Origin of the sequence: Pseudomonas sp. CC120222-01a, from assembly GCF_003097235.1 — a bacterium.
Taxonomy (GTDB): Bacteria; Pseudomonadota; Gammaproteobacteria; order Pseudomonadales; family Pseudomonadaceae; genus Aquipseudomonas.
In genome coordinates this window covers 1-109826 of record NZ_QEQQ01000001.1, presented here as the reverse complement: position 1 = coordinate 109826, position 109826 = coordinate 1, and the positions used below count along the sequence as shown (strand labels likewise).

113 protein-coding genes, 2 pseudogenes and 2 riboswitches (1 of these 117 running past the window's edge) are annotated in these 109826 nt (G+C 64.0%); of the genes and pseudogenes, 50 read left to right on the top strand and 65 right to left on the bottom strand.

The window, feature by feature from the left end:
• Together uvsE and N430_RS00585 are read right to left on the bottom strand one after the other, a co-directional pair.
• On the bottom strand, positions 1 to 63 hold the beginning of the coding sequence (uvsE, locus tag N430_RS00590; RefSeq protein WP_110632183.1) for a UV DNA damage repair endonuclease UvsE. It extends 957 nt beyond the left edge of the window; 63 of the gene's 1020 nt are visible here — the first part of the coding sequence; it begins with the start codon at positions 61 to 63; its stop codon lies off the left edge, out of view.
• A gap of 180 nt (positions 64 to 243) precedes the next feature.
• Complete coding sequence (locus N430_RS00585) at positions 244 to 723, bottom strand: hypothetical protein (RefSeq protein ID WP_110632186.1); 480 nt, start codon at positions 721 to 723, stop codon at positions 244 to 246.
• A 112-nt stretch (positions 724 to 835) separates the two neighbouring features.
• On the opposite strand from N430_RS00585, the gene N430_RS00580 reads away from it, so the two are divergent.
• Positions 836 to 1333, top strand: coding sequence for a GNAT family N-acetyltransferase (locus tag N430_RS00580; protein WP_110632189.1), 498 nt, complete (start codon positions 836 to 838; stop codon positions 1331 to 1333).
• 11 nt (positions 1334 to 1344) lie between these two features.
• Here N430_RS00580 and N430_RS00575 read toward each other — a convergent pair whose 3' ends face one another.
• From N430_RS00575 to lpxO, 9 genes are all read right to left on the bottom strand, one after another.
• The gene (locus N430_RS00575; RefSeq protein WP_110632192.1) at positions 1345 to 2691 is read right to left on the bottom strand and encodes an OprD family porin; all 1347 of its coding nucleotides are present in this window, start codon (positions 2689 to 2691) and stop codon (positions 1345 to 1347) included.
• Between the two features lie 18 nt (positions 2692 to 2709).
• Entirely contained in the window at positions 2710 to 3489 is a 780-nt protein-coding gene (locus tag N430_RS00570; RefSeq protein ID WP_371922747.1) for an ABC transporter ATP-binding protein, read from the bottom strand.
• Positions 3490 to 3494: 5 nt separating this feature from the next.
• On the bottom strand, positions 3495 to 4508 hold the full coding sequence (locus N430_RS00565) for a FecCD family ABC transporter permease (protein ID WP_371922744.1): 1014 nt from the start codon (positions 4506 to 4508) through the stop codon (positions 3495 to 3497).
• Positions 4508 to 5518 (bottom strand): ABC transporter substrate-binding protein, encoded by a 1011-nt coding sequence (locus N430_RS00560; RefSeq protein ID WP_110632200.1) that lies wholly within the window; start codon positions 5516 to 5518, stop codon positions 4508 to 4510. Before N430_RS00560 ends, N430_RS00565 begins: the two co-directional genes overlap by 1 nt.
• A gap of 108 nt (positions 5519 to 5626) precedes the next feature.
• A riboswitch (cobalamin riboswitch) is annotated at positions 5627 to 5828 on the bottom strand.
• Between the two features lie 28 nt (positions 5829 to 5856).
• On the bottom strand, positions 5857 to 7023 hold the full coding sequence (locus tag N430_RS00555) for a DUF1624 domain-containing protein (protein WP_110632203.1): 1167 nt from the start codon (positions 7021 to 7023) through the stop codon (positions 5857 to 5859).
• A gap of 207 nt (positions 7024 to 7230) precedes the next feature.
• Positions 7231 to 9348, bottom strand: coding sequence for a TonB-dependent siderophore receptor (locus N430_RS00550; protein WP_110632206.1), 2118 nt, complete (start codon positions 9346 to 9348; stop codon positions 7231 to 7233).
• Positions 9349 to 9454: 106 nt separating this feature from the next.
• A riboswitch (cobalamin riboswitch) is annotated at positions 9455 to 9661 on the bottom strand.
• A gap of 34 nt (positions 9662 to 9695) precedes the next feature.
• The gene (locus N430_RS00545) at positions 9696 to 10265 is read right to left on the bottom strand and encodes a GNAT family N-acetyltransferase (protein ID WP_110632209.1); all 570 of its coding nucleotides are present in this window, start codon (positions 10263 to 10265) and stop codon (positions 9696 to 9698) included.
• A gap of 78 nt (positions 10266 to 10343) precedes the next feature.
• Complete coding sequence (locus N430_RS00540; RefSeq protein WP_027919898.1) at positions 10344 to 10688, bottom strand: carboxymuconolactone decarboxylase family protein; 345 nt, start codon at positions 10686 to 10688, stop codon at positions 10344 to 10346.
• A 133-nt stretch (positions 10689 to 10821) separates the two neighbouring features.
• Positions 10822 to 11721 carry a lipid A hydroxylase LpxO gene (lpxO, locus tag N430_RS00535; protein ID WP_103447986.1) on the bottom strand — a complete coding sequence of 300 codons (900 nt, stop codon included), beginning with the start codon at positions 11719 to 11721 and terminating at the stop codon, positions 10822 to 10824.
• Between the two features lie 157 nt (positions 11722 to 11878).
• Between lpxO and thpR the strand changes: the two genes are divergently transcribed.
• On the top strand, positions 11879 to 12424 hold the full coding sequence (thpR, locus tag N430_RS00530; protein ID WP_110632212.1) for an RNA 2',3'-cyclic phosphodiesterase: 546 nt from the start codon (positions 11879 to 11881) through the stop codon (positions 12422 to 12424).
• A 21-nt stretch (positions 12425 to 12445) separates the two neighbouring features.
• On the opposite strand, the gene N430_RS00525 is transcribed toward thpR, so the two are convergent.
• On the bottom strand, positions 12446 to 13351 hold the full coding sequence (locus N430_RS00525; RefSeq protein ID WP_110632562.1) for an AraC family transcriptional regulator: 906 nt from the start codon (positions 13349 to 13351) through the stop codon (positions 12446 to 12448).
• Positions 13352 to 13531: 180 nt separating this feature from the next.
• Between N430_RS00525 and calA the strand changes: the two genes are divergently transcribed.
• Both calA and N430_RS00515 read left to right on the top strand, forming a co-directional pair.
• Entirely contained in the window at positions 13532 to 14584 is a 1053-nt protein-coding gene (calA, locus tag N430_RS00520; RefSeq protein WP_110632215.1) for a vanillin reductase, read from the top strand.
• A gap of 158 nt (positions 14585 to 14742) precedes the next feature.
• Positions 14743 to 15942, top strand: coding sequence for a sugar transporter (locus N430_RS00515; RefSeq protein ID WP_110632218.1), 1200 nt, complete (start codon positions 14743 to 14745; stop codon positions 15940 to 15942).
• A gap of 113 nt (positions 15943 to 16055) precedes the next feature.
• Here N430_RS00515 and N430_RS00510 read toward each other — a convergent pair whose 3' ends face one another.
• Genes N430_RS00510 through N430_RS00500 form a run of 3 tightly spaced genes read right to left on the bottom strand, consistent with a single transcriptional unit; the run spans position 16056 to position 18477 of the window.
• Positions 16056 to 16640 (bottom strand): LysE family translocator, encoded by a 585-nt coding sequence (locus N430_RS00510; protein WP_110632221.1) that lies wholly within the window; start codon positions 16638 to 16640, stop codon positions 16056 to 16058.
• A 49-nt stretch (positions 16641 to 16689) separates the two neighbouring features.
• Complete coding sequence (locus N430_RS00505; RefSeq protein ID WP_110632225.1) at positions 16690 to 17520, bottom strand: AraC family transcriptional regulator; 831 nt, start codon at positions 17518 to 17520, stop codon at positions 16690 to 16692.
• 57 nt (positions 17521 to 17577) lie between these two features.
• Entirely contained in the window at positions 17578 to 18477 is a 900-nt protein-coding gene (locus tag N430_RS00500; RefSeq protein WP_110632228.1) for a LysR family transcriptional regulator, read from the bottom strand.
• Positions 18478 to 18581: 104 nt separating this feature from the next.
• On the opposite strand from N430_RS00500, the gene nfsB reads away from it, so the two are divergent.
• Positions 18582 to 19235 (top strand): oxygen-insensitive NAD(P)H nitroreductase, encoded by a 654-nt coding sequence (gene nfsB / locus N430_RS00495; RefSeq protein WP_103447978.1) that lies wholly within the window; start codon positions 18582 to 18584, stop codon positions 19233 to 19235.
• A gap of 118 nt (positions 19236 to 19353) precedes the next feature.
• On the opposite strand, the gene N430_RS00490 is transcribed toward nfsB, so the two are convergent.
• Positions 19354 to 20508: a cysteine desulfurase family protein gene (locus N430_RS00490; RefSeq protein ID WP_110632231.1), complete on the bottom strand. Its 1155-nt coding sequence runs from the start codon at positions 20506 to 20508 to the stop codon at positions 19354 to 19356.
• A gap of 192 nt (positions 20509 to 20700) precedes the next feature.
• A complete protein-coding gene (locus tag N430_RS00485; RefSeq protein WP_103447975.1) occupies positions 20701 to 21627 on the bottom strand; it encodes a LysR family transcriptional regulator in 927 nt (308 codons plus the stop codon).
• A gap of 138 nt (positions 21628 to 21765) precedes the next feature.
• Here N430_RS00485 and N430_RS00480 point away from each other — a divergent pair, with 138 nt between their 5' ends.
• The 3 genes from N430_RS00480 (at position 21766) to N430_RS00470 (ending at position 24864) form a co-directional block, all read left to right on the top strand.
• On the top strand, positions 21766 to 22995 hold the full coding sequence (locus tag N430_RS00480; protein WP_110632234.1) for an acyl-CoA dehydrogenase: 1230 nt from the start codon (positions 21766 to 21768) through the stop codon (positions 22993 to 22995).
• A gap of 137 nt (positions 22996 to 23132) precedes the next feature.
• Entirely contained in the window at positions 23133 to 24482 is a 1350-nt protein-coding gene (locus N430_RS00475; RefSeq protein WP_110632236.1) for a PAAR domain-containing protein, read from the top strand.
• Positions 24475 to 24864 (top strand): hypothetical protein, encoded by a 390-nt coding sequence (locus tag N430_RS00470; RefSeq protein WP_110632239.1) that lies wholly within the window; start codon positions 24475 to 24477, stop codon positions 24862 to 24864. The genes N430_RS00475 and N430_RS00470 overlap by 8 nt, the downstream gene beginning before the upstream one ends.
• A 7-nt stretch (positions 24865 to 24871) precedes the next feature.
• Here the strand turns inward: N430_RS00470 and N430_RS00465 are convergent, their stop codons facing one another.
• The 3 genes from N430_RS00465 to N430_RS00455 form a co-directional block, all read right to left on the bottom strand.
• Entirely contained in the window at positions 24872 to 25933 is a 1062-nt protein-coding gene (locus N430_RS00465; RefSeq protein ID WP_110632242.1) for a TerC family protein, read from the bottom strand.
• Between the two features lie 159 nt (positions 25934 to 26092).
• A complete protein-coding gene (locus tag N430_RS00460) occupies positions 26093 to 27400 on the bottom strand; it encodes a substrate-binding domain-containing protein (protein WP_110632245.1) in 1308 nt (435 codons plus the stop codon).
• Positions 27401 to 27466: 66 nt separating this feature from the next.
• Positions 27467 to 28567 (bottom strand): tartrate dehydrogenase, encoded by a 1101-nt coding sequence (locus N430_RS00455; RefSeq protein ID WP_110632249.1) that lies wholly within the window; start codon positions 28565 to 28567, stop codon positions 27467 to 27469.
• Between the two features lie 96 nt (positions 28568 to 28663).
• Here N430_RS00455 and N430_RS00450 point away from each other — a divergent pair, with 96 nt between their 5' ends.
• Positions 28664 to 29575, top strand: a complete 912-nt coding sequence (locus tag N430_RS00450; RefSeq protein WP_110632252.1) for a LysR substrate-binding domain-containing protein — start codon at positions 28664 to 28666, stop codon at positions 29573 to 29575.
• A gap of 125 nt (positions 29576 to 29700) precedes the next feature.
• Here N430_RS00450 and N430_RS00445 read toward each other — a convergent pair whose 3' ends face one another.
• The 5 genes from N430_RS00445 to ribBA all read right to left on the bottom strand — a co-directional run bounded on the left by N430_RS00445 (position 29701) and on the right by ribBA (position 35107).
• Positions 29701 to 30849, bottom strand: coding sequence for an ABC transporter ATP-binding protein (locus N430_RS00445; RefSeq protein ID WP_110632253.1), 1149 nt, complete (start codon positions 30847 to 30849; stop codon positions 29701 to 29703).
• Positions 30850 to 30868: 19 nt separating this feature from the next.
• Positions 30869 to 31678 carry an ABC transporter permease gene (locus N430_RS00440; protein WP_027919924.1) on the bottom strand — a complete coding sequence of 270 codons (810 nt, stop codon included), beginning with the start codon at positions 31676 to 31678 and terminating at the stop codon, positions 30869 to 30871.
• Positions 31679 to 31684: 6 nt separating this feature from the next.
• On the bottom strand, positions 31685 to 32602 hold the full coding sequence (locus tag N430_RS00435) for an ABC transporter permease (protein WP_110632256.1): 918 nt from the start codon (positions 32600 to 32602) through the stop codon (positions 31685 to 31687).
• The gene (locus N430_RS00430) at positions 32599 to 33624 is read right to left on the bottom strand and encodes an ABC transporter substrate-binding protein (RefSeq protein WP_110632259.1); all 1026 of its coding nucleotides are present in this window, start codon (positions 33622 to 33624) and stop codon (positions 32599 to 32601) included. Before N430_RS00430 ends, N430_RS00435 begins: the two co-directional genes overlap by 4 nt.
• 361 nt (positions 33625 to 33985) lie before the next feature.
• A complete protein-coding gene (gene ribBA, locus N430_RS00425) occupies positions 33986 to 35107 on the bottom strand; it encodes a bifunctional 3,4-dihydroxy-2-butanone-4-phosphate synthase/GTP cyclohydrolase II (RefSeq protein ID WP_110632263.1) in 1122 nt (373 codons plus the stop codon).
• A gap of 78 nt (positions 35108 to 35185) precedes the next feature.
• Between ribBA and N430_RS00420 the strand changes: the two genes are divergently transcribed.
• Positions 35186 to 35479: a DUF1330 domain-containing protein gene (locus N430_RS00420; RefSeq protein ID WP_110632268.1), complete on the top strand. Its 294-nt coding sequence runs from the start codon at positions 35186 to 35188 to the stop codon at positions 35477 to 35479.
• 52 nt (positions 35480 to 35531) lie between these two features.
• On the opposite strand, the gene N430_RS00415 is transcribed toward N430_RS00420, so the two are convergent.
• Entirely contained in the window at positions 35532 to 36254 is a 723-nt protein-coding gene (locus N430_RS00415) for a pirin family protein (RefSeq protein ID WP_110632271.1), read from the bottom strand.
• A gap of 250 nt (positions 36255 to 36504) precedes the next feature.
• On the opposite strand from N430_RS00415, the gene N430_RS00410 reads away from it, so the two are divergent.
• Positions 36505 to 37569, top strand: coding sequence for a polymorphic toxin type 44 domain-containing protein (locus N430_RS00410; RefSeq protein ID WP_110632274.1), 1065 nt, complete (start codon positions 36505 to 36507; stop codon positions 37567 to 37569).
• A complete protein-coding gene (locus N430_RS00405; protein ID WP_256591958.1) occupies positions 37550 to 37942 on the top strand; it encodes a hypothetical protein in 393 nt (130 codons plus the stop codon). Before N430_RS00410 ends, N430_RS00405 begins: the two co-directional genes overlap by 20 nt.
• Before the next feature lie 41 nt (positions 37943 to 37983).
• Here N430_RS00405 and N430_RS00400 read toward each other — a convergent pair whose 3' ends face one another.
• Entirely contained in the window at positions 37984 to 39003 is a 1020-nt protein-coding gene (locus tag N430_RS00400) for an alpha/beta hydrolase (protein WP_110632281.1), read from the bottom strand.
• Between the two features lie 146 nt (positions 39004 to 39149).
• On the opposite strand from N430_RS00400, the gene N430_RS00395 reads away from it, so the two are divergent.
• On the top strand, positions 39150 to 40034 hold the full coding sequence (locus N430_RS00395) for a LysR family transcriptional regulator (protein WP_110632284.1): 885 nt from the start codon (positions 39150 to 39152) through the stop codon (positions 40032 to 40034).
• Between the two features lie 115 nt (positions 40035 to 40149).
• On the opposite strand, the gene N430_RS00390 is transcribed toward N430_RS00395, so the two are convergent.
• From N430_RS00390 to purU, 6 genes are read right to left on the bottom strand one after another with little or no spacing between them, the layout of a single operon-like run.
• Positions 40150 to 40755 (bottom strand): sarcosine oxidase, encoded by a 606-nt coding sequence (locus N430_RS00390; RefSeq protein WP_110632288.1) that lies wholly within the window; start codon positions 40753 to 40755, stop codon positions 40150 to 40152.
• A 3-nt stretch (positions 40756 to 40758) separates the two neighbouring features.
• Positions 40759 to 43662: a 2Fe-2S iron-sulfur cluster-binding protein gene (locus tag N430_RS00385; protein WP_110632291.1), complete on the bottom strand. Its 2904-nt coding sequence runs from the start codon at positions 43660 to 43662 to the stop codon at positions 40759 to 40761.
• A complete protein-coding gene (locus tag N430_RS00380; protein ID WP_110632294.1) occupies positions 43659 to 43964 on the bottom strand; it encodes a sarcosine oxidase subunit delta in 306 nt (101 codons plus the stop codon). The genes N430_RS00385 and N430_RS00380 overlap by 4 nt, the downstream gene beginning before the upstream one ends.
• A 12-nt stretch (positions 43965 to 43976) precedes the next feature.
• Positions 43977 to 45218 (bottom strand): FAD-dependent oxidoreductase, encoded by a 1242-nt coding sequence (locus tag N430_RS00375; RefSeq protein WP_110632297.1) that lies wholly within the window; start codon positions 45216 to 45218, stop codon positions 43977 to 43979.
• Positions 45200 to 46111 (bottom strand): bifunctional methylenetetrahydrofolate dehydrogenase/methenyltetrahydrofolate cyclohydrolase FolD, encoded by a 912-nt coding sequence (gene folD / locus N430_RS00370; RefSeq protein ID WP_110632300.1) that lies wholly within the window; start codon positions 46109 to 46111, stop codon positions 45200 to 45202. Before folD ends, N430_RS00375 begins: the two co-directional genes overlap by 19 nt.
• Positions 46108 to 46974 (bottom strand): formyltetrahydrofolate deformylase, encoded by an 867-nt coding sequence (purU, locus tag N430_RS00365; protein WP_110632303.1) that lies wholly within the window; start codon positions 46972 to 46974, stop codon positions 46108 to 46110. Before purU ends, folD begins: the two co-directional genes overlap by 4 nt.
• A gap of 224 nt (positions 46975 to 47198) precedes the next feature.
• On the opposite strand from purU, the gene N430_RS00360 reads away from it, so the two are divergent.
• The 5 genes from N430_RS00360 to N430_RS00330 all read left to right on the top strand — a co-directional run bounded on the left by N430_RS00360 (position 47199) and on the right by N430_RS00330 (position 50644).
• Positions 47199 to 47600 (top strand): hypothetical protein, encoded by a 402-nt coding sequence (locus N430_RS00360; protein WP_110632306.1) that lies wholly within the window; start codon positions 47199 to 47201, stop codon positions 47598 to 47600.
• A 418-nt stretch (positions 47601 to 48018) separates the two neighbouring features.
• A complete protein-coding gene (locus tag N430_RS00345) occupies positions 48019 to 48240 on the top strand; it encodes an MbtH family protein (protein WP_054887100.1) in 222 nt (73 codons plus the stop codon).
• The gene (locus N430_RS00340; protein WP_110632309.1) at positions 48237 to 48956 is read left to right on the top strand and encodes a thioesterase II family protein; all 720 of its coding nucleotides are present in this window, start codon (positions 48237 to 48239) and stop codon (positions 48954 to 48956) included. The genes N430_RS00345 and N430_RS00340 overlap by 4 nt, the downstream gene beginning before the upstream one ends.
• Before the next feature lie 57 nt (positions 48957 to 49013).
• Entirely contained in the window at positions 49014 to 49565 is a 552-nt protein-coding gene (locus N430_RS00335; RefSeq protein ID WP_110632312.1) for a hydrolase, read from the top strand.
• Between the two features lie 26 nt (positions 49566 to 49591).
• Positions 49592 to 50644, top strand: a complete 1053-nt coding sequence (locus N430_RS00330) for a DUF1615 domain-containing protein (protein ID WP_110632315.1) — start codon at positions 49592 to 49594, stop codon at positions 50642 to 50644.
• 160 nt (positions 50645 to 50804) lie between these two features.
• Here the strand turns inward: N430_RS00330 and N430_RS00325 are convergent, their stop codons facing one another.
• The 9 genes from N430_RS00325 to N430_RS00285 all read right to left on the bottom strand — a co-directional run bounded on the left by N430_RS00325 (position 50805) and on the right by N430_RS00285 (position 58364).
• Complete coding sequence (locus tag N430_RS00325) at positions 50805 to 51674, bottom strand: metal ABC transporter solute-binding protein, Zn/Mn family (protein ID WP_110632318.1); 870 nt, start codon at positions 51672 to 51674, stop codon at positions 50805 to 50807.
• Entirely contained in the window at positions 51671 to 52570 is a 900-nt protein-coding gene (locus tag N430_RS00320; protein WP_110632321.1) for a metal ABC transporter permease, read from the bottom strand. Before N430_RS00320 ends, N430_RS00325 begins: the two co-directional genes overlap by 4 nt.
• Positions 52570 to 53316 carry a metal ABC transporter ATP-binding protein gene (locus N430_RS00315; RefSeq protein WP_110632324.1) on the bottom strand — a complete coding sequence of 249 codons (747 nt, stop codon included), beginning with the start codon at positions 53314 to 53316 and terminating at the stop codon, positions 52570 to 52572. Before N430_RS00315 ends, N430_RS00320 begins: the two co-directional genes overlap by 1 nt.
• Complete coding sequence (locus N430_RS00310) at positions 53313 to 54215, bottom strand: metal ABC transporter substrate-binding protein (protein WP_110632326.1); 903 nt, start codon at positions 54213 to 54215, stop codon at positions 53313 to 53315. Before N430_RS00310 ends, N430_RS00315 begins: the two co-directional genes overlap by 4 nt.
• A gap of 15 nt (positions 54216 to 54230) precedes the next feature.
• Positions 54231 to 54800 (bottom strand): DUF6162 family protein, encoded by a 570-nt coding sequence (locus tag N430_RS00305; RefSeq protein ID WP_110632329.1) that lies wholly within the window; start codon positions 54798 to 54800, stop codon positions 54231 to 54233.
• Between the two features lie 11 nt (positions 54801 to 54811).
• Entirely contained in the window at positions 54812 to 55132 is a 321-nt protein-coding gene (locus N430_RS00300; protein WP_110632332.1) for a hypothetical protein, read from the bottom strand.
• Positions 55129 to 55668, bottom strand: a complete 540-nt coding sequence (locus tag N430_RS00295) for a thiamine pyrophosphate-binding protein (RefSeq protein WP_110632335.1) — start codon at positions 55666 to 55668, stop codon at positions 55129 to 55131. The genes N430_RS00300 and N430_RS00295 overlap by 4 nt, the downstream gene beginning before the upstream one ends.
• On the bottom strand, positions 55665 to 56858 hold the full coding sequence (locus N430_RS00290) for a PepSY domain-containing protein (RefSeq protein ID WP_110632338.1): 1194 nt from the start codon (positions 56856 to 56858) through the stop codon (positions 55665 to 55667). Before N430_RS00290 ends, N430_RS00295 begins: the two co-directional genes overlap by 4 nt.
• A 171-nt stretch (positions 56859 to 57029) precedes the next feature.
• Positions 57030 to 58364: a lysine N(6)-hydroxylase/L-ornithine N(5)-oxygenase family protein gene (locus N430_RS00285; protein WP_110632340.1), complete on the bottom strand. Its 1335-nt coding sequence runs from the start codon at positions 58362 to 58364 to the stop codon at positions 57030 to 57032.
• 200 nt (positions 58365 to 58564) lie between these two features.
• On the opposite strand from N430_RS00285, the gene N430_RS00280 reads away from it, so the two are divergent.
• A complete protein-coding gene (locus N430_RS00280) occupies positions 58565 to 59008 on the top strand; it encodes a hypothetical protein (RefSeq protein WP_110632343.1) in 444 nt (147 codons plus the stop codon).
• 66 nt (positions 59009 to 59074) lie between these two features.
• Here N430_RS00280 and pbpG read toward each other — a convergent pair whose 3' ends face one another.
• The 3 genes from pbpG to N430_RS00265 form a co-directional block, all read right to left on the bottom strand.
• Positions 59075 to 60001: a D-alanyl-D-alanine endopeptidase gene (gene pbpG / locus N430_RS00275; protein WP_110632346.1), complete on the bottom strand. Its 927-nt coding sequence runs from the start codon at positions 59999 to 60001 to the stop codon at positions 59075 to 59077.
• 242 nt (positions 60002 to 60243) lie between these two features.
• Complete coding sequence (locus tag N430_RS00270) at positions 60244 to 60426, bottom strand: hypothetical protein (RefSeq protein ID WP_110632349.1); 183 nt, start codon at positions 60424 to 60426, stop codon at positions 60244 to 60246.
• Positions 60427 to 60520: 94 nt separating this feature from the next.
• Entirely contained in the window at positions 60521 to 60862 is a 342-nt protein-coding gene (locus N430_RS00265; protein WP_110632352.1) for a hypothetical protein, read from the bottom strand.
• 161 nt (positions 60863 to 61023) lie between these two features.
• Between N430_RS00265 and N430_RS00260 the strand changes: the two genes are divergently transcribed.
• Positions 61024 to 61845 carry a shikimate 5-dehydrogenase gene (locus N430_RS00260; RefSeq protein ID WP_110632356.1) on the top strand — a complete coding sequence of 274 codons (822 nt, stop codon included), beginning with the start codon at positions 61024 to 61026 and terminating at the stop codon, positions 61843 to 61845.
• A 148-nt stretch (positions 61846 to 61993) separates the two neighbouring features.
• On the opposite strand, the gene N430_RS00255 is transcribed toward N430_RS00260, so the two are convergent.
• The 3 genes from N430_RS00255 to N430_RS00245 all read right to left on the bottom strand — a co-directional run bounded on the left by N430_RS00255 (position 61994) and on the right by N430_RS00245 (position 63449).
• Positions 61994 to 62236, bottom strand: coding sequence for a hypothetical protein (locus N430_RS00255; RefSeq protein WP_110632359.1), 243 nt, complete (start codon positions 62234 to 62236; stop codon positions 61994 to 61996).
• A 97-nt stretch (positions 62237 to 62333) separates the two neighbouring features.
• The gene (gloA, locus tag N430_RS00250) at positions 62334 to 62861 is read right to left on the bottom strand and encodes a lactoylglutathione lyase (protein ID WP_110632362.1); all 528 of its coding nucleotides are present in this window, start codon (positions 62859 to 62861) and stop codon (positions 62334 to 62336) included.
• A 228-nt stretch (positions 62862 to 63089) separates the two neighbouring features.
• Positions 63090 to 63449 (bottom strand): histone-like nucleoid-structuring protein, MvaT/MvaU family, encoded by a 360-nt coding sequence (locus tag N430_RS00245; protein ID WP_110632365.1) that lies wholly within the window; start codon positions 63447 to 63449, stop codon positions 63090 to 63092.
• Positions 63450 to 63808: 359 nt separating this feature from the next.
• On the opposite strand from N430_RS00245, the gene N430_RS00240 reads away from it, so the two are divergent.
• The gene (locus N430_RS00240; RefSeq protein ID WP_110632369.1) at positions 63809 to 65098 is read left to right on the top strand and encodes an OprD family porin; all 1290 of its coding nucleotides are present in this window, start codon (positions 63809 to 63811) and stop codon (positions 65096 to 65098) included.
• A 21-nt stretch (positions 65099 to 65119) separates the two neighbouring features.
• Positions 65120 to 65869: a precorrin-6A synthase (deacetylating) gene (cobF, locus tag N430_RS00235; protein WP_110632372.1), complete on the top strand. Its 750-nt coding sequence runs from the start codon at positions 65120 to 65122 to the stop codon at positions 65867 to 65869.
• Positions 65870 to 65989: 120 nt separating this feature from the next.
• Here the strand turns inward: cobF and N430_RS00230 are convergent, their stop codons facing one another.
• The gene (locus N430_RS00230) at positions 65990 to 66340 is read right to left on the bottom strand and encodes a response regulator (RefSeq protein ID WP_110632375.1); all 351 of its coding nucleotides are present in this window, start codon (positions 66338 to 66340) and stop codon (positions 65990 to 65992) included.
• Positions 66341 to 66577: 237 nt separating this feature from the next.
• Here N430_RS00230 and N430_RS00225 point away from each other — a divergent pair, with 237 nt between their 5' ends.
• The 5 genes from N430_RS00225 to N430_RS00205 are packed head-to-tail and all read left to right on the top strand — an operon-like array spanning position 66578 to position 73077.
• Positions 66578 to 70045: a response regulator gene (locus N430_RS00225; protein WP_110632378.1), complete on the top strand. Its 3468-nt coding sequence runs from the start codon at positions 66578 to 66580 to the stop codon at positions 70043 to 70045.
• Entirely contained in the window at positions 70042 to 70863 is an 822-nt protein-coding gene (locus tag N430_RS00220; protein ID WP_110632381.1) for a protein-glutamate O-methyltransferase CheR, read from the top strand. Before N430_RS00225 ends, N430_RS00220 begins: the two co-directional genes overlap by 4 nt.
• The gene (locus N430_RS00215; RefSeq protein WP_110632384.1) at positions 70860 to 71435 is read left to right on the top strand and encodes a chemotaxis protein CheB; all 576 of its coding nucleotides are present in this window, start codon (positions 70860 to 70862) and stop codon (positions 71433 to 71435) included. The genes N430_RS00220 and N430_RS00215 overlap by 4 nt, the downstream gene beginning before the upstream one ends.
• Positions 71429 to 72655, top strand: coding sequence for a hybrid sensor histidine kinase/response regulator (locus N430_RS00210; protein ID WP_110632387.1), 1227 nt, complete (start codon positions 71429 to 71431; stop codon positions 72653 to 72655). Before N430_RS00215 ends, N430_RS00210 begins: the two co-directional genes overlap by 7 nt.
• Positions 72656 to 72699: 44 nt before the next feature.
• On the top strand, positions 72700 to 73077 hold the full coding sequence (locus N430_RS00205) for a response regulator (protein ID WP_110632390.1): 378 nt from the start codon (positions 72700 to 72702) through the stop codon (positions 73075 to 73077).
• Between the two features lie 48 nt (positions 73078 to 73125).
• Here the strand turns inward: N430_RS00205 and N430_RS00200 are convergent, their stop codons facing one another.
• Genes N430_RS00200 through N430_RS00190 form a run of 3 tightly spaced genes read right to left on the bottom strand, consistent with a single transcriptional unit; the run spans position 73126 to position 75765 of the window.
• Positions 73126 to 73707 (bottom strand): TetR/AcrR family transcriptional regulator, encoded by a 582-nt coding sequence (locus N430_RS00200; RefSeq protein ID WP_110632393.1) that lies wholly within the window; start codon positions 73705 to 73707, stop codon positions 73126 to 73128.
• Between the two features lie 12 nt (positions 73708 to 73719).
• A complete protein-coding gene (locus N430_RS00195) occupies positions 73720 to 74568 on the bottom strand; it encodes a 3-hydroxybutyryl-CoA dehydrogenase (RefSeq protein WP_110632396.1) in 849 nt (282 codons plus the stop codon).
• A gap of 12 nt (positions 74569 to 74580) precedes the next feature.
• Positions 74581 to 75765 carry an acetyl-CoA C-acyltransferase family protein gene (locus N430_RS00190; protein ID WP_110632398.1) on the bottom strand — a complete coding sequence of 395 codons (1185 nt, stop codon included), beginning with the start codon at positions 75763 to 75765 and terminating at the stop codon, positions 74581 to 74583.
• Positions 75766 to 75933: 168 nt separating this feature from the next.
• Here N430_RS00190 and N430_RS00185 point away from each other — a divergent pair, with 168 nt between their 5' ends.
• Complete coding sequence (locus tag N430_RS00185; protein ID WP_110632401.1) at positions 75934 to 76944, top strand: AraC family transcriptional regulator; 1011 nt, start codon at positions 75934 to 75936, stop codon at positions 76942 to 76944.
• Positions 76945 to 76959: 15 nt separating this feature from the next.
• Here the strand turns inward: N430_RS00185 and N430_RS00180 are convergent, their stop codons facing one another.
• Positions 76960 to 77502, bottom strand: coding sequence for a WYL domain-containing protein (locus tag N430_RS00180; RefSeq protein ID WP_110632404.1), 543 nt, complete (start codon positions 77500 to 77502; stop codon positions 76960 to 76962).
• A 221-nt stretch (positions 77503 to 77723) separates the two neighbouring features.
• Between N430_RS00180 and N430_RS00175 the strand changes: the two genes are divergently transcribed.
• Both N430_RS00175 and N430_RS00170 read left to right on the top strand, forming a co-directional pair.
• Positions 77724 to 77969 carry a type II toxin-antitoxin system Phd/YefM family antitoxin gene (locus tag N430_RS00175; protein ID WP_110632407.1) on the top strand — a complete coding sequence of 82 codons (246 nt, stop codon included), beginning with the start codon at positions 77724 to 77726 and terminating at the stop codon, positions 77967 to 77969.
• Positions 77959 to 78240, top strand: coding sequence for a type II toxin-antitoxin system RelE/ParE family toxin (locus tag N430_RS00170; RefSeq protein ID WP_110632410.1), 282 nt, complete (start codon positions 77959 to 77961; stop codon positions 78238 to 78240). Before N430_RS00175 ends, N430_RS00170 begins: the two co-directional genes overlap by 11 nt.
• On the opposite strand, the gene N430_RS00165 is transcribed toward N430_RS00170, so the two are convergent.
• Complete coding sequence (locus tag N430_RS00165; protein WP_110632413.1) at positions 78237 to 79157, bottom strand: LysR family transcriptional regulator; 921 nt, start codon at positions 79155 to 79157, stop codon at positions 78237 to 78239. The genes N430_RS00170 and N430_RS00165 overlap by 4 nt on opposite strands.
• Before the next feature lie 287 nt (positions 79158 to 79444).
• Here N430_RS00165 and N430_RS00155 point away from each other — a divergent pair, with 287 nt between their 5' ends.
• The 3 genes from N430_RS00155 to N430_RS00145 are packed head-to-tail and all read left to right on the top strand — an operon-like array spanning position 79445 to position 83042.
• Positions 79445 to 80749, top strand: a complete 1305-nt coding sequence (locus tag N430_RS00155; protein ID WP_110632416.1) for an MFS transporter — start codon at positions 79445 to 79447, stop codon at positions 80747 to 80749.
• Positions 80750 to 80778: 29 nt separating this feature from the next.
• On the top strand, positions 80779 to 82020 hold the full coding sequence (locus tag N430_RS00150) for a Zn-dependent hydrolase (RefSeq protein ID WP_110632419.1): 1242 nt from the start codon (positions 80779 to 80781) through the stop codon (positions 82018 to 82020).
• On the top strand, positions 82020 to 83042 hold the full coding sequence (locus tag N430_RS00145; RefSeq protein ID WP_110632422.1) for a histone deacetylase family protein: 1023 nt from the start codon (positions 82020 to 82022) through the stop codon (positions 83040 to 83042). The genes N430_RS00150 and N430_RS00145 overlap by 1 nt, the downstream gene beginning before the upstream one ends.
• An 87-nt stretch (positions 83043 to 83129) precedes the next feature.
• Here N430_RS00145 and N430_RS00140 read toward each other — a convergent pair.
• Positions 83130 to 83288 (bottom strand): annotated as a pseudogene (locus N430_RS00140) (methyl-accepting chemotaxis protein); the annotation flags it as partial.
• A 370-nt stretch (positions 83289 to 83658) separates the two neighbouring features.
• Entirely contained in the window at positions 83659 to 85083 is a 1425-nt protein-coding gene (locus tag N430_RS00135; RefSeq protein WP_110632425.1) for a PLP-dependent aminotransferase family protein, read from the bottom strand.
• A 325-nt stretch (positions 85084 to 85408) separates the two neighbouring features.
• Between N430_RS00135 and N430_RS00130 the strand changes: the two genes are divergently transcribed.
• The gene (locus tag N430_RS00130) at positions 85409 to 86821 is read left to right on the top strand and encodes an amino acid permease (protein WP_110632428.1); all 1413 of its coding nucleotides are present in this window, start codon (positions 85409 to 85411) and stop codon (positions 86819 to 86821) included.
• A gap of 3 nt (positions 86822 to 86824) precedes the next feature.
• Here the strand turns inward: N430_RS00130 and N430_RS00125 are convergent, their stop codons facing one another.
• Complete coding sequence (locus tag N430_RS00125; RefSeq protein WP_110632565.1) at positions 86825 to 87004, bottom strand: hypothetical protein; 180 nt, start codon at positions 87002 to 87004, stop codon at positions 86825 to 86827.
• Between the two features lie 95 nt (positions 87005 to 87099).
• Between N430_RS00125 and tam the strand changes: the two genes are divergently transcribed.
• A complete protein-coding gene (gene tam / locus N430_RS00120; protein ID WP_110632431.1) occupies positions 87100 to 87876 on the top strand; it encodes a trans-aconitate 2-methyltransferase in 777 nt (258 codons plus the stop codon).
• Here the strand turns inward: tam and N430_RS00115 are convergent.
• A complete protein-coding gene (locus N430_RS00115; RefSeq protein WP_110632435.1) occupies positions 87873 to 88238 on the bottom strand; it encodes a DUF2784 domain-containing protein in 366 nt (121 codons plus the stop codon). The two genes, tam and N430_RS00115, sit on opposite strands and share 4 nt — an antisense overlap.
• A gap of 95 nt (positions 88239 to 88333) precedes the next feature.
• Complete coding sequence (locus N430_RS00110) at positions 88334 to 89203, bottom strand: LysR family transcriptional regulator (protein ID WP_110632437.1); 870 nt, start codon at positions 89201 to 89203, stop codon at positions 88334 to 88336.
• A 244-nt stretch (positions 89204 to 89447) separates the two neighbouring features.
• On the opposite strand from N430_RS00110, the gene N430_RS00105 reads away from it, so the two are divergent.
• The 4 genes from N430_RS00105 to N430_RS00090 all read left to right on the top strand — a co-directional run bounded on the left by N430_RS00105 (position 89448) and on the right by N430_RS00090 (position 94189).
• Complete coding sequence (locus N430_RS00105) at positions 89448 to 90764, top strand: MFS transporter (RefSeq protein WP_110632440.1); 1317 nt, start codon at positions 89448 to 89450, stop codon at positions 90762 to 90764.
• A 125-nt stretch (positions 90765 to 90889) separates the two neighbouring features.
• Positions 90890 to 91600: a YebC/PmpR family DNA-binding transcriptional regulator gene (locus N430_RS00100; protein ID WP_009685578.1), complete on the top strand. Its 711-nt coding sequence runs from the start codon at positions 90890 to 90892 to the stop codon at positions 91598 to 91600.
• A 150-nt stretch (positions 91601 to 91750) separates the two neighbouring features.
• Complete coding sequence (locus N430_RS00095; RefSeq protein WP_110632443.1) at positions 91751 to 92695, top strand: LysR family transcriptional regulator; 945 nt, start codon at positions 91751 to 91753, stop codon at positions 92693 to 92695.
• 81 nt (positions 92696 to 92776) lie between these two features.
• The gene (locus N430_RS00090) at positions 92777 to 94189 is read left to right on the top strand and encodes a DOPA decarboxylase (protein WP_110632446.1); all 1413 of its coding nucleotides are present in this window, start codon (positions 92777 to 92779) and stop codon (positions 94187 to 94189) included.
• A gap of 121 nt (positions 94190 to 94310) precedes the next feature.
• Here N430_RS00090 and N430_RS00085 read toward each other — a convergent pair whose 3' ends face one another.
• A complete protein-coding gene (locus N430_RS00085; RefSeq protein WP_110632449.1) occupies positions 94311 to 95684 on the bottom strand; it encodes an MFS transporter in 1374 nt (457 codons plus the stop codon).
• Between the two features lie 476 nt (positions 95685 to 96160).
• On the opposite strand from N430_RS00085, the gene quiC reads away from it, so the two are divergent.
• From quiC to N430_RS00060, 5 genes are all read left to right on the top strand, one after another.
• The gene (gene quiC / locus N430_RS00080; protein ID WP_110632452.1) at positions 96161 to 98068 is read left to right on the top strand and encodes a 3-dehydroshikimate dehydratase QuiC; all 1908 of its coding nucleotides are present in this window, start codon (positions 96161 to 96163) and stop codon (positions 98066 to 98068) included.
• A 215-nt stretch (positions 98069 to 98283) separates the two neighbouring features.
• Positions 98284 to 98922: a dihydrofolate reductase family protein gene (locus tag N430_RS00075; RefSeq protein ID WP_110632455.1), complete on the top strand. Its 639-nt coding sequence runs from the start codon at positions 98284 to 98286 to the stop codon at positions 98920 to 98922.
• The gene (locus N430_RS00070) at positions 98909 to 99469 is read left to right on the top strand and encodes a chalcone isomerase family protein (protein ID WP_110632457.1); all 561 of its coding nucleotides are present in this window, start codon (positions 98909 to 98911) and stop codon (positions 99467 to 99469) included. The genes N430_RS00075 and N430_RS00070 overlap by 14 nt, the downstream gene beginning before the upstream one ends.
• Before the next feature lie 3 nt (positions 99470 to 99472).
• The gene (locus N430_RS00065) at positions 99473 to 100045 is read left to right on the top strand and encodes a DUF3833 domain-containing protein (protein WP_110632460.1); all 573 of its coding nucleotides are present in this window, start codon (positions 99473 to 99475) and stop codon (positions 100043 to 100045) included.
• A gap of 6 nt (positions 100046 to 100051) precedes the next feature.
• Positions 100052 to 100723 carry a TetR/AcrR family transcriptional regulator gene (locus N430_RS00060; RefSeq protein WP_110632462.1) on the top strand — a complete coding sequence of 224 codons (672 nt, stop codon included), beginning with the start codon at positions 100052 to 100054 and terminating at the stop codon, positions 100721 to 100723.
• A gap of 6 nt (positions 100724 to 100729) precedes the next feature.
• Here the strand turns inward: N430_RS00060 and N430_RS00055 are convergent, their stop codons facing one another.
• Positions 100730 to 101737: a GlxA family transcriptional regulator gene (locus N430_RS00055; protein WP_103447900.1), complete on the bottom strand. Its 1008-nt coding sequence runs from the start codon at positions 101735 to 101737 to the stop codon at positions 100730 to 100732.
• A 139-nt stretch (positions 101738 to 101876) separates the two neighbouring features.
• Here N430_RS00055 and N430_RS00050 point away from each other — a divergent pair, with 139 nt between their 5' ends.
• Complete coding sequence (locus N430_RS00050; protein WP_110632466.1) at positions 101877 to 102347, top strand: FAD/FMN-containing dehydrogenase; 471 nt, start codon at positions 101877 to 101879, stop codon at positions 102345 to 102347.
• 57 nt (positions 102348 to 102404) lie between these two features.
• Here N430_RS00050 and N430_RS00045 read toward each other — a convergent pair whose 3' ends face one another.
• Together N430_RS00045 and N430_RS00040 are read right to left on the bottom strand one after the other, a co-directional pair.
• Positions 102405 to 103661 (bottom strand): cation:dicarboxylate symporter family transporter, encoded by a 1257-nt coding sequence (locus N430_RS00045; RefSeq protein WP_110632470.1) that lies wholly within the window; start codon positions 103659 to 103661, stop codon positions 102405 to 102407.
• Positions 103662 to 103753: 92 nt separating this feature from the next.
• Entirely contained in the window at positions 103754 to 104185 is a 432-nt protein-coding gene (locus tag N430_RS00040) for a VOC family protein (protein WP_110632473.1), read from the bottom strand.
• Between the two features lie 175 nt (positions 104186 to 104360).
• On the opposite strand from N430_RS00040, the gene N430_RS00035 reads away from it, so the two are divergent.
• Complete coding sequence (locus tag N430_RS00035; RefSeq protein WP_110632475.1) at positions 104361 to 105239, top strand: LysR substrate-binding domain-containing protein; 879 nt, start codon at positions 104361 to 104363, stop codon at positions 105237 to 105239.
• 96 nt (positions 105240 to 105335) lie between these two features.
• A complete protein-coding gene (locus tag N430_RS00030) occupies positions 105336 to 105548 on the top strand; it encodes a PLDc N-terminal domain-containing protein (protein WP_012314118.1) in 213 nt (70 codons plus the stop codon).
• Positions 105549 to 105589: 41 nt separating this feature from the next.
• On the opposite strand, the gene N430_RS00025 is transcribed toward N430_RS00030, so the two are convergent.
• Positions 105590 to 105916: a hypothetical protein gene (locus N430_RS00025; protein WP_256591932.1), complete on the bottom strand. Its 327-nt coding sequence runs from the start codon at positions 105914 to 105916 to the stop codon at positions 105590 to 105592.
• Positions 105917 to 106118: 202 nt separating this feature from the next.
• Here N430_RS00025 and N430_RS00020 point away from each other — a divergent pair, with 202 nt between their 5' ends.
• The 3 genes from N430_RS00020 (at position 106119) to N430_RS00010 (ending at position 109392) form a co-directional block, all read left to right on the top strand.
• A complete protein-coding gene (locus N430_RS00020) occupies positions 106119 to 106526 on the top strand; it encodes a RidA family protein (RefSeq protein WP_110632480.1) in 408 nt (135 codons plus the stop codon).
• Between the two features lie 151 nt (positions 106527 to 106677).
• Positions 106678 to 107172, top strand: coding sequence for a GNAT family N-acetyltransferase (locus N430_RS00015; RefSeq protein WP_110632482.1), 495 nt, complete (start codon positions 106678 to 106680; stop codon positions 107170 to 107172).
• A 129-nt stretch (positions 107173 to 107301) separates the two neighbouring features.
• Positions 107302 to 109392 (top strand): EAL domain-containing protein, encoded by a 2091-nt coding sequence (locus tag N430_RS00010; protein ID WP_110632485.1) that lies wholly within the window; start codon positions 107302 to 107304, stop codon positions 109390 to 109392.
• A gap of 227 nt (positions 109393 to 109619) precedes the next feature.
• Here N430_RS00010 and N430_RS00005 read toward each other — a convergent pair.
• Positions 109620 to 109826 (bottom strand): annotated as a pseudogene (locus tag N430_RS00005) (IS110 family transposase); the annotation flags it as partial.

The following is a 109826-nucleotide window of genomic DNA, read 5'->3' as shown; positions in this document are numbered from 1 at the left end:
TTCTTTCACCGACAGGCTGCGGTGGGGGTGGCGGTACATGCAGGCGAAGCCCAGGCGGGGCATGGTCAGTCTCCAAGGGGCGGGATATCTGTTCGACCCGGCATTTGGGGGAAAGATCACCTCAACATGTGCTGGCCTCTTCGCGGGCAAGCCCGCTCCCACGGCCTGAAGCCTGTGCTATCCCCTGTGGGAGCGGGCTTGCCCGCGAAGAGGCCAGTGCAGGAGAAAGCTGGAGCCCAAGGCTCAGGACTCTGGTTTCTCCAGAGCTTGCAACTCATCCTCGACCTGCTGCATCCGCTGCTCGGCCAGTGCCTGCACCTTCTCGTCCTGCGCCGTTTCGCGCATCAGCCCGGTGAGCTTGTCGCTCAGGCGCTTGCCTTCTTCGGTCTGTTCCAGCGCCTTGGCCTTGGCCGGGTCGCGGGTAGCGGCAACGATGGTGGCGAATTCGGCGTCGCTGAAGTTCTTCTCGCTGTAGAGCTTGTACAGGTCCTGGCGCTGGTCCTCGACGGTGAGGTGCTTGCGCAGGACGTTGCTGATGGTGGCCGCATCGAGCTGCGGGTGGGTGCGGGTGAGCAGCGCGGCCATGCGCTCGATGTTGTGGTCGTAGGCTTCCTGCAGCGGCAGGTTAGCCAGAATCTGCTCTTCGCGGGTGGGCTTCTGGTCGCAGGCAGCGAGGGCGGCAGTGAACAGCAGGGGGAGCAGCAACGTGTGGATGCGGGGCATTGGGGGTGGCCTTGGGCGCGTGTTTCAGAGGGGGTGATTATAGCGGTGTCGGGTTGTCAGCCATCACTCCCTGAGGTAGAAAACCGTTCGTCCAAACCACGTTTTCAGGCCCATGACCCACTGGACCATTCAATCGCCCAACCCTGACCGCATCAGCGAAGTCGTGGCCTTCATCGACGACGCCCGCCGCGGATTGTTCCCGATGCTGGCCGGTTCGCCATTGCCGAAGGACCTGGCCCATTTCGCCGAAACTTACCTGGAAGGCCAGGGCCATTTTCTCGAAGCCCGCGACCGTGGCCAGTTGATCGCAGGCATCGGCTATCTGCCCTACGACCATCGCTTCGCCCAGCTCGACTACCACGGCAGGCGGGTGGTCGAGGTGGTGCGCCTGTTCGTGCTGCCCGAGTACCGCCGTCATGGCCTGGCGGCGGCATTGTTCGCTGCCTTGCGCGAGCACGCCGGTGCCGCTGGGGTCGAATGCCTGTACCTGCATACCCACCCGTTTTTGCCCGGCGCGATCCGCTTCTGGGAGCGCCAGGGCTTTGCAGTGATCGATGTGGAGGACGACCCGCTGTGGCGCACCACGCACATGGAGCATTGGCTGGCCTGATTGGGCTTGTGTCAGAAACTGCCTGACAAAGGCCACTCCACTGCCAAGCGAATCTGGTCGCCATCGAGCTCCGCCTGCGCCGTGTTGCCACGGTGCATATTGTGCCGCAGCGAGAAGGTGGTGCCCTTGGCCTTGCCACTCTGCACCACGTAGCGCGCCTCGAGGTCCCTTTCCCAATGCTTGCCACCCTTGCCATAACCCAGGTACGCATAGCCGCCATTGGGGTCGACGTGGCTGCCGTCGATATCGAAGCCGCGTACATACAGGGCGGTCAGGTTCAGCCCCGGAATGCCGTAGCCGCCCATGTTCAGGTCATAGCGCGCCTGCCATGACTTTTCGTTCGGTGCGTTGAAGTCGGACATCTGCACGGCGTTGGCGATGTAGATCGCCCCGCGGGTGACGTAGTCGAACGGCGTGTTGCCATCCACTTGCTGCCAGCCGAGGCCGAAACTGTGCGGGCCCTGGCTGTAGCGCGAGACCAGGCTCCAGGTGGTGTTGTCGATACGCCCGGACAGCGCCTTGCCGGTGTCAGTGGTGCGGTACAGGTTGAGGTCCAGGCTCAGGCTGCGGCGGTCGTCCAAGGCATGGCTGAGGGTGCTGCCGAGGTAGTGTTGGTTCCAGGTGTCTTGGTAGCGCGAGGTGTACAGGCTGCCGCTGAAGGCGGCGCCGGGGTTCCACACCAGGCCGGCGAGGTCGAAGCTGTTGCCCTGGCGGCCGTCGGAGTAGTTCACCACAAAGCCCTGGTCGTGGCTGGACGCGTTGCGGTCGGTGCTTTCGTTGAAGTGGCCGGCGACCAGCTTGAGGGTGTCGATCTCGCTGCTGGTCAGGAACAAGCCCGTGGCCGTTTCGGGCAGCAGGCGGCTGTCCGAGGAGCTGAACACAGGCGTCTTCACCCGCTGTTCGCCCCAGGACAGCACCGTATTGGATACCCGCAGTTTCAGCGCCGCGCCGCCCCGGCTGTATTCGTTCTTGGGGTGGCCGTCGTTGTCCAGGCTCAGCAGGCGCGCCTTGCCGGCACGGCCGCCACCGCTGTCGAGCTGCACGCCCTGATAGGCGTGGGCATCGACGCCGACGCCGATCAGGCCTTGGGTGAAACCGGACTGGAACGTGCCCATCAGGCCGTAGGCCCATTCCTCGGCCAGGCCGTTACGTTCGCTGCGTGGCTTGTAGGCATTGCGCGCGCCGCTGTTGCGCCCGCCGTGCTTGTAGTCACGCTGGTCGTAGACGGTGCGGTTGAGGATGTTCCAGCTGCTGTCTTCGACGAAGCCATTGCTTTGAGACTGCGCCGAATCTGCCTGGGCGAACGGGGCGAAGATTGTCAGTGGCAAGGCGATTACAGCAGCGGGGCGCAACAACATGCGGGAACGTCCTGTCATTCAAGGGGCGCGGAAGCGCAGGATGCGCGCGCCGTCGAAAGGGTCGGTGAGGTAGTGGGCGTGCACGCCGAAGGTGCTCAGCAGGCGCTCCGGGGTGAGCACCTCCAGCGGCTTGCCGAGGGCCACCAGGTGGCCTTTGTCGAGCACCGCCAGGCGGTCGCAGGTCAGCGCCTGGTTGAGGTCGTGCAGGGCCACCAGCGTGGTCACCGGCAGTGCCTGCACCTGTTGCAGCAGGCTCAGCTGGTGCTGGATGTCGAGGTGGTTGGTCGGCTCGTCGAGCAGCAGCACCTGCGGGCGCTGGGCCAGGGCGCGGGCGATGTGCACGCGCTGGCGCTCGCCGCCGGACAGCGAGCTCCAGACCCGTTCACCCAGGTGCGTGGCGTCGAGGTCGGCCAGGGCCTGCTCGACGATGGCCCGGTCCTCCCGGGAGAACGGCGCCAGCGCCGACAGCCAGGGCGTGCGCCCCAGCGCGACGGCATCGAACACGCTGATCGCATCGAGGGTGTCGGCCTGCTGTTCGACCAGCGCCAGCGCCTGGGCGACGCGCCGGCGTGGCAGGCGCGCCAGGGGCTCGCCGAGCAACTGCACAGTGCCGGTGCCCGGCGTGCGCAGCCCGGCCAGCAACTTGAGCAGGGACGACTTGCCCGAGCCGTTGGGGCCGACGATGCCCAGGGTTTCACCGGCCATCACGTTGAGGTCGATGTTGCACAGCACGGTGTTGCCAGACAGTTGCAGGCCCAGCCCCCGGCAGGCGAGTGGTGCTACGTGTACGGTATTCATGACGGTCATGGGCGCCCCCGGCGGCTGACCAGGATCAGCGCGAACACCGGCGCGCCGATCAAGGCAGTGACCACGCCGACCGGAATCACCTGGCCAGTTATCAGCGTGCGCGACAGCACATCGGCGGCAATCAGGAACAGCGCGCCGCCCAGGGCGCTGGCCGGCAGCAGGCGGCTATGGCCGGGGCCGAGCAGCAGGCGCAGGGCGTGGGGGATGACTAGGCCGACGAAGCCGATGGCGCCGACGATCGACACCATCACTGCCGTTACCAGTGCCGCGCAACTGATCAGCAGCAAGTGCGTGCGGCGCACGGCAATGCCCAGCGAGGCCGCCGAGTCGGCGCCGAAGGTGAAGGCATCCAGCGCCCGGCGGTGCCACAGGCAAACCACCAGCCCGAACAGCGCCACCGGCAATGCCATCCACACCGAAGGCCAGCGCACGCCGCTGAGGTTGCCCAGCAGCCAGAACAGGATGCCGCGCGCCTGCTCGGCGGTGGCCGACTTGGTGATGAGGAACGCTGTAAGGGCCGTGAACAGCTGCGAGCCGGCAATGCCGGCGAGGATCACCTGGGCGTTGTTGCTGCTTGGCCCGGCTGCACGGGCCAGCACCAGCACCAGAGCGAAGGCCGCCAGGGCACCGATGAAGGCGCCGCCGGACATGCTCAGGGCTACGCTGCCCAAGCCCAGCAGGCCGACCAGCACCGCGCCGGTCGAGGCGCCGGCGGACAGCCCGAGCAGGTAGGGCTCGGCCAGCGGGTTGCGCAGCAGCGCCTGAAGGATTACTCCACAAGTCGCCAGCCCCGCGCCGCAGGCGGCGGCGACCAGGGCGCGGGTCAGGCGGTAGTTCCAGACGATGCCGGCGTCGATCGGGTCGACCGGGTAACCGGCCTGCCACAGGTGGTTGGCCAGCACCTGGCAGACCAGTTGTGGCGACAGGTTGGTTTCGCCGATGGCGGTACCGGCCAGCACGGCCGCGAGCAGGGCCAGCAAGGCCAGGGCAGTGTAGGGCAGGGCTTTCATCACTGCGCCGCTTTACCGCTGGCGAAGGCCGCAGACAGGGTCTGCAGGCCACGGAACAGGCGGATGCCGGCCTGCATGGCGTCGGCGTCGAGGATGATGATGCGGTTGTTCTTCACCGCGTCCATGTTCTTCGTCACCGGGTCGCTGTGGAGGAATTCGAGCTTCTTCTGGTAGTCGTCTGCAGGGAAGCGGCGGCGGTCCATCCGCGCGATGATCAGCCAGGTCGGGTTGGCCTTGGCCAGGGTTTCCCAGCCCACGGTCGGCCATTCTTCGGTGGACTCGACCACGTTGCGCACGCCCAAGGTGCGCAGCATGAAGTCGGCCACGCCCTGGCGACCGGCAACGTAGGGGTCGATGCCGAGGTCGGCGCTGGAGAACCAGAACAGTGCCGAGGTCTGCGACAGGTCCTTGCCGGCCAGTTGCTGCCTGGCGCCATCCAGGCGTGCCTTGAGGTCGGCGTTGAGTGCGGCGCCGCGGTCCTGCACGTCGAAGATCTCGGCCAGCTGGCTGATGCTCTTGTAGATGCTCTCGACCTGGAACGCCTGCAGGCGGGTGCCGTCGGCGCCGACCAGGTTGTCCTTGCCTTCGCAGTCCGAGGGCAGCAGGTAGGTGGGGATCTTCAGCTCACTGAACTGCTCGCGGGTGGCGACCGCGCCCTGGGCGCCGACCATCCACTCGAACTGCACCGCCACCAGTTGCGGGCGCTTGCCGACCACGGCTTCGAAGCTGGGCTCGTTGTCGGCCAGGCGCGGCACCTTGTCGTTCAGTGCCTGATATTCGGGCAGTACGTTGTTGAACCACAGCGAGCTGCCGGCCAGCTTGTCGCCCAGGCCCAGGGCGTAGAGCATCTCGGTGCCGGCCTGGCCGATAGTGACCGCACGCTCAGGCGCCTGGGCGAAGGTCTGCGGCGCGCCACAGTTGTCGACGGTCAGCGGATAGTGAGTGGCGGCGGCCTGGGCCAGGCCGGTGAGGCTCAGGCCGGCGAGCAAGGTGGCGATACGGGGCAGCATGCTGGGTGATCTCCTGTCGGTCAGTTCGGGTGAGGAACGCACGGACAGGCATCGCCGAACCCCTGCGCGTGCAGGGGCAACACGGATGGCCATCCCGGACACCCCGCCGGTTGGTGAATGTGTGCCGGCAGGTCTCCTGACTGGTGCGTCCTCGCCCGGCTCCGGCCTTCCCGGATCATGATCCAGTGGCATCGATGGAGCAGGCTCGGCACCTACAGTTGCGGGGGCAGTTCCGATTGGCACGCCTGGTTGGGCGGGCCCGGGATTCCCTATTAATTCCGTGGTGGAAACCGGCGGGCCGCATGGTAGACCATCCGGCTGCCGGGTGAAACGCCAAATCAGAAGTACTTCAGCCAGCGGATGTCGCGCCGGCGTGCCTTGAGCCGGGCAAACCAGTACACCGGCAAGTACAGCGCCGTCGCCAGCAGCAGCGCGGCCAGCCACACCGCGCCGATGCCGTCGAAGCCGAAGTAGTCGCCCTGGTTGAGGCCGAACAGCGCCACGCAGGCCAGGTACAGCAGCTTGAGCACGTACAGGTGCAGCAGGTAGAAGAACATCGGTGCTGCGCCGAACACCGCCAGGGCGCCGATCCAGCGGGCCAGCCCGGCGCGCTCGAAGGCGCGCAGCAACAGCAGGCCGCAACCCAGGGTCAGGGCCAGGAACAGCAGCGAGGGTGGGTATTTGGTGATGTTGAAGAAGCTCATCAGCGTCTGGGTGATGGTCGGGTAGCCGCTCCACGGCGCCTCGCCGTAGCCGTTGTAGATGCGCAGCACCATGAAGCCGAGCAGGGCGAGGGCGCCGGCCATCAGCAGACGGTGCTGGCGTTCGCCGGCATCGCTGCCACGGGCGAACCACGGGCCGAGGCCGTAGCCCAGGGCAATGACGCCGATCCACGGCAGCACCGGGTAGGAAGTGCGCAGGCGCAGGTTGTCCGAGACCTCCAGCCAGCCGCGGTCATGCAGGATCGCCCACGGCACATGCAGGGCCGATTGCGCGTCGAAGTGCAGGCCATCGAGCAGGTTGTGCCCGGCGATGATCAGCGCACCCAGGGCAAGCAGGGCAGGGCGCGGCAGCCACACCAGCAGCGACAGCGCGATCATGCTCACGCCGATGGCCCAGATCACCTGCATGTAGACCACGCTCGGCGGCAGCTGGAAGGTCCAGGCGAAGTTGACCAGGGTGAACTCCAGGACCACCAGGAACAACCCACGCTTGAACAGGAACGCCGAGACATCGCTGCGACCCTGGTACTTCTCGCCATACAGCCAGGCCGACAGGCCGGTGAGCAGGACGAACACCGGGGCGCACAGGTGGGCCAGGGTGCGGCTGGCGAACAGCGACGGGTCGGTGGCGTCGATGGCCATCGGGTCGCTGACCTGGCGGTGCAGGAAGAAGGTTTCACGCACGTGGTCGAGCAGCATGAACAGGATCACCAGGCCGCGCAGGGCATCGATGCTCTGCAGGCGCTGGGTGAGCTGGGTTGGGAGGGCTGAGGCGCTGGTCATGGAAAGAAGTCGCAGGCAGGAATTAGTGTCAAATGAAACGTTATCTTATAACTATTTAATTTACAGTTGATAGCGGTTTTTTGTGTTGCCTGTACCGGCCCTTTCGCGGGTGAACCCGCTCCCACAGGTTATGTGTAAGCCCTGAAGCCTGTGCTATCCCTGTGGGAGCGGGTTCACCCGCGAAGAGGCCGGTACAGGTGGCTCAGATCAGAAGGTGTAATCCACAGTAGCGAAGTACGACCTTGGCGCGCCCATCACCCACTGCTCGCCACTGAACACCGACGCCACATACTCCCGGTCGAACAGGTTGTTGACCTGCAACCCCAGCCGAACATCCGGCAACACCTGCCAGCCAATGTTGGCATCGACCACGGTGTACCCCGGCGCACGCTGGCTATTGGCCGTGTCGGCATAACGCTCATCCACATACCGCGCGCCAATCCCGGCCTCGACCTGCTGGCCGAAGCCCTTGCTCAGCCACAGGTTGGCGGTGCGCCGTGGCACATTGGCCGGGCGGTTGCCGGCGCGATCTAGTGCCACGCCATCGACCACCTCGTCGAAGTCATCGTATTTCGCCCGCACCAGCGCGGCATTGGCCGACACCTGCCACTGCTGCCCCAGGGCCAGTTCCAGCGATGCCTCCAGGCCATCGGAGGTCTGCTGCCCGGCCTGTTGCGCCTCGTGGGTGATCGGGTCATCCACCAGCAGCTTCTTCTTGACGATATGGAACGCCGCCAGCGTCCACTCGCCACGGCCCTCCCAGAAGCGCTGCTTGAGGCCCAGCTCGGTCTGCTTCGCCTCGGTCAGGTCGTAGTGCATCTGCGACGGGCTCAGGCTGACCAGGTTGTCCACCCCGTCCTCGCTGGTGGAGTACTGGCCGTACAGCGACAGGTCGTCGGTGACGGCGTACACCAGCCCGGCGCGCCAGTTGCCGCCTTGCAGGCTGCGGTCGCTGCGGCTGCCGTCGAGCAGGTTGTCGCGGTCGATGTGGTTCTGGTCGCGGCGCACGCCGGTCACCAATGACAGGCGCTCGCTGAGCTGCAGGCGGTTCTCGGCGAACAGGGCAAAGGTGTGGGTGGTGGACAGCGTCTGTGGGCGGGTTGGCGAGTCGCTGTGGAACCAGCCCGGGGTCGGCTGCCAGGGGTCGATGTAGTCGCCGCCCACGTCGTTGTATGGCCGGTTGCTGTCGACGTTGAAGCGCACCTTGTTGTATTCGACACCGACCAGCGTCTTGCTGGCCAGGCCGAACAGGCTGTGGTCGAAGGTGAAGGTCTGGCGGTCGCCGATCTGCTCCTGGTTGTGCTTGATCTCCAGGTAGCTCTGGCGCTCCAGCAGCTCACGATCGGCGTCCCAGCTGTAGTTCTCGGCATTGCGCCAGTGGCGGCGGCTCTTGATGTAGTAGAGCTGGTTGCTGGCGCTGAGCTGGTCGTTGATCGTCCAGTCGGTGGTGAAGCGGGTCCACTCGTCGTGGTAGCGCTGCTCGTCGTTCTGGATGTTGTAGTTCTTCTTGCGCAGGCTGCTGCGGTAATGGCCGTCGATCAGCGGCGTGCCGTAATAGTTGGCAGGCTGGGCGTCGCCGCGCTCGTGGGCGAGGGTGAAGCTCAGCGCGTCGCTGGCATCGAAACGCAGCGCGGCACTGAGCGCCAGGCTGCGCGAGTCGGTGCGGTCGACCCAGCCGTTGCCGGCCTGCTGGTTCAGGGTCAGGCGATAGCTCAGGCGCTCGCTGAGGCTGCCGCCGCTGTCCAGGCCCAGTTGCTGGCGGTCCCAGGAGCCGTAGCCCAGGCGCAGGCGGTTGTGGATGTCGCCAGCGAACGGCTTTTTCGGGATCACGTTGATCACCGCGCCGGTCGCGCCTTCGCCATACAGCACCGAAGCCGGGCCGCGGATGACGTCGATCTGCTCGACCATCCACGGGTCGACCGGGAAGGTCTGGGTGCCGGCCCCGGTGTACAGGCGCGCGCCGTCGAACAGGGTCATCACCGAGCCATGGCCGGTGAAACCACGCGCCGACAGGCCGGTGCCGCCATCGCCCGGGTTGCCGATGAAGGTGATGCCGGGCGAGCGGGTCACGGCGTCCTGCACGGTGAGGTTGTTGCGCTGCTCGATCTGTTCGGCAGTGATGCTGCTGGTACTGGCCGGGGTTTCCAGAGCAGTGAGGTTCAGCCGTGAACCGGCCTCGGTCGGCGTGGCCAGGTCGACGTGCTGTGGGTCACGGCTATCGGTGATGGCCGTGGAAGGGAGGTTCAGCACAGGTTGGTCGGCCAGGGCTGGCAGCGTGACGGCCAGGCAGGCCGCCAGGGGGTGAAGCTTGATGAATCGGGACATGTCGTTCCACTGCTGCAGGAATGAATGGATCCCGGTGGAAAACACGCAAAGGCACACCCCGTACGCAGGCGCACGCGGATACCGGCCTGCGCCCGCCCACCGCGGGTTGCCAAGTGAGGCTTCAGGCCGGTCTCCGGGCTTGCGAGGGTCGTGAAGCCTTCACCTTCCCATGCTGGCGCACAGTGGTGTGTCGAAGGCATCGCTCGCTTACCGTTGCGGGGGCAGCGCCGGACTTGTCGTGAACCACGACGCACCGGCTTCCCGTTTCACCCTGCGCACGGCGGCGCAGGACACCTGAAACTGGCGCGCATCTGACCATCGAATGGCCAGCACGTCAAATGCGCGTGTCAGCGCCCGCGGCGGCGCGACACCCGTGCTTCGATGTTCTTGCGCCCGATCAGCAGGGGAGGCTTTTCCACCACCGGCTCATCGGCCAGCCACTTGTACATCACCAGGCAGTCCACCAACCCGAGGCGGGCATGGCGATAGGCTTTGGGCAGGCGGCCAACGGTCTCGAAGCCGAGCTTGGTCCACAGCGCCACCGCCACGTCGTTGCTCGCCACCACCGAATTGAACTGCAATGCCAGAAAGCCTTCCTGGCGCGCCAGCTTCTGCGAGTGCTCGCACATCAGCCGGGCCACGCCACGGCCACGGGCGGCGTCGCAGACCATGTAGCCGCAGTTGCCGACATGGGCGCCAGGGCCGGCGGCGTTGGCCTTGAGGTAGTAGGAGCCGAGCAGCTCGCCATCGGCTTCGGCCACCAAGGTATGCAGTGGCAGTTGCAGCCACAGCTGGCGAGCCTGCTCGACGTCCAGTTCGGGGTCGAAGGCGTAGGTTTCGCGGGCCTGGACGATGGCCTGGAAGGTCGGCCAGAAACGCTCGAAGTCGTCGGGCGTCATGGGGCGGATGTGGATCATGGCGGTTCCTGCAATGGCTAGGCCGCCAAGTCTGGGTGGCGCGGCGCCGTCGCGCAAGGGCGGCGACGCCGTCGAGCGTCAGCCGTTGGCCTTGCCCACTGCATCCATGGCGCGGGCCGAGTAGACCAGCGCGGCCCCGGCATTCATCGCCACGGCCACACCCAGCGCCTCGGCGATCTCTTCACGGGTGGCGCCGTGCTTGACGGCCTGTTGCGAGTGCACGGCGATGCAGCCGTCGCAGCGGGTGGTGACGGCCACGGCCAGGGAGATCAGTTCGCGGGTCTTGGCGTCCAGGTGGTTGGTCTTGGCACCCGCGCCGCTGGCGGTCATGTAGCCGGCCACGGTGTCAGGGGACAGTTGCTTGAGATCGCCGATGCCGGCCATCAACTGCTTACGGTAGGCGTCCCAGTCCATCATGCTCATCGTCTTCACCTTTGTAAGGTTGCGAGTGGAGCTTTCATGCTAGTCGAAGTGCGGGAAGTGAGACTTGTACGTTGGTGCTGGCCAGTTTTGAAACGGCCAGACAAGGCCGTTTCTGCAATTGCCAACGTATCGGTCAGATGTAGACGAACACCAGTACCAGAGCGGCGACCACCAGCCACTTTTCCAGGTAGTAGCGCATGCGGTTGCGCTTCTTCAGCGCCTTGCCACGCTCGCGGATCTTGTAGATGCGGGTGAACAGGCGGTTGATGCCACCAGTCTTGTCACCAGCGTCGTTGGGCGCCGCGGCGGCGGCCATGACGTTGCGGCTGAACCAGCGGTTGAACGCGGTGGCCCAGCGGTATTTCAGCGGGCGCTCGATGTCGCAGAACAGGATGATGCGGTTGTGCTCGGTGGTATTGGCCGCGTAGTGGATGTAGGTCTCGTCGAAGACCACGCCCTCGCCATCGCGCCAGGAATACTTCTCGCCGTCCACGTCGATGTAGCAACCGTCATCGTTCGGCGTGTCCAGGCCGAGGTGGAAGCGGTAAGAACCGGCGTACGGGTCACGGTGACGGACCAGCTTGGCACCCGGTGGCAGGGTGGCGAACATTGCCGCCTTGACTGTGCCGATGCCTTGCAGCAGTTCGGTGGTGCGTGGGCACAGGGTCATGGCCGACGGGTGGCTTTCGCCGTACCACTTCAGGTAGAAGCGCTTCCAGCCGGTCTTGAAGAACGAATTGAAACCGACGTCGTCATAATTGTCGGACTTCTTGATCTCGCCCACGTGCAGCAGCTGCTGGCCTTCGGCACGGATCTCCTGCCAGTGCTCCATGAGCGGCTGCAGCTCCGGGAACGCCTCGACCGGCAGGTAGGGCTTGGCCGGGTGCTTGGAAAACAGGTACAGGAAGCTGTTGACCGGGGCCAGGAAACTGGAGTGGTCGCCCAGCTGACGGGTCAGCTTGTGGCGTACCCGACCGCGCAGGTGAACATAGGCGATCGAGAGGACGAAGATCAGTACGAGTGCAATTTTCATGGACGGTTACTTGTCGAAAAATGGCCATGCGCCATGGCATAAGCTCGCCAGCATAAACAATCATGGGGGTAGTTTGTACTTATTGTTACGTTAATGCGGGGCGACATTGGTGTAAGGCCCTATAACGTGCAAAAACGTTTCACGTGATGGAGTTCACATGATTCAGGACATTCGCCCGAGTGGCGCCCCGTTCAAAAGGTTGTTCTTCGCCTTGCCTGTCAGCGACGCCCAACGCCGTGCGATCAGCCAGTGGCGGCGCGGCTTGAACCTGCGCAGCGGCAAGCCGGTACCGAGCGAGAACTTCCACCTGACCCTGCTGTTTCTGGGGGATGTGGATGTGGCGCAGGTGCCGGCCATCTGCGCGGCGGTGGACAACCTGGCGCGGCCGGGCGCGCCGTTGCGCCTCCTGCTGAACCAGCTGAAAACCTGGCAGCGCGCCAATGTACTGGTGCTGGAGCCGCAGGAAACACCCACCGCCTTGCGCCAGCTGGTCTATGGCCTGCAGCAGGCGTTGTTGCCGATGGGGTTCGAAGAGCAGGCCCGTGAGTACCGCCCGCACCTGACCCTGTCACGGGATTTTCGCGGCCAGGCCCCGGAGGCGGCCGAGGCGCCTGAGTTCCATCTCAGCGCCAGGCATTTCACCTTGTACGAATCGCGCAAGGGCCGTTACTGGCCGCTGGCGCAGTGGCCGCTGGTGGACTAGGCCAGGCAAGGGGCATGTCTGTCAGACCGGCAGGCTCTGGTAAGGCAGTTCATCCCCAGGGCTGCGGGCAAACTGGCGCTTGTACTCGCGGCTGAACTGCGAGGTGCTCTGGTAGCCCACCCGGTGCGCCGCCTGCGCCACTCCCAGCCCTTCACCGATCAGCATCTGCTGCGCCTTGAGCAGGCGCAGGCGCTTGAGGTACTGCATTGGCGCCATGTCGGTGCAGCGTTTGAAGTGCTCGTGGAAGGTCGACACGCTCATGTTGGCGCAAGCCGCCAATGCCTCGACACTCAGCGGCTCGGTATAGTGCTCGCGCAAGTGCATGAGCGCCGCACCGATGCGGGCGAAGTGCCCCTGTTGCTCCACCAGCGCCCGTAGCACCCCGGCCTGGGGGCCGCGCAGGGCGGTGTAGAGCACCTCGCGAATGCGCGCTGGGCCCAGCACCTTGGCATCTACTGGGTCCTGCAGGCTCTGCAGCAGACGTTCCACCGACTCGCGCATCGGTGCATCCAGCGCCGCCGAGGTCATCGACTGTGGCGTTTGCGCCTGTACCGCCGGGTCGGGGGCAAGGTCCATGCTCTGCACCAGTTCGCCCAGCACACTACGGTCGATGTCCACCGCCACGCCCAGCAGCGGCTCGTCGCGGGTGGCAAAGGTTTCACACATGAACGGCACCGACAGCGCCTGCACCAGGTAATGGCCGGCGCCGTACTCCAGGGTGCGCGGGCCCAGGCGCGCCAGTTTGCTGCCCTGGGCCAGGATCATCAGGCTCGGCTCGTAGATCTGCGGGCTGCTGGCCACATAGTGGTCCCAGCTCAGCACCTGCACCTGGGGCAGGTGCGTGGGCACGAAGCCCGGGCGGGTGGCCAGGCTGCGGATCAGCGAACACAGCGGGGCGTTGGCGTCGACGTGGCGGGTCAGTTGCATGATGAACCAGGGCAGAGAATCAGACAGTTTCATCATCGCAGATTAGCCGGCCAGCGCCAGGTGGCCACCGGCAGGTTCGGAGGATCAGGCATGGATGCCGGAGAATCAGCCGTGGGCGGGCAGGGCGATGGCGAGCAGAATGCGCGGCCTGAATCGTTTCACTTCCCTGTGAGGTCCCGCATGTACACCGCCATCGGCTATGCCGCCCAAACCCCGACCAGCCCTTTGGCCCCCATGACCTTCGAGCGCCGCGCGCCGCGCCCGGACGACGTCGCCATCGAGATCCTCTACTGTGGCGTGTGCCACTCTGACATCCACCAGGCACGCAACGAGTGGGGCATCGCCGTGTACCCGCTGATGCCCGGTCACGAGATCATCGGCCGGGTCACCGCAGTGGGTGACAAGGTCACTTCGCACAAGGTCGGCGACCTGGTCGGCGTCGGTTGCATGGTCGATTCCTGCCGCCACTGCGAGGCCTGCGCCAAGGATTTGGAGCAATACTGCCTCGAAGGCCCGACCATGACCTACGCCACCCCGGACCGGGTCGACGGCAGCAACACCATGGGCGGCTACTCCAGCAGCATCGTGGTCAGCGAGCACTTCGTGGTAGGCATCCCGGCCGGCATGGACCTGCCCAGCGCGGCGCCGATCCTCTGCGCAGGCATCACCACCTACTCGCCACTCAAGCACCATGGCGTCGGCCCCGGCCACAAGATCGGCATCCTCGGCATGGGCGGGCTGGGCCACATGGGCATCAAGCTGGCCAAGGCGCTGGGCGCCGAAGTGACGTTGTTCACCCGCTCCCAGGCCAAGGCCGAGGAAGCCCGCCGCCAGGGCGCCGACCACGTGATCGTGTCCACCGATGCCGAGCAGATGCGTGCGGCGGCAGGCCATTTCGACTTCCTGCTCGACACCATCCCGGTGCAGCACGACCTCAACCCGTACCTGGAGACCCTGAAGTTCGACGGCGTGCACATCCTGGTGGGCCTGATCGAACCGATCGACCCGGCCGTGCATGCCGCCAACCTGGTGATGAAGCGTCGGGTGCTGGCCGGTTCGCTGATTGGTGGCATCGCCGAAACCCAGGAAGTGCTGGACTTCTGTGCCGCCCATGACATCCGTTGCGACATCGAGATGCTCGACATCCGCAATATCAACCAGGCCTATGAGCGCATGATCGCGGGTGATGTGAAGTACCGCTTCGTGATCGACATGGCGACCCTGCAGGGCTGAACCTGACCATAGCCTGGCCCTTCGTGGTTGTGAGGGCCAGGCTTGGCGCGTACCATGCGGGCATTCCTTCCAATAACAAACCCGTGCCTCAGCGCGGCCGATACTTGGCCCCTGACGCGCGTCCTTTCGCCTTGCCTGCGGAGAACAGATTCCAGCCCATGAACGGACCCATCCCCACCGACCTGCCCCCGACTGCGGGTGGCGGCAGCTGGCTGAGCGTGATTGCCCTGGCCCTGGCGGCCTTCATCTTCAACACCACCGAATTCGTCCCGGTGGCGCTGCTCAGCGACATCGGCAGCAGCTTCGACATGACCACTGCGCAGGTCGGCCTGATGCTGACCATCTATGCCTGGGTGGTGGCGCTGGCTTCGCTGCCGATGATGTTGCTCACCCGCAACATCGAGCGTCGGCGGTTACTGCTGTTCGTGTTCCTGGTGTTCATACTCAGCCACCTGCTGTCGTGGTTGTCGCAGAGCTTTGCCATGCTGCTGGTCAGCCGCATCGGCATCGCCCTGGCCCACGCCGTGTTCTGGGCCATCACCGCGTCGCTGGCCGTGCGCGTGGCACCGCCGGGGCAGCAGGCCAAGGCACTCGGGTTGCTGGCGACAGGCACGACCCTGGCGATGGTGCTGGGTATTCCGCTGGGGCGCGTGGTGGGCGAGGCGCTGGGCTGGCGCATCACTTTCCTCAGCATTGCCGGGGTGGCCCTGGCGACCATGCTGTGCCTGATGAAGTCGCTGCCGTTGCTGCCGAGCCAGAACTCCGGTTCGCTGCGCAGCCTGCCGATCCTGTTCAAGCGCCCGGCGCTGGTGATTACCTACCTGCTGGTAACCCTGGTGATCACCGCGCAATTCACCGCCTACAGCTACATCGAGCCATTCGCCCTGCACGTGGCGCAGATCGGTGGCGAGCGCACGACGCTGTTGCTGCTGTTGTTCGGTGGTGCCGGCGTGTTCGGCTCGCTGCTGTTCAGCCGTTACAGCGAGCGCTTCCCCCATGGCTTCCTGGTGGGTTCGATCGGCGTGTTGGCGGCATGCCTGCTGTTGCTGTTGCCGCTGTCGGGCAACTTCTACGTGTTCGCGGCGTTGAGCATGTTCTGGGGTGTGGCGATCCTCAGTTTCAGCCTGTCGCTGCAGTCCAAGACCTTGAAGCTGGCGTCCGATGCCACCGACGTGGCCATGGCGCTGTTCTCCGGCATCTACAACATCGGCATCGGTGGCGGGGCGTTGCTGGGCAGTATCGTCAGTAGCCAGATGGGTGTGGCCGACATTGGCATTGTTGGCGGTAGCGTGGCGGTGGTCGGGTTGATCCTGGCAGTGGCCAGTACCCGGCGGTTCCGGGAAGCACTGAAGCACTGACAACCTGCACCGGCCTCTTCGCGGGCAAGCCCGCTCCCACAGGGATTGCACAGCTTTCAAGGTCTGTGGGAGCGGGCTTGCCCGCGAAGAGGCCGGTGCAGATAGAACGAGATTCAGCTCAATACCGCAGCCCAGGCTGACACCAATAGCAACCCGCCTAAACCCCGGTTGAACCACAGCAGCCGCCCCGGTGCCTGCAACCAGCGCGCACTTCCAGCCCCCAGCACCGCCCACACCGCCATGCACGGCACGGCAATCAGCAGAAACACCAACGCCAACTGCCACACCGGCAGCGTCGGCGCGGCGAACACGCCAATCACGGCCACCGCCATCATCCACACCTTCGGGTTGACCACCTGCAACGACGCCGCGCTGACCGCGCCGAACGGCTTGCCGCCTGCCGTATCCAGCGGCTCGCCGGCACTGCGCAACATGCGCCAGGCCAGCCAGCTCAACCACAGCACGCCAGCCCAGCTCATCGCCTGCTGGGCCCACGGATGGCGCACCAGCGCCTCACCCAGCCCCAGGCCGACCAGCCATACGATTGCCGCCGCCGCACCGCAGGCTGCGAGCATCGGCGCCACGCTCGCGCGCAGGCCTTGCCGGGCGCCATGGGCGAGGATCAGCAGGTTGGTCGGCCCTGGGCTGATGCTCGAAACCAGGGCGAAGAGAATGAAGGGCAACAACGATTGCGACATGGGAACAGCTCCGAATGATCAGGGCCCCATGGTCGCGATTGGCGGGCTGTCAGTCTGGAAGGTTTGAGCAGCGGCGGCGGTAGTCGGCCGGGGTCAGCTGATAAGCACGCCGGAACCAGCGTCCCAGGTGGCTCTGGTCGGCAAAGCCCAGCGCCATGGCCACCTCGGCTGGTGTCTGGCCTTGGGCGAGCAGGCGCCGGGCGCGGGACAGCCGCAGCTGGATCAGATAGGCATGCGGCGCCAGGCCGAAGGCGGCCTTGAAGGCGCGGGTCAGACGGAAGCGGTCGACCCCGCAGGCTTGGGCAACCTGCTCCAGGCCGATGTCCTGGTCGAAGTGGGCATGCAGGAAATCACGCGCCCGCTGTGCCGTCAGTGGCAGGCGCGGGTCGGGGTTGAGCCGCTTGCGCCAGTGCAGGTGGCTGGTCAGGGTGGTCAGCAGCGTGTCCATGGCGGTCTGGCGCACGATGCGCAGCTCTTGGCCATGCACCGCCCGGAACGCCAGGGCGGTGGCGTGGGCCAGGCGTTCGTCGTGGCACAAGGTGTCGGCGAAACGCGGCAGGCTGTCGCCAGGCGCCTGTTCGAACAGCGCCCGCAGCTCGGTCTCCAGCCAGTTCGGTTCCAGGTACAGGGTCGAATAGGTGAAACCTTCGGCGGTCGGCGCGTGGCCGTCGTGAAGGTCGCCGGGTTCGAGCAGGAAGACCTGGCCTGCGGTGCTCTGGTGGCGCACCCGACGGCAGTTGAACTGCTGCACACCCTGCTCGGTGAAACCGACCAGGAAGCTGTCGTGCCAGTGTGGGTCGTAGGCATGACCGACAAAATGCGCACGGACCGACTCGATGCCGGTGTCGGCGTCTTGCTTGAGGTCGATCCAGTTGCTCATGGCGCTGCGCTGCTGACGGGTAGGGCAGTTCACCTTACTCCAGATGCGTCAGCCGGTTTAGAACAATTGTGCAGGCTGCAGCGCGGCAAAACGCTCGCGCAGCCACAGGTGCAGTTGCGTGACCGCGGGCGACAGCTGCTTGCGGTGCGGGCACACCAGCGTCACCGGTGTGGCTTCGCCCTGATGCTCCGGCAGCAGGATTTCCAGTTCACCGGCGGCAATGTTGGCGCTGACGTCCAGCCACGACTTGTAGACGATGCCTTCGCCCTCCAGCGCCCAGCGCCGCACCACGTCGGCATCGTCGCTGACCAGTGGCCCGCGTACCTGCACGGTGCGGTTGCCAAGCTGCCACTTGTCGTACACGCGGTTGTGCTGCAGGTACAGCAGGCAGTCATGCTGCTGCAGGTCATCGGGCGTGCGGGGGCCGCCGTGGCGGGCCAGGTAGCCAGGGGAGGCCACCAGTACGCGGCGGTTCCAGGGGGCCAGCGGCAGGGCGATGTAGTTGGCGTCCTGGTTGAGGCCATAGCGGATGGCGATGTCCACCGGGTCACGGCTGAAGTCGGCCATCTGGTCGGAGAGGAAGAAGCGCAGGCTTAATGCCGGGTGCTCGCGGCGAAAGGCGCTGAGCCACGGCAGTAGCAGGTTGCGGCCGATGTCGGACGGCGCGGACACCTGCAACACCCCGCGCAGGGTGCTGTGGCTGGCGTGCAGTTGTTCGTGGCCCTGGCGCAGGGTGTCCAGCACACGCTGGGCGGTGGGCAGGTACAGCTCGCCCTCGGCGGTCAGGCGCAGGCTGCGGGTGGTGCGGGCGAACAGACGCACGTCGAGGTCGCGCTCCAGGCGCTTGATCGCGGCGGCCACTTGCCCGGGCAGCAGGTCGGCTTCATGGGCGGCAGCGGTGAAACTGCCCAAGGCGCTGCTGCGCACGAACAGTTCGAGGTCGCTGAAACGAAGCATTTTCACTCCAAGGATGAAAGTGTTGCTGCATTCTGCCGCTTTTTCCGGTTTGCAGGAAAGATAAGATGCGCGACAGATCCCGTTTCGTTGATTGGAGTTGCAGCATGGATACCGTCTCCCTGGCCAAGCGCCGTTACACCACCAAGGCCTACGATGCCACCCGCAGGATTCCCCAGGCCACGGTTGATGCGCTGCTCGAACAGCTGCGCCACAGCCCGTCCTCGGTCAACTCGCAGCCTTGGCATTTCGTTGTCGCCGACAGCGCCGAAGGCAAGGCCCGCCTGGCCAAGGCCACCGACGGCCGTTTTGCCTACAACTCGCCGAAGATTCTCGACGCATCGCACGTGATCGTGTTCTGCACCCGCACCGAGATGACCGAGGCGCACTTGAATGCGGTGCTTGACCAGGAACAGGCCGATGGCCGCTTCCGCGACGAGCAGGCACGGGCAGGGCAGAACCAGAGCCGTCGCGGCTATGTGGACCTGCACCGTTTCGATCAGAAAGACCTGCAGCACTGGATGGAGAAACAGACCTACCTGGCCTTGGGTACCGCGCTGCTCGGTGCAGCGGCCCATGGCCTGGATGCAACGCCGATCGAAGGGTTCGACAGCAAGGTGCTGGATGCCGAACTGGGGCTGCGTGAGCAGGGTTACAGCAGCGTCGTGGTATTGAGCTTGGGCTATCGCAGCGAGGCGGACTTCAATGCCGGCCTGAACAAGTCGCGTCTGCCGGCCTCGACGGTATTCACCTTCCTTTGAGGGCGTGGTGGGCGTTGGGGGGGGCGCCACGACATTTGCAGCGGCTATGAGATCGAGCGCCGCCCGCGCGGCGCTCGGTCTCACAGGCGCCGAAAGGCTTGAGGCATGCACATCAGCCCTACCACAATGCCCCCGAAGCCGCCGTCAAGGCCCGCCCAAACACCGCGATCGCCGTGTCCACTTCGGCCTCGCTGGTAAAACGCCCGATACTCACGCGCACGCTCTTGCGTGCCCGCGCTTCATCCAGCCCCAGCGCCAACAGCACATGCGAAGCCGCGTTGCTCGCCGAGTTGCAGGCCGAGGTGGTCGACAGCGCCAGTTCACTGGCCAAGGCCATGCTGTTGAAGCCGTTGGCCTCGATGCACAGGTTCAGGGTGTGAGGTATCCGCTGCTGGGCGCAGCCATTGAGGCTGACCCCCGGCAATGCCAGCAACCCTTCACGCAGGCGCTTGGCCAAATGCTCGATACGTTGGTGCTCGCTGTCCCCCGGCTCGCCGGCCAGGGCGAAGGCGCTGCCCATGCCGACGATCTGGTGCGTCGGCAAGGTGCCCGAGCGCAGCCCTTGCTCATGCCCGCCACCGTGGATCTGCGCGCACATCAGCTCACGGGCGCGAGGCCCGACATACAGCGCGCCGATGCCTTTTGGCCCATACACCTTGTGCGCCGAGAACGACATCAGGTCCACCGCCATTGCCTGAAGGTCAATGGCCAGCTTGCCGACCGCCTGGGCCGCATCCACATGCAGCAGGGCGCCATGGGCGCGAACCCGTTCACCGATGGCAGCGAAATCGGTGACGGTGCCCAGTTCATTGTTGACGGCCATCAGCGACACCAGGCGAGTGTCCGCGCGCAGCGCTGCCTGCACAGCGTAGGGCTGGATCAGGCCGCTGGCGTCTGGCGCCAGGCGGGTGATGGCCCAGCCCTGGCGCTCCAGTTCCTTGACCGTGTCGAGCACGGCCTTGTGCTCCAGCTGGCTGGTGATCAGGTGGCCCGGCTGGGCCATGCCTTGCGCGATGCCCTTGAGTGCCAGGTTGTTGGACTCGGTGGCGCCCGATGTCCAGACGATGTCGTCGGCGCGGGCGCCGACCCGCTCGGCCACTTGCCGGCGGGCCTGCTCGACCACTTCGCGTGCGGCCTGGCCGTAGGCGTGGCCACTGGAGGCGGGGTTGCCGAAGTTAACCTGGCGGCCGAGGCAGGTGAGCATGGTTTCGATGACCCGGTCATCGACCGGAGTGGTGGCGGCGTAGTCGAAATAGAGCGGGGCGCTAGGCATGGGGCGTGTCCGTGCAGTGTTGCCGTGGTGTCGGCAATCGTTGCAGTTAGCCTAAACGCTGGTGAGAAAATGATTTTGTCTTTTATGCTGCGGATGGCCGCTTCATGCAGAACATTTTTCTCTATAGATAGATGAATGGGAAATAGTTTTCTCTCTGTGGGCTTCTGACGAGCCCACAGGGCTATCAGCGCTTCAGGCAGGCTCTAGTGCACGCTCTTCCTCAGCCACCACGCGCTCGCACAATTCGATGATCTGCTCGCGCATCCAGCGGTTGGCCGGGTCCTGGTCGGTGCTCTCATGCCAGTACAGGTGAGTCTCCAGCGCTGGCACCTCCACCGGTAGCGGCTGGAAACGCAGCTGGTGACGGCGGGCAAAGCGTTCGGGCACGGTCATGGCCATGTCGGTCTGCTGCAGCACCTGCGAGGCCATCAGGTAATGCTGGGAGCGCAGCGCGACCTTGCGTTGCACGCCCATCTTGCCCAGTGCCAGGTCGACGTAGCCCAAGCCGTTGCGGCGGCTGGAGATATGGATGTGGGTCATGCCCAGGTAGTTGTCGAGGGTCAGCTTGGCATCCGCGAGCGGGTGGCCCTGGCGCAGCGCGCAAACATAGCGGTCCTGCATCAGCTTGACGTGGCGCACCTGCGGATCGGTGTTGAGCGGGGCATCGACGGCGAAGTCCAGGCGCCCGGCGGCCAGTTCCTTGGTGGTTTCGCGGCGCTTGCACAGGAAGCTTTCGATCAGCACCGCCGGGGCCAGGCGGCGCAGGCGCTGGAACAGCGGCGGCAGGATCACCGCCTCGGTGAGGTCGGTCATGCTGATGCGGAAGGTCTTGTTGGCCTGCTGCGGGTTGAAGATGCGGCTTTCCTGCACGGAGGTGCGCAAAAGTGCCAGGGCATTGCGCACCGGGCCGATGATGTTCTGCGCCATGGGCGTAGGCACCATGCCCTGGGCGGTGCGTACGAACAGCGGGTCGTTGAAGGTTTCGCGCAGCCGCGACAGGGCATTGGACACGGCCGGCTGGGTGATGCCGACGATCTGCCCGGCGCGGGTCAGGTTGGCTTCGGTGTAGATCGCGTCGAAGACGATGAACAGGTTGAGGTCGACCTTGCTGAGGTTCATGGCGCCGCTCTTTGTTGGAATTATGGGCCGATCATATATCGGTTATGAATGTTTATACACGCTGAAAATAGACTAGGTAGATCGAGGCCTGCTGCTCTAGGCTCTGCCCATGTACTTCGAACCGTGAAGGTAACCCCGATGGATTTCGCCTATTCGCCCAAGGTCCAGGCACTGCGAGAGCGCGTCAGCGCCTTCATGGATGCTTACGTCTATCCCGCCGAACCGGTGTTCGAGCGCCAGGTCGCCGAGGGTGACCGCTGGCAGCCGACCGCGATCATGGAAGAGCTCAAGGCCAAAGCACGTGCCGAAGGGTTGTGGAACCTGTTCCTGCCCGAGTCGGAGTACGGCGCCGGCCTGAGCAACCTGGAATACGCGCCGCTGGCCGAGATCATGGGCCGTTCGCTGCTGGGCCCGGAGCCGTTCAACTGCTCGGCGCCGGACACCGGCAACATGGAAGTGCTGGTGCGCTATGGCAGCGAGGCACAGAAGCGCCAGTGGCTGGAGCCACTGCTGCGCGGCGAGATCCGCTCGGCATTCGCCATGACCGAACCGGACGTGGCCTCCTCGGACGCGACCAACATGGCCGCCACCGCGGTGCGTGATGGCGACGAGTGGGTGATCAATGGCCGCAAATGGTGGACGTCCGGCGCCTGCGACCCGCGCTGCAAGGTGATGATTTTCATGGGCCTGTCGAACCCTGACGGTCCGCGCCATCAGCAGCATTCGATGGTGCTGGTGCCGACCGATGCGCCGGGGGTCAAAATCGTCCGCCCATTGCCGGTATTCGGTTATGACGATGCGCCCCATGGCCATGCCGAGGTGCTGTTCGAAAACGTGCGTGTGCCTTATGAAAACGTGCTCCTCGGCGAGGGGCGTGGTTTCGAGATCGCCCAGGGTCGCCTTGGCCCAGGCCGTATTCACCATTGCATGCGCTCGATCGGCATGGCCGAACGTGCGCTGGAGCTGATGTGCAAGCGCTCGGTCGAGCGCACGGCCTTCGGCCGGCCCTTGGCGCGCCTGGGCGGCAACGTCGACAAGATCGCCGACTCGCGCATGGAGATCGACATGGCGCGGCTGCTGACGCTGAAGGCGGCCTACATGATGGACACGGTCGGTAACAAGGTCGCCCGCAGCGAAATCGCGCAGATCAAGGTGGTGGCGCCGAACGTGGCGTTGAGGGTGATCGACCGGGCGATCCAGATGCATGGCGGGGCAGGGGTGAGTGGTGATTTCCCGCTGGCCTACATGTATGCCATGCAGCGGACGCTGCGTCTGGCGGATGGGCCGGATGAGGTGCATCGTGCGGCGATTGGCAAGTACGAGATCGGCAAGTATGTGCCGGTGGAGATGTTGCGCGGCGGAAGGTGAGGCAAGCCGGTTCCTGCCTCTGTGGGAGATAAGTTCATCGAACTTGTAGGAAACGTCTAATTTTCCACTTCAGGCACTAAAGGCCTCTGGGCAGCTGTTAGGTTTCAAACCTGATAAATGCACAGGGAGTATTGCCGATGCGGGTCAATCTGGATGGCAGAGGCCAGGCGGTCGATGGTGACAGCACGACCACCGGGGCTGTTTGCATCGCCACCGGTACCGGATACACGTCCGATGGACGCGAGGTGCTCAGGGAAGGCGACCCCACTACGGAGTGTCCGCTTTGTGGGCAGCAGGGGATGGTCGCCGAAGGGGTAGAGTTCTTCATCTCTTCCGGCAGGCGGGTGGCGATGGATGGCGCGCTGGTCGTCTGTGCCTGTTCGCCTGGCAGCAACCGGGTGGTTGCACCGCTGAATCAGGCACCGCCTTCCAGGCCGCCAGCAGGGCCTTATGTGCAACCTGCGATGAGTGCAATGCCAGGTGCGCTGGAGCCAGGGTTCTATGTGGTGCCCCGGCACATGTCGTTCCCGCAGGTGCTGCTGCAGTTGCAGGCGCACGACAGCACCCTCCCGATCTCGCGTCTGCAGCGGCTCAACCCCACCTTCGAGCAAGGGTTCAAGGGCGGGGAGATCTTCGTGATCGGTGATCCGGACAACGGTGATGCGTGCACCCGCGAGGAAGCCCAACTGATGGCGGCCGCAGAGCATGCGCGGCGTGCGTTGGTGGCGCTGGATTTTGCCGAGTCGGATTTCATGATGCAGCACCAGGCCGAGATAGCGGGATTGCTCGGCGACGCCAGCCAATCCATGGGGGTAGGCAAGGACATGCTCGACCGAGGGCTGAAGCAAGTCAGCGGGACATTGACCAAGATCGAGCAACTGCATCAACGCGAATTCTTGCGCCATGGCCATCTGAGCAGCCCGGGTTTCTTTGCTGAACGGCGGCAGCTGCTGCAGCAACTGGACGGGCAGTTGAAAGCGGCGTTTCTCAACAAAAAACTCAATCTCGGGAGCTACGAGAAACTGAAGAAGAGTTTGAATATCTCAACCAAAAGCCTCGTGCATCATTGGTCGAAAGCGGGCGGGCCGGGGCAGATACCGGGGTATGCGACGCATCTGGATAAGGTGGCGAAGATTGGCAAGTACCTCAAGCACGGTGGGAACGCCGCTATCGGGTTAGGTGGGGTTTCGTCTTATTTGAAAGTTGATGAGGTGTGTCGTGCTGGTGAAGCTGAAGCCTGTAGGAAGATCCGTTTTACTGAAACAGGCAGCTTCTCTGGTGGTTTGGGAGGCGGCATGGTCGGGGCCTTGGGAGCGGGGACAGCAGCACCTGCGCTGTGCGCTGTTTTCGCGGCTGGTACTGCAGGGCTAGGTCTCCCGGTGTGCGGAATTGTTGTGGTAGGCGCTGGCTCTGCGGCAGGTTCTTTGAGCTTTGGAGCATTTGGAGAGTTTTTGGGAGAAGTGCTTTATGAGGTGACTGATGATTGACTTCGATAACTGGTCGCCTTTTTTAAAACTCTCATTTTTGATAGCGCCATTTGTTCTTGGATTTTTAGGAATAGCCATTAACGTGCAAATTGCGCTTTCGCGGGACTTTCATGTCGCTATGTCAGCTATCACGAGTAATCCCTATTTGGAACAGATGAAACCTGTCTGGGGTGGAGGGAGCTTAAGGTCGCGCTGCCTCCTGCTGAGTACAGTAAGCGGGTTGGTTACATTTCCAGGGTTACATTTGCGCATGGGGTGGCTGGATGAAGTGGAGTTAAAAAATTTCCCACCTAAGATAAAGCGTAAGTTAGGAGTGGCACTATGGTTGATCATGATTAGCTCAGTATGGGTGAGCGTTGGCTATTTCATGATCAAGAAATGATTGCAACTCAGACTCGCAACTGCGGGTCCTCTTCTTTTTTTCTGGTTTTTTCCTTCCCATCCAGTTCCCGTTCCAACTCAGCACCACCCACCACCTTCTCCCCCCGCGTCTTGATCAGCGAAACCACCACCCCACCCAGCAACAACCCGAACGTCACCCCCAACGACAGCAACGCCGGCACCTTGCCCACCATGCCGTGGTAGAAGATCTTGCAGCCAATGAAGATCAGCACCAGCGCCAGCGCGTACTTGAGGTAGACGAACCGGTGCATCAGCGCCGACAAGGCAAAGTACAGCGAGCGCAAACCGAGGATGGCGAAGATATTCGAGGTGTAGACGATGAACGGGTCCTGGGTGATAGCGAAGATCGCCGGCACGCTGTCGACGGCGAACACCAGGTCGGCCAGTTCGATCAGCACCAAGGCCAGGAACAGCGGTGTGGCATAGCGCAGTGCCCTGCTTTCGCCGGGTGGCGTCAGGCGCACGAAGAAGTGCGAGCCGTGGATCTGGTCGGTCACACGCATGTGACGGCGGACGAATTTCAAGATCGGGTTATTGGCCAGGTCCGGGTGGCTGTCCTCCTTCGACAGGGCCATCTTCACCCCGGTGAACAGCAGGAAGGCGCCGAAGATGTAGAGCACCCAGGCGAAGTTCTGCACCAGCGCCGCCCCCACGCCGATCATGATCGCACGCAGGAACACCACGCCAAGAATGCCCCAGAACAGTACGCGGTGCTGGTAACGGCGGGGGATGGCGAAGAAGCCAAAGATCATCGCCATGACGAACACGTTGTCCATCGACAGCGACTGTTCGACCAGGAACCCGGTGTAGAACTCCAGTGCCGACTGCGCGCCCAGCTCATGCCAGACCCACAGGCCAAACAGCACGCCGACGCTGAAATAGCCCGAATACAGCAGCAGGCTCTCGCGCATTTCGATTTCGCGGTCCTGGCGGTGCAGCACCCCCAGGTCGAGCACCAGCAAACCGATGACGATGGCCATGAATACCAGCCATAACCAGGTGCTGGTGCCAAGAAACGGGGAGGTGAGGAATGTCTGCAGAGCTGTCATGAGCCCCTCCTTGAATGTCGACGTTGCCAGGTGAAGATCGCAACAGTGATCCGACATCACGGCTTGGCAGCCGTCAGAGGGGCCCGGTATCACATGAGCTTGAGCCTAGACCCGTTTGCCAGGGATGCCGAATGGTGAGCTGTTACATTTCTTTGCCTGTCAGTACACCCAGACTTCAACACGACGGTTACGCAAGCGGCCTTGCTCCATGTCATTGCCGGCGATCGGCAACTCGTCGCCCATGCCGGTCACTTCCAGCACCTCGACGCCACCCCGTGCCAGTTCGCGGCGTACGGCCTGGGCCCGCAAGCGCGACAGCAACGCTGCACGGCCGGGCGTTTCCTTAGGGTCGCCGAAACCTACCAGCACCGCCTTGCTTTGCAGCTTGCCGGCCTGGCGCAGGTATTCGGCAACCCGCTGCACATCGCGCAGGGCCTTGTTGTCGAGGCTGGCGCTGCCTTCCTGGAAGCGGAAATTGACGCTCAAGCGTTGCGCCTGCTGGGCCAGGCTGCGATAGCGCGGCGGCATGTCGGCCTGCGCCGCTACCGGTTGCGCCTTGACCTGCTGCGAGACGAAGCCCTGTTCGGCGACAATGGCCTGGCCGGCCGGGGACTGGGCGAAGTCGGCCAGCGCCCGGGCCTGGGGTTTAGCATTGGCTGGCAGGTAGAAGTACAGCCGCCGCGACAGCGGGTAGTCCTCACTGGCGACCAGTGTGCGGTCAGGCAGCATGGCCGGTGCATCGCCCTCGGCCACCGCCAGCACCTTGGCCCCGTGCACCGCTGCCAGGCTGCTGAAACCGATGGCGTGACGATCAGCGCCGACCCGCTCGGCCAGTAATTCGCTGGACTCGAAACGCTGCGCCTGCCTGGCCAGCGCGCCATGGTGCGGTTCCAGTACCAGTGCCTTGAAGGTTTCATAGGTCCCGGAGCGATCATCGCGGGCATACAGGTGAATGGCGCCACCCGCCACGCCCAGTTGCTCCCAGCGCTGGATCTGCCCGGAGAAGATCTGCGCCAGTTGCTGGGTGGTCAGTTGCGGCAGCGGGTTGTCAGGGTGAACGATGACGGCCACACCATCCAGGCCGATGACCTGTTCGGCACTGGCTGAGCGCAGGTCGCCCAGGGCCTTGAGCTGGTTCACTTCGGCATCGCTGATGGGACGCGAGGCCGCCGCCAGGTCTGCCTGGCCCTGGCCGAGGGCGGCAAAACCGGTGCTCGAGCCGTGGGCGGCAATGTCGATACGCAAGGGTTGGCCATGCGCATCGCGGGCCTTGATCACGGTTTCGTTGGCCACCGCCCCAGGCAGTTGCTCGATGTCCGTCGCCTGCTGCGCGCGCAGCTGCGCTTGCACCAATGCCGGCAGCAGTGCCGCGCCAATAGTGTTGGAGCCCTGCACGCGCAACTGCGCAGGGTCGGCCTGGGCCGTCAGGGTCAGCAGGGGGAGCAGCAGGAGCAGCAGGCGGCGCATGCCGGGCAACCTTTGGCATAGAGTTGCCCGGCAGATTACGACGGTGGCGTGACCGAAATGTGACAGTCAGGCGGCACTCAGTGCATCGACGATGGCCTGGCCGACCGCCTGGGTCGAGCGGCTGCCGCCCATGTCAGGCGTGGTCGCACCGCTGGCAATGACGGCTTCGATGGCCAGCAGGATTTCATCGTGTGCGGCCTGATAACGGGCGTCTGCGGTTTCCTTGCCAAGGAATTCGAGCATCAGCGCACCCGACCAGATCATGCCGATCGGGTTGGCGATGTTCTTGCCGAAGATGTCCGGCGCCGAGCCATGCACCGGCTCGAACAGCGACGGGAACTTGCGCTCGGGGTTAAGGTTGGCCGACGGCGCGATGCCGATGGTGCCGGTGCAGGCTGGCCCGAGGTCGGAGAGGATGTCGCCGAACAGGTTGGAGGCCACCACCACGTCGAAGCGCTCCGGTTGCAGCACAAAGCGTGCGCAAAGGATGTCGATGTGCTGCTTGTCCCAGGTGATCTCCGGGTAGTGCGCGGCCACCGCGGCGGTGCGCTCGTCCCAGTAGGGCATGCTCACGGCCATGCCGTTGGACTTGGTGGCCGAGGTCACATGCTGGCGCGGGCGGTTGTGGGCGAGTTCGAACGCGTATTCGAGGATGCGGTCGACGCCACGGCGGGTGAACACCGACTCCTGCAGGACGAATTCGTTGGCGGTGCCTTCGAACATGCGCCCACCCAGCGACGAGTATTCGCCTTCGGTGTTTTCCCGTACCACCACGAAGTCGATGTCGCCAGGCTGCTTGCCGGCCAGCGGGCACGGCACGCCGGGGAACAGGCGCACCGGGCGGATGTTCACGTACTGGTCGAAGTCGCGGCGGAACTTGAGCAGCGAGCCCCACAGGGAGATGTGGTCAGGCACCTTGTCGGGCCAGCCGACGGCACCGAAGTACAGGGCGTCGAAGCCCTTGAGCTGGTCGAACCAGTCGTCCGGCATCATCTTGCCGTGGGCCAGGTAATAGTCGCAGCTGGCCCATTCGAAAAACTCGAATTGCAGGTCCAGGCCATGCTTGCGGGCGGCGGCTTCGAGCACGCGGATACCTTCCGGGAGCACTTCATTGCCGATGCCGTCACCGGGGATGGCGGCAATCTTGAAAGTCTTGGTTTTGGTCATGGCCACACCTTGTGTCTGGGTAACTGATGTTGGCCATGCTATAAGTGTTCACTTCATTGATAATTAGTTGGATCATGCATTCTTGGTGTACGTATCGTGAATAATCTGCCAAGCCTCGACGACCTCGATATCTTTCTTCAGGTAGCCCGCCGTGCAAGCTTTGCGGCGGTGGCCGAAGCCCGTGGCATGTCGGCGGCGTTCGTCAGCAAGCGCATCCGCCTGCTGGAAGAGGACCTGGGCGTGCGCTTGCTGCACCGCACCACCCGGCGGGTGACGGTGAGCGAGGAGGGCGAGCGGGTCTATCAGTGGGCGCAGCAGATTTTCGAAGCGCTGCAGCGCATGGGGGATGACCTGGACGCCGGCCAGCGAGAGCCGGCCGGGCAGTTGCGTATCGCCAGCAGCCTGGGCCTGGGCCGGCGGATGGTGGCGCCGGCGTTGTCGGAACTGGCGGCGCGTTACCCACGGCTGGACATACGCCTGGACGTGCATGACCGCCTGGTGGATCTGGTGGCCGAGGGCGTCGACCTGGATATCCGCGTGGGTGACCAGATTGCCCCGAACCTCATCGCCAAGCGACTGGCGCGCAACTGGCGGGTGCTGTGTGCGGCGCCGGATTACCTTGCCCGGCGCGGCACGCCGAAGAGCCTGGCGGAGCTGGCCAGCCATGACTGCCTGGTGATCAAGGAGCGCGACCATCCTTTCGGGGTCTGGCACCTTGAGGGGCCTGCTGGCGAGGAGAGTGTGCGGGTTACCGGCGCGTTGTCGAGCAACCATGGCGAAGTGGTGCACCAGTGGTGCCTGGACGGGCGCGGGATCGTGCTGCGGTCGTGGTGGGATGTGCACGACAACCTGGCGGATGGCCGGCTGGTGCAGGTGCTGGAGGGGTACCGGCAGAGTGCCGATATCTGGGCCGTGTATACCGCGCCGCTGGCCGGGTCGGCCAAGGTGCGGGTGGCGGTGGAGTTTTTCCGGGAATACTTTGCCGACAGGTTTCAGATTCCGGGTTGACTGTTAGGGCCTCTTCGCGGGTGAACCCGCTCCCACAGGCACGGCACAGTATTCAAACCTTGTGCAGTCCCTGTGGGAGCGGGTTCACCCGCGAAGAGGCCGGCACCGCCACTAACCAGCCGGGATCAATGCGCCCCGGCCGACTTGCTCAGGTCGCTCTCAGCCCACTCGGTGTAGATGCAGGCATCCGCCACCGCCCAGCGTACTTTCACGCTATCCCCTGGCTGCATCGGCATCCCGGCGGCAGACAGCGCCTTCACCGTCAGCTCGGTACCGCCCGCTGTCACCACGTGGCAGGTCTGGCTCTCACCCAGGAACAGCACTTCACCGACCTTGGCACTGACCTCGTTCCAGCCCGCAGGCAATGGCTCGCGTGCGGCCTGTTCGGCAGTCAGGGCCAGGGCTTTTTCCGGCCGCACCATGATCAGTGCATCCTGCTGCGCGCTGAGGCCCGGGGTCAGGCGAATCGCCACTGGCTGGCCTTCGAAGCTGCCCGCACCGTTGCTGCTGGCTTTGATCCGCAGGAAGTTGGAGTTGCCCAGGAACGACGCGACAAAGGCATTCGGCGGGTTCTGATAAAGGTCGTAACCGGTACCCAGGCCAACGATCTTGCCATGGCTGAAGATGGCGATGCGCTGGGACAGGCGCATGGCCTCTTCCTGGTCGTGGGTCACGTAGACGATGGTGATGCCCAGCCGGCGGTGCAGCTGGCGCAGTTCGTCCTGCAGGTCTTCACGCAGTTTCTTGTCCAGCGCACCCAGCGGTTCGTCCATCAGCAGGATGCGTGGCTCGTACACCAGCGCCCGGGCAATCGCCACGCGCTGTTGCTGGCCGCCGGACATCTGCGACGGCTTGCGGTGGGCGAACTTCTCCAGCTGTACCAGCTTGAGCATGGCATCGACGCGCTTGGTGGTCTCGCTGGCGCTGAGCTTGCGGATGGCCAGCGGGAAGCCGATGTTGTCACGCACGTTCAGGTGCGGGAACAGCGAGTAGCGCTGGAACACCATGCCGATGTCACGCTTGTGCGGCGGCACATTCACCAGCGACTGGCCCTCGACCAGGATCTCGCCGCTGCTCGGCGTTTCGAAGCCGGCCAGCATCGACAGCGTGGTGGACTTGCCCGAGCCGCTGGAGCCGAGGAAGGTCAGGAACTCGCCGTCCTGGATCTCCAGGTCGAGGTTGTCGACGGCGGTGAAGTCGCCGTAGTGCTTGTTCAGGCCACGCAGGCTGACCAGGGTCTTGCCGTGGGCGTTGTCTTTGATGACTGCACTCATTGTTGTTTTCTCCGCACGCTCAGGCGTTGACTTCGGTGCGCCGGCGCAAGGCGGCGGCAATGAACATGACAAGCAGCGACAGGCCGATCAGCAGGGTCGAGGCCACGGCGATCACCGGGCTCAGGTCCTGGCGCAGGGTGGTCCACATCTTCACCGGCAGGGTCTGCAGGTCTGGGCTGGCCATCATCACGCTCAGCACCACCTCGTCCCACGACACCAGGAAGGCGAACAGGCCACCGGCGATCATGCCCGGGCGAATCGCCGGAAAGGTCACCTTGAAGATCGCCTGCAGGCGCGAGGCGCCACAGATCACCGCGGCGTCTTCGATCGACTGGTCGAACAGCTTCAGCGAGTTGATGATCGAGATGATGGTGAAGGGCAGGGCGACGATCACATGGCTGACCACGAAGGCGAACAGCGTGCCGGTGTAACCGAGCTTGAGGAACAGCGCGTACACCGCCACGGCGATGATCACCAGCGGCACGATCATCGGCATGGTGAACAGCCCGTAGAGCATTTCGCGGCCCGGGAAGCGGCCACGCACCAGGGCGAAGGCGGTGGGCAGGCCCAGCAGCACGGCAGCGATGGTGGTCAGCACGGCAACCTTGAGGCTGGCCAGGGCGGCATCCATCCACTCCGGGTTGGAGAAGAACTGGCCGTACCACTTGAAGGTCCAGCCCGGTGGCGGGAACACCAGCCACTGGGATGAGCCGAACGACAACAGCACGATGAACACCACCGGCAGCAGCAGGAAGGCCGCGATGACCCCGGTGGTCAGGTACAGGCCCGTGCGCAGCGGGCGGCCCATGGCATTGGGAGACAGGAGCATGGCGGTTTACCTCGCGTTGCCAACCGGGGATTCCGGCTGCAGCTTCAGGTACAGGTAGAAGAGCACCAGGGTGATCACCACCAACAGTGCGGCGGCGGCGCTGGCCAGGCCCCAGTTGAGGAACGACTGCACCTGCTGGATGATGAACTCAGGCAGCATCATGTTCTGCGCACCACCGAGCAGCGCCGGGGTGACGTAGTAACCGAGCGACATCACGAACACCATCAGCGCCCCGGAGAACAGCCCCGAGCGGCACAGCGGCAGGAACACCTTCCAGAAGTTGGTCCAGGGGCTGGCGCCGCAGATCGAGCCTGCCTGCAGCACCATCGGGTCGATGGCGTGCATGGTCGCCTGCAGCGGCAGCACGATGAACGGGATCATGATGTAGCTCATGCCGATCACCACGCCAGTGAGGTTGTGCACCATCTCCAGCGGGGTGTCGATGATGCCCATGGCCATCAACGCCTTGTTGATCACCCCCGAGCTCTGCAGCAGCACCAGCCACGAGTAGGTGCGCGCCAGCAGGCTGGTCCACATCGACAGCAGCACGATGTTCAGCAGCCAGCGGCCCCAGCCCTTGGGTACCAGGGTGATCGCCCAGGCCAGCGGGAAGCCCAGCAGCACGCTGATCAGGGTGACCACGCCGGCCACCGAGAAGGTGTTGAACAGCACCCGTGCATAGGCCGAGTTGGCGAACAGCTGCTCGTAGTTGCCCAGCCCTGGCGTTGGCTCCAGCACCCCGCGCAGCAACAGGCCGACCAGCGGGGCGAAGAAGAACAGGCCGAGGAACAGCAGGGCCGGCAGCAGGTTGCGGCTGCCTTTCCAGCGCTGGCCGAGGCTCACGCGGCGAGGGGCCGTTCCCGGGGCGCCGGTGCCCGTGGGGGCACCTTGCGCGTTCTGCAGGGCGTTGATGGCGACTTTCATTTGACCAACCACTCATTCCAGCGGGCGGCGATGGCCTGGCCGTTTTTCGCCCAGTAGGCGAAGTCCAGGGTGACCTGGTCCTGGGCGTAGGCGGTCGGCAGGTTCGGGGCGAGGTCTTTGTCGAGCTTGGCCACGCTGTCGACGTTCACCGGGGCATAGGCGGTCTTGTTGGCGAACGCGGCCTGGCCTTCGGCACTGCTGGCATTGGCCAGGAACTTCATGGCCGCGTCCTTGTTCTTCGAGCCTTTCGGGATGACCAGGAAATCGGCCATGACCAGGTTCTGCTTCCAGCTCACGCCCACCGGTGCACCGTCTTGCTGCAGGGCATAGACGCGGCCGTTCCAGAACTGGCCGAGCGACGCTTCACCCGAGGCCAGCAGCTGCTGCGACTGGGCACCACCGCCCCACCAGACGATGTCTTTCTTGATGGTGTCGAGCTTCTTGAAGGCGCGGTCCAGGTCCAGCGGGTAGAGGTCCTTTGGCGCTACGCCGTCGGCCAGCAGGGCCAGTTCCAGCACGCCGGGGCTCGGCCATTTATACAGGGCGCGTTTGCCTGGATAGGTCTTGGTGTCGAACAGCGCAGTCCAGTCGACCGGCTTGTTGGCACCGAGCTTGCCTTCGTTGTAGCCGAGCACGAAGGAGAAGAAGAACGAGCCGACGCCGTGGTCGGAGACGAAACGCGGGTCGATCTTGTCGCGTTTGATCTGGTTGAAATCGAGGGGTTCGAGCAGGCCTTCGCTGGCGGCGCGCAGGGCGAAGTCGGCTTCGACATCGACCACGTCCCATTGCACGTTGCCGCTCTCGACCATGGCCTTGAGCTTGCCGTAGTCGGTCGGGCCGTCCTGGACGACTTTGATGTCGGTGCTTTTTGTGAAGGGGATGGCCCATGCTTCTTTCTGGGCGTCCTGGGTGGTACCGCCCCAGCTGACGAAGTTCAGGCTGTCAGCAGCCTGGGCGGCCTGACAGGCCAGGGTCAGCAGGCTGGCGGACAGCACTGCGGTTACACGTTTGCTCAACAGCATGGTTACGCCCTCGTTGCTTTTGTTATTCGAGGCGGGGCTTCTGGTGCGCCCGCCAACAGTATTCGGGGAGCAGCTAAAACAAAGTGTCTGGTGGCCGTTTGTAATTGTAGGTGCCGGCCTGCAGATTCAAGGTCTACGGGATATCATATTATGGTATTCCAAACTTTTGGCAAGAGGAATGAGGCTACCGGCCATCACTCCGCCTTCTTCAGGCCACCGCAGTCTGCTTTTTTGTGGGAGCGGCCTTGTGTCGCGAAAGGGCCGCAAAGCGGCCCCAGGATCTCAGCGTCAACAAATAAATTGCCGGGGCCGCTTCGCGGCCCTTTCGCGACACAAGGCCGCTCCCACACGGGGAATGGTGTCAGCTCAGAGGAACGGGCTCGAATGGGATGCTCTGCACCACTTCCAGCTCATACCCGGCCAGGCCTGCATATTTCAGCGGCGGCCCCAGATGACGCAGCTTGCCCACGCCCAGGTCCTGCAGAATCTGCGCCCCGGTACCGACCTCCGAGTACACCTTGGACTGCCCACGCTGATAAGGCCGCACCGGCTGAGTGAGCTGCGGTACGCGTTCGAGCAAGGCTTGTGAGGATTCGTGGTTGGCCAGGATCACCACCACCCCGGCACCTTCCTCGGCCACTTTCTGCAGCGCAGCCCACAGCGTCCAGTTGGCGGGGCCGGCGTATTCGGCGCCCACCAGGTCGCGCAGCGGGTCGATCACGTGCACCCGCACCAGGGTCGGCTGCTCACGGCGGATATCGCCCATGACCATGGCCATGTGCACGCCGCCTTCGATGCGGTCCTCGTAGGTCACCAGGCGGAACGTGCCGTGCACGGTCGGCAGTTCGCGCTCGCCGATGCGCTTGATGGTTTGTTCGGTGCTCAGGCGGTAGTGGATCAGGTCGGCGATGGTGCCGATCTTGATGCCGTGCTGCGCAGCGAACACTTCCAGGTCCGGGCGGCGGGCCATGGTGCCGTCATCGTTGAGCACCTCGACGATCACCGAGGCCGGGGTGAAGCCGGCCAGGCGGGCCAGGTCGCAACCGGCTTCGGTGTGCCCGGCACGGGTCAGCACGCCGCCTTCGCGGGCGCGCAGGGGGAAGATGTGGCCAGGCTGCACCAGGTCTTCGGGGCGGGCATCGGGCGCCATGGCCGCAGCCACGGTGCGCGCCCGGTCGGCGGCGGAAATGCCGGTGGTGACGCCGCTGGCGGCTTCGATCGACACGGTGAAGGCGGTGCTGAACACGCTGCCGTTGGCCGGTACCATCTGCTCAAGGCCCAGGCGCTGGCAGTGGTCGTCGGTCAGGGTCAGGCAGATCAGCCCGCGCGCTTCGCGGGCCATGAAGTTGATGGCCTGGGCGTCACAGCGCTCGGCGGCGATCAGCAGGTCGCCTTCGTTTTCCCGGTCCTCGTCGTCCACCAGCAGGACCATCTTGCCTTGCCGGTAATCCTCGAGAAGTTCCTCGATGGTGTTGAAAGCCATGTTGCACGCTCACTGTGGTGGGGTGATTTTTATGGTATACCATCATACACAAATATCGTTGTAACAGGAGAGCAGCGGATGAAGGCCTATTGGATCGCCCACGTCGACGTGACCGACCCCGAGCAGTACCAGCAGTACACCCAGCGCGCTCCCGCTGCCTTCAAGGCATACGGCGGCCGCTTCCTGGCCCGCGGCGGGCGCAGCGAGGCGATGGAGGGGCGGCCCACTCCACAGCGTAGCGTGGTGATCGAGTTCGATTCGTATGAGCAGGCGGTGGCGTGCTACCGGTCGGAGTTGTATCAGGAGGCGTGCAGCCATCGCCAAGGGGTGGCGAAGGCTGAAGTTATCATCGTAGAAGGTTTCGAATCTTGAGTAGTTGCTGATGGCCTCTTCGCGGGTTTACCCGCGAAGAGGCCGGTCCTGCTTATGGCATGCCAGGCAACTCATGGGGCCGCAGGTCGAACACCAGCACTTCGGCATCCACCCCATTGCCCAGCTCCAGCACCTGTTCCTGCCTTACCCGCACCCCATCCCCCTCGTTCAGCACCTGGCCATTGAGCTCGATGCTGCCGCGAGCCACATGCACATAGGCATGGCGGTTCTCCGGCAAGCTCAGCGTCGCGCGCTCCGCGCCATCGAACAACCCGGCATACACCCGCGCGTTCTGCCGCACCTGCAATGACCCGTCGGCACCATCCGGCGAGATGATCAGGCGCAATTTGCCGCGCTTCTCCTCGGCACTGAAGTGCTGCTGCTGATAACGCGGCGTCGCTCCTTTCACATTGGGCACGATCCAGATCTGCAGGAAGTGCACCGGCTGCGCCTGACTGTGGTTGAACTCGCTGTGCGCTACACCATGCCCGGCGCTCATTAGCTGCACGTCACCTGGGCGGATCACCGAGCCGGTACCCAGGGTGTCCTTGTGCTCCAGCGCGCCTTCGAGCACGTAGGAGAAGATTTCCATATCGCGGTGCGGGTGCTGGCCAAAGCCCTTGCCAGGGATGACGCGGTCGTCGTTGATCACCAGCAGGTCGGAAAAACCTTGCTCGTCAGGGTTGCGGTAGTGGCCGAAGGAGAAGGTGTGGAAGGATTTCAGCCAGCCATGGAAGGCCAGGCCGCGGTCTTGGGCGTTACGGACGGTGAGCATGATGAATTCTCCTTGATTGCCGGGATCGGAAGGACTGTCGGCTGTTGATGGGAGAATCTTACTGTCAGTTTTTAAGCCTAAAAACTAGCTTGGATGAGTATTACTGTCTCGTTTTAGATGACTACTGTCGGACGGTTCTGACAGATATTCCTTCAGTGCTTGTAGGTCTGCTCTTGATTCCAGTTAGTGCGGTTTCGGGGGATTTTCTGCTGTTAGTTTTCGGGTTTTTCCAACTTCAGGAAGCGAACCCATGCGAAGCGTAACGATCGATGGCAAAGGTCAGGCAGTCGACGGGGACAAGACCACTACAGGCGCGGTCTGTCTAGCGACCGGAGCCGGCTATACCAGCGAAGGGCGCATGGTGCTGCGCTGTGCCGATCCGACCACGGCCTGTCCGATGTGTGGCAAAGAAGGCACCGTTGTCGAGGGCAACGAGGGCTTCATTTCAGATGCTAAACCTGTCGCGGTGGATGGTTCGCTGGTGGCGTGCGGTTGCCCGAGCGGCAGTAACCGGGTCATGGCCAACAGTGGAACTGGCCCAGCGGCACGCACCTCGGCGACACAGCAGGCGAGCCAGGCAGCAACATCAGGTCAAGCTGGCTTCATTTCGCCCATCAAAACTCCACCAGCAGGAATGACACCGCAGTCTGCCACCTGCAAACACCCGGACATGATGGAGCAAGTGGCCAGCTACATCGCCGAAGAGATGAACCGCAACCTCACACACCCATCCGTGGTGAAAATGAAGAAGCTGACCAGTTTTGACGCGATAGAGGAACATGCAAAATTTCAAAAGCTCCCTTGGTACGCACGTCTGTTACCACCTGACTTTCAAGCAGTGATGGTTGGAAACACTGCTGCCGCGATGGCGCTTTGGGCAGAGCGGGTGGGTCAGAACAGGCCTTGGGATCACAAGGTTTTGATTGCACAACGGTTCGGCGGGGTGTGGCATAAGCAAGGTGAAGTCGACTTTTTCTACGATATCTGGTCGAACATCCACTACGGCTATGTAGGACGGGCGGGGGGGCTTTCAGAAAGTGTTCTTTTGGATGGCGCTGGGCTTGAGCAAATTGCATCAGATTCCATTCGGAAAGTTCAAGAGTGGGAAAAACACGAAGGGCCTCACCGCTCTGCGGATATAGAGGGGCTACGGGCCTGGGACGACATCGGAGATCGTGTCGCTATCAGTCTTGGCGTGAAGCTGTATCAGCTGCATCCAAACGGTGGGATTACGGCAAGGATGCTCATGGCCGAAGTCTTGGCATTGCCACGTTCAAATTGGGGGGATGGCATACGTGACCACATCTGCAACTAAACCGAAACGGCATATCTGGCGGTGGGTACTGGTTATAATGTTTACGCCCATTATCTTTTGGTATGTCGCTACACCCTTGGTGGGTTTTCATTTTTCTGACAAAGGCCAAGGGCGTCTAGGCTATATCTTGAATGTCCAGCACAGCATATCAAAAGGTGAGATTTATCCGGGTCAAGCCACTGGCGGCGCCGGGCATATCTTTCCGAACGACCAATTCTTCATGCAGCTCGATTGGAACAACAATGGAAAGTGGCACTGCATTCGTGTCAAACCCAAGTGGCCCCGCATCGATATCTACATCGGTGCGGACGGTGCCATAGATAGCCGCACCGATGGCAACTTCATTGAAGCTTGCGGGCCATCTCCTCAATAAAAGCAAAAGACCCGCCTGGGCGGGTCTTTTTACTCATTGGCTCACTGCAGATGCACTTTAAGTTCGGTGCTTGCCTGACGCATCGCCGCTTTTACAGCCGGCACCTGGCTCAACGGATTGAGCAAGCCATAGTCATGAATCATCCCGTTGTAGCGCACCGACGTCACCGTCACACCGGCGGCATTCAGCTTGCGGGCATACGCCTCACCCTCATCGCGCAGCACATCGAACTCGGCCGTCTGCACCAGCGCCGGTGGCAGGCCTTTCAACTGTTCACTGCTGGCCCGCAGCGGCGAGGCGTAGATCTCTGCCCGTGCCTTGGCATCGGTGGTGTAGTTTTCCCAGAACCACTTCATCATCCCGGTGGTGAGGAAGTGCCCCTCGGCGAACTGTTTGTACGAAGCCGTCTCGAAGCTGGCATCGGTCACCGGCCACAGCAGCAGCTGGAAGCGCAGGGCCGGGGTGCCGGCCTCTTTGGCCTTGAGTGCGACCACCGCCGCCATGTTGCCGCCGACGCTGTTGCCGGCCACGGCCAGGCGCTTGCCGTCGACACCGATCTCCTTGCCGTGCTCGGCCACCCACTGGGTCGCGGCGTAGGCCTGGTTGATCGCCGTCGGGTAGTGCGACTCTGGCGACGGCGTGTAGTCCACATAGACCGCCACCGCACCGGAGCCGACCACCAGGTCGCGGATCAGCCGCTGGTGGGTCGGGAAGTCGCCGAGCACCCAGCCGCCGCCGTGGAAGAACATGAACACTGGCAGCTCACCTTTGACATTGGCCGGGCGCACCACCTGCAGCTTGATCGACTGGCCGTTGGCCTGGATGGTGCGTTCCTTGACCTCGATACCGGACAGGTCGACCTTCACCGAAGCCTGGGCACCGGTCAGTACGGCGCGGGCGTCTTTCGGGCTGAGCTGTTCGAGCGGCTTGCCGCCCCCTTGCTCCAGCGCTTCGAGGAAGGCCTGAGTGTGCTGTTCGACGCCTGGGCTGCCAGCGGCGAAGGCGCTGGACACGGACAGGGCGAGGAGGGAAGCGGTGAGGGCTTTGTGGACAATGTTCATGAGCGAATCCTTTTCTTGGTAAGTGTTGGTAATGGGCGTCTTGCCTGGCCTTCAGGGCCATCGCTGCGACCTGTGTGTAGATTAAGGAGATGCATTGGCGGGAAAAAGCCGCTATAAAGCGTTTGACTGTCACCAAGAACGAGACAATGAACCCCTACGAAGATATGCGCATCTTTGCCCAGGTCATGGAGGCCGGCAGCTTCACCGCCGCTGCCGACCGCCTGGGTATGTCCAAGCAATCGGTCAGCCGCCGCCTGATGCAGCTTGAAGAGCGCCTCGGCGTGCGCCTGCTCAACCGCTCCACCCGGCGGCTGGACGCCACGCCGCTGGGCCAGCACTACTATCAGTCAGCGCTGCGCCTGCTGGGCGAGGTGCAACAGGTGGAGCACGACATCAGCGGCCAGGCCCAGGCCTTGCGCGGCACCCTGCGCCTGAGTGCGCCGCTGTCGTTCGCCATGGCCCACCTGGGCTGTCTGCTGACCGAGTTTCTGCAGTTGCATCCGCAGGTGGATGTGGAGGTGGACCTCAGTGATCGTGCCGTAGACCTGATCGGCGAGGGCTACGACCTGGCGTTGCGCATTGGCGCGTTGGAAGACTCCAGCCTGATCGCTCGGCGCATTGCCGATGTCGAGCGGGTGTATTGCGCAAGCCCGGCATACCTTGAGGTACGTGGCGTGCCGACAAAGCCTGAGCAACTGGCCGAGCATGACTGCCTGCCCTATGGGCATTCGCGGCAAGTGCAGTGGCAGTTCAGGCAGGGTGGCAAGACCCAGGCCATTCAGGTGAGCGGGCGGATGCGGGCGAACAATGGCGAGATGCTGCGGGATGCGGCGATTGCCGGGATGGGGGTGACTTATCTGCCGACTTTCATCGTCGGGCAGGCGCTGGCGGACGGGCGCTTGGTGACGGTGCTGGATGAGTGGGTGACGCCGGCGTTGCAGTTGTCGGCGGTGTATCCGCAGCACCGGCAGGTGGCGCGGCCGGTGCAGGGGTTTGTGAGCTTCCTGCGCGAGCGATTGGTGCAGTTGTAAAGCTGGGGCTGCTTTGCAGCCCTTTCGCGACACAAGGCCGCTCCTACAGGCGATCGCATTCCCTTGTAGGAGCGGCCTTGTGTCGCGAAAGGGCCGCACAGCGGCCCCAGGGATTTCAGACCATTAACTGATCCGCCCCAATCCACCCGCCATCAAATTCATCCATGGCATCCAGCACCGCCTCCTGGAAATACGCCAGCGAGGCCCGGTCGAACAGCAATTGCAGTGCTGGCAATTCGTTGCTCCCGACATTCACCACGATCACATTGATCCGCGCCGCCGACGTCTGCGCCACGGCACCGTGCGGAAACGCTTGCGCCCGCAGATCGACCCCGCACAACTTGGCCATCACCGCACTGCAAAACGCCCCCGACAACTGCAACCAGGCATGGCTGTCCTGACGCGGCAGCAGATAGTTGCGCCGGTCATCCTGCCCCCATGCAGCCTCTTCGGCAGCCACCCGTGCGCCCTGGTCGGCAAAACTGCCCAGCAACAGATACTCACTGGCCGACAGGCGCGCCACCCAGCCGCCGTCGTCCTGGCGCAAGGCCTGGTTGGGCAGTGAAGGCAGCCGGTAACCGCGCTCCTCCAGGTAGGCGGCACTGTCCCCACCGCGAAACCCGACCCGCGCCAGTTCGGTCAGGTCGGTCAACGCACAGGTGTGCAACAGCTCGGCCCGCGGGCTGCGTGGAATGAAGGCTTCAGCGTTCAAACTGGTCATGGTTCAGAGCTCCTGGCGCAGGTTGTCGGGATCATGGAAGGGCAGTTGCACCACCTTGGCATTGACCATCACACCGCCTTCCACGCGGATCGGGATGTGCATGCCAGGCGTCGCCTGATGGGCGCCGGCGTAAGCCAGGCCGATGATCTGCCCGAGGGTCTGCGAGTACTCGCAGGAGGTGACGTTGCCGCTGATGTCCGGGCCGTCCAGCACCAGGTGGCCCTCCAGCGGTTGCGGGCTGCCCTTGGGCAGGATGAAACCGACTAGCTTGCGCTTGAGCGGCTGCGCTTCGAGGATCTCGATCGAGCGCTTGCCGACGAAGAACGGCTTCTTGCGGCCGATCGCCCACTGCATGTCGATTTCCGCAGGGTGGGTCATGCCATCGGTGTCCTGGCTGATGATCACGTGGCCTTTTTCCAGACGCAGCAGGCGCTGGGTCTCGACGCCGAACGGGCGGATGCCCAGCCCGGCACCGGCCTGCATCAACGCGTCCCACAGGCGCTCGGCATGACGCGCCGGCACGTGCACTTCATACCCCAGCTCGCCGACGAAACCGACCCGCAGGATGCGTGCCGGAATGCCGGCCACCGTACCCAGGCGCACCCCCAGGTAGGGGAACGCTTCGGCCGACAGCTCGACATCGTCACACACCTTGGCCAGCACCTGGCGCGACAGCGGCCCGGCCAGGTTGACCGCGGCCAGGGCGGCGGTGACGTTGGTGATGTCCACGTCCAGCCGCCACTGTGCGTTCCACTTGAGCATCTGCTGGTAGATGCGATCGACGCCGCTGGTGGTGGCGGTGACATAGAAGTGCTGCTCGGCCAGGCGTGCGCAGACGCCGTCGTCGATCACCACGCCGTGCTCGTTGGTCATCAGCGCATAGCGGGTGCGGCCGATGGCCAGCTTGGCGAAGCCGAAGGTGTACAGGCGCTCCAGCAGTTCGGCGGCGTCGGGGCCGCGCACGTCCAGGCCGCCGAGGGTGGAAACGTCGATCAGGCCGACCTTCTCGCGCACATGGCGGGCTTCTTCCTGCATGCAGCGTTCGCGTTCTTCTGGTTTGCCGTAAAAGGCCGGGCGCTGCCAGATGCCGGCCGGCATCATCTTCGCACCTGCTTGCAGGTGGCGGCGGTGCATGGGCGTCTGCCGGTACGGGTCGAACGCACGGCCGGCGACGTGCGCCAGCTTCTCGGCCTGGAACGGCGGGCGGGCGGTAGTCACGCCAGTTTCGCTGATGCTGCGGCCGGTGGCCTGAGCCACCAGGCGTGCAGTGGGTAGCGCCGAGTGGCGGCCCTGGGACGGGCCCATGCCGACCGTGGAGAAGCGCTTGACCAGTTGCACGTCGCGGTAGCCGCTGCGGGTGGCGTTGACGATATCGCGCACTTGCAGGTCTTCGTCGAAGTCGACGAAATCCTTGCCCTTGGGGTGCGGGAAGATTGGCCAGGGGAAGTTGACCTTGGCCTCGGCAACGTAGGCCGACGGCGTTGCTGCTGGCAGGCCCAGTGCCGCGAGGGCTTCGGCGGCGCTGCGGCTGGCGTCGGTGAGCACGTTGTCCAGGCGGTGCCGGCCATTCACCGAGCCTGCGATGTCCAGGCCGGCGGGCAGGTGGCTGATGGTGAACTCGTCACGGTTGACGTCATAGGCCAGCTTGCCACCGGCCTGGCACAGCAACTGATACACCGGCATGTAACCGGCGGACATGCACAGCAGGTCGCAGGCCACGCGCAGGCCGTGGTCGCCAACCTTGCCCTGGCCAGTGATCGGGCGGATGTCTGCGCCTGTGACATGGCGCATGCCCGCCTCGTGCAGGGCTTCATAGACGGTGCTACCCAGATGCAGGGGGATGTCTCGACGCTTCAGCTCGCTGGCCAACGCGGCATCGGCGGGCGCGGCGCGCATGTCGACCAGGGCGGCGACGGCCACGCCTTGCTCCTGCAGGTCGAGCGCGGCCAGGTAGCCGTCATCGTGGCCGGTGAGAATCACTGCACGTTGTCCCGGCTTGACTGCATACAATTTCATCAGCCGCTGCGCGGCGCTGGTGAGCATCACCCCGGGCAGGTCGTTGTTGCGGAACACCACTGGCTGGTCGAATGACCCCGCGGCTACCAGGCAGCGGGTGGCGCGTACCTTGTACAGGCGCTTGTGCTGGATCACCGGCAGGTAGTTGTCGGTGAACCAGCCATTGCAGGTGGCCTCGCACAGCACCTGGATGTTCGGGTGGCCTTCGACGGCCGCCAGCAGTTCCTGGCGCAGGCTGGCGGCGCGGGTGCCGGCGATGTCGAAGCGGGCGTAGGTCAGCGAGCCGCCGAGCACCGGTTGTTGCTCGATCAGCAGCACCTTGGCCCCGGCATTGGCCGCGTCCAGCGCGGCGCGCAGGCCGGCCGGGCCGGCGCCGATCACCGCCAGGTCGACAAACAGATAGGCCTTGTCGTAGTACTGCGGCTTGAAGCCGAGGTCGAGCACGCCGAGGCCGGCCTTTTTGCGGATCAGCGGCTCCCACACCTTCCACATGCCCTTGGGCTTGTAGAACGAGCGGTAGTAGAAGCCCACCGGCATGAAGCGCGAGAACTTGCCCAGGTAGGCGTCGCGGTCGTGTTCCAGGCTGCCGTTGAAGTTCTGCCCGGTGACCACCAGGCCGTCACGGGCAGCCTCCATGTCGGCCAGCACATTGGGCTCTTCAGGGAGCTGCACCAGGGTGTTGGCGTCCTGCCCGGCCATGCTCAACGGGCCACGTGGGCGGTGATATTTGAACGAGCGCGACAGCAGCCAGCGGCCGTTGCCGAGCAGGGCACTGGCAAGGGTGTCACCGGCATAGCCCGGGCAGGCCTGGCCGTCGAATTCGAAACGCAGGGGCCGCTCGCGGTCGATCAGCAGGCCCATGGGCGCGGGGAGGCGAGTGAGGCTGTTCATCCGGCGATCTCCGGGGTGGCGGCGGGGGTGAAGTCGACGCGACGGTCGAACAACTCTTTCGGGTCGAAGGTGCGCAGCACCTGGTCGCTGACGGTGTGGCGCTCGGCGAGGAACCAGTAGCTCGAGGCGTTGTGCAGCCACCACTCGATGACCACGCCGGCCAGGTTGTCGCTGTTGAACACATAGTCGGCCCACTCGGCATCCGTGCAGCTGGCCGGGTCGGGCATGTGCTTGAACTCGCCGCCGTAGGTGAACTCGCTGATGTTGCGCGGGCCGTTCAAGGGGCAGGTCAGGATTTTCATCGTCGTGTGCTCCTAGTGGCTGGCTGCGGTGGCGCCCATTTCGTTGACTTGCTGGAAGCGGCTGAAGCGCTCCAGGGCGAACGGCGCGATCATCGCCGGCACCTTGCCGCCGCTGGCGACCAGCTCGGCCATGGTCTTGCCGCAGATCGGCGTGGCCTTGAAGCCCCAGGTGCCCCAGCCGGCGTCGAGGTAGTAGTTGTCGACCGGCGACAGGCCCATGATCGGGCTGTAGTCCGGGGTCATGTCGGTCATCCCGGCCCACTGGCGCATCAGCTTGGCGTTGGCCATGAACGGGAACATCTCGATGGCATGGGCCAGCAGGCTTTCCTTGAGGTCGAGAGTGGAGCGGGTGTTGTACAGCGGGTACGGGTCGGAGCCGCCACCGAAGACGATCTCGCCACGGCTGGTCTGTTGCACGTAGCAGTGCAGCGCCGAAGAACTCACCAGCGGGTCGAGGAACGGCTTGAATGGCTGGGTGACCATGGCTTGCAGCGGGTAGGTGTGGATCGGCGCACGGATGCCGGCCTTGGCCAACAGCTGCGAACTGGCCCCGGCCACTGCCTGCACCACGCAGCCACACTGCACGGTGCCACGGTTGGTCTTGACTGCTTCGATGCGGCCATTGCGGATCAGCAGGTCCTGCACCTCGGTCAGCTGGTGGATTTCAACGCCGCGCTTGGCAGCCTGCTTGGCGTAGCCCCAGGCCACCGCGTCGTGGCGCGCGGTGGCGCCATCGATGTGCCAGAGGCCGGCCAGCACCGGCAGGTGGCCGGGGTCGAGGTTCAGGCTCGGCACCAGCTCGCGGATCTGTTGGCGGTCGATCATTTCAGTGCGACCACCAAAGTGCTTGTTGACCTCGGCGCGCTGTCGGAAGGCACGCACCGTGGCGTCGGTGTGCGCCAGGGTCAGCTGGCCGCGCTCGGAGTACATGATGTTGAAGTCGAACTCATTGGACAGGTTCTGGAACATCCGCACCGATTCGGCGTAGAAGCGCACGCCCTCGGAGGTGAGGTAGTTGGAGCGGATCACGGCGGTGTTACGCGCCGTGTTGCCACCGCCCAGGTAGGCCTTTTCCAGCACGGCGACGTTGGTCACGCCGTGGTACTTGGCCAGGTAATAGGCGATGGCCAGGCCGTGGCCGCCGCCGCCGATGATCACCACGTCATAGCGCGGCTTGAGTTCGCACGGTGGCGGCAGGTCGACCTCCACCGGGTAGTCGGCGCTCAGGCCGTATTTCAGCAGGGCGAAAGGCATGGGGTGCGCTCCTGGTGGGCGGCCTGTTGCTGCAGGTCGAGGGCGAGCAGGGTGTTTTTCATCAGGTAGGCGATGGTCATCGGGCCGACGCCGCCGGGCACCGGGGTGATGGCAGCGACCTGGGGCAGGGCGGCAGCGAAATCGACATCGCCGACCAGGCGGCTGTGACCGCCTTCCTCGATGCGGTTGATGCCAACATCGATCACCACCGCACCGGGCTTGAGCCACTCGGCGCCGATCAGCTTCGGCTTGCCCACTGCGGCGACAAGGATGTCGGCCTGGCGGCACAGCACCGGCAGATCGCGACTGCGTGAATGCACCACGGTCACCGTGCAGTCGGCCTGCAGCAGCAGTGCGGCCATGGGTTTGCCGACGATGTTCGAGCGGCCGACCACCACCGCATGCTTGCCGCGCAACTCGCCGCAGGCATCGCGCAGCAGGCGCATGCAGCCGCTGGGGGTGCAGGGCGTGAGCACATCGCGCCCCTGGGCCAGGCCACCGACGTTTTCGCTGTGGAAACCGTCCACGTCCTTCAGCGGGCTGATCGCCTGGAGAATGCGGTGCTCGTCGACATGCTCGGGCAGCGGCAACTGCACGAGGATGCCGTTGACCTCGCTGTCACGGTTGAGCCGGTCGATCAGGGTCAGCAGTTGCGCCTGGGTGGTGTCGGCCGGCAGGCGATGCTCCAGCGAGCGGATGCCCACTTCCTCGGCACGCAGCACCTTGTTGCGTACGTACACCTGGCTGGCCGCGTCGGCCCCGACCAGTACCACCGCCAGGCCCGGCTGCACGCCGCCCTGGCGCAAAGTCTGCACCTGCTCGCGAACCTCGGCCAGCACCCGCGCCGCAGTGGCCTTGCCGTCGATCAGCTTGATGCTGGGGATGGCGTTCATTTGAAGATCACCGTGCGGTCGTGGTTGAGGAACACTCGGTGTTCGAGGTGGTACTTGACGGCGCGGGACAGGGCGATGGTCTCGGTGTCGCGGCCGATCGCCACCAGGTCGTCGGGGGCGTAGGCGTGGTCCACGCGCTGCACTTCCTGCTCGATGATCGGGCCCTCGTCGAGGTCGCTGGTGACGTAGTGGGCGGTGGCGCCGATCAGCTTGACGCCACGCTGGTAGGCCTGGTGATAAGGCTTGGCGCCCTTGAAGCCGGGCAGGAACGAGTGGTGGATGTTGATCGCCCGGCCCGACAGCTGGCGGCACAGGTCGTCGGAGAGGATCTGCATGTAGCGCGCCAGCACCACCAGTTCGGTGCCAGTGTCCTCGACGATGCGCATCAGTGCGGCTTCCTGCTCGGCTTTGGTCTCCTTGGTCACCGGCAGGTAGACGAAGCGGATGCCCTGGCGCTCGGCCATTGGCCGCAGGTCGAGGTGGTTGGAGACCACGGCGGTGATCTGCATGTCCAGTTCGCCCTTGGCATGGCGGTAGAGCAGGTCGGCCAGGCAGTGGTCGAACTTGCTGACCATCAGCAGTACGCGCAGTGGCCGGGCGCTGCTGTGCAGGCTCCAGTCCATGTCGAAACGCTGGGCGACATCGGCGAAACCAGCTTCCAGCTGCGGCGTGTCACCCTGCACGCCGGTGTTGTAGCGGAACACCGCACGCATGAAGAAGCGGCCATTGTCCTCGTCGTCGAACTGCGCCATCTCGCTGATGTAGCAACCGTGCTCGGCCAGGTAGGTGGTCACCGCCGCGACGATGCCGGACACGGCCGGGCAACTGACGCGCAGGATGAAGTGATCGGGAGCGGGGTGCATGTCGGATAGGCCTCGTGATGGAGTGGGGCAGGTCTGGCACAAGGGCAAAAAAGGCTTCGCGGCGGGCGAAGTGGTGTTTCTTGATGGGAATATAAATTTCCCTTGGGCGATTTATAGGCGAAGCGAGGGGGCGGGGTCCAGCGGTTTGTGAAATTTTTTATCCTGTCAGGAAAGTTTTTCTGAAGCGTTTACTGAGAACGGGCCGGTGAAGCTATGCTTGCTCCATGAGCATGCCACCCCCTCTTCGCCAACCGTGCCCCCCCGGCGCCTGTGACTGCGGCCGCGAACACCTGGCCGAACACCCGCCAGCGGCCCAGCGCATCCTCCTGCTCACCCGCCAGGAAGAAAAGCGCCTGCTCGAACGCCTGGAAAACCTCAAGGACCTCGAAGACCTGCAGCGTCTGCAGCATCGGCTGTACGAAAACCTCGGCATCCGCGTGCACATCAGCCCCGGTTTCAACGAAGTGCGCACCATGCGCGGCATCGTCATCGAACTAGACGACCAGCCGGGGCTGTGCCGCAAGACCCGCCAGTCGATCCCGGCCGCGATCCGCCGGGGCCTGGAGCGCAATCCGCAGGTGGCGTTCCGCTTGCTGGACGCGCATGACTTGCTGAGGGATGCGTGAGGCTGGTTCCTGACTTGGGTTGTGTGGCGCCTGTGAGATCGAGCGCCGCCCGCGCGGCGCATCGCGGGCAAGCCCGCTCCCACATCTGTTTCGGGCCAAGCACTCCTATGAAGTCAACAGGGACCGCCTTGTTTGTTCCCTTCGATATCGAGGTGGGCGCAACTGCTTTTCATCAATCTTCAGTCATGCACCAAGGCGGATCCTGTTGGCGGTACAGGAGTGACTGGCCCGAAACAGATGTGGGAGCGGGCTTGCCCGCGATGCGCCGCGCGGGCGGCGCTCGATCTCACAGGCGCTGCAAATCTCCCGGCGGGCACCAGGTGGCCTTCACCCTAATTTTTTCGCAGAGCTCTACGTCTACCTGAGAACTTCCCTGCGCCAGGCGCGCAGCGGCATCCATCACTCAAGGAGACAGGCAATGACTTCCGTATTCGACCGCGACGATATCCAGTTCCAGGTAGTGGTCAACCACGAAGAGCAATACTCCATCTGGCCCGACTACAAGGCCATCCCGGAAGGCTGGCGCGCCGTGGGCAAGAGCGGCCTGAAGAAGGACTGCCTGGCCTACATCGACGAAGTCTGGACCGACATGCGCCCCTTGAGCCTGCGCCAGCAGATGGCCGCAGCTGCCGCCCAGTGACCACGCTCAACCTGCTGTGCCTGCCGTATTCCGGGGCCAGTGCCATGGTCTACAGCCGCTGGCGGCGCAAGCTGCCGGCCTGGCTGCAGGTGCGCCCGGTCGAGTTGCCCGGGCGCGGCGCGCGCATGGGCGAGCCGCTGCAGACCGACATGCAGGCGCTCGCCCGGCAACTGGCCAACGAGCAACGCCTGGCCGCCAACGCGCCTTATGCCTTGCTCGGCCATAGCCTGGGTGCACTGCTGGCCTTCGAACTGGCCCACGAACTGCGCGTGCTGGGTTGCCCGCCGCCGCTGGCGCTGTTCGCCTGCGGCACGGCGGCGCCCACCCGGCGCGAAGATTACGACGGCAACAACTGGCGCGACCCCAAGACCGATGAGCAGCTCAAGTCTGAACTTCGCGAGCTCAATGGTACGCCGGAGGAGGTGCTGGCCAATGCCGAGCTGATGAGCCTGACCTTGCCGACTTTGCGCGCCGACTTCCTGCTCTGCGGCCGTTACCTCTACCGTCAACGGCCGGCCTTGCAGTGCCCGCTGCACGTGCTCGGTGGCGAAGCGGACCGGGCCAGTGCGGAGCAACTGCAGGCCTGGCGCCAGGAAACCCTCGGTGCGTTCTCGCTGCAGATGTTCCCCGGCGGCCACTTCTTCATCCACGAGCACGAGGACCGCGTGCTCGGCGCGCTGACGCAGGCCCTTGAAGCGCATCGGCTTTCTGCCTGATTGACGGCGCCGCTTGCCTGGGGGAGGCTAGGCCTTTTCCCAGGCAAGGGGCAGACAATGCTGATCGAACATCACAAGGCCACGTTGCTGGTCGTCGACATCCAGGAAAAGCTCATCGGCGCCATGAGCGACCCACAGGGTACCCGTGCCCGGGCGCGCTGGCTGCTTTCGGCCTGCAACGACCTGGAACTGCCGATCGTGATCTCCGAGCAGTACCCCAAGGGCCTGGGCCACACACTGGCTGAACTCCTCGCCGTGGCGCCTGCAGCCGAGGTGGTGGAAAAGACCCATTTCTCCTGCGTGGCCGCCGAGTGCCTGCCGGCCAGCCTGATGGCCCGTGAGCAGGTGATCGTCTGCGGCATGGAAACCCACGTCTGCGTGCTGCAGACCGTGCTCGGCCTGCTGGCCCTGGGCAAGCAGGTATTCGTGGTCGAGGATGCCTGCGACAGCCGCACCCCGGCCAACAAGGCCGCGGGGCTTGCGCGCATGCGCCAGGCCGGGGCGCAGGTGGTGACCCGGGAAATGGTGCTGTTCGAGCTCATGGGCAGCGCCAGCCACCCGCAGTTCCGCCACATCAGCAAGACCTACATGGTCGGTGAACAGCCCTGAACGGCCGACTGTGGGCGGCAGGGCTGATGGCCCTGGCGCTGCTGCAGGGCTGCGCCGGGCGCCGCGAGGAAGAGCCTGAGGCCGACCCGGCCAAGGTGCGGGCCCAGCTGCTGCGCCTGCTGCCGTCCCAGGCCAAGGACCGCGAAGGCTGGGCCAGGGATATCCAGGTGGCGTTCGAGGCCCAGCGCATCGCACCGAGCAAGCGCAACTTGTGCGCAGTGCTGGCGGTGACCGAGCAGGAGTCGACCTTCAACGCCGACCCGCAGGTACCCAACCTGGGGCGCATTGCCCGTGAGGAAATCGACCGCCGTGCGGCGCGCCTGCACATTCCCACGCTGCTGGTGGATGGTGCACTGAAGACGCCCTCAGGCAATGGCCAGAGCTATCAGCAGCGGCTGCTGGCGGTGCGCAGCGAGAAGCAGCTTAGCGCGCTGTACGACGAGTTCATCGCACGCCTGCCGTTGGGCAAGACGCTGCTCGGCGGCTTGAACCCAGTGCACACCGGTGGGCCGATGCAGGTCAGCATCGAGTTCGCGGAAAAGCACGCCAAGGATTATCCCTACACCTATGACGGCACCATTCGCCAGGAAGTCTTCAGCCGCCGTGGCGGCATGTACTTCGGCATTGCCCATTTGCTCGGCTACCCCACGCATTACGAGCGCCAGCTGTACCGCTTTGCCGATTTCAACGCGGGTTGGTACGCCAGCCGCAATGCCGCGTTCCAGGCCGCGTTGAGCAAGGTCACGGGGGTGGACCTGGCGCTGGATGGCGACTTGATCGCCCCAGGTTCGATCTTGCCCGGCAGCACCGAGCAGGCGGCGCGCAAGCTCGGGGTCAAGCTGGGGCTGCGTAATCCACAGATCCGCAGCCAGCTGGAGCTGGGCGACAGCCTGGCGTTCGAGGACAGCAAGCTGTACAGCGGGGTGTTTGCCTTGGCCGATGCAGCGGCAGGCAAGCCACTGCCGCGGGCGGTGTTGCCGGGGATTGAGCTGAAGAGCCCGAAGATTACCCGCAAGCTGACCACCGCCTGGTTTGCCGGGCGCGTGGATGAGCGCTATGAACGCTGCATGAACCGGTAGCTGTCATCCAACGCGATCAATTGTGGGAGCGGCCTTGCGTCGCGAAAGGGCTGCACAGCAGCCCCAGAAATTTGTGCATATGTGCTGAAATCCTGGGGCCGCTTTGCGGCCCTTTCGCGACGCAAGGCCGCTCCCACATTGACCGTGCGAGCCTGCCTGATCACCCTTCGCTGAGTGCCCCGACCACCTGCTCGACACTGGCCTTGAGCCCAGCCACCGCATCCTCCGGATCACTCTCCACCACCAGCAACTTGACCCCGGCCGCGTCGATCACCTTGGCCACTGCCGCATCCGGCTGCCGATGATCCAGCACCAGCGCCACGTCCTGCCCCTTGAGGTTCTCACCCAGCGCTTTCAGCGCCGCCTCATCCCACTTGCCATCCGCCGGCAACGGCTGCTCCACCACATCCAGGTTCAACCCGCTGGCCAGATACCCCAGGCGCTCGGACAGGCTGACCACACTCAGGTTGTCGACCTTGGCCAGCTGCGTCTGGCTGCTGGCGGTCAGCTCCAGCAGCTGGCGCTTGAGCCCCGCCAGGTTGCCCTGGATCCTGCTCTTGTCGGCGGGCGCCAGGCGCTCCAGGTCATTGGCCAGCACGTCGGCCATGCGCCCCAGGTTGGTCGGGTTCAGCCAGGGGTAGGCGCCATAGGCGTCCTCGCCACTCACGGCGATGCCCGGCAGTGCGCCATCCACCGGCCGCGCGGCGTCGATCTCGACGATGCGAATGTTGCTGCGCCGCGCCATCGGGTACAGCGGGTCGTCACGCCAGATCGAGCGCACGCCGATCACCGCGTCGGCCTGCTGCGCGGCCTTGGCCAGTGCTGCGCCTCCTCGGCTGCTGAAGAACGACGGTTGGCGGCTGGCCGGCAGGTTGGCCGGCGCGGCGCGCTTGAGCTGCACGGCGGTACCGTCGAGCAGGGCGCTGGCCAGGCTGTGGGTCACCGGCAGGGTGGCCAGCACTTGCGTGGCCGAGGCGAAAGCAGGCAGGCCGGCGAGGGCGACGGCCAGGGTCAGGTGTTTCAGGTTCATGCCGGGTTTCCTTGCAAGCGAGGGACGAGGGCGCGGGCCAGCGCGGCGAGGGCGAAGCAGATGCCGGCGACCAGAATGATCGCTGCGCCCGAGGGCACCGGCAGGTCGAGGACGATCGGCAGGAGGATGCCGAGCAGCGTGCTCAGGGTGGCGATCAGCACCGAGACGAAGAAAAAACCCTTCAACGACTGGCTGACCAGGCGCGCCGCCGCCGCCGGGATCACCAGCAGGGCGCCGACCAGTATCGCCCCGATCACCTTCACCGAAGCCACCGTGACCAGGGTCACCAGCACCACGAACAGATAGTCCAGGGTCTTCACCGCCACCCCGCGCACCGCCGCCAGTTGCGGGTTGAAGCTGGCCAGCATGATGCGGTTGTACAGCGGCAGCGCCAGGGCCAGCACCAGCACCGCAACGATGCCCAGCACCACCAGGTCCTGGGCACTGACGGTCAGTACCGAGCCGAACAGCACGTTCTCGAGGATATGCACGTTGATCTTGCCGGCCAGCATCAGCAGCAGGCTGGCGCCGAGGGCCAGCGACACCGAAAGGAACACGCCGATCAGCGTGTCTGGCGACAGCCCGGTGCGGTTACGCAGGTAGTTGAGCAGGATCCCGAACAGCAGGCAGTAGCCGAACAGGCTGCCATAGGGGCCGGTATACGGTTCGCCGAGCAGGATGCCGATGGCGACCCCGGTCAGCGCGGCATGGCCGACCGCTTCGGAGAAGAAGGCAAAGCGCTTGACCACCACCAAGGTGCCGAGGCCGCCCAGCACCGGGCCGATCATCAGGCCGGCCAGCAAGGCATTGATTACGAAACCGTAGGCCAGCGCCTCCGGCAGGTAGCCGGTGCCGGCCCATTCCTGGATCAGTTGGCGGAATGCTTCGAAGCTCATCAGGCAAGGCTCTCGCTGCGGGGGTGGACGGAGAACAGGCCGAGCAGGCGCTCTGGGGTCAGGGCCTGGGCGGGTGGGGCGTCGAACAGCACCTGGCGGCTCAGGCCGGTGACCCGGTCGGCCAGGCGCAGCACGGCCTCAAGGTCATGCTCGATCCACAGCACGGTGGTGCCGGCCTGGCGCCAGCCTTGCAGCAGTTGTTCGAACACCTGGATACCGGCTTCGTCGAGCGCTGACATCGGCTCGTCGAGCACCAGCAGTTGCGGCTCGGGAATCAGGCCCTGGGCCAGCAGCACGCGCTGGCGTTCGCCACCCGACAGCGCGCCCATGCGCCGCTTGCGTTTGTCGAGCATGCCCACCCGTGCCAGCGCCGCATCGATCGCCGGCTGCACCCGGCGTGACAGGCCGAGGAATGCCGGGCGCCGCTGGCACATGGCAGCCATGAAGTCGTCCACGGTCATCGGCAGCCCGCGGTCGAATTCCAGGGCCTGGGGCACATAACCGATCACCTGCTGCGCGCCTGGCCAGTGCAGGCTCAGCTGGCCCTGATGCGGCATCTGCCCGAGCAGGGTCTTGATCAGCGAGCTCTTGCCGCCGCCATTGGGGCCGACGATGGCATGCACGCTGCCCGCGGCGACGCTGAACTGCACCTGCTCGAGAATGCGCGTGCGGCCCAGGGTCAGGTCGATGTTGGCGAACTCGATGCGTGGCCCGCCGGGCGCCGTGAGGTTGGCAGCGGCGGTCATGCGCGGTTCTCCTGAATGGCGCGGACCACGGTGTCGAGGTTGCGCTTCATCTCCACTTCGTATTTGTCCTTGGTGTATTCGCCGTAGGAAATGTGCGTCAGCGGATACAGACGCACGCCGGACTCACGCTGGATGGTTTCGACATAGGCCGAAGGGAAGTCCATCTCCGAGAAAATCACCTTCACGTCCAGCGCCTTGAGCTGGTCGATGGTCTTTTTCAGCTGTGCCGGGCTCGGTTCGATGCCATGGGCGGGCTCGACCACCGCGGTCACTTCCAGTCCGAAATCACGCACCAGGTAGTCGTAGGCAGCATGGATGGTGGCCACGCGGAAGGTGGCGCTGGGCGCCTCGGTCACTTTGGCCAGCGCCTCGGCACGCAAGGCGCGCAGGCGTTTGGCGTAGGCGCGGGCGTTCTGCGTGTAGAGCTTGGCGTTGTCCGGGTCGAGCTTGCCCAGCTCGCGGGCGATGTTGTTGACCTGGGCGATGGTGGTGCTGATCGACAGGAAGGTGTGCGGGTTGACCACCTTGCCGGCGCCACGTGCGGCGATGCCGGTGGCCGCCAGCAACGGTACGTTCTGGTTGGCTTCGATGGTCTTGATGTCGGGCTTCTCGCTGGCGGCGATCATGCGGTCGGCGAAATCGTCATGGCCGACGCCATTGAGCACCACCACGTCCAGCGTGCCGATGCGCTTGACGTCCTCGGCGCGGGGCTCGTACGCATGGGGGTTGAAGCCCGCCGGAATCAGCGGCACCACTTCGGCCTTGTCGCCGACGATATTGCTCACGTAGCTGTAGTAAGGGTGCAGGGTGATGCCGATGCGCAGGGGCTTGCCGCTGTCGGCCAGGGCCAGTGCCGGCAGGGCGCAGGCCAGGAGCAGTGCGAGGGCTTTGCGGAACATGGGGGATCCTTGGGTTCAATGACGGTGTTCGCGGGTAACCCCGGCGTCGTAGTGGCTGACTACCTGCTGCCAGCCGGCGGCGATCAGCGCGGCCTGGCCGAGGTCGTCGGGGAGCACGGCGGCGCTGTTGCGGCGCAGCCAGACGTCGACCTCGGCACTCTCGGCAGCGGGCAGAATCATCAGGAAGCTGCCCGCCACCTGCGGTGCCTGGCTGCGGCCCAGGTAGGCGCCGGCCGGCAGCCATTGCCACTGATGATTGCCACGGCTCTGGCTTCCCGCGTCTGCCACGAACGGTGGCAGGCCTTCCTCGGCCAGGATTTCGACACTGGGCGTGGCGGCGCTTTCTTCGCGCAGCAGCTGGATTTCGTCGAAGGCCACGCGCAGGTCGGTATAGATACCTTGTTCGGCGGCGGTCAGGTCGCGGCGGGCGTCGATCTGGTGGCTGGCAATGGCCTGCTCATCGTCGCGTTCGCCGCGCAACAGCACCACGCTGGCAGCGAGGGCGACGATCAACAGGCTGACCAGCAGCACGTAGAGGGTTTCGTGCCCGGCACCCGCCGGGCGCACCACCTGGGTATGGCTCATGGCTGGGCTGCTCATGGCTGCGCGATGTCGGCGTGGTCGACTTCCACGACATGGCCCGGGCCTGCGTCGAACAGCACGTAGAACTCGCCGTCGGGGCGTTTGAAGGTCAGGCTCGAGTCGTCACCGAGCTTGCCGCCGACCAGTACCTGTTCGTCGTAGCCGATCACGTCGAGGGTCACCCCTGGCGCGCCGCTACCATCGGAAAAGCCGCCGGTGCACTTCACCTGGCCACCGGCCACTTCCTCGCACTCGCACATCGGGTTGTGGGCCAGGGCCGGGCCTGCGGCCAGTACCAGCAAGGGCAGGGCGAGTTTGCGCATCAGCTGTTTCATGGTTTGCCTCCTTGTTTTTCGAGCCAGGCCACGGTGGCTGGCGAAGCCTTGGCCAGCGGGACGGAGGCCTGGTGCAGGCGGCCGTCCCAGCCTTCGAGGGTGATCCAGATCTGCGCATCGGCGGGGGTGCGCGGAGGTATGGGCAGGTTGGTGACCATGCGGTACGGCGCACCGAAGAAAATGGTGCCGGCGGTGCGCAGGCTGCGCGGCTTGCCGATGCGCAGGTAGACCGCCTTGACCTCATTCACGCAGGCCTTGCACAGCGCGGCGTTGAACAGCTTGAAATGGCCGGCGGGGCCATCGGCGCGTGGGGCCTCGTTGCGCAGTTCGGCGAGGTCGAGGCGGTAGGGGCCGACCTGAATGTCGCTGATCGGGTTGGCACCGAGCCCGGCATCGCCGCGGAACAGCCTGACGTCGGCGAAGTACTTGGGCATGAAGCCCAGGGGAATGAGGATCAACAGGATGTTCAGGTGGAAGCGCCACTTCAGCCACCATTGCTTGAGTGGGTGGGCGGGCAGGGTTTGGGCCTGGCTCATGGGCGGACCTCCAGGGTGGTTTCGCGGCTTGTGTTGCGCGGTGCGCGCTCACTGCGCTTGAGCGCCGCGGCGGTGGCCTGGGCGGTGCGTTTGGTCCAGATGAGCAGGCCGCTGAACACCATCAGGGTCAGGACCAGGCCGAAGAAGAACCACACCAGCTTGATCGGCAGGCCACCGAAGTCGCCGGTGTGCAGCGGGCGCATGGATTCGGTGAAGAACTCCAGGGCCGAACGGTCGCTGAGCAGGAACTGGCTGTCGACCTGGCGGGTATAGGGGTTGACCGACGCGCTCTGGAACATCAGCGGGTACCAGCCACGCCCGCCCATTTCGATGTGGCTGTAGGCGGTGGCCGGCAGCGAGACGGAGGTGATGTCCAGGCTCGGGATGGCCAAACCGGCGATACGTGCGGCCTCGTCTACGTCGATACGCGGTGCCGGGCTGCCATCGGCGGTCTGCGGCACTTGCTCACGCGCGATCACCGGGACGATCGGCTCGCTGGAAATGGTGATCTGATTGTCGAAGAGGATCGCCCGGGTCAGGAACCAGATGCTGGTGATGGAAATGACCGCGATGAACCAGATCGACCAGACCCCGGCCAGGCGGTGCAGGTCACCCCAGAAGATGCGCGCGCCATGGCCGGTGCGTACCGGTTTGAAGAAGCCTTTCCAGAACTTCTTGTAGACCACCAGGCCGGTGACCAGCGACGCCAGCATCGGCAGGCCGAGCAGCGACACCATGTACCAGCCCCAGCTGAAGCCATTGGTGAACGGCACCAGCCACCAGCCATGCAGGGCGCGGGTAAAGGCTTCAAAGTTGAAGTCAGGCATCTTGCCCTGGATGGCCCCGGTATACGGGTTGACGTAGAGCATCGGGCTTGCGCCATCGGCGTAGGTCACCCGTGCCATGAGCGCGAAGTGCGAGCCGTCTGGCTGGCTGAGCGAATTGACGGCCATGTCCGGTTCGGCCTTGCGCAGGGCATCGAGCACTTGCTGGAAGCTCAGGCGTTCGGCGTTGTCGTCGGGCTTGCTGGCACGTACGTCGGGGTTGGCCAGCCAGACGATCTCCTGGCTGACCACGGCCAGCATGCCGGTGAAGCAGACGATCAGCACGAAGAACCAGATCGGCAGGGCGAGCCAGCTGTGGACCAGGAACCACAGCTTGGACTTGGATTTTTTCGGGGATTTGGCCATCGGTCCGTCTTCTGAAAAGGTGGGCGAGCACAGGCCCAACCAAAGGGGGCTGCTCTAGAAAGGACGAATGAGAATGAAAATCCTGCTGGATTAAGTGCAAGCAAATGTTTCAGGGGGCATTAATGCCGACAGGGCGCTCATGGCGCCCTGTCGGTGGGTGTGCAGCGTGAATCAGGCGCTGGTCAGGGCCACGGCGGGGTGTGCCATACCCTGCTGGCAAGCCAGGTCGTGGTACAGCGCCTGGCCGATCTCCGCGGCACGGGAGGGCAGTACCGACAGCAAGGTGTCGCTGAGGCCATGGCTGTTCTCGCAGAAGCCTTGCAGGTAGACCGACGCCTGTAGGTCGGGGCTTGCCAGCACCCGGTAGTTGCGGTCGACGCTGAAGTCTTCCACGTAGTTGGCCAGCGGTGCCAGCAGGTCGCGGTGCGAGCGGCGTTCGTAGCCGGTGGCGAGGATCACCGCGTCGTAGCGGTGGGTCTGCTGCTGGCCGGTGGCCAGGTCGCGCAGGGTCAGTTCGATGCCGTCGCGGGTGGCCACCACGGCTTCCACCTGGCGGCGGCACAGCACGTTGTGGCGGAACTGGTGGGCGACCTTCTGCCGGTAGAGGATGCCGTAGATGCGCTCGATCAGGTCGAGGTCGACCACCGAGTAGTTGGTGTTGTGGTACTCGCCGAGCAATTTGGCGCGTTGGTCGGCCGGCTCGTTGTAGACCAGGTCGGTGTAGTCAGGGGAGAAGATCTCGTTGACGAACGGGCTGTCATCGGCCGGCTTCAGGGCGGAACCGCGCAGCACCATGTCGACCTTGACCGACGGGTAGCTGTCGTTGAGGTCGATGAAGGCCTCGGCGGCGCTCTGGCCCGAGCCGATCACGGCGATGCGCATCGGTTTGCCGGCGGCGCACGGCAACTTGTTCAGGCTGCTCAGGTACTGGGAGTGGTGGAAAACGCGGGGATCGTCCTTGAACGCGCCGAACTTCTCGGGGATTTTTGGCGTGCCACCGCTGCCGACCACCACTGAGCGCGTGCGCCGGCTGAATTCCCGGCCTTGCCCATCACGGGAGACCAGGCGCAAGTGCTCGACGCGGCCTGCCTTCACTTCAGGCTCGATGCGCAGCACTTCTTCGCCGTACACCGCCTGGGTGGCGAAATGCTCGGCGGCCCAGCGCAGGTAGTCGTTGTACTCCAGGCGGCAGGGATAGAAGGTGCCGAGGTTGATGAAGTCTGCCAGGCGCTGCTTCTGGTGCAGGTAGTTGACGAAGCTGTACGGGCTGGTCGGGTTGCGCAGCGAGACCAGGTCCTTGAGGAACGAGATCTGCAGTTCGCTCTGGGTGGCCAGGGTTTCGCCGTGCCAGCGGTATTCCTTCTGCTTGTCGATGAACAGCGCATCGAGGGCGTGGCCCTGGCTCTGGGCGAGTTCTTCCAGGGCGATGGCCAGGGCCAGGTTGGACGGGCCGAAGCCCACGCCGATCAGGTCCTTGATAGTTTCCGGGTGTGCAGACTGGCTCATGGCTGCGATTCCATAATGGGTCGAATGTGGGCGCATGCCGGGGCTCCGGCGCCTGCGCTTGTACATTGGGTGGAACGAGCCAGCGGAAGGGGAATTTACTGCCTGGGCGCGTGCCAGCGGCCGAGCGGGCCTAAAGGTCTGCGCCGGTCGGCCGATACGCAGATCAACTCAAGGAACCTTTGCAAGGCAGGGAGAAAGACATGGTAGGCATCGCAGCAGTCAGCATCAGCAGCGCTTCGGCCCAGGCGGCCAGCACCCTTCAGGCAAGCGACAGCGAAAAGACCGAGGCGGTCGTTTCGATACTGCAGGTCGACACCTCGAAGCTGCGCGGTGACGAGAAGGCCCAGGCAGCGGGTGGGGCTCAGGGCAGCAGCGAAAGTGAAAGCAGTGAGCCGGCGCACATCAAGCAGTTGCGCGAGATGATCAGGAAGCTGCAGCAGCAGATGGCGGAGGAGCAGAAGCAACTGGCCAGACTGATGGCGCAGAAGGGCGATGACAGCGCCAAGATGACAGCAATCACTGCCAAGCAGGCCAGCATCGCCACCCTCAGTGGCCAGATCATGACGGCGAACGCGCAACTGCTCAAAGCGCTGCAGGATGCTGGTGGCAGCAGTGCCGGCAATGTGGTCAACACCCAGGCCTGAGCCCTGACTGCGCCGATCTGCGGGGGCGGGCAAGCCCGCTCCCAACGTTAATCTACTGGCCTCAGGTTACTCCGACGCCAGGCGCCCCTTGCCGTGTTTGTCCGTCTTGTACTGCATGGCCACGGCCGGTGCCGGCTTGGTCGCACCGGTTTCCAGCCACTGACGCATGCGGGTGGCGTCGGCAAAGTGGGTGTATTTGCCAAAGGCGTCGAGAATCACCATGGCCACCGGGCGGTTGTCCATCTTGGTCAGCAGCACCAGGCAGTGGCCGGCATCATTGGTGAAGCCGGTCTTGGTCAGGGCGATGTCCCAGTTGCTCTTGTTCACCAGGTGGTCGGTGTTACGGAAGCCCAAGGTGTAATTGGGTTTGCGGAAGGCCACAGTCTTCTCGCGGGTGGTCGACAGCTCGCTCAGCATCGGGTACTTGCGCGCCGCAATCAGCAGCTTGCCGAGGTCACGGGCGGTGGAGACGTTCTGCGTCGACAGGCCGGTCGGTTCGACATAGCGGGTGTGCGCCATGCCCAGGCTGCGGGCCTTGGCGTTCATCGCCTTGATGAAGGCCGGGTAGCCACCCGGGTAATGGTTGGCCAGGGTAGTGGCAGCACGGTTTTCCGACGACATCAGGGTAATCAGCAGGGTTTCCCGGCGGTTCAGCTCGCTCCCCAGGCGTACGCGCGAATACACGCCTTTCATGTCCGGGTTGTTGGCGATGGTCATGGTGAGCATCTCATCCATGGGCTGCTTGGCATCGAGCACCACCATCGCCGTCATCAGTTTGCTCACCGAGGCAATGGGCACCACGCGGTCGGCGTGGCTCGAATACAGTTCTTGGTTGGTGTTCAGGTCGATCAGCAGGGCGCTGCCAGACGCCAGGTGCAGCTTGGAGGGGTCACGTTGGACCTGGGCCGGGGGTTGTGCAGCAGCGGTCGACGGAAGGGTCGCAGTACCTGTGAGCAACAGCAGCAGGCTGAGGATGGACAGGGATGTTTTCACGTTGAGGCTCACTAAAAGTTGGTATGTCGTTGGCTGTGCAAGGGTTTTCCCCCAAAAAACCGATGCATTGTGGAGTATGGCCGAAGTGCTGTCGATTGCTCGTTGAGCCACCCTCACGAAATGAAAAAAGCTTCATGCTGTATCGGTTTTTCTGCCTCCGTTCGTCGGTTCACCCAGGCAAAAAAAGACCCGCCAACGGGCGGGTCAGAAGAGGCGTAGGGAGCAACGCACAACAAATGCGGTCAAGCGATCAGGCAATCGGCCTGGAGCTGTTCAGCCAGGGCCTGGGCCGAGGCGCGGGTCGCCAGCGGGCCGCTGACGGCCTCGCCATTGCTTACCAGGTACCAGCAGGCCAGCAGGCCTTGTTCACGCAGGGTGGAAGGGACGGCAGTGCCGACAACTGACATGATCTGAATAGTGGCCATGGGGACCTCCTGTGAAACATGGCCCTACCTTACGCAGCAGCCGACTGTGTTTGAAATCAACACGCTCAATAGTGCTCATCAGTTTTATCAACGGTCACCAGCGTGGCGGGCCGTAATACACCGGTGGCGGGCCATAGTACGGGCGGTACGCCGGTGGTGGCGGTGCCGGTGCGTAGTACGGCTGGTAGTAGACAGGCTGTGGCGGCGCCTGCACATACACCGGCGGCGGCCCGTAGTAGACGGGCTGCTGTTGCACGTAAACGGTACGGTCGTGGCCGCCATACACCGTCGCCCCGACCACGGCCCCGACCACGGCAGCGCCGAGCAGCGGGCCTGGGCCATACCAGCCATGGCCGCCGCCACCATGGGCAGAGGCTTGCCCGCTGATGGCCAGGGCACCGACCAGCAGGGCGATTCCAGGGAGATGACGGTTCATGAGACTTCCTCGCAAGGTAACCCCACGTTTGGGGCCTTAATACTATGACTCCGGTCTCTGTCAGCCGAGCGCAGGGGAACGGTAAATGTTGTGTAAGGGGCGACCAGTGGTTGCGTCTGGTAGGCTGCACAAACGATTCAGTTATGAAAAAGGAGCAAGTTATGGCGACAACTCCCAGCAGAGGCACCGTGCTGTGCATTTCCCTGGCCGGGCGGCCTGGCACCTTCGGCGTGCGTTTTCATAATCACCTCTACCAGCAGCTTGGGCTCGACTACTACTACAAGGCCATGAGCACCGACGACCTGCCGGCAGCGGTCGCAGGTATCCGCGCGCTAGGCATTCGCGGTTGTGGCGTGTCGATGCCGTACAAGGAGGCTTGCATGGCGCTGGTTGATGAAATCGACCCGTCGGCGGCGGCGATCGAGTCGGTCAATACCTTGGTCAACACCGCGGGCCATCTGAAGGCCTACAACACCGACTACCTGGCCGTACGGCAACTGCTCGAAGAGCACCAGGTCGACCCTGCCACCGCGTTCGCCCTGCGCGGCAGTGGCGGCATGGCCAAGGCCGTGGCCAGTGCCCTGCGCGATGCTGGTTTCGGCGAAGGCATCATCGTTGCCCGCAACGAGCAGGCCGGGCGGCAGTTGGCGGATGTCTGCGGTTATCGCTGGGTGGCTGAACTGGGTGACCTGTGCCCGCCGATGCTGGTGAACGTGACACCGATCGGCATGGCTGGCGGGCCGGAGGCCGATGAGCTGGCCTTCAGCGAGAACGCCATCGCGGCAGCCGAGCGGGTGTTCGACGTGGTGGCGATGCCAGCGCGCACGCCGTTGATCCAGCGGGCCGAGGCGCTGGGCAAGCCGGTGATCACCGGGCTGGAAGTGATCGCCCTGCAGGCGTTGGAGCAGTTCGTGCTGTACACCGGGGTACGGCCCAGCCGTGAACAGGTTGAAGCGGCGGTAGCCTATGCACGGGATGCCTGATCCGCACCGATCTTTTGTGGGAGCGGCCTTGCGTCGCGAATGGGCTGCGCGGCAGCCCCAGCGATTTATGCATCAAGGCTAATATCTTGGGGCCGCTCTGCGGCCCTTTCGCGACGCAAGGCCGCTCCCACAAAGTCCGCGCGGGCATTCAGAAGGTTTTGTGCCCCTTGTCCAGTTGCTCGTCCACCAATGCCCGGCCATGGGCGAGCGACACATGCTGGGCATTCTCAAGGTCCGAGAAGAATTTCATTGGCATCGACAGGCGCTTGCTGGTGTGCCCCTGTGGATCGGTGATCAGGCAACCGGCGGCATAGGGCAGGGGGGAGTCGGGGTGGGGCATCACGCTGGCGGTGATGGTGTGGTCGCGGTATTCACAGTGAAGAGATTGCATCGTCCTTTACCTCGCTGTGGCATGTGAAGCAGTTACCTTCATATACCACAGCAAGGGGCCAGGAGTTCCCGGCCCGACGAGCGCGAACCGACGGCGATCAGCCCTTCAGCTCGGTTGGCTGGATCACTTCCACCCAGTAACCGTCCGGGTCCTTGACGAAGGCCAGGTGGTTCATGCGGCCGTCTTGCAGGCGTTTCTGGAACGGCACGTCGAGGGCTTCGAAGCGGGCGCAGGCCTCACGCACGTCTGGCACCGAGATGCAGATGTGGCCAAAGCCGCGTGGGTCGGTGTTGCCGTTGTGGTAGGCGAACTCGGCATCATTTTCGGTGCCGTGGTTGTGGGTCAGCTCCAGCACGCCCGGGATCGACTTCATCCACTGGTGGCGCGCGGCGTCGTCGGCTGGGATTTGCGCCGGGTCGACCAGGGCCAGGAAGTACAGGCTGAAGGCCGCTTCAGGGAAGTCGCGCTTGTCGACCAGGCGGAAGCCCAGCACGCGGGTGTAGAAGTCCAGCGACTTCTCGATGTCCTTGACCCGCAGCATGGTGTGGTTGAAGACGAATTGGGCGGTGGCGGCGTCTGGCTGTGCGGTGACGCCAGGCAGGGTTTGCAGATCGTGCAGGCTCATGGGGACTCCAGAGACGGGGCCGGCAACCAGGTGCCAGCGAAACAGACAGGGGGCCATGATACGGCAGTGAACCGTTTGCGCAAATAAAAGCGCCCTGCTCGGGGGGAGCAGGGCGCCGGAATTAGAGGCCCGCATGTGCGGGCGCGTGATGGGGTCGCTAGTCCTTTAGCTGTCTCGATACTGCTGCAGCCGTTGTGAAAAAAATGTGAAGTGGGTGTTGACGTTTCATCAGCGCACCCAGCTCTCCACGGTAGCGGCGCCATACTGTTCTTTCCACGCCTTGAGGCCGCGGTGGTTGCCGCCCTTGGTCTCGATCAGCTCGCCGGTGTGCGGGTTTTCGTAGACTTTCACCACGCGCGGGCGGCGCTGCTGTTTCGGTGCACTGACAGCGCCACGGGTAACCGCCTTCGGGTCGAGGATGGCGATGATATCGCGCAGACTTTTGTCATAGCTTTTCATCAGGCCGACTAGTTTCTGCTCGAATTCGATTTCGCGTTTGAGGCCGGCATCCTTTTTCAGCGCCTCCAGTTGCGCCATCTGTTCCTGGAGCGCTTTTTCGGCAGCACGAAACTCTGCAAGTCTGGACACTGTAATCACTCCTGTACGTCTTCCGTGGCAGGGCGTGACGAACATTGAAAAGCACTAAACGCCAGCCACGTGGGTGGGTAACACTGTTCGCTGACATCGAGTGTAGACACTTGCAGGACTTCGGTAAACCGCAAACTTTTTATAAGTAATCGGGAACTTTCCAAGTTTTCCGGACCGTAATTCAGGTGGTTTTTCGATACGTCTTCAAGGGGTTCTAGACCATGGTCCAATAGCCCGCAACAGAGCGGTTGGGCGATGATTTCAGATGATGGTCGGCTGTTGTTCGGCCGCGACGCATTAGCGTGGCGCAGGTGCGTCACGATTTGTTTTTTTCGCCTTTCTTGTGGATGTTCCCTCGCATGTTTTCCCCCCTTCCTCTCGCCCCCGGGCGCCGTGTTGCCGGCCTGTTCCTGTTGTGTACCGGCGCGCATGCCCAAGCCGCTGGTTTTCTTGAAGACACTAGTGCCAAGGTTGAAGCACGCAATGTCTATTTCAACCGGGATTTTCGTGACGGCCACAGCAGTTCCAGCCAGGGTGCGTCAAAACGTGAAGAGTGGGCGCAAGGCTTCATCCTCAATGTGCAGTCGGGTTATACCCAGGGCCCGGTTGGCTTTGGCGTGGATGCACTGGGCATGTTAGGGATCAAGCTCGATTCCAGCCCGGCCGACAGTAACAGTGGTTTGCTGCCATCTTCCGGTCATGACCCACGGCACTCCGCCGACCAATACGCGAAGATGGGCCTGGCGGCCAAGGTCAAGGTGTCCAACACGGTGCTCAAGTACGGCTCGATGATGCCGGACGTACCGCTGTTGAAATACAACGATGGTCGCCTGCTGCCGACCATGTTCCACGGCGCGATGCTGACGTCCGAGGAAGTACGCGACCTGAAGTTCACCCTGGCCCGCCTGGACAAGTACACCGCGCGTGATTCCACCGATCGCCAGGATATTCGCGTGCATTGCAAGAACAAGCGCTATGCCTGTGATATCGAAGCCGATCACTTTGACCTGGCCGGCCTGGACTACCGTTTCAATGATCGGCTCAGTGCCCAGTATCAAGTCGCCAAACTGGAAAACATCTACCGCCAGCACTTCCTTGGGCTGGTCGCCAGCCAGCCGCTCGCCGTCGGTAGCCTGTCGGCAGACCTGCGGCTGATCAAGAGCGATGACATCGGCAACGCCCGCGCTGGCGAGATCGACCACCGGGCCTTCAGCGGCATGCTCGGCTACAGCCTGGGTGGGCACAAGATCAGCGCCGGCTGGCAGCGCATGTACGGCGAAAGTGCCATGCCGTACCTCGATGGCAGCAACCCGTACCTGGTCAACTACGCGCAGGTCAACGACTTCGCCGCCGCCCAGGAACGTTCCTGGCAGCTGCGTTACGACTACGACTTCAAAGCCCTCGGCGTGCCCGGCCTGAGCTTCTTCACCCGCTACATCAACGGCGACCATATCAAGGTCCCGGGCAGCACTGCCGAAGGCAAGGAATGGGAACGCGACACCGAGCTCAAGTACCAGGTACAGAGCGGTACTTTCAAGGATGTCAGCGTGCGCCTGCGCAACTCCACCTACCGCAGCAACTACGAGAAGTGGGCGCGGGACATGGATGAGACGCGGGTCATCGTCAGCTATAACTTCTCTATCTTCTAGGTTGAGGTATCGGGCGGTGCCATGAAAGACGTTCTGTTGATTGGCATTGGCCCGGGCGACCCGCGGCAGATCACTGTCGAGGCGGTCGAGGCACTGCGCCGCGCCAGCGTGTTCTTCGTGCTCGACAAGGGTGCCGGCAAGGATGAGTTGGTGCGCTTGCGCAAGGCGATCCTCGAGCGCTACCGGCCCGAGGGTGGCTACCGCCTGGTGCAGGTGGCAGACCCGCAGCGTGACGCCGGGGCAGTCGACTACGCAGGCGCGGTGCACGACTGGCATCGCCAGCGCGCCGCGCTGTATGCCCGGCTGATCAGCGAAGAGATGGGCGCCGAGGATATCGGCGCCTTTTTACTATGGGGCGAGCCGAGCCTCTACGACAGCACCTTGCGCATCATTGATCTGGTCCGCGAACGCGGTGTGGCGCTGCGCCTGCAGGTGATCCCCGGTATCAGCAGTGTGCAGGCCCTGGCGGCGCGGCATCAGATCCCCCTCAATCGCATTGGCGAGCCACTGACCGTGCTGCCAGGGCGGCGCCTGGCCGAGCAGGGGCGGGTGGACAATGTGGTGGTGATGCTCGATGGGCAGTGCGCGTTTGCCACACTGGAGGATCCGGCGCTGGTGATCTACTGGGGCGCTTACCTGGGTACCGAGGATGAAGTGCTGATTGCCGGGCCATTGCAGGCGGTGAAGGCGCGGATTCTTGAAGTGCGCGAGCGGGAGCGGGAGCGCATGGGGTGGATCATGGATACCTACCTGCTGCGGCGGGAGCTTTGAGGTGTGGCACCTGTGCTGGCCTCTTCGCGGCTAAAGCCGCTCCCACAGGGATATCACAGGCCTTGAGCCTTGCACCGTACCTGTGGGAGCGGCTTTAGCCGCGAAACAGGCGCCGCCGACTCAAGGCGTACCGAGAATCTCCACTACCTTGTCGCGCAACTGGTCGATGCTGAACGGCTTGCCGATCATGTGCATGCCCTCCGGCACATGGAAGCTCTCGGCATAACCACTGGCAAACAGCACCGGCAGTAATGGCCGCGCCGCACGGGCCTTGGCCGCCAGCGCTTCACCGCGCATGTCCGGCAGGCCGACGTCGGTCACCAGCAGGGCCAGTTGCTGGCTGGCATCCTCGATCACTTTCAGTGCCGCCGTGGCGTTTTCCGCTTCAAGGGTGCTGTAGCCCAATTCATCGAGCACTTCGACCATCAGCATACGTACGATGTCGTCGTCTTCGACTACCAGAAGGTGCATGGCGGGTTTCCTGTTGAAAAAGTCATGTCCCTACTCTGTGCGCCAGGCAGTGACAGAAGTTCCCGAGGATACCGACTGTGGCACATCGAGGGAACGATTCTCACACGCGGCCTTCAAATACTGGCTAAATGCCCTGCCGAAGCCGCCCAAGCGGGTTAGACTCGCTTGTTAACTGGTGAGCGCAGCGGCAGAGCCGCCACACTTTTCAATGGACCTTTTTTGCGCGGGCGTTTTCAGATGATTCAAGCAGCCTCGATGGACCAGCAAAGCTTCCGCAAGCTGTTGAGCCGAAATATCGGCCTGCCCCTGGCAGTGGGCCTGCTCGGCGCCGTGGCCTTTGTCGCGGTGATCAACTACCTGCTTTCGGCCATGCAGTGGGTCGAGCACACCGATCGGGTGATCGGCAATGCCAACGAAACGGTCAAGCTGTCGATCGACATGGAAACCGGCATGCGCGGTTTTCTGATCACCGGTGACGAACGCTTCCTCGACCCCTACGAGGTGGCCAAGCCGCGCATCCTCGGTAGCCTGCAGAGCCTGCGTGGCATGGTCGAGGATAATCCGCAGCAGGTCGATCGCATCGACCGGCTGATCGCCTTGCAGGACGCCTGGAACGCGTTCGGCGGCGAAATGATCAACCAGCGCCGCAGCGGTGGCGACTACCGTGCTTCGGTTGGCAATGGCCGCGGCAAGCGCATCACCGACGAGATCCGCAAGGAGTTCGAAGGCCTGATCGGCACCGAACAGCAGCTGCGCATGGCGCGCACCGAGAAGGTCAGTACGGTCACCGTCACCGCCATATCTGGCTTTGTGCTGCTCATCGTCGGCCTGAGCGCCTTGCTCGCCTACTTCGGCCGCCGCGATCTGCTGGCCCTGTCGGGCAGCTACAGCGAAAACCTGCAGGCCCAGCAGCGTGCCGCCGAGCGCCTGGAACACCAGGCCTGGTTGCGCAATGGCCAGACCCAGCTGGCCGAACAGGTGCTGGGCCAATTGACCCTGCCGATGCTCGGCGACAACATCCTGCGCTTCTTCGCCAGCTACCTGGGCAGCGTGGTCGGTGCGCTCTACGTGCGCGACGAACATGGCCGCCTGGTACGTGTGGCCAGCTACGGCCTGGCAGCCGAGGAGCAGGCCCGACAGCAGATACTGGGTGACCACGACGGCCTGTTGGCCCAGGCCGTGCGCGAGGGGCGCCTGCTGCGCCTGGACGACCTGCCTGAGAACTACTACCACCTCAGCTCTGGCCTGGGCAGCGGACTGCCGCGCAGCGCCTTGCTGATGCCGGCCAGGGATGACGGGCAAATCAATGGTGTGATCGAACTGGGCTTCCTGCGCCCGCTGCAAGAGCGTGACGACGAGCTGATGCAGCGGGTCGGAGAGAACCTTGGCATTTCCATCGAAAGCGCCCGTTACCGCCAGCGCCTGCAGGAAGTGCTGGCCGAGACCCAGCAGCTCAATGAAGAGCTGCAGGTGCAGCAGGAAGAACTCAAGACCGCCAACGAAGAGCTCGAAGAGCAATCGCGGGTGCTCAAGGAGTCCCAGGCCCACCTGGAAACCCAGCAGGCCGAGCTTGAGCAGACCAATGAGCAGCTGTCCGAGCGTACCGAGGCGCTGGACCGCAAGAACGACGAGCTCAGCCAGGCCCAGGAAGAACTGCAGGCCCGCGCCGACGACCTGCAACGTTCGAGCAAGTACAAGTCCGAGTTCCTCGCCAACATGTCCCACGAGCTGCGCACGCCGCTCAACAGCTCGCTGATCCTGGCCAAGCTGCTGGCCGAGAACGGCGAGGGCAACCTCAGCGCCGAGCAGGTCAAGTTCGCCGAGTCCATCTATTCCGCCGGCAACGACCTGCTGAATCTGATCAACGACATCCTCGACATCGCCAAGGTCGAGGCCGGCAAGCTCGAAGTGCGCCCGGAGAACACGCAGCTCGAACGCCTGGTCGAAGGCCTGCGTGGGATGTTTCTGCCATTGGCCGAGCACAAGGGCCTGGGCTTCGAGGTCACGGTCGAAGCACAGGTGCCGGCCACCTTGTTCACCGACCGCCAGCGCCTGGAGCAGATTCTCAAGAACCTGTTGTCCAACGCCATCAAGTTCACCGAGCGTGGCCAGGTCAGCCTGAACATCGGCTACCAGGCCGGCAGTGGCATCATCTTCTCGGTACGCGACAGCGGCATCGGCATCGCTGCCGACCAGCAGCAGGCGATCTTCGGCGCCTTCCACCAGGTCGACGGCACCAGCAACCGCCGCTACGGCGGCACCGGCCTGGGCCTGTCGATCTCGCGTGACCTGGCGCACCTGCTGGGCGGGCAGATCAGCGTCGACAGCAGCCCCGGCCAAGGCAGCGTATTCAGCCTGGTCATGCCGGAACGCTACGAGTCGCAGGGTGAGGAGATCGAGGCACTGAGCTTGCGACCGGCCGTCGACAGCCTGCCGCCGGCACCGCCGGTTGCTGCTCCGGCGGTATCGAAACGCCCGGCTCCGGCGTTCAGTGATGACCGAGAGCGCGCGCCGTTTGGCAACCGCTGCATCCTGGTGGTCGAAGACGAGCCCAATTTCGCCCGTATCCTCTACGACCTGGCGCACGAACTGGGCTACAGCTGCCTGGTGGCGCAGAGCGCCGACGAGGGCTTCGAGCTGGCCGAACAGTACATCCCCGACGCGATCCTGCTGGACATGCGCTTGCCCGACCACTCCGGGCTGACGGTGCTGCAGCGTCTCAAGGAGCAGGCCACCACCCGGCATATCCCGGTGCACATCATTTCGGTGGAAGACCGTGTGGAAGCCGCCATGCACATGGGCGCGGTGGGTTATGCGGTCAAGCCGACCAGCCGCGAAGAACTCAAGGAAGTCTTCGCCCGCCTCGAAGCCAAGCTGACCCAGAAGCTCAAGCACATCCTGCTGGTGGAGGACGACGACCTGCAGCGCGAGAGCATCGCTCGCCTGATCGGCGACGACGATGTCGAGATCACCGCCGTGGCCATGGCCCAGGACGCCCTGGCGCTGCTGCGCGAGAACATCTACGACTGCATGATCATCGACCTCAAGCTGCCCGACATGCTCGGCAACGAACTGCTCAAGCGCATGACCGCCGAGGATATCCGTTCGTTCCCGCCGGTGATCGTCTACACCGGGCGCAACCTCACCCGCGAAGAAGAGGCCGACCTGCTCAAGTATTCGCGCTCGATCATCATCAAGGGCGCGCGCTCGCCGGAGCGTCTGCTCGATGAGGTGACGCTGTTCCTGCACAAAGTCGAATCGCAGCTGTCCCATGAACGCCAGCGCATGCTCAAGACCGCACGTAGCCGCGACAAGGTCTTCGAAGGGCGCAAGGTGCTGCTGGTGGACGACGATGTGCGTAACATCTTTGCCCTTACCAGTGCCCTGGAGCACAAGGGCGCCATCGTCGAGATCGGCCGCAACGGGCGCGAAGCCATCGAGCGCCTGGAGCAGCACGATGACATCGACCTGGTACTGATGGACGTGATGATGCCGGAGATGGACGGCTTCGAGGCCACTCGCCTGATCCGCCAGCAGCCGCGCTGGCGCAAGCTGCCGATCATCGCCGTCACCGCCAAGGCGATGAAGGACGACCAGCAGCGTTGCCTGCAGGCCGGCGCCAATGATTACCTGGCCAAACCGATCGACCTGGACCGCCTGTTCTCGTTGATCCGCGTATGGCTGCCGCAACTGGAGCGAATTTGACTAGCGAGCGCAACACCGACATCGAGATCCGGCTGCTGATCGAGGCGATCTACCTCAAGTACAGCTACGATTTCCGCAACTACTCCGGCGCTTCGATCAAGCGCCGGGTCCTTCATGCACTGCGCCAGTTCGACTGCCTCACGGTGTCAGCGCTGCAGGAACGGGTGCTGCACGACCCGGGCATGTTCATGCAGTTGCTGCAGTACCTGACGATCCCGGTCAGCGAGATGTTCCGCGACCCCGGCCACTTCCTCGCCCTGCGCCAGGAGGTGGTGCCGCTGCTGCGCACCTGGCCGTCGATCAAGGTGTGGATTGCCGGCTGCAGCACCGGTGAGGAGGTGTACTCGATGGCCATCCTGCTGCGCGAAGAGGGCCTGCTCGAACGCACCATCATTTACGCCACCGACATCAACCCGCATTCGCTGGACCGCGCCAAGCAGGGCATCTACTCGATGCAGAGCATGCGCGAGTACGAAGAAAACTACCGGCTGGCGGGCGGACGCCGCGACTTTGCCGAGTACTACACTGCGGCCTACGGCAACGCCATCATGGACAGCAGCCTGCGCGACAACGTGACCTTCGCCGACCACAGCCTGGCCACCGACAGTGTGTTTTCCGAAACCCAACTGGTGTCGTGCCGGAACGTGCTGATCTATTTCAACAAGGAACTGCAGGACCGCGCCCTCGGGCTGTTCCACGAGTCGTTGTGCCACCGTGGTTTCCTGGTGCTGGGCAGCAAGGAGTCGGTGGATTTCTCGGCCTACAGCGACTGCTTCGAGCCGCTGGTCAAGCCCGAACGGATCTACCGCAAATCATGAACGGCGTACGCGCGGTGGTGATCGGCGCCTCGGCGGGCGGCGTCACGGCGCTGTTCACGGTGCTGGGTGCGCTGCCGACCAGTTTTGCCATTCCGGTACTGTGCGTGCTGCACCTGCCGGACGACCGCCACAGCCAGTTGGCAGAAGTGTTGCAACGGCGCTTGCAGCGGCCGGTACGCCAGGCCGCTGACAAGGAGGTCATTGCCCCAGGGCAGATCTACGTGGCTGGGCCGGGTTACCACCTGTCGGTGGAAGCCGACTTCAGCCTGTCGCTGAGCCAGGAGGAGCCGGTGCATTTCTCGCGCCCGGCCATCGATTTCCTGTTCACTTCGGCGGCCGATGCCTACGGCCCCGGGTTGCTCGGCGTGCTGCTCACCGGGGCCAATGAAGATGGCGCCGAAGGGCTGGCCTACATCAAGAACAGCGGCGGCCGGACCGTGGTCCAGGACCCCCGCGACGCACAGGTGGCGCTGATGCCGGAGGCCGCACTGGCCCGGCACGCGCCCGACCTTATCCTTTCTCTGAGCGGTATCGGGCAGTTGCTCGCGACCCTGGAACCCAGCGCATGCTAAGCCACACCCCTGCCAAACTGCTGATCGTCGACGACCTGCCGGAAAACCTGCTGGCGCTCGCCGCCCTGATCCAGGGCGAAGACCGCGAGGTGCACCAGGCGCAGTCGGCAGAAGCGGCCTTGTCGCTGTTGCTCGAACACGAGTTCGCCCTGGCCATTCTCGACGTGCAGATGCCGGGCATGAACGGCTTCGAGCTGGCCGAGCTGATGCGCGGCACGGAAAAGACCCGCAACATCCCGATCGTCTTCGTTACCGCCGCAGGGCGTGAAATGAACTATGCCTTCAAGGGCTACGAGAGCGGCGCAGTGGACTTCCTGCACAAGCCCCTCGACACCCTGGCGGTAAAGAGCAAGGTGTCGGTGTTCGTCGACCTGTACCGCCAGCGCAAGGTGCTCGACCGCCAGCTGCAGGCGCTCGAGCGCAGCCGCCAGGAGCAGGAACTGCTGCTGGGCCAGTTGCAGGTGGCGCGCGGCGAGCTGGAGCATGCGGTGCGCATGCGCGACGACTTCATGTCGATCGTTGCCCACGAGGTGCGCACGCCGCTCAACGGCCTGATCCTGGAAACCCAGTTGCGCAAGATGCACCTGGCCCGCGGCAACCTCGATGCCTTCAGCGTCGACAAGCTGCAGGCCATGGTCGAGCGTGACGAGCGCCAGATCAACAGCCTGATCCGCCTGATCGAGGACATGCTCGACGTCTCGCGCATTCGCACCGGCAAGTTGTCGCTACGGCCTAAAGCGTTCGACCTGAGCCAACTGGTGCGTGGCCTGGTGGAGAACTTTGCGGCACAGGCCACGGCACTGGAGACCTCCATCGAGCTGCAGCGTTGTGAATCATTGTCTGGAGAGTGGGACGAATTCCGGATTGAGCAAGTCCTGGCCAACCTGTTGTCGAATGCTTTGCGTTATGGCGAGCGACGGCCTGTGCATGTGCAGCTGTTCGAGCAGGATGGCATGGCGGCCGTGCAGGTCCGGGACCATGGCATCGGCATCAGCGCCAGCAACCAGCAACGGATCTTTCAGCAGTTCGAGCGCGTGGCCACCCAGCAAGCCAGCAATGGGTTGGGGCTGGGCTTGTACATCTCGGAGCAGATCGTCCAGGCCCATGGAGGGCGGATTCAGGTAGAAAGCGAAGTCGGCAAAGGGGCAACGTTCACCCTGCTGTTGCCGCTGGCAGACGTAAGTGAACAAAACGACCAGTTGCGGGCAACCTCCGCGTAAGCCTGGGGTCAGATGGCCAACTGTATGAATTTCAAGGCGTTGTCATGAGTGAAGATGCACAAGATGTGGTGTTGGTGGTCGAGGATGAACCGGCGATCCGGATGATCCTGCGCGACTACCTGGCGGGTGAGGGCTACCACGTGCTGGTAGCTGAGGATGGTGAAGAGGCCTTCGCGATTCTGGCGAGCAAGCCGCACCTGGACCTGATGGTGACCGACTTCCGTTTGCCGGGTGGCATTTCCGGGGTGGAAATCGCCGAACCTGCGGTGAAGTTGCGGCCGGACCTGAAGGTGATCTTCATCAGCGGCTACCCGGCGGAGATCCTCGAATCCGGCAGCCCGATCGCCCGCAAGGCGCCGATCCTGGCCAAGCCGTTCGACCTCGATACCCTGCACGAGCAGATCCAGGCCTTACTGCGCTAGCCTGCACCGGCCTCTTCGCGGGCGTGCCCGCGAAGAGGCCGGAACAGGTTAACCCAGGGTCCGCTCGATCCCCCCCACCAGCAGGCTCTCCATCAACCCCAATCCCTGCTCCTCAGGCAAGCCCTTGAGCATCCCCGGCAGCTGGTTCAGCAATGTCGCCACCACATGCGCCGTCGCCACCAACGCCTCACCCTGCAACGTCGCCCGTGGCGCGATCAGGCGCAGCAACCCCGCCTCATAGCGCTTGCGCAGCAACCCCAGGCAGGCCTGCTGCTCATCGCTCAAGCAGCACAGGTCGCGCTCGGCCAGGCGAAACTGCATGGGCCGTTCGGCATGCAGCTGCCAATGCGCGGCAATCAGGCAGTTCAACGCCGACCCCCCACGCGCCATGGCCCGGCGCCCCTGTTCCAGGGTCGCCTGCAGCTCCTCGTACAGTTCCTCGATCAGGTCGAACAGCAAATCTTGCTTGCTGGGAAAGTGGTGATACAGAGAGCCGGCGGTCAGCCCCACATGCGCCGCCAGTTCGCGCATGCTGACCTGGCCAAAGCCCTTTTCGGCGAACAGCGCCATGGCCCGGTCGCGTCGCTCTTCGAAGTTGGCACAGCGCATCGCGGCATTGACCGGGGGCATGGCGTACGCTCCTCAGTAGGTGAAGAAGCCGCGGCCGCTCTTGCGGCCCAGCCAGCCGGCCGCGACCATTTCCTTGAGCAGCGGGGCAGGGCGGTATTTGCTGTCGTTGAAGCCTTCGTGGAAGGCCTCCATGATCGCCAGCAGGGTATCCAGGCCGATCAGGTCGGCCAGGGCCAGCGGGCCGATCGGCTGGTTGCAGCCCAGGCGCATGCCGGTGTCGATGTCCTCGGCACTGGCCAGGCCTTCCTGGCGCACGAAGATCGCTTCGTTGATCATCGGCACCAGGATGCGGTTGACCACGAAGCCCGGGCGGTTGCCGGCGGTGATCGGCGACTTGCCAAGCTTCTCTGTGACCACCAGTGCCTGGGCATAGGTGCTGTCACTGGTCTGCAGGCCGCGGATGATCTCGACCAAGGCCATCATCGGCACCGGGTTGAAGAAGTGCACGCCGATGAAGCGCTCAGGGTGCTCGATGCTGGCGGCCAGTTGGGTCACCGACAGCGACGAGGTGTTGGTGGCGATCAGGCAGTCGGCGGCCACGTTGGCTGCCACCTGCTGCAGGATGCGCTGCTTGAGCTGCAGGTTCTCGGTGGCCGCCTCGATCACCAGCTGCGCGCTGCTCAGCTGGGCGTAGTCGGTGCTGGTGCGGATACGGGTTTTCGCCGCCGCGGCGCGCTCGGCGTCGAGCGTGCCCTTGCTGACCTGGCGCTCCAGGTTCTTGCTCAAGGTGGCCACGCCACGCTCCAGCGCGGCGTCGGAAACGTCCACCAGCAGGACTTGGTAGCCGGCCACCGCACACACCTGGGCAATACCGTTGCCCATGGTGCCGGCGCCGATCACGGCAATCTGTTCAATCGTCATGGTGCAGTTCCCTCAGACGCGCTCGAAGACCACGGCAATGCCCTGGCCGCCGCCGATGCACATGGTGGCCAGCGCGTAGCGGCCCTGGATGCGCTGCAGTTCGTGGATGGCCTTGGTGGCGATGATCGCCCCGGTGGCACCGACCGGGTGGCCGAGGGAGATGCCCGAGCCGTTCGGGTTGACCTTCTCCGGGTCGAAACCGAGCTCGCGGGCCACGGCGCAAGCCTGGGCGGCGAAGGCTTCGTTGGACTCGATCACGTCCAGGTCGGCGACGCTCAGGCCAGCTTTTTCCAGCACCTTGCGGGTTGCCGGGATCGGGCCCAGGCCCATCAGCTCCGGCTCGACACCCGCGTGGGCATAGGCCACCAGGCGCGCCAGGGGCTTCAAGCCCAGGCGGCGCACGGCGTCACCGGTGGCCAGCACCAGGCCGGCGGCGCCATCGTTGATGCCGCTGGCGTTGCCGGCAGTGACGGTGCCGTCTTTCTTGAACACGGTCTTCATGCCGGCCAGCTGTTCGGCAGTCACATCGGCGCGCACATGCTCGTCGACGGCGAACTGCACGGTGCCTTTACGGGTTTTCAGCTCCAGCGGCACGATCTGGCTGTCGAAGCGGCCTTCGGCCTGGGCGCGTGCGGCGCGGCGCTGGCTGGTGAGGGCCAGTTCGTCCTGCATCTCGCGGCTGATGCCGTGTTTGGCCGCGACGTTTTCCGCAGTGATGCCCATGTGGAAGTGTTCGAAGGGGTCTTGCAGTACGCCAACGGTGTAGTCGATGCCCTGCAGATCGCCCATGCGCGCACCCCAGCGTGCTTGCGGCAGCAGGTACGGGCCGCGGCTCATGGACTCGGCACCGGCGGCCAGGGCCACGTCGGCATCACCCAGCAGCAGGCACTGGGCGGCCGAGACGATGGCCTGCAGGCCGGAACCGCACAGGCGGTTGACGTTGAAGGCCGGGGTTTCCTTGGGGATACCGGCGTTCATCGCCGCTACTCGCGACAGGTAGGCATCGCGTGGCTCGGTAGGGATGACGGTGGCCATCACCATGTGGCCGATCTGCTCGGCGGGCACGCCCGAGCGCTCGATGGCGGCGCGGGTTACGGCGGTGGCCAGGTCGGCCAGCGGCAGGTCCTTGAGGGAACCACCGAAACCACCGATGGCGGTACGGACGGCACTGACGACGTAGATTTCTGCGCTGCTCATAGAGGCTCCGATTGCGAAGGCATGGCGGGAGCGGGCCAGGCTCTGCGAGAATGGCCAGCGATCCCGAGGTGGGTTCGAGTCTAGGCAAAGGCTCTGTTGCAGCCTATGCCGGATCTGTTCAGTCAACCTGGCATTTTTTGCCACTCAGCATAGACAGCGAATTCCGCCATGCGCGATAGCGATTCGGTCGCGGTGTACTTTCTCAATGCCATGCTGCATGCCCTGCGTGACCAGCCCGAAGTGCTGGAGGCGCGGCTGCGTGGGGTGGGCATCGACCCGGCCGTGCTCGGCCAACCCCAGGCACGGGTGCCAGCCAAGGCCTTCGCGCGCTTGTGGCTGGAGCTGATCGAGTTGCTGGACGACGAGTTCTTCCGCCTCGACAGCCATGGCATGCCGCTGGGCAGCTTTGCCCTGATCTGCCGTGGCTTGATCCAGGAACCCAACCTGGAGAAGGCTCTGCGCCAGTGCATGAGCAGTTTCGCCCTGTTCCTGCGCGACCTGCGCGGCAGCCTCACGATACGCGGCGGGCGCGCAGTGATCAGCGTGCAGTCGGCGATCGCCGACCCGCTGACCCGGGTGTATGCCGAGGAAACCTACCTGGTGCTGATGATCGGCCTGCTGTGCTGGCTGGCCGGGCGGCGCATTGCCATCGACCGCACGGAGCTGGCTGTGGCGCGCCCGGCCCAGGACGATGACCCGCTGCTGTGGGGGCCAGACCTGCGCCTGGGCAGCGGGCGCACCGAGGTCGAGTTCGACAGTGCCTGGCTGCGCCTGCCGGTGGTGCAGGACCTGGCCGGCCTGAAGACCTTCCTGCGTAGCGCGCCGCAGGGCCTGGTGATCCGTTTTCGCAATCAGAACGGGCTGGTGGCCGAGGTCTATCGCCATTTGCGCGCACGCCGCTATGGGCAATGGCCGACGCTTGCAGCCATGGCTGAGCAGCAGGGGATCAGTGCCAGCACCTTCCGCCGCCAACTGGAGCGCGAAGGGCGGTCGTACCAGCAGATCAAGGATGAAGTGCGCCGGGCGATGGCCTTCGAGCATTTGCGCGAAGGCACGCTGAGCATCGCCGAGATTGCCGAGCAGGCCGGCTTTCAGGAGCCCAGTGCGTTTCACCGGGCGTTCAAGAAGTGGACAGGGCAGAGCCCGGGCAGCTATCGGGCCAGGCTGGCCGGGCGATAGCCCTCCACTTGCCGATCAGTAACCGTCGTCGTTCAGTGCCAGGCTCTGACGCAACTGTTCTACCATCGACATGCGTAAGGTTTCTGGCGCCTTGACCCGGATCGAGCCGGCCTGGGACAGCAGCCAGCCCATCAGCGCACGGCTGTCTTCGACTGTGGCCGCAAGCATCGCGCCGCCTTTGTCATGCGGAGCCAGGCGCATGTCCTCGGACAGCGGCTGGTCTTCCAGGCGACGGGCGAGGCCATCGTCGACCCAGGCCTGCAGCTCGATCTGCTGCGAAGGGGTGAGTTGATCGGGTTGCAGTTGCTCGGCCTCATCCAGGCTCAGGCCTGGCTGCCAGTACCAGCCATAGGGCATGCCCTTGCTGTTGCAGTGCAGCGGGAACAGGGTTGCCAGTTCGTTGAGGTCGCGCTCGACCGTGCGCTTGCTGGTCTTGTGGCCGGCCCTCGCCAGTGCGGCCTGCAATTGCGTAGAGCTCATCCCGGGATGGCGGTCTGGCAGCAGTTTCAATAACTGCCATTGGCGGGCGATGGTATGGCGGGTCGGGTGGCTGGGCACGGCAGTTTCGTCCTTGAAGACCAGATATGGGGACCTGGGTGATGGCACATAGCTATCTCAAGAGCATACTCTGTTCAGCGGATGGGATCCAAGTTTAGTGTGTATTTCACAGACTGTCGGAGCGCATAGCAAGGCCGCCGACGACAGCTCTCTGAGCAGTTGCGACTTGTTTGAGTCCTATAGATAGACCAAAATATCGTTCTTTATTGAGGTTTAAATTCATGCAGAACATTTTCGCTGACGTGGCCGTAAGCGTGTCGGAGCTGAAAAAGAACCCATCCGCAGTGATGACAGGCGCTGCGGGCATGCCTGTCGCTGTGCTCAATCACAATCGTGTTATGGGCTACATGGTGCCTGCCGAACTCTACGAAGCCATGATGGAGCGTCTGGAGGATCTTGAATTGACCGAGCTGGCCAAGTCGAGGCTGGATGAAAAGGGCGTACCGGTAACTCTGGATGACCTATAAGCTCGAATTTCTGCCTTCTGCAATGAAGGAGTGGGGCAAGCTTGGGCACACCGTGCGCGAGCAGATCAAGAAAAAGCTCGGCGAACGCTTGCAGTCACCCAAGGTCCAGGCCGATGCGCTGCGTGACCTGCCGAACCACTACAAGATCAAGCTCAAAGCTTCAGGTTATCGACTGGTGTATAGAGTCGAGGATGAGCGGATCGTTGTAGTCGTGGTATCGGTTGGCAAACGTGAGCGTAGCGAGGTCTACCGAGCCGCTCAAAAGCGTTAGGTGACCGCGCCGGAAAGGCCGCCCTGCAAGGCCTTGATAAACACCTCTTCAGCCCGGCTCAACCGCTGTTCCTTGTTCCATAGCAAGTGAATATCCACATCGGCAATCCCTTCTGCAGGCGGCAGCTTCCACAGCAACCCCGCCGCCACATCCGGCGCCACCACATGCTCGGGCAGGCAGCCGATGCCGAACCCGGCGATCACCAGCCGGCGCACCTCTTCAAGGCTCGGCGACGACGCCACGATTCGCCCGGAAAACCCTTGCTGGTCGCGGAAAATGGTCAGCGGCGACAACATGCCGCCAATCTGGTCGCTGGTGAAGCTGACGAAGTTCTCGCGCTGCAGGTCGCCCTCGGCCTGGCCGAACAGGGCGTGGTGCTTGCCGCAGAAAAACGCATAGCGCTGGCGCAGGAACAGGCGCTGCTCCAGCCGTGGTTGCGGCCGGCGGTTGAGGCTCAGGCCCGCCGTGGCGGTCTTTTCCTGCAGGGCGGCGACGATGTCCGAGCTGCGCATCACATCGATTTCGAGGTCTACCCGTGGGTGCTGGCGATGGAAGTCCGCCAGCAGATCATCGAACCGCTCGCTGACGATGCGGCTGATCATCAGCAAGCGCACCTTGCCCACCAGTTCGTCCGCCGGCTGTTCCAGCAACCCGCCGATCTGCGACATCTGCCCATACACCTCGCCGGCCAACTGAAACAGTTGTTCGCCCATGTCGGTGAGCACGAAGCGAGGCCCGCGGCGGGCGATCAGCTGGCGGCCAAGCTGTTCCTCCAGCCGCTTGAGCGCCTGGCTCACGGCCGGTTGGGTCAGGTGCAGGCGCGCGGCGGCGCGGCTGATGGACAACTCCTGGCCGATCACGCGGAAGGTGCGCAGCAGGTTCCAGTCGAGGCGGTCGTTGAGCAGGCGGTCGGACATGGCAGGCTCGATGATAAGCAAGGCTAATAGTGCGAATAATAAATAGAAAATTGACTAATCATAGCCCCGGGACGATAAATCGCAGTCATTGAGGCTTGTTGTATCGGTGCTGGCTTCTTCGCGGGCTTGCCCGCTCCCACAGGTACTGCAGCGTTTGCGGGCCTTGTGCAATCCCTGTGGGAGCGGGCGAGCCCGCGAAGAAGCCAACACCGATCAAATGGCCATGCGCCACCAGAGCGCCGCCGAGACCCTTAACTCCTGCCAGAAAAACAAGCAAAGGAGCCCCCATGAAGCCCATCGCTTCGCCCCAGCCGCGCCGTGCCGCCGCCGCCGCGTTCATCGGCACCATGATCGAATGGTACGACTTCTACATCTACGCCACCGCCGCCGCCCTGGTGTTCGGTACCTTGTTCTTCCCCTCTGACGACAGCCTGTTCAGCACCATGGCCGCGTTCGGCACCTTTGCCGTGGGCTTTTTCGCCCGACCACTGGGCGGCATCGTCTTTGGCCACGTGGGTGACCGCATCGGCCGCAAGAAGTCGCTGGTCATCACCCTGTTGATGATGGGCATCGTCACCGTGTGCATCGGCCTGCTGCCGACCTACGCACAGCTCGGTGCCGCCGCACCGGTGCTGCTGATCATCCTGCGGGTGATCCAGGGCATTGCCGTGGGTGGCGAGTGGGGCGGTGCCGTGCTCATGGCCGGTGAACATGCGCCCAAGGGGCGGCGCAACTTCTTCGCCTCGTTTGCCCAGTTGGGCAGCCCGGCGGGCCTGATCCTGTCGCTGCTGGCCTTTGGCGCGGTGACCCGCCTGCCGGAGGAAGACCTGATGAGCTGGGGCTGGCGCGTGCCGTTCCTGGCCAGCGCGCTGTTGTTGCTGGTGGGCCTGGCGATTCGCCTGGGGGTCAATGAGTCGCCCGAGTTCATTGCCAGCCGCGAGCAGGCGGCCAGGGCCCAGCGCAAGGAGCAGGCACCGGTACTGGAAGTGCTGCGTACCGCCTGGCGCCCGCTGCTGCTGTGCATCGGCGCCAACACCCTGGGCATCGCCGGGGTCTATTTCACCAACACCTTCATGATCAGCTACACCACCCAGCAACTGCACCTTGAGCGTTCGCTGATCCTCGAATGCCTGTTCTTCGTGGCTATCATCCAGTTCTGCGTGCAGCCGCTGGCCGCGTGGCTCTCGGAAAAGCTCGGCGCCACCCGCTTCCTGGCCCTGGTTGCACTGCTGGCAATGGCCTCGCCGTACCCGATGTTCGTGCTGGTCAGCTCCGGCGAAGGCCCGCTGATCGTGCTCGGCATTGCCTTGGCGGCGGCCTGCATGGCCTCGTTCTACGCGGTGATCGCCGGCTACGTCAGCGGCATGTTCGAAACCCGCGTGCGCTACACCGCGATTTCCCTGGCCTACCAGGTGTGCGGTGCCATCGCTGGCGGCCTCACGCCGCTGATCGGCACCTGGCTGGCACACACCTTCACCGGTCAATGGTGGCCGATGGCAGTGTTCTACACCCTGATCGCCACCATTTCCCTGGTCTGCGTGCTTGCCCTGGCGCGCCAGTACGCCCGTAGCCAGCGCCTGGAACTGGCCTGATCGATTCACCTGATTTGGAGTACCCGCATATGTTGAAAAGCAATGGCGAACGCCTGTGGGCGAGCCTGATGGCCATGGCCGAAGTCGGCGCCACCGCCCGCGGCGGCAGCTGCCGCCTGGCCCTGAGCGACGAAGACAAGGCCGGCCGTGAACTGTTCAGCCACTGGTGCCGCGAGGCCGGCATGACGCTGAGCGTGGATGCCATCGGCAACCTGTTCGCTCGCCGCGCCGGTAGCGACCCGGCGGCCGCTCCGGTGATGATGGGCAGCCACCTCGACACCCAGCCTGAGGGCGGCCGTTTCGATGGCGTCTATGGTGTGCTGGCCGGCCTTGAGGTGGTGCGCCGCCTCAACGACCTGAATATCCAGACCCGCAAGCCGCTGGAAATCGCGGTGTGGACCAACGAGGAGGGCGCCCGCTTCACTCCGGCCATGTTCGGCTCGGCGGTGTTCACCGGCACCCTGGCGCTGGACCAGGCCCTGGCCATCCGTGATGCCGATGGCATCAGCGTCGCCGACGAGCTGCAGCGTACGGGTTACGCCGGCCAACGCCCGTTGGGTGGCAAGGTCGATGCCTACTTCGAGGCGCATATCGAGCAAGGCCCGATCCTTGAAGACAACGCCAAGGCCATCGGCGTCGTCAGCGGTGGCCAGGCGATTCGCTGGCTGGACGTGACCGTCGAAGGCATGGCCGCCCATGCCGGCACCACACCGATGCCGCTGCGCAAGGACGCCCTGTACGGCGCGGCACGGATGATCCAGGCGGTCGAGCAACTGGCGGCAGATTTTGCGCCAGAAGGCCTGACTACCGTGGGCGAACTGTCGATCGCCAAGTCCTCGCGCAACACCATCCCCGGGGTGCTGCGCTTCACCGTCGACCTGCGCCATCACCGCGACGAAGCCATTGAAGCCATGGAGCACGACCTGACCCTGAAGCTGCAAGCCATCGCCCACCAGCGGGGCCTGCAGGTGCGCATCGAGCGCCACTGGGTCAGCCCGGCCACGCCGTTCGACGCCGACTGCGTGGCCGCCGTGCAGCAGGCGGTGGACGGCCTCGGTTATGCCCAGCAGTCCATCGTCAGCGGCGCCGGCCACGACGCCATCCTGCTGGCCCGCTACTGCCCGACGGCGATGGTGTTCATCCCCTGCGTCGGCGGCCTGAGCCACAACGAAGCCGAAGACGTGCTGCCTGAGGATGCCCGCCAGGGCGTCGACGTACTGCTCAACGCCGTGCTGGCCCGCGCCGGCCAAGTCGAACAAGGAGAAGCCTGATGCGTTGCTACTTCCACCCCGAACAGCTGCTGCACCATCCGCGCAGCTACTACTCGCGCGGCGCCATGCGCACCCCGCAGGAAGTCCCCGAACGCGCCCAGCGCCTGCTGCAAGCCGCCAAGGAACTGGGCTTCGACATCCGCCAGCCTGACGACGCCGGCCTTGCGCCACTCAAGGCGGTGCATGGCGAGGCCTACCTGGCGTTCCTCGAAGAGGCCCATGCACGCTGGAAGGAAGTGCCGGAAGACTGGGGCGACGAGGTGATGTCGAACATCTTCGTGCGCGAGCCCAACGCCTTGCGCGGCATTCTCGCCCAGGCCGGGCGATACCTGGCCGACGGCAGTTGCCCGGTGGGCGAGCACACCTGGCGTTCGGCGTACTGGTCGGCGCAGAGCGCGGTGGCTGGAGCCAAGGCCATTCTCGATGGCGAGCCCGCCGCTTATGCGCTGTGCCGGCCACCGGGGCACCATGCGCGGTTCGATGCGGCCGGTGGCTTCTGCTACATCAACAATGCGGCCGTGGCCGCCCAGGCCCTGCGTAGCCGCTACAGCCGCGTGGCGATTCTCGACACCGACATGCACCACGGGCAGGGTATTCAGGAGATCTTCTACGAGCGTAATGACGTGCTGTACGTGTCGACCCATGGTGATCCGACCAACTTCTACCCGGGTGTGGCTGGGTTCGAGGACGAGCGCGGCACTGGTGCGGGGGAGGGGTACAACCTGAACCTGCCGATGGCCCATGGCGCCAGCGAGGCTGACTTCATGGCGCAGCTGGAGATAGCGCTGGCTGCGGTGCAGGACTTTGGCGCCGAGGTGCTGGTGCTTTCGCTCGGGTTCGACATCTACGAGTTGGATCCGCAGAGCAAGGTGGCGGTGACGAAGGAAGGTTTTGCAGCGCTGGGCGAGCAGATTCGGGCGTTGCGCTTGCCTTGCCTGATTGTGCAGGAGGGGGGGTATCACCTGGAGAGCCTAGAGGCGAATGCGCAGGCGTTCTTTCAAGGCCAAGAGCAGTGGTTTTAACTAAGCAGTAAAGTGGCTGATTTATTAAAGTTTTCTCCCGCAGGCCCAGTCAGGGGTGAAATGGATTAGGCCTGGGGGGGAACATTGCAGGCGTGAAGCCAGCTGGACGATTTCCTGCTGGGCGCGTTTCACGCTTTGCTGGCCACGACTGACCTGCGAGCTGGCCTGGCCGGTATGTTCGGCGGCGTGCTCGACGTGGACAGCGATATGCCCCATGGCATCGCCCATCTGCTGCATGCAACCGGTCTTGTCCAGCATGTCCTGGCTTTCTTGTGCCAGGTGCATGATTTAAAAGAGTGTCAGGGCTGACAGGTGCTTGCCACAGCATTCTCGGCGCCAGTGAGATCGAGCGCCGCCCGCGCGGCGCATCGCGAGCTGCGCTCGCTCCTACGTTTGTTTCTGGCCAGTAATGCCTGTGACAGGCGCTCACGACCGCCTTGTTGGTACGACGCGATATCGCGCCATGCGCCAAGGCGTTCGCGCGCAAATCCCCCAGGAATAATTGGCCCGAAACAAACGTAGGAGCGAGCGCAGCTCGCGATGCGCCGCGCGGGCGGCGCTCGATTTCACAGGCGCCGAATATGCCAAGGCGAACACCCCGGCCACACCTCAATCCCTAAATCCCGCCCCGCCGCACATGCTTCACCAGCACCTTCTCCAGCAACTCCCACATCGCCGGGTCGGTACTGAACGCCACATTGAAGCGCATCCACCCGGTGGCCTTGGCATCGACCATGAACAACTGCCCAGGCCCGAGCATGATGCCTTTCTCCAAGGCATCATCGAGCAACGCCGCGCTGTCCGGAATCGCCGGGTGGCGGGTCCAGATATACATCCCTTCATCCGACTCGATGAACAGTTCAAAGCCCAATCGATGCAGATGCCGGCCAACTTCCTGATGCGCTTCGGCCAATCGCTGGCGCAGGCGCTTGAGGTGCTTGCGCCAGCGCCCGTCGATGATTGCGGCGTATACCACCCGCTCCATCACCTGCGAGGTGGTCAGCCCCGAGCGCATCTTCAGGTGCAACAGTTTCTGCGAAAGCTCCGGGTTGGCCAGCAGGTAGCCGACCCGCACGTTGGGCGAGATGCTTTTCGAGTAGCTGCCCACGTACACCACCTGCTGCAGGTGGTCGAGGCTGGCCAGGCACGGCTGCGGTTCGGCAACCATGTCGGCGTACAGGTTGTTCTCCACCAACCGGAAGCCGTGCTGGCTGGCCAGTTGCAGCAGGCGGTGCAGCTGCGGCAGCGGGGTGCGTGAGCAGGTCGGGCTGTGCAGGTGCGGCTGGGTGAAGAAGGCGGTCGGGCGGTGGTGCGCCAGCAATTGTTCGAGGTGATTGAGGTCGTAACCGTTGGGCGTGCGTGGCACACCGATCAGCGTTGCGCCTTGGGTGCGCAGGATACTCATCAGGTTGGGGTAGCCGGGGTCGTCCACCAGCACCACGTCACCGGGGCGTACCAAGGTACGCACGGCCAGGTCCAGCGCCTGGCTGGCGCCATGGGTCAGCATCAGCTGCGCCGGGTTGCAGACGATCGACAGCTCCTGCTGCAGGTTCTGCGCGGTCAGCGCACGCAGCTCCGGCAAGCCCATCGGGTCGCCGTAGCCAGACAGCTCCAGCGGGCTGCCAGCGACCTGGCGCAGGCCGCGGCGAAGGCCCTCTTCGTACATCCAGTCGTTGGGCAACCAGCCGCAGCCAGGCTTGTACGGCAGTTGGCGGGTTTCAAAGATCTGCTGCAGGTACCACTCGGAGTTGAACGTCGGGCGGCCGCTTTCGGCCTCGCTGTTCTGGCTTTCCAGCAGCTCGTTCGCCGCACGATTGACGAAGAACCCCGCATTGCCCTTGCTCACCAGCAGCCCCTGGGCGACCAGGCGGTCGTACGCCTCGACCACGGTGAAGGTGCTCACCGAGTAGCTCGCGGCGAAGGCGCGGATCGACGGCACCTTGGCGCCCGGCTTGAGGGTCTGGTTGTCGATCAGCTCGCGCAGGCCGTCGATGATCTGGTTGACCAACGGCGTGGAAGAGTCTGGATGTAATTCGAACATTCGGGGCCTTCAAGAGTGCGGAACGCCAGGCGCAGCGGGGTGTATTGCATCGGCGGCCTGTACAGTGCAGTGCGAGATTCATGCCACTGTGCATGGCTCTCTACGTCGGACATTTTTACATTAGGTGTCAGATATCGCCACATAAAGCATGTTCAGTTCGCCCCAGGTGCCAACCCTGGGGCGCGTCAGCAGGCCGCCACGGAAGGCCTGCGTGTGTTTGCGCACACCATCCTGCCCGCATTAGCACTGATGTACAGGTGAAACCGAGAGCCATCGGGGTTTCACAGTTTTCCTTGGATAAAAAGAAGCACGGGGTACACAACTGATGGACGCAACATCCACAACCACCACCGCGAAAAGCGGGCACGAGAGCAAGCTCAGTGCCTCGCTCAAGTCGCGCCACCTGACGATGATGTCGATCGCCGGGGTTATCGGCGGCGCCTTGTTCGTCGGCTCCGGCAGCGTGATCCACAGCGCCGGCCCGGCCGCAGTGCTGGCCTACCTGGCCGGCGGCATCCTGGTGGTGCTGATCATGCGCATGCTGGGTGAAATGGCGACTTCCTCGCCTGACACCGGCTCGTTCTCCACTTACGCCGACCGCGCCATCGGCCGCTGGGCCGGTTTCACCATCGGCTGGCTGTACTGGTGGTACTGGGTCATCCTGATGGCCTGGGAAGCCTATGTGGCGGGCAAGATCCTGCATGGCTTCTTCCCCGACGTGAGCGTCAACGTGTTCGTGCTGGCCACGACCCTGCTGCTGATCACCGTCAACTTCTTCAACGTCAAGCACTACGGTGAGTTCGAATTCTGGTTCGCGCTGATCAAGGTGGTGGCGATCGTCTGCTTCCTGGTGGTGTGTACCGCTGCCGTGATGAACATCTGGCAGTTCGGTGAAGTACGTGGCATGACCCACCTGACCGCCGAAGGCTTCATGCCCAACGGTATCACCACGGTCATTGGTGCGTTGCTGGGTGTGATGTTCGCTTTCCTCGGCGCTGAAATCGTCACCATCGCCGCGTCCGAAGCCAAGGACCCGGCCACCCAGATCGTCAAGGCCACCAACTCGGTGGTATGGCGTGTGTGTCTGTTCTACGTCGGCTCGATCTTCCTGATCGTCTGCCTGGTACCGTGGAACGATCCGCAACTGGGCGTTTCCGGCTATGGCGCCTACCGCCGTACCCTGGAACTGCTGGGCGTGCCGCACGCCGAGCTGCTGATGAACTTCGTGGTGCTGACCTCGGTGAGCAGCTGCCTGATCTCGGGCCACTACACCGCTTCGCGCATGCTGTTCTCCCTGGCCCAGCGTGGCGACGCGCCGTCGTTCTTCAAGATCACCCGCGCCGGCACTGGCGTACCGGTGTACGCGATCATCGGCTCCTGCGCCGTGGCCGTGGTCTGCGCGCTGATCAACTTCAGCGAGACCCTGCGCCCGAAAGACGTGCTGGAAACCCTGATGAACACCACCGGCATGATCGCCCTGCTGGTGTACCTGGTGATCGCCTTCTCGCAGCTGCGTATGCGCCGCAAGCTGATTGCCGAAGGCAAGGAAGTGCGCCTGCAGATGTGGCTGTTCCCGTGGCTGACCTACCTGGTGATCGGTTTCATCATTGCTGCCCTGGTGACCATGGCCTTCATGCCTGACTACCAGATCCTGGTGATCTCCACCGGCATCGCCGCGGCGGTCGTGGTGGCCATGGGCGTGGTCCACCAGATCCGCTCTGGCAAGCAGCAGCACTAAGCGTCATTCGCTGTTGGAAGCGGCCGGCTCCCTTGGGGACCCGGCCGTTTCGCGTTGTTGGGCCTGGTGTTTTTCCACGGGCATGTGGAACCGCTGGTTCATCCAGGGGGAACCGAGCAGGGCGGCGGCGGCGATCAGTGCCAGAATGGCGAGGGCCAGGGATAGTTTCATGGGTATGCGCATAAAGGGACTGACTTCAAGCATAGGTCGACAGTTCAGGCGCATGCACTGCGGTACATGGCTTATGCTCACTGCATCGCCGCCAAAAGGAGCCGCCCATGGCCTGGTCCGCCACCCAGTATTCCCTCTTCGAAGACGAACGCACCCGCGCCGTGCGTGATCTGCTGGCCGCCGTGCCGCCGCGGCCGGTGCGCCATGCCACCGACCTGGGCTGCGGCCCCGGCAACTCCACCGAAGTGCTGTTGCAGCACTGCAAAGATGCCCAGGTGACAGCGCTGGACAGCGACAAGGACATGATCGACAAGGCCCGCGAACGCAAGCGCCTGCACATTCCACGGGTGCGCTGCGAGATCGCCGATATCAGCGACTGGTCCGCCCCAGAGCCGCAGGACCTGATCCTGGCCAATGCTTCGCTGCAATGGGTGCCAGACCATGGCTCGCTGTACCCGCACCTGGTACGCCAGCTGAGCGAGGGTGGCAGCCTGGCCGTGCAGACCCCGGACAACCTCGACGAGCCCGCTCACCGGCAACTGCGCAAGATCGCCAGTGAGGGCCCGTGGGCGGAAAAATTGGCTGATTTTCAGTTGCCTCCGCGGCACAACGCGGCGTTCTACTACGACCTGCTCAGCCCCCTGTGCACGCGGGTGGACGTGTGGCGCACCACCTATCACCACCCGTTGACCGGTGGCGCCGAGGCGGTGGTGGAATGGTTCAAGGGGTCGGCGCTGCGGCCTTACCTGGCCAGGCTGGACGAGCAGGAGCGGGCGGACTTCCTGCAGATGTACCTGCAGGCCATGCAGCATGACTACCCGCCTGCCACTGACGGCAAGGTGCTGCTGCCGTTTCCGCGGCTGTTTGTGGTCGCCACCCGCTAAGGGCGACGCCAGCGCCAGATGACGCAGGCGTAGATGGCCAGGTTCAGCACCAGCACGACGCCGCCCAGCAGCAGCTGGATCTGCGGCGTCAGGCCGGCGGGGTAGATCAGTGGCCAGATGTAGTGCTCGACGAAGCCGCCGTGGTAGCCCGCGTCACCGGCGGCCAGGCGCATGCGGTTTTCCCAGTCGGTGAGCGGGCAGTGCAGGTGCAGGCCTTCTACTGCCAGGCCCCAGGCCAGGGCGGGGAGGTGCAGGAGCAGGGCGGGGCGCCACCTGAGCACCAGGAGGCCGCCGAACAGGACCAGCAGGATGAAGGCCAGGTGCAGCAGGACCAGGGCATCGGCGGCCAGGCGGAAAAGCATGGTGGGTGGGCCTGGAAATGAGGTATTCCCAGCATAGTTGTATTGCCTGTGATGGCCTCTTCGCGGCTTTAGCCGCGAAGAGGCCGGTACAGGCGCTACAACTCATCCTGAACCATCTGCAGGAAAGTCGCCACCACCCGGCGGCTTCTTTGCTCGCTCAGGCACACCAGTGTCTCGGTGAGATGCCGCTGACAGTCGACGATCGGCAAGGCACATACCCGCGCATCCGCACCAAACTCGGCCGCCGACACCACCCCCACGCCAATCCCCACCACCACCGCCTCACGCGCTGCCTCGCGGCCTTCCACCTGGATCGCCGGTCGAATCCGCAAGCCAGCGCGCTGCATCTCTTCCTCCAGCGTCTGCCGTGTCACCGACCCCGGCTCGCGCAGCACCAGTGGCGTGTCGTCCAGGTCCGCCAGGCTGATCGACCCGCGGCTGGCCCACGGGTGGTTGTGCGAGACGAACGCCACCATCGGGTCGCGGCGCAGCGGTACGCAATACAGGCGCTCGTCATCGACATCGCGCCCGAGCAGCGCCAGGTCGGCCTGGTAGCTGAACAGCCTGGCCAGCGATTCATCGGTGTTGCCGGTCTCGACCTTGACCTGGATGCCCGGGTAGCGCTGGCAGAAGCGTGCAATCTGCGGCAGCACGTGCACCGGCGCATCCACCGCCAGCACCAGGCTGCCGGTGTGCAGGGCACGTGAATCCTGCAGCAGGTCATGCGCTTCGGCCTCGCAGGCGAACAGGCGCTGGCTGATGCCCAGCAGGCGCTCGCCCAGGTCGGTCAGTTGCACCGAGCGCTTGTTGCGGTGAAACAGCAGCACGCCGAAACGCTCTTCAAGCTTGCGCACCTGATCGGACACTGCCGGCTGGGTCAGAAACAGCTTTTCCGCCGCGCGGGTGAAGCTGCCGTGCACGGCCACTGCATGGAACGCCTTGAGTTGAGCGTGGGATACCGACATGCCGACTCCAGTAACAAGCTGAGCTTATGTGTGAAATACGATAAATCGATTTTCTTTATCAGTCAGCAACTGTTTCCATACGTTTCAACCCGAGGCTGCCGCCACAAGCAGTGGCCGGGCCATGGCCCGCACACCGGTGCCATCTGACCAGATGACGAGCCTTCGTCATGCAGTGCGCAACACAACAACAAGACAGGCGTTTTTTAACAATCTGCCGGCACACTTGAGCAAGAGGTCAGAGTCAATGAATCAATCACTAGCCGCGTTGAAACGCTGGCGCATCCAGATTTTCGCGATCACCTGGCTGGCCTACGCCGCCTTCTATTTCACCCGCAAAGCCTTCTCGGTGGCCAAGCTCGGCATCGGCGAAGACCCGACGTTCATGCTCGACAAGGCCGCCATGGCCAACCTCGACGCCATCTACCTGGCCGCCTACGCCGTGGGCCAGTTCACCTGGGGCATGCTCGCCGACCGTTTCGGCCCGCGCGTGGTGGTGCTGGGCGGCCTGCTGATCTCGGCGGCGGCCGCCGTGGTGATGGGCAGTTACGCAACCTTCCCGATCTTCGCCACCTGCATGCTGATCCAGGGCCTGGCGCAATCCACCGGCTGGGCCGGGCTGTGCAAGAACATCGGTAGCTTCTTCCCGGCTTCGCAGCGCGGGCGGGTGCTGGGGCTTTGGAGCTCGTGCTACGCCTTCGGTGGCCTGGTTGCTTCGCCGTTTGCCGGCTGGTGGGCCTATACCCTGGTCGGCACCTGGCACGCGGCGTTCTTCTCCAGCGCTGCGGTGGTGGCCGGTGTGGCCGTGCTGTTCTTCTTCCTGCAGCGCAACAAGCCGGAAGACGTCGGCCTGGCCGCAGTCGAACCGGAGCCGCAGAGCATGGCCCCGGCCGGCAACCTGTGCAGCGTGTGGGCGCCACTGCGCGAAATCTTGCGCAACCGCACGGTGCTGACCCTGGGCCTGGCCTACTTCCTGTTGAAGCCCGCGCGTTACGCCATCCTGCTGTGGGGCCCGGTGATCGTCTTCGAGCAGATGCCTTCGGTCGGCAAGGTCGGCGCGGCGATCATCCCCACCGCATTCGAGCTGGCGGGGCTGCTCGGCCCGATCATCATCGGCCTGGCGTCGGACAAGCTGTTCGGCGCCCGGCGCATGCCGGCCTGCGTGATCAGCCTGGTGCTGTTGACCGTGACCCTGGCAGCCTTCATGGCGGCGATGCACAGCGGCAGCATCGTGATGGTAGTGGCCTTGCTGTTCGTCATGGGCCTGACCCTGTACGGGCCGGACTCGATGATCAGCGGCGCGGCGGCCATCGACTTCGGCACGGCCAAGGCCGGCGCCACGGCGGCAGGCTTCGTCAACGGCTGCGGCTCGGTGGGCGCGGTGCTCGGCGGCCTGCTGCCGGGCTACTTCGACAGTGTCACGGTGTTCATCGTGTTCGCCGGCTGCGCGCTGTTCTCGGCCCTGGTGCTGCTGCCGCACTGGAACAGCCGCCCGGCTGGCACGCCCGAGGCCAATGACGTGGCGCCCAACACCAGCATGGCGATCAAACCACTGCGTACCTGAAGGAACGCGGGCAAGGTCGACAAGGCGTGAGATTACTTGTCGATCCACCGCCCGAGGGCGTATAAACTGCACCCACTTTTGGCCGGTCGCTTCCTGAACCGGCCGCTGAAACAAAGAGAGTCGACATGGGCGCACAGTGGAAAGCCAAACATAGAGAAACAGCTGCCAATGCCAAGGGCAAGATCATGGGCAAGCTGGCCAAGGAAATCCAGATCGCGGCCAAATCCGGTGCCGACCCGGACATGAACCCGCGCCTGCGCCTGGCCATCGTCCAGGCCAAGAAAGCCTCGATGACCCGCGAGACCCTGGAGCGTGCCATCAAGAAAGGCGCTGGCCTGGACGGCGAGGCCGTGCAGTACCATGCCGTCAGCTATGAAGGCTTCGCCCCGCACCAGGTGCCATTGATCGTCGAGTGCCTGACTGACAACGTCAACCGCACCGTGGCGCAGATCCGCGTGCTGTTCCGCAAGGGCCAGCTGGGCGCCAGCGGCTCGGTGACCTGGGACTTCAACCACGTCGGCCTGATCGAAGCCACCCCGGAAGGCGATGCCGACCCGGAAATGGCCGCCATCGAAGCCGGTGCCCAGGACTTCGAGGAAGGTGAAGAAGAAGGTTCGACCCTGTTCATCACCGACACCACCGACCTGGATGCCGTGCAGAAGGCGCTGCCGGAGCATGGTTTCACCGTGACTTCGGCGAAGATCGGCTACACCCCGAAGAACCCGGTGAGCGCTGCCAGCCTGAGCGCTGAAGCACTGGCCGAGGTGGAAGCGTTCCTCGAGGCGATCGACGAGAACGATGACGTGCAGAACGTCTACGTTGGCCTGACTGACTAAAAAGCTGGGGCCGCTTTGCGGCCCTTTCGCGACACAAGGCCGCTCCCACAGGATTGCACCGCATTCAGATGTGGCGCTATCCCTGTAGGAGCGGCCTTGTGTCGCGAAACGAGGGCAAAGCCCTCGCCAGCCATCCGGAGCCGAACACCGATGAACCCCACCTTCGCCTCCCTCAGCCTCGCCCACCTGCGCACCCTCGACTGCCTCCTGCAGCTCAAGAACCTCAGCCACACCGCCGACCGCCTGGGCGTCAGCCAATCGGCCCTGAGCCGCCAGCTGGCCCACCTGCGCGACGCCTTCGACGACCCGTTACTGGTGCGCCAGGGCCGCGGTTATGTGCTCAGCGAACACGCCGAAGCCTTGGTCGAGCCCCTGCGCCAGGTGCTCGAAGAGCTCCAGGCCCTGCGCCAACCCGCCGCCTTCGACCCGGCCCGCTGCGAGCGGCGCTTCTGCCTGGCCGCGTCTGACTACGTGGCCGAGCACATGCTGCCGCTGCTGGTGGCTGCCTTGGAACAGGAAGCCCCGGGCGTGTCCATCGACTACCGCACCTGGCAGGCCGGGCAATACGCCTTGCTCGCCAGCGGCGAGATCGACCTGGCCACCACCTTGTTCGACGAGTCGCCGCCCAACCTGCATGGGCGCCTGCTCGGCGAAGACCGCGCGGTGTGCCTGATGCGCCAGGATCACCCGCTGACCGCGCTGGACGTGCTTGGCCAGGACGATTACCTGGCCTGCAAGCACGTGCGCATTTCCGGGGGTGGCGACAAGGACAGCTTCATCGACCGCCACCTGCGCGCCCAGGGGCTGCAGCGGCGTATCAGCCTGGAAGTACCGTTCTTTTCGGCCACCGTGCAGGTGATCGGCAACAGCCAGGCGCTGGCCACGGTGCCCGAGCACATCGCCCGGCAGCTGTGCCGCCTGCATGGGCTGGCGTGGCGGCCGTTGGGGTTTGTCGAGCATACCCAGCGCTATTGGGTTGTGTGGCATCAGCGTTTGCAGGCCTCGGCCGAGCACCGCTGGTTGCGCAACCGGGTGTTCGAGCTGTGGCGCCAGTCGCAGTTCGGGGTGCAGGGCGGGGTTGCAGGTTTGCCATAGCAGGTATGCGCGAAGCGGGGTTATTCGCGTGGGCGCAGGCGCCTAGACTGGGGGCACTGGACAATCCTCAGGAGAGCGCGCGTGACCCCAGAACAATTCCGCCAGTACGGCCACCAGCTGATCGACCTGATCGCCGACTACCGCCAATCCGTCGGTGAACGCCCGGTCATGGCCCAGGTCGAGCCCGGCTACCTCAAGGCCCAGCTGCCCCAAGGCGCCCCACAGCAGGGCGAGTCGTTCGACGCGATACTCGAAGACGTCAACCAACTGGTCATGCCCGGCCTGTCGCACTGGCAGCACCCGGACTTCTACGGCTACTTCCCGTCCAACGGCACCCTGTCGTCGGTGCTCGGCGATTTCCTCAGCACCGGCCTCGGCGTGCTCGGCCTGTCGTGGCAATCCAGCCCGGCGCTGAGCGAGCTGGAAGAAACCACCCTCGACTGGCTGCGCCAGTTGCTCGGCCTGTCGGGCCAGTGGAGCGGGGTGATCCAGGACACTGCGTCCACCAGCACCCTGGTGGCGCTGATCAGCGCCCGTGAGCGCGCCACCGATTACGCGCTGGTTCGCGGCGGCCTGCAGGCCGAGGCCAAGCCGTTGATCGTCTATGTCAGCGCCCATGCCCACAGCTCGGTGGACAAGGCCGCACTGCTGGCCGGCTTTGGCCGCGCCAACATTCGCCTGATCGCCACCGACGAACAGTTCGCCATGCGCCCGGAAGCGCTGCGGGCGGCCATCGAGCAAGACCTGGCCGCCGGTAATCAACCGTGTGCCGTGGTCGCCACCACCGGCACCACCACCACCACCGCCCTCGACCCACTGCGCCCGATCGGCGAAATCGCCCAGGCCAACGGGCTGTGGCTGCATGTCGACTCGGCCATGGCCGGCTCGGCGATGATCCTGCCGGAATGCCGCTGGATGTGGGACGGCATCGAGCTGGCCGATTCTGTCGTGGTGAACGCGCACAAGTGGCTGGGCGTAGCGTTCGATTGCTCGATCTACTACGTGCGTGATCCGCAGCATTTGATCCGGGTGATGAGCACCAACCCGAGCTACCTGCAGTCGGCGGTGGATGGCGAGGTGAAGAACCTGCGGGATTGGGGGATTCCGCTGGGGCGCCGGTTCCGTGCGCTGAAATTGTGGTTCATGTTGCGCAGCGAAGGCGTAGAGGCATTGCAGCAACGCTTGCGGCGGGACCTGGAGAACGCCCGCTGGCTGGCGGAGCAGGTGAATGCGACGGCGGAGTGGGACGTGCTGGCGCCGGTGCAGCTGCAGACTTTGTGCATTCGCCACCGGCCAGCGGGGCTGGAGGGAGAAGCGCTGGATGCGCATACCAAGGCGTGGGCTGAGCGGTTGAATGCGTCCGGGGTGGCCTATGTGACGCCGGCGACGCTGGAAGGGCGGTGGATGGTGCGGGTGTCGGTGGGGGCCTTGCCGACGGAGCGGGAGCATGTCGAGAAGCTTTGGGCGAACCTGCAAGAGGTGGTCAAAGGCTGACATCGATGGGGCCGCGTTGCGGCCCTTTCGCGACACAAGGCCGCTCCCACAGGGGCTATGCATACCCCTGTGGGAGCGGCCTTGTGTCGCGAAAGGGCTGCAAAGCAGCCCCAGCAATCTATCAGTTGCTCACCGCCTGAAAGCTCCCCTTGCGGCTGGCCTCGAAGGCTTCCTTCTCCATCGGCTTGGCATCCGGATTACCCAGGTCTTCCATCGCCATCCGGTGCGTCTCCGGCGCAATGTAGGCCGCCAGTGCACACACGCAGGTGATGAAGAACGCCAGGCCACCGATCACCAGCGGAATGTTCTCCGATCCCGGTGGCGCCACCAGGGCGAACAGCGCCGGCAGCATGGCGGTGAGCATGGTGCCGATGTTCTGCGCGATGGCCATGGCCGATACGCGGTAGCGGGTGTGGAACAGCTCCGGGTAGAAGCTTGGGAACACTGCGTTGTAGCCCTGGTAGACCATGCCCCACATCACGATCGAGGCGGCGAAGGCCAGTGGCACGTTCTGGATGCTGATCGCATACAGGTAGACAAAGGCCAGCAGGCCAGAGCCCAGGCAGCCGGCGATCATGGTCGGGCGACGGCCGATCTTGTCGGACAGGTTGCCCACGAACGGGATCACCAGCACCGCGACGATGTTGCCCACGACCGGGATCCACAGGTACACGCTCTTGTCGAAGCCGATGCCGTAGGCCGGCTGCACCGCATAGGCCGCGCCGAAGATGGTGGCAACCACCGGGATCACGTTCATCAGGGCCATGAACATCACCAGCACCATGTGCTTCCAGCTGTGGCGGAAGGCCTCGCTGATTGGCGACTTGGCAACCTTGTCCTGCTTCTCTTCCTTCACGAACGCCGGGGTTTCGTGCACTTCCTTACGGATGATGAAGCCCGCGATCAGGACGAAGGCGCTCATCAGGAACGGAATGCGCCAGCCCCAGTCATTGAAGGCGTCGCTCGGCATGAAGTAGGCCAGGGGCAGGAACACTGCCGCTGCCAGTACCTGGCCGGCCTGCACGCCCTGCAAGGTGAAGCTGGCGTAGTAACCGCGCCGGCCGAACGGGGCGTGCTCCATGATCATCGAACTGGCGCCGGAGATTTCACCGGCCACGGCAAAGCCTTGGACCAGGCGCAGCACCACCAGCAAGGCCGGGGCCAGCAGGCCGATGTCGTGGTAGGTCGGCAGCAGGCCCACGGCCATGGTCGACAGGCCCATCAGGAACATGCACAGCAGCAATACGTTCTTGCGACCGCGGGTATCACCCCAGTGGCCCAGCACGAAGGCGCCTACTGGGCGTGCCAGGTAGCCTACGCCGTAAGTCGCCAGCGAGGCGATGATGGCCATTTTCGGGTCAGTATTGGGGAAGAAGATCTGCGGGAAGATCAGCGCCGCAGCCTGGGCATAGATGAAGAAATCGTAGTATTCGAGTGCCGAGCCAATCCATCCGCTGGCGGTCGCTTTCTTGGCTTGAGAGCTTGAGTGAGCCATCGTTGTCTCCGTTGTTCTTGTAGGTCGCCGCACGGCTGGCGTCGCCCGGGGGCGGCCAGAGGGGGTGCGATCGCTTGTCGGGAGTAGGGCGGTTATAGCGCTGACGATCGCAGGCGGTGTCTGCAAAGGGAGGACGAACGAGCAGGTGCGGATCGCAAGGCGATGGAGGTGTGCATAGGTCGGTACCCGGTTTATTGAACTTATTATGTCGTGACGTTGGGCTTGTCTGCGCAGGTGCTGCCGAACGACCGTCAGGGCAGAAGAGGGCGGTCGGTGTGCCTGCGTCTGGGTCCATGTTTGCTTAGGGTTGGCAGTGAATCAATTCGCCGAAATCGGTTTTGTGCGGTAATCGAACGCAAAACTAACCATTCCGTACAAACAGATTGCCGGGCCGACTTTACCTGCGAATAATCGACAGTGCCAGAAACCCAACGGGGTTTTGGCCCGTCGTCCGTCCAATAACAAGGAACTCCCCCATGCAGCGTTCGATAGCCACCGTGTCCTTGAGCGGCACCCTGCCGGAAAAGCTCGAAGCCATCGCCGCCGCCGGTTTCGACGGCGTCGAGATCTTCGAGAACGACCTGTTGTACTACGCCGGCAGCCCGCGTGAAGTACGGCAGATGTGCGCCGACCTCGGCATTGCCATCACCCTGTTCCAGCCGTTTCGCGATTTTGAAGGCTGCCGCCGTGACCGCCTGCAGAAGAACCTCGACCGCGCCGAGCGCAAGTTCGACCTGATGCAAGAGCTGGGCACCGACCTGGTGCTGGTGTGCAGCAACGTCCAGGCTGACGCCCTGGGCGATGAACAGATCCTGGTGGACGACCTGCGCCTGCTCGGCGAGCACGCGGGCAAACGCGGCCTGCGCATCGGCTACGAAGCCCTGGCCTGGGGCCGCCACGTCAATACCTACCAGCAAGTGTGGAACCTGGTGCGCCAGGCCGACCACCCGGCGCTGGGCGTGATCCTCGACAGCTTCCACACCCTGTCGCTCAAGGGCGACCCAGCGGCGATCCGCGACATCCCCGGCGACAAGATCTTCTTCGTGCAGATGGCCGACGCGCCGATCCTGAACATGGACGTGCTGGAGTGGAGCCGCCACTTCCGCAACTTCCCAGGCCAGGGCGAAATGGACCTGGCCGGCTTCCTCGCACCGATCCTCGCCACTGGCTACCGCGGCCCGCTGTCGCTGGAGATATTCAACGACGGCTTCCGCGCCGCACCGCCACGGCAGAACGCCGCCGACGGCCTGCGCTCGCTGCTGTACCTCGAAGAGCAGACCCGCCTGCGCCTGGAGCAGGAAGGCACCGCCATCGAACCGGGCGTGCTGTTCACTCCGCCGGCCGCCAGCGCCTATGACGGCGTGGAGTTCCTTGAATTCGCCGTCGACGAAGCCGTCGGCGCGCGTCTGGGCGGCTGGCTCAAGCGCCTGGGCTTTGCCGAAGCCGGCAAGCACCGTAGCAAGGATGTGCGCCTGCTGCGCCAGAACGATATCAACATCGTGCTCAACGCCGAGCCGTACTCCTTCGGCCACAACTTCTTCGAAGCCCACGGTCCATCGCTGTGCGCCACCGCCCTGCGGGTCAAGGACGAGCACGCCGCGCTGCAACGCGCCACCGACTATCGTGGTCAGCCGTTCCGTGGCCTGGTCGGCCCCAACGAATGCGAAGTGCCAGCTGTGCGTGCGCCCGACGGCAGCCTGCTCTACCTGGTGGAGCAGGGCAAGGAAGGCCCGTCGCTGTACGACACCGACTTCCGCCTGGACCCGGCCGCCAGCGCCACCGGTGGCCTGCAGCGCATCGACCACATGGCCCTGGCGTTGCCAGCCGAGTCGCTGGACAGCTGGGTGCTGTTCTACAAGAGCCTGTTCGACTTTGCCGCCGATGACGAAGTGGTGCTGCCCGACCCATACGGCCTGGTCAAGAGCCGCGCCTTGCGCAGCCAGTGCGGCAGCCTGCGCTTGCCGCTGAACATCTCGGAAAACCGCAACACCGCCATCGCCCATGCGCTGTCCAGTTATCGTGGTTCGGGCGTGCATCACATCGCCTTCGATTGCGCGGACATCTTCAGCGAAGTGGCGCGGGCGAAGGAATCCGGGGTGCCGCTGCTGGAAATCCCGCTGAACTACTACGACGACCTCGCGGCGCGCTTTGATTTCAACGACGAGTTCCTCAGCGAACTGGCGTACTACAACGTGCTGTACGACCGTGATGCCCAGGGTGGCGAGCTTTTCCACGTGTACACCGAACCGTTCGAGGAGCGCTTCTTCTTCGAGATCATCCAGCGCAAGGGTGGTTATGCCGGGTACGGTGCGGCCAACGTCGCCGTGCGCCTGGCAGCGATGGCCAAGCGCCGCAGTGGCGCGGCGCGCAAGCCGGTGTTGTGATTGCGAGGTGCCCGGCGGGAGTGGGTGTCAGGGCTGAAAGGTGCCCGCCACAACATCTTCAGCGCTTATGAAATCGAGCGCCGCGCGGGCGGCGCTCGATCTCACCGGCGCTGCAAAACTTTCGGCGGACACTAGCAGCCATAACCGCGAACCAAGACCCAAGACCTTCTCATCTATGCTCATGAGGCTTTCATCTGCGAAGCGAGGGGGCAATCATGAGCAAGGTATTCGTCAACATCGGCCTCAGCCTCGACGGCTACATGGCCCCGGAAGGCATGGACATCGCGCACTGGGAAACTCCCGAGTACAAGCACTGGGGCGCCAGGTGGGGCGAGCTGATGAGCTGGATCCTCAAGCAGCAGTACTTCCGCGAGCACCTCATGTTCGCCTCGGGCGGCGAGACCGGCCCGGTCAACGACATGCTCCGCCACACCCTGGAACGTACCGGCGCAGCCATCATGGGCAAGCGCATGTTCGAGCAGGGTGAGCTTAGCTGGCCGGAGGAGGCACCTTTCCATTGCCCGGTTTACGTGCTCACCCACGAAAAGCGTGAACCATGGGTGCGTCCGGGCGGCACGACGTTCCACTTCTGCAACGAGGGGCCGGCGAAAGCCCTTGAGCTGGCCAGGGCGGTTGCAGGTAGCCGTGACATTCGTATCTCTGGTGGCGCGGATGTGATCCAGCAGTATTTGCGCATGGATGCCATCGACGAACTGGAAATTGCCTTGTCCCCGGTGCTCTTCGGTAGCGGTAGACGCCTGTTCGACAACCTGCACGAGCCCGTGGCCAAGTTTCGGGTCGAAAAAGCATTCCATACACCCGATGCGACGCACCTGCGCTATGTGCGAGCGTGAGGGGAGGTCGAGCCTGGCTATCCGCGCGGTCGCGCTGGTCGCCCTGCTGGCGATGTCACTGCCCGCAAGCGCGGATTGGCGTTCGTCACTGCCTGCCGCGCAGGTGGCGGGCAGTGGCGATTTCACCTGGTTCGGCCTGCGCCTTTACACCGCCCGCCTGTGGCGCGCCAACGCCTCGTGGAGCTGGGACGAGCCATTCGCCCTCGAACTGATCTACCACCGGTCGCTGTCACGGAACACGCTGGTGCAGGCCAGCATCGATGAAATACAACGGCTGGCGAAGCACCCACTGCCCACCGACACCGTCAAACGCTGGTCAGCCGCCATGGCTGAGGCCTTCGTGGACGTGCGCCCGGGCATGAACATCACCGGCCTGTATCTGCCCGGCCAGGGTTGCCGTTTCTACGTCGATGGCCAACTCAGCCTGGAAGTGGCCGACCCGGCCTTCGCCCGTGCGTTCTTTGCCATCTGGCTGGATCCCCGGGCCCGCGATGCACAGCTGCGCGAGCGCCTGCTAGGGGTGGGCGGGAGCGAACGAGGAGGTTGAAGCATGTACAAGGCACTCCTGTTGATCGCCTGCCTGCTGTTGGGCAGTTGCAAGGTCGGGGTCGAGCAGTATGCCCAGGAGCAGCCGCGCCTGGACCTGGTGGCGTTCTTCTCCCAACCCGTGCAGGCGTGGGGCATGTTCCAGAAGCGCTCGGGCGAGGTGGTCAAGCGCTTCCACGTGCGTATCGATAGCCGCCGCGAAGGTGAGCGACTGATCCTCGACGAGCATTTCGTGTACAGCGATGGTACACGCCAGCAGCGAATCTGGACCCTCACCCCCGACGGCCCCAACCGCTGGCGCGGCACGGCAGGCGATGTGATCGGCGAGGCCACTGGCATCATGGCCGGCAACGCCCTGCAATGGCGCTACCAACTGGACCTGCCGGTCGATGGCCGGCACTGGACGATGGACATGGATGACTGGATGTACCTGATGGACGAAGACACGCTCATCAACCGCACCCACATGAGCAAGCTGGGCGTCGAGGTCGGGCAGATAAGCTTGTTCTTTCGTCGCTTGCCGCAGGGCGAACCACTCACGGATAATCCCCCCAAATCCCAAAAAGACACCCCGTGAGCCGCCATGAGCAACCCCGTAGCCCCCCTCAGCCCGACTGAACCCTCGGCTACGCGCCAACCGCGCAAGAACAACCCCGAGAAAACCCGCGAGGACATCCTCCAGGCCGCCATCAACGAGTTCGTCCAGCAGGGCCTGGCCGGCGCGCGCGTGGACGCCATCGCCGAGCGCACGGCCACCTCCAAACGCATGATCTACTACTACTTCGGCAGCAAGGAGCAGCTCTACGTCGAGTGCCTGGTCAAGCTGTATGGCGACATCCGCAAGACCGAGCAGAGTCTGGACCTGGAGTCGCTGCCGGCCGAGCAGGCGATTCGCCGGCTGTCCGAGTTCACCTTCGACCACCACGACCGCAACGTCGATTTCGTGCGCATGGTCTGCACCGAGAACATCCATTACGGCGAGTACGTCAAGAAGTCCCCGGCCATCCGCGAGATGAGCAGCCTGGTGCTGCAGGCCTTGGGCAGCACCCTGGCGCGTGGCGTGAAAGAGGGCGTGTTCCGCCCTGGCATCGAGGTTATCGACCTGCACATGCTGATGAGTTCGTTCTGCTTCTACCGGGTGTCCAACCGCCACACCTTCGGCGACATCTTCCAGATCGACCTGGCCGACGAACAGGTCAAGCAACGCCACCGGCAGATGATCTGCGACGTAGTGCTCAGCTACATCCGCGCCTGAACCCGCTTACTCGCCCAGTCGTTGCTCACGTGACGGCGGGTAGCCGAAGTAAGCGGCGTAGCACTTGCTGAAGTGCGATACCGAGACAAAGCCGCAGGCCACGGCCACCTCCATCACCGACAGGTCGGAGTACTGCAGCAGGCGGCGGCTCTTGGTGATGCGCAGTTCCATGTAGTAGCGCCGCGGCGAAGTGCCGAGCTGGGCCTGGAACAAGCGGTCGATCTGCCGACGCGAGCGGCCGCTGTAGGCCGCCAGCTGGTCGAGGCTGAGGGTCTCTTCGAGGTTGTTTTCCATCAGCTCGACAATGGTGCGCAGGTGCAGGCTCATGGACTTCTTCGCCCCTGGGCCGACCTGGCGGTAGCGCGCGCCGGAGAACGACAGGATTTCTTCCACGCCTTCGGCCAGGCCGTCACCGTACAGGCGGCGCACCAGGCCCAGCATCAACTCCATGGCGCCGTTGGGGCTGGCAGCGCTGAGGCGGTCGCGGTCGAGGGTAAAGCTGGCCGGGGTGATGCGGGTTTGCGGGCTGCGCTCGGACAGGCTTGCGCGCTGCTCGGGGTGGATGCTGCAGCCGTAGTCGTCGAGCACGCCGGCCCGGCCGAGGAACCAGGCGCCGTTCCACAGCCCGCCCAGGGCCATGCCGTGGCTGGCGCAGTCGTCCAGCAGGCGGTCGAGCTCGGGGTATTTCAGCGGTGTGCGCAGGCCGCCGCAGACGATCAGCAGGTCGAGTTCCTTGAGTTCGCTGGCAGACAGTTCGCTGGCGACCAGTTCCAGGCCCAGGTCGCTCAGCACCCGGTCACCCTTGAGTGACAGTGGGGTGAAGCGGAAGCTGTCGGCGCGCAGCAGGTTGGCGGTGACCAGCACGTCCATGGCCACGGTGAAGCTGGCCATCGAGAAGTGCTCGAGCAGGATGAAGTCGACGCGGTAGGGGGCCTCGGGGCTGCCGGCGCTGGCCTTGAGCCGCAGCATGTTGCTGGTGCTGGTCTTCTTGCTGAACTGACGTGGGGTGGGCACTCTGGACTCCGCTTCCTGGCTGGCCAGCAGAGTGTGGCGGGAGCGTGCGGGAAAGACAATCTCCGGCGGGCGCGTGTCGTATTGCAGGTCGTGTTGAGGCAAGTGGGCTATGCTGGCGATTCTGTTCTGGAGAACCTCGATGAAATACGCCATCGCATTGCTGTTCGGTCTGCTGCCGTTGCTGGCCCAAGCCCTGGAGACAGGCGAGCGGTTGGCGCCCTGGACGCTGCTTGACCAGTTCGACCAGCCTTACAGCCTGAACGCCAACACTCACCTATTGCTGGTGGCCCGCGACATGGAGGGCGCCAAGCTGGTCAAGGCCGCCCTGGCCGACGCGCCCAAGGGCTACCTGGAGGCGCGCGATGCGGTGTTCGTTGCGGATATCCAGCGGATGCCCGCGCTGATCAGCAAGCTGTTCGCCATTCCGGCGATGCGCGATTACAGCTATCGGGTGATGCTTGATCGCGAAGGCCGCGTGGCCAGCCGTTATCCGGGGCAGGCAGGGCAGGTTTCATGGCTGCGCTTGAAGGATGGGGTGCTGGTGAGCGAGCAGGCCTTTGTCGATGCCGTGGCGCTCAAGGCGGCCCTGGACGGGGTGCCGGGGCACTGATGATGTGCCAGAGCCCTCTTCGTGAGAGGGCTTTGGCCGTGACAGGGCTCTGGTCGTTCAGTTGCGCACCGGCAGCGAGCTGCCATCACCCTTCAACGCCACGCCCTCCCAGCGGGCGATCACCAGTGGCGCGATTGCGTTACCGAGCACATTCAGCGTGGTGGTGCCGCTTTCGATGACGCGGAAGATACCGGCCACCAGTGCCACCGCTTCCAGTGGCAGCCCGGCCGATGCCAGTGTCGCCGAGAGGATGATGATTGCAAAGCCAGGCACGCCCGCGGCGCCCTTGGAGGTGAGCACCATCGTCACCACCAGGAGAATCTGCTGGGATAGCGTCAGGTCGATGCCATACAACTGAGCGATGAAGATCGTCGCGACGCCCAGGAAGATCGAGGCGCCATCCAGGTTGAAGGCGTAGCCGACCGGCACCACGAAGCTGACGATGCGCCTGGGCACGCCATACCGCTCAAGCTTTTCCATCAACTGTGGCATCACGGCGGCCGACGCGGCGCTGGAGCAGGCCAGGATCAGTTCATCCTTGAAGTAACGCACCAGCTTGAGCAGGTTTTCGCCTATCAGGTAGCAGATGCCACCCAGAATGATCAGCGCAAACAGCAGCAGTGCCAGGTACACCACGCCAATCAACTTGAGCAGTGGCAGCAGCGAGGCGAAGCCGAAGGTGGCGACGGTGGAGCCGATCATGCCGAACACGCCAATCGGCGCGTAAGCCATTACATAGTTGACCAGTTTGAACATGGCGTCGGCGGTGCCTTGCAGGGTGGCGAGCACCGCTGCACTCTTTTCCCGTGGCAACGCGTTCAAGGCCATGCCGAACAGGACGGCAAAAAACAGGATGGACAGTAGCTTGCCTTCGGAAAGTGACTGGAACACGTTGTCTGGCACGATGTTCTGCACGATCAGCAAGGCGCTTTTGGCGGGTTCCGTCTTCATGACGGTATCACCGTGTGCCATCCCTGCGATGACGGTGCCTGATCCAGGTTGCAGCAGGTTGCCAAGCACCAGTCCGACAATGATCGCCAAGGTGGTGATGGCAAAGAAATAACCGAGCGACTTGGCGCCCATGCGGCCGAACGACTTGTTGTCGCCGCCCCCGGCAATGCCAAGCACCATGCAACAGAAGACGATCGGTACGACAATCATCTTCATCATCTTGATGAAGATGTCACCCAAGGGTTTGAGGATTTCGGTACTTGCCCATTGTTGATAAGCGGGGTGGCTGTTCAGGTACCAGCCGACGAGGATACCGAGTAACAGACCGGCAACGATCTGCCAGACCAGCGGGACTTTTTTCATGGCTCTAGCCTTTTTTATAGAAGGTGTGCTGCGCGATTGGCAGTAGCTAGATGCGTGGGCGCCAGCGCCCACGCCAAGGGCACGCTGACGGATCAGGCTTGTTTGGCGAAAATCTGCCCCCTGTCCTTGAATGCCTTGAATTCAAGTGCATTGCCGCAGGGGTCGAACAGGAACATGGTGGCCTGTTCGCCCACCTGGCCCTTGAAACGGATGTACGGTTCGATAACGAACTGGGTGCCCAGCGCGGTCAGGCGCTTGGCCAGCGCTTCCCATTCGTCCCAGTGCAGGATGACGCCAAAATGTGGCGCCGGTACGTTGTGGCCGTCTACAGGGTTACTCAGTGCCTGTTCCTGATACGACATCTTCGGGTGTTCGTGGATCACCAGTTGATGGCCATAGAAGTTGAAGTCGACCCATTGCGCAGCCGAGCGGCCTTCTTCAAGGTTGAACACTTCGCCATAGAACGTTCGGGCAGCAGCAATATCGTGAACGGGGATTGCCAAGTGGAAAGGGGAGAGGCTCATCAGGTGCTCCTGTGAATCGATTTAATGGAGGCGAAAGCCGGGGGCTTTCGTCTGGAACCTGAAAACCGAGCTTGCCGGCAAGCGTCTGTTTTTTTGTTCTGCGGACGAGTTTAGGGATGGCGAATCAATAAAAAAATCAATATATTTTTCTTAAAAACACAAAGGAAATTTGTTGATGATTCGCGAGCTGAAGACGTTGATCGTGGTCGCCCGCGAGGGCACCTTTGCCGCGGCGGGCTTGAAGGTCAACCTGACCCAGGCAGCGGTGAGCGCCCAGATGCAGCGGCTGGAGGACGAACTGGGGTTCGAGATTTTCGAGCGCAGGGGCAGGAACGCCCAGTTGAACCGGCGTGGTCAGCAAATTCTGATTCAGGCGCAGGAAGTGATTCGGCTCTACAGCAGTCTGGGGTCCAATGTGCCTGGGTCCGCGCCCACTGTGCAGGTGGACATTGGCGCCATCGCATCCATTCAGCGGTCGCTGCTGCCGCAAGCGCTGGCGCAGTTTCATGCGGCCCGTCCGGAGTGCCGTACACGTATCATCCCCGGGTTGTCACTGGAGTTGCTCAGCGCCGTCGATGCCAGGGAGATCGATATCGCGGTGATCATCCGGCCGCCATTCGAACTGCAGAGCGATTTGCAATGGACGACCCTGGCCCGCGAGCCTTACCGCCTGATCGTGCCCGCAGGGCTGGAGCAGGCGCAATGGAGCGATCTCCTGACCACGCAACCCTTCATTCGTTATGACCGCTCCTCGTTCGGCGGTCGTCAGGTCGATCGCTTCCTGCGCCAGGCTCATTTCAACACCCGCGAAGTGTGCGAACTGGACGAACTGGAGGCCATCACCGAACTGGTTGGCAAGGGCGTTGGCGTGGCGCTGGTACCGCAGACCGTCACCCGGGATGCCTGGCCCGCCAGCGTGCGGGCCTATGACCTTGGTGCACATACCTTCCATCGCGACATCGGCCTGGTGCACCACGCCAATGTGCTCTTGAGCGAGCAGGTGACGCAACTGATCGCTCTCATCGTCCAGGCCGCCCGACAATCTGAGACTTGAGACGCGCGGGTTGTCACTGAACGCACGCAGCAAATCCGAGTGAACCCTCACGGCTGGCTGTAACCCAAACCAGTACATGCCAACGGGAGAGTGCTCATGGAAATCGGAACGATCTGGATCATTGTCGCGGCCCTGGTCATCCTGCTGGAAATCTTCGCCATCTGGCACATCATCGGCAGTGAACGGCGCGCGGAGCGCAAGATGCTGTGGATCGTGTTCGTGGTCTATGCACCGTTCCCGGGATTGCTGTTCTGGGCCTGGCGGGGGCCGCGGGCGGTGAAGGGCAGGGCGGTGCTGCAGGAGAAGTGACCGGTTTGGTATCAGGCGCAAGGCGCCTGATACCGATGGTTTCAGTCGGGCGTGATGCCGATCTTGATGGCTGGGTCGAGGCCACTGACCATCAGGCTGCCGGCGAAGCTGACTGTCTTGTCTACCTCAAGCGCCTTGAACGCATCGCGGATTTGGGTACGAATCGACTTGCTGGCTTCTTTGCGTTTTTCCTCCTTCGTACCGGGCGACAGGACCAGCTTGCCGTGTAGCGTCGTTTCGACCTTGCCGGAGGTCTTCCAGCCCATCTCTTCACGCAGGTGAGTGCGCGCTACTGCGGCGTCGCCTTCGTGCTCTTTGCCCTCAGGGCTGATGGTGTAGGCGAGTTGGAATTCGTAGGACATGCTCATGGCTTTTCCTTCAGTGAAGCGGCGCTGCGCCGCGGCTCTGGCCTCCATGCCGGGAGCTGCAATCTAGCGAATTATGCGGAGCAATCCTACATACGCGGTGTTGAGCTTCTGTGCAGCAATAACGAAATTTCCTACAGCAGCTTGACCTCTACCTAACTCGAGCCCACAGACTCGGACGCTCATTCACACGAAGGAGCGTTCCATGACCCGTGCATTCCAGCTGTCCAATCCACAAGGCTTGTACGACCCCAGTAGCAATGCCTATTCCCATGTTGCCGAAGTCACTGCCGGCAGCCGTCTGCTGTTTATCGCCGGCCAGGGTGGGGAGGATGCCGATGGGCAGCTTTCGCCCGATTTTGCCGGGCAGACCCGCCAGGCGCTGGCCAATTTGCAGACTGCACTGGCTTCGAAAGGGGCGGAGTTGGCACAGGTGTTCAAGCTGACGTTGCTGATTGTCGATCACAGTGAAGAACGCCTGGCGCAGTGGGTGGCTGAAGCGGATCGGGCCTGGGGAGGGCACATGAAGCCGACCTGCACGCTGATACCGGTGCCGCGCCTGGCGCTGGATGGCATGTTGGTGGAGATCGAGGCTGTGGCGGCTGTGGGGTAAGCCTGTGGCGGCCTGTTCGCGGGCTTGCCCGCTCCCACAGGTACTGCACGGCATTCAGAACCTGCGGTGAACCTGCGGGCGAGCCCGCGAAAAGGCCATCACAGGTCATGCAAAAGCCTTAGAATGGCCTTTTCCCCGAGCCCACCCAGCCATGCTGCCCATCGAACTGCTGCCCACCACCCCAGACCAGGCCGAACTGATCCGTAACCTCTATCAGTTCTATGCCTACGAGTCCTCCGACTGGGAGCAGGAAGATGTCGAGGTGGACGGCCGTTTCTACATCCACGAAGAGCACCTGCAGCGCTACTGGCAGTCCCCGGGCTGGAGCGCCAGCCTGGTGCTGGTGGATGGTTTCATTGCCGGTTTCGTGCTGGTCGAGCGCAGCGAGTTGCCCGGCATCGAGGCGCTGGAAATGGCCGACCTGTTCATCCTCAAGCGCTATCGGCGCCAGGGCATCGGCCGTGCCGTGGCCAACCAGTTCCTCGCCAGCCCAGGCGACTGGCTGCTGCGTTGCTACGCCCTGGACCCGATCGCAGTGGCGTTCTGCAAGGCCGTAGTGGCCGACCTGCAACGGCCGGTGCAACAGATCTTCCCCGGTGACGAGCCCGACCTGCTCACCTACCAGGTGACATCCGTCTTCCACTGACCGCAGCTAAATTCTGTGATCTACTTCACAAAACTCACTCGCAAGGCATAATGCCAGCACTGCTTTACAAGACCCGGCTGCTCTGGCGCGGGGTTCCTTTCGTGCGCGTCGAAGGTTCAGGTAAATTTCATGTCGCTAGTCGCAAGCCCCGACATCATGTACCGGCTGTTGATCCAGAGCGTGGTGGACTATGCCATCTACCTGCTCACTCCCGACGGTATTGTCGCCAACTGGAACCCCGGCGCCGAGCGGGCCAAGGGCTACCGCGCCGAGGAAATCGTCGGCCAGCATTACTCGCTGTTCTACAGCGAAGACGAGCGCGCAGCCGGCCTGCCCGAGCAAAACCTTGAGCAGGCCCGCAGCACCGGCCGTTTCGAAGAGATCGGCTCGCGCCTGCGCAAGGACGGCTCGGCGTTTCATGCCCATGTGGTGATCGACGCGGTTCGCGATGACAACGGCCAGCTGGTCGGCTTCGCCAAGGTCACCCGCGACATTTCCGAGCGCCGTCAGCAGGAGCTTGAGCTGTTGCAGGCCAAGGAACTGGCCGAGCAGTACAGCCAGGAAATGGCCAACCTGTCGCAGTTCCTCGACTCGGTGATCGCCAACATCCCCGCCAGCGTCATCGTCCAGGACCTGGAAAGCCAGCGCATCCTGCTCGCCAACCAGCAGGCCGAGCGCCTGTTCGGCGGCGGCGGCAAGCCGATGATCGGCCATACGCCTGGAGAGTGCCTGGCACCGGCCGCAGCGGATTACCTGGAAACCCAGCTCAGCCGAGGCGCGCGCAGCAGCAAGGGTTTTGCCGCCGAAACCCGGGTCGACACCGCCTGCGGACCGCGCACCCTGCGCAGCCGTGCGCTGCTCAGCCAGAAGTGCGAGGGCCAGGCCGATTACGTGCTGTTCGTGGCCGAAGACGCCACCGAAGAACTGGCCGCCCACGCGCAAATCCACCACATGGCGCACCACGACGCGCTCACCGGGCTGCCCAACCGCACCTTGTTCCACGAGCGCCTCAAGCAGGCCCTGGTGCGCGGCCACGAGAGCGAAAAGCTCACCGCTGCGCTGTGCCTGGACCTGGACAACTTCAAGAACATCAACGACTCCCTCGGCCATGCCTTCGGCGACAAGCTGCTGCGTGCCTTGGGCAAGCGCCTGCGCCGCGAGTTGCGCGAGCACGACACCCTGGCCCGGCTGGGCGGCGATGAGTTTGCCGTGGTGCTGACTCACCTGGACAGCCGCGAAGCTGCCTGCAACACCGCCAAGCGCCTGATCGAGGCAATCTGCCCGCCATTCCAGATCGAAGGCCACCAGTTCTCGGTGGGTGTCAGCATCGGTATCGCCATCGCCCCCGACGACAACCACCAGGCCGAGCAACTGCTCGGCTATGCCGACATGGCCCTGTACGAGGCCAAGCGCAACGGCCGCAACCGCTACGAGTGCTTCCACCTCGAACTGGATGTCGCCGCCCGCCAGCGCCGCCTGGTGGAAACCGACCTGCGCACCGCCCTGCACCTGGGGCAGCTGCACCTGCACTACCAACCGGTGGTGGACCAGCTGACCAGCAGCGTGACCGGCTACGAAGCGCTGCTGCGCTGGGAGCACCCGACCCGCGGCATGGTCATGCCCATGGACTTCATCCCCATCGCCGAAGAAACCGGGCTGATCCACGAACTCGGCACCCGTGCGCTGAACCTGGCGTGCCAGGAGGCGGCCACTTGGGGAACCGAGCAGACCGTGTCGGTGAACCTGTCGCCGGTGCAGTTCAAGAATGCCAACCTGGTCCACACCGTGACCCTGGCCCTGGCCGATTCGGGGCTGGCACCGCAGCGCCTGGAACTGGAGATCACCGAGTCGGTGCTGTTGGGCAACAGTGAAGAGAACGTGCGCACCCTGCGGGCGCTGAAGGACCTGGGCGTGTCGATCTCGCTGGATGACTTTGGTACGGGCTATTCGTCGCTGGGCTACCTGCGTTCGTTCCCGTTCGACCGGATCAAGATCGACAAGTCGTTCGTGCATGACATGTGCGACAGCCGCGAAGCGATGTCGATCATCCGCGCGATCACCGAGCTGTCCAACAGCCTGATGATCAAGACCACGGCCGAAGGGGTGGAGTCGGAGGAGCAGATGCAGCGGCTGCGGGCGGAAGGATGCTCGCACTTCCAGGGCTATCTGTATGGGCGGCCGGCGCCGGCCAGTGAGCGCTTGAAGCAGGTCTGCGTGTAACCGTTCGAGGGCCCATTCGCGGGTAAACCCGCTCCCACAGGTATTGCACAAGTCTGAAAGCCTGTGGTGAACCCTGTGGGAGATTCTATGGCCGAAGGCAATTTCTCAGTTGAACCGCCTTCGGCCTCTTTCAGCAATCTCCAGGCACAAGTCAGTGCGCCAGAGAATTTCTCTTCGGCGTTGGGTGCTATCCGTCAGTTTGGTTGGGCTGCGCAGCAGCCCCGGCCTCAGTTGGCCGGCTTAGCACCTCCGGTATATACCTCGGGCTTCCAGTCGGCCTGATGCCTCATCAGGCCGAAGGCCAGCCGAGCCAAGCGACGCGCAAGGATCACCAAGGCTTGGGTGGTTTTCTTCCCGCGTGCTTGATGATGGGCGTAAAACTGCGACCAAGTCTTGGTTCGGCTTCCGCTCATCGAGGCGTTGTATAGCAGCCT

Bases quoted from the DNA above. Each gene is read 5' to 3' on its own strand.
- N430_RS00260 (WP_110632356.1), top strand. From the start codon at position 61,024: ATGGCGACAACTCCCAGCAGAGGCACCGTGCTGTGCATTTCCCTGGCC.
- N430_RS00360 (WP_110632306.1), top strand. From the start codon at position 47,199: ATGAGCATGCCACCCCCTCTTCGCCAACCGTGCCCCCCCGGCGCCTGT.
- N430_RS00430 (WP_110632259.1), bottom strand. From the start codon at position 33,624: ATGCTGTTGAGCAAACGTGTAACCGCAGTGCTGTCCGCCAGCCTGCTG.
- N430_RS00335 (WP_110632312.1), top strand. From the start codon at position 49,014: ATGCTGATCGAACATCACAAGGCCACGTTGCTGGTCGTCGACATCCAG.
- N430_RS00060 (WP_110632462.1), top strand. From the start codon at position 100,052: ATGAGCAACCCCGTAGCCCCCCTCAGCCCGACTGAACCCTCGGCTACG.
- N430_RS00155 (WP_110632416.1), top strand. From the start codon at position 79,445: ATGAAGCCCATCGCTTCGCCCCAGCCGCGCCGTGCCGCCGCCGCCGCG.
- N430_RS00580 (WP_110632189.1), top strand. From the start codon at position 836: ATGACCCACTGGACCATTCAATCGCCCAACCCTGACCGCATCAGCGAA.
- N430_RS00255 (WP_110632359.1), bottom strand. From the start codon at position 62,236: ATGCAATCTCTTCACTGTGAATACCGCGACCACACCATCACCGCCAGC.
- N430_RS00025 (WP_256591932.1), bottom strand. From the start codon at position 105,916: ATGAGCATGTCCTACGAATTCCAACTCGCCTACACCATCAGCCCTGAG.
- N430_RS00170 (WP_110632410.1), top strand. From the start codon at position 77,959: ATGACCTATAAGCTCGAATTTCTGCCTTCTGCAATGAAGGAGTGGGGC.
- nfsB (WP_103447978.1), top strand. From the start codon at position 18,582: ATGGATACCGTCTCCCTGGCCAAGCGCCGTTACACCACCAAGGCCTAC.
- N430_RS00435 (WP_110632256.1), bottom strand. From the start codon at position 32,602: ATGAAAGTCGCCATCAACGCCCTGCAGAACGCGCAAGGTGCCCCCACG.
- N430_RS00475 (WP_110632236.1), top strand. From the start codon at position 23,133: ATGCGGGTCAATCTGGATGGCAGAGGCCAGGCGGTCGATGGTGACAGC.
- N430_RS00150 (WP_110632419.1), top strand. From the start codon at position 80,779: ATGTTGAAAAGCAATGGCGAACGCCTGTGGGCGAGCCTGATGGCCATG.
- N430_RS00085 (WP_110632449.1), bottom strand. From the start codon at position 95,684: ATGGCTCACTCAAGCTCTCAAGCCAAGAAAGCGACCGCCAGCGGATGG.
- N430_RS00515 (WP_110632218.1), top strand. From the start codon at position 14,743: ATGAACGGACCCATCCCCACCGACCTGCCCCCGACTGCGGGTGGCGGC.
- thpR (WP_110632212.1), top strand. From the start codon at position 11,879: ATGATTCAGGACATTCGCCCGAGTGGCGCCCCGTTCAAAAGGTTGTTC.
- quiC (WP_110632452.1), top strand. From the start codon at position 96,161: ATGCAGCGTTCGATAGCCACCGTGTCCTTGAGCGGCACCCTGCCGGAA.
- N430_RS00565 (WP_371922744.1), bottom strand. From the start codon at position 4,508: ATGAAAGCCCTGCCCTACACTGCCCTGGCCTTGCTGGCCCTGCTCGCG.
- N430_RS00075 (WP_110632455.1), top strand. From the start codon at position 98,284: ATGAGCAAGGTATTCGTCAACATCGGCCTCAGCCTCGACGGCTACATG.
- N430_RS00215 (WP_110632384.1), top strand. From the start codon at position 70,860: ATGAACGGCGTACGCGCGGTGGTGATCGGCGCCTCGGCGGGCGGCGTC.
- N430_RS00200 (WP_110632393.1), bottom strand. From the start codon at position 73,707: ATGCCCCCGGTCAATGCCGCGATGCGCTGTGCCAACTTCGAAGAGCGA.
- N430_RS00020 (WP_110632480.1), top strand. From the start codon at position 106,119: ATGACCCGTGCATTCCAGCTGTCCAATCCACAAGGCTTGTACGACCCC.
- N430_RS00315 (WP_110632324.1), bottom strand. From the start codon at position 53,316: ATGACCGCCGCTGCCAACCTCACGGCGCCCGGCGGGCCACGCATCGAG.
- N430_RS00045 (WP_110632470.1), bottom strand. From the start codon at position 103,661: ATGAAAAAAGTCCCGCTGGTCTGGCAGATCGTTGCCGGTCTGTTACTC.
- N430_RS00505 (WP_110632225.1), bottom strand. From the start codon at position 17,520: ATGAGCAACTGGATCGACCTCAAGCAAGACGCCGACACCGGCATCGAG.
- N430_RS00575 (WP_110632192.1), bottom strand. From the start codon at position 2,691: ATGTTGTTGCGCCCCGCTGCTGTAATCGCCTTGCCACTGACAATCTTC.
- N430_RS00390 (WP_110632288.1), bottom strand. From the start codon at position 40,755: ATGACCAGTTTGAACGCTGAAGCCTTCATTCCACGCAGCCCGCGGGCC.
- N430_RS00490 (WP_110632231.1), bottom strand. From the start codon at position 20,508: ATGCCTAGCGCCCCGCTCTATTTCGACTACGCCGCCACCACTCCGGTC.
- N430_RS00555 (WP_110632203.1), bottom strand. From the start codon at position 7,023: ATGACCAGCGCCTCAGCCCTCCCAACCCAGCTCACCCAGCGCCTGCAG.
- N430_RS00030 (WP_012314118.1), top strand. From the start codon at position 105,336: ATGGAAATCGGAACGATCTGGATCATTGTCGCGGCCCTGGTCATCCTG.
- N430_RS00035 (WP_110632475.1), top strand. From the start codon at position 104,361: ATGATTCGCGAGCTGAAGACGTTGATCGTGGTCGCCCGCGAGGGCACC.
- N430_RS00135 (WP_110632425.1), bottom strand. From the start codon at position 85,083: ATGTTCGAATTACATCCAGACTCTTCCACGCCGTTGGTCAACCAGATC.
- N430_RS00480 (WP_110632234.1), top strand. From the start codon at position 21,766: ATGGATTTCGCCTATTCGCCCAAGGTCCAGGCACTGCGAGAGCGCGTC.
- tam (WP_110632431.1), top strand. From the start codon at position 87,100: ATGGCCTGGTCCGCCACCCAGTATTCCCTCTTCGAAGACGAACGCACC.
- folD (WP_110632300.1), bottom strand. From the start codon at position 46,111: ATGAACGCCATCCCCAGCATCAAGCTGATCGACGGCAAGGCCACTGCG.
- N430_RS00465 (WP_110632242.1), bottom strand. From the start codon at position 25,933: ATGACAGCTCTGCAGACATTCCTCACCTCCCCGTTTCTTGGCACCAGC.
- N430_RS00185 (WP_110632401.1), top strand. From the start codon at position 75,934: ATGCGCGATAGCGATTCGGTCGCGGTGTACTTTCTCAATGCCATGCTG.
- N430_RS00395 (WP_110632284.1), top strand. From the start codon at position 39,150: ATGAACCCCTACGAAGATATGCGCATCTTTGCCCAGGTCATGGAGGCC.
- N430_RS00550 (WP_110632206.1), bottom strand. From the start codon at position 9,348: ATGTCCCGATTCATCAAGCTTCACCCCCTGGCGGCCTGCCTGGCCGTC.
- calA (WP_110632215.1), top strand. From the start codon at position 13,532: ATGTACACCGCCATCGGCTATGCCGCCCAAACCCCGACCAGCCCTTTG.
- N430_RS00510 (WP_110632221.1), bottom strand. From the start codon at position 16,640: ATGTCGCAATCGTTGTTGCCCTTCATTCTCTTCGCCCTGGTTTCGAGC.
- N430_RS00225 (WP_110632378.1), top strand. From the start codon at position 66,578: ATGATTCAAGCAGCCTCGATGGACCAGCAAAGCTTCCGCAAGCTGTTG.
- N430_RS00240 (WP_110632369.1), top strand. From the start codon at position 63,809: ATGTTTTCCCCCCTTCCTCTCGCCCCCGGGCGCCGTGTTGCCGGCCTG.
- N430_RS00460 (WP_110632245.1), bottom strand. From the start codon at position 27,400: ATGCGCCGCCTGCTGCTCCTGCTGCTCCCCCTGCTGACCCTGACGGCC.
- N430_RS00440 (WP_027919924.1), bottom strand. From the start codon at position 31,678: ATGCTCCTGTCTCCCAATGCCATGGGCCGCCCGCTGCGCACGGGCCTG.
- N430_RS00115 (WP_110632435.1), bottom strand. From the start codon at position 88,238: ATGCTTTTCCGCCTGGCCGCCGATGCCCTGGTCCTGCTGCACCTGGCC.
- N430_RS00420 (WP_110632268.1), top strand. From the start codon at position 35,186: ATGAAGGCCTATTGGATCGCCCACGTCGACGTGACCGACCCCGAGCAG.
- N430_RS00445 (WP_110632253.1), bottom strand. From the start codon at position 30,849: ATGAGTGCAGTCATCAAAGACAACGCCCACGGCAAGACCCTGGTCAGC.
- N430_RS00470 (WP_110632239.1), top strand. From the start codon at position 24,475: ATGATTGACTTCGATAACTGGTCGCCTTTTTTAAAACTCTCATTTTTG.
- N430_RS00345 (WP_054887100.1), top strand. From the start codon at position 48,019: ATGACTTCCGTATTCGACCGCGACGATATCCAGTTCCAGGTAGTGGTC.
- N430_RS00165 (WP_110632413.1), bottom strand. From the start codon at position 79,157: ATGTCCGACCGCCTGCTCAACGACCGCCTCGACTGGAACCTGCTGCGC.
- N430_RS00210 (WP_110632387.1), top strand. From the start codon at position 71,429: ATGCTAAGCCACACCCCTGCCAAACTGCTGATCGTCGACGACCTGCCG.
- N430_RS00300 (WP_110632332.1), bottom strand. From the start codon at position 55,132: ATGAAACAGCTGATGCGCAAACTCGCCCTGCCCTTGCTGGTACTGGCC.
- N430_RS00570 (WP_371922747.1), bottom strand. From the start codon at position 3,489: ATGAATACCGTACACGTAGCACCACTCGCCTGCCGGGGGCTGGGCCTG.
- N430_RS00375 (WP_110632297.1), bottom strand. From the start codon at position 45,218: ATGCCTTTCGCCCTGCTGAAATACGGCCTGAGCGCCGACTACCCGGTG.
- N430_RS00325 (WP_110632318.1), bottom strand. From the start codon at position 51,674: ATGAACCTGAAACACCTGACCCTGGCCGTCGCCCTCGCCGGCCTGCCT.
- N430_RS00415 (WP_110632271.1), bottom strand. From the start codon at position 36,254: ATGCTCACCGTCCGTAACGCCCAAGACCGCGGCCTGGCCTTCCATGGC.
- ribBA (WP_110632263.1), bottom strand. From the start codon at position 35,107: ATGGCTTTCAACACCATCGAGGAACTTCTCGAGGATTACCGGCAAGGC.
- gloA (WP_110632362.1), bottom strand. From the start codon at position 62,861: ATGAGCCTGCACGATCTGCAAACCCTGCCTGGCGTCACCGCACAGCCA.
- N430_RS00070 (WP_110632457.1), top strand. From the start codon at position 98,909: ATGTGCGAGCGTGAGGGGAGGTCGAGCCTGGCTATCCGCGCGGTCGCG.
- N430_RS00540 (WP_027919898.1), bottom strand. From the start codon at position 10,688: ATGAGCATGATGGACTGGGACGCCTACCGTAAGCAGTTGATGGCCGGC.
- N430_RS00270 (WP_110632349.1), bottom strand. From the start codon at position 60,426: ATGGCCACTATTCAGATCATGTCAGTTGTCGGCACTGCCGTCCCTTCC.
- N430_RS00105 (WP_110632440.1), top strand. From the start codon at position 89,448: ATGAATCAATCACTAGCCGCGTTGAAACGCTGGCGCATCCAGATTTTC.
- N430_RS00305 (WP_110632329.1), bottom strand. From the start codon at position 54,800: ATGAGCCATACCCAGGTGGTGCGCCCGGCGGGTGCCGGGCACGAAACC.
- N430_RS00280 (WP_110632343.1), top strand. From the start codon at position 58,565: ATGGTAGGCATCGCAGCAGTCAGCATCAGCAGCGCTTCGGCCCAGGCG.
- N430_RS00195 (WP_110632396.1), bottom strand. From the start codon at position 74,568: ATGACGATTGAACAGATTGCCGTGATCGGCGCCGGCACCATGGGCAAC.
- N430_RS00400 (WP_110632281.1), bottom strand. From the start codon at position 39,003: ATGAACATTGTCCACAAAGCCCTCACCGCTTCCCTCCTCGCCCTGTCC.
- N430_RS00330 (WP_110632315.1), top strand. From the start codon at position 49,592: ATGGCCCTGGCGCTGCTGCAGGGCTGCGCCGGGCGCCGCGAGGAAGAG.
- cobF (WP_110632372.1), top strand. From the start codon at position 65,120: ATGAAAGACGTTCTGTTGATTGGCATTGGCCCGGGCGACCCGCGGCAG.
- N430_RS00410 (WP_110632274.1), top strand. From the start codon at position 36,505: ATGCGAAGCGTAACGATCGATGGCAAAGGTCAGGCAGTCGACGGGGAC.
- N430_RS00125 (WP_110632565.1), bottom strand. From the start codon at position 87,004: ATGCGCATACCCATGAAACTATCCCTGGCCCTCGCCATTCTGGCACTG.
- N430_RS00050 (WP_110632466.1), top strand. From the start codon at position 101,877: ATGAAATACGCCATCGCATTGCTGTTCGGTCTGCTGCCGTTGCTGGCC.
- N430_RS00310 (WP_110632326.1), bottom strand. From the start codon at position 54,215: ATGTTCCGCAAAGCCCTCGCACTGCTCCTGGCCTGCGCCCTGCCGGCA.
- N430_RS00295 (WP_110632335.1), bottom strand. From the start codon at position 55,668: ATGAGCCAGGCCCAAACCCTGCCCGCCCACCCACTCAAGCAATGGTGG.
- N430_RS00485 (WP_103447975.1), bottom strand. From the start codon at position 21,627: ATGAACCTCAGCAAGGTCGACCTCAACCTGTTCATCGTCTTCGACGCG.
- N430_RS00065 (WP_110632460.1), top strand. From the start codon at position 99,473: ATGTACAAGGCACTCCTGTTGATCGCCTGCCTGCTGTTGGGCAGTTGC.
- N430_RS00385 (WP_110632291.1), bottom strand. From the start codon at position 43,662: ATGAACAGCCTCACTCGCCTCCCCGCGCCCATGGGCCTGCTGATCGAC.
- N430_RS00175 (WP_110632407.1), top strand. From the start codon at position 77,724: ATGCAGAACATTTTCGCTGACGTGGCCGTAAGCGTGTCGGAGCTGAAA.
- N430_RS00560 (WP_110632200.1), bottom strand. From the start codon at position 5,518: ATGCTGCCCCGTATCGCCACCTTGCTCGCCGGCCTGAGCCTCACCGGC.
- N430_RS00380 (WP_110632294.1), bottom strand. From the start codon at position 43,964: ATGAAAATCCTGACCTGCCCCTTGAACGGCCCGCGCAACATCAGCGAG.
- N430_RS00130 (WP_110632428.1), top strand. From the start codon at position 85,409: ATGGACGCAACATCCACAACCACCACCGCGAAAAGCGGGCACGAGAGC.
- purU (WP_110632303.1), bottom strand. From the start codon at position 46,974: ATGCACCCCGCTCCCGATCACTTCATCCTGCGCGTCAGTTGCCCGGCC.
- N430_RS00585 (WP_110632186.1), bottom strand. From the start codon at position 723: ATGCCCCGCATCCACACGTTGCTGCTCCCCCTGCTGTTCACTGCCGCC.
- N430_RS00010 (WP_110632485.1), top strand. From the start codon at position 107,302: ATGTCGCTAGTCGCAAGCCCCGACATCATGTACCGGCTGTTGATCCAG.
- N430_RS00290 (WP_110632338.1), bottom strand. From the start codon at position 56,858: ATGGCCAAATCCCCGAAAAAATCCAAGTCCAAGCTGTGGTTCCTGGTC.
- N430_RS00545 (WP_110632209.1), bottom strand. From the start codon at position 10,265: ATGATCCACATCCGCCCCATGACGCCCGACGACTTCGAGCGTTTCTGG.
- N430_RS00110 (WP_110632437.1), bottom strand. From the start codon at position 89,203: ATGTCGGTATCCCACGCTCAACTCAAGGCGTTCCATGCAGTGGCCGTG.
- N430_RS00265 (WP_110632352.1), bottom strand. From the start codon at position 60,862: ATGAACCGTCATCTCCCTGGAATCGCCCTGCTGGTCGGTGCCCTGGCC.
- N430_RS00500 (WP_110632228.1), bottom strand. From the start codon at position 18,477: ATGCTTCGTTTCAGCGACCTCGAACTGTTCGTGCGCAGCAGCGCCTTG.
- N430_RS00100 (WP_009685578.1), top strand. From the start codon at position 90,890: ATGGGCGCACAGTGGAAAGCCAAACATAGAGAAACAGCTGCCAATGCC.
- N430_RS00320 (WP_110632321.1), bottom strand. From the start codon at position 52,570: ATGAGCTTCGAAGCATTCCGCCAACTGATCCAGGAATGGGCCGGCACC.
- N430_RS00015 (WP_110632482.1), top strand. From the start codon at position 106,678: ATGCTGCCCATCGAACTGCTGCCCACCACCCCAGACCAGGCCGAACTG.
- N430_RS00190 (WP_110632398.1), bottom strand. From the start codon at position 75,765: ATGAGCAGCGCAGAAATCTACGTCGTCAGTGCCGTCCGTACCGCCATC.
- N430_RS00285 (WP_110632340.1), bottom strand. From the start codon at position 58,364: ATGAGCCAGTCTGCACACCCGGAAACTATCAAGGACCTGATCGGCGTG.
- N430_RS00525 (WP_110632562.1), bottom strand. From the start codon at position 13,351: ATGCAACTGACCCGCCACGTCGACGCCAACGCCCCGCTGTGTTCGCTG.
- N430_RS00205 (WP_110632390.1), top strand. From the start codon at position 72,700: ATGAGTGAAGATGCACAAGATGTGGTGTTGGTGGTCGAGGATGAACCG.
- lpxO (WP_103447986.1), bottom strand. From the start codon at position 11,721: ATGAAAATTGCACTCGTACTGATCTTCGTCCTCTCGATCGCCTATGTT.
- N430_RS00230 (WP_110632375.1), bottom strand. From the start codon at position 66,340: ATGCACCTTCTGGTAGTCGAAGACGACGACATCGTACGTATGCTGATG.
- N430_RS00095 (WP_110632443.1), top strand. From the start codon at position 91,751: ATGAACCCCACCTTCGCCTCCCTCAGCCTCGCCCACCTGCGCACCCTC.
- N430_RS00040 (WP_110632473.1), bottom strand. From the start codon at position 104,185: ATGAGCCTCTCCCCTTTCCACTTGGCAATCCCCGTTCACGATATTGCT.
- N430_RS00145 (WP_110632422.1), top strand. From the start codon at position 82,020: ATGCGTTGCTACTTCCACCCCGAACAGCTGCTGCACCATCCGCGCAGC.
- N430_RS00455 (WP_110632249.1), bottom strand. From the start codon at position 28,567: ATGACCAAAACCAAGACTTTCAAGATTGCCGCCATCCCCGGTGACGGC.